The organism is Mastigocoleus testarum BC008 (genome assembly GCF_001456025.1).
Taxonomy (GTDB): Bacteria; Cyanobacteriota; Cyanobacteriia; order Cyanobacteriales; family Nostocaceae; genus Mastigocoleus; species Mastigocoleus testarum.
Genome location: NZ_LMTZ01000035.1, coordinates 1 through 115343, shown reverse-complemented (window position 1 = coordinate 115343; position 115343 = coordinate 1). Strand labels below are relative to the sequence as shown.

General features: G+C 38.0%; 81 protein-coding genes, 1 tRNA gene, 1 other RNA gene and 3 pseudogenes (1 of these 86 running past the window's edge). 36 read left to right on the top strand and 50 right to left on the bottom strand.

Going from position 1 to position 115343, the window contains the following annotated elements; all coding sequences use genetic code 11:
- The 4 genes from BC008_RS49315 to BC008_RS07305 form a co-directional block, all read left to right on the top strand.
- Positions 1-105: the 3' end of a transposase gene (locus BC008_RS49315; protein ID WP_161938087.1), read on the top strand. It extends 324 nt beyond the left edge of the window; 105 of the gene's 429 nt are visible here — the last part of the coding sequence; its start codon lies beyond the left edge, outside the window; it ends in the stop codon at positions 103-105.
- 386 nt (positions 106-491) lie between these two features.
- Complete coding sequence (locus BC008_RS07315; RefSeq protein ID WP_058183379.1) at positions 492-1499, top strand: hypothetical protein; 1008 nt, start codon at positions 492-494, stop codon at positions 1497-1499.
- Positions 1500-1746: 247 nt separating this feature from the next.
- Positions 1747-2319: a hypothetical protein gene (locus tag BC008_RS07310; RefSeq protein ID WP_235595814.1), complete on the top strand. Its 573-nt coding sequence runs from the start codon at positions 1747-1749 to the stop codon at positions 2317-2319.
- Between the two features lie 84 nt (positions 2320-2403).
- Positions 2404-3192: a L,D-transpeptidase gene (locus tag BC008_RS07305; RefSeq protein ID WP_235595813.1), complete on the top strand. Its 789-nt coding sequence runs from the start codon at positions 2404-2406 to the stop codon at positions 3190-3192.
- Positions 3193-3362: 170 nt separating this feature from the next.
- Here the strand turns inward: BC008_RS07305 and BC008_RS07300 are convergent, their stop codons facing one another.
- The 6 genes from BC008_RS07300 to BC008_RS07275 form a co-directional block, all read right to left on the bottom strand.
- Positions 3363-5318, bottom strand: a complete 1956-nt coding sequence (locus BC008_RS07300) for a S9 family peptidase (protein ID WP_082650507.1) — start codon at positions 5316-5318, stop codon at positions 3363-3365.
- A gap of 392 nt (positions 5319-5710) precedes the next feature.
- Positions 5711-8230, bottom strand: a complete 2520-nt coding sequence (gene recG, locus BC008_RS07295) for an ATP-dependent DNA helicase RecG (protein ID WP_027843847.1) — start codon at positions 8228-8230, stop codon at positions 5711-5713.
- A gap of 91 nt (positions 8231-8321) precedes the next feature.
- Positions 8322-9461: a hypothetical protein gene (locus tag BC008_RS07290; RefSeq protein ID WP_027843846.1), complete on the bottom strand. Its 1140-nt coding sequence runs from the start codon at positions 9459-9461 to the stop codon at positions 8322-8324.
- Positions 9462-9825: 364 nt separating this feature from the next.
- Positions 9826-10767, bottom strand: coding sequence for a translation elongation factor Ts (gene tsf, locus BC008_RS07285; protein ID WP_027843845.1), 942 nt, complete (start codon positions 10765-10767; stop codon positions 9826-9828).
- A gap of 308 nt (positions 10768-11075) precedes the next feature.
- Positions 11076-11861, bottom strand: a complete 786-nt coding sequence (gene rpsB, locus BC008_RS07280; protein WP_027843844.1) for a 30S ribosomal protein S2 — start codon at positions 11859-11861, stop codon at positions 11076-11078.
- Between the two features lie 548 nt (positions 11862-12409).
- A complete protein-coding gene (locus BC008_RS07275; RefSeq protein ID WP_027843843.1) occupies positions 12410-13387 on the bottom strand; it encodes a glycosyltransferase family 2 protein in 978 nt (325 codons plus the stop codon).
- A gap of 434 nt (positions 13388-13821) precedes the next feature.
- On the opposite strand from BC008_RS07275, the gene BC008_RS07270 reads away from it, so the two are divergent.
- The gene (locus BC008_RS07270; RefSeq protein WP_027843842.1) at positions 13822-15021 is read left to right on the top strand and encodes an argininosuccinate synthase; all 1200 of its coding nucleotides are present in this window, start codon (positions 13822-13824) and stop codon (positions 15019-15021) included.
- Between the two features lie 97 nt (positions 15022-15118).
- On the opposite strand, the gene BC008_RS07265 is transcribed toward BC008_RS07270, so the two are convergent.
- Complete coding sequence (locus BC008_RS07265; protein ID WP_027843841.1) at positions 15119-15745, bottom strand: DedA family protein; 627 nt, start codon at positions 15743-15745, stop codon at positions 15119-15121.
- 575 nt (positions 15746-16320) lie between these two features.
- Between BC008_RS07265 and BC008_RS07260 the strand changes: the two genes are divergently transcribed.
- Positions 16321-16668, top strand: coding sequence for an STAS domain-containing protein (locus tag BC008_RS07260; protein WP_027843840.1), 348 nt, complete (start codon positions 16321-16323; stop codon positions 16666-16668).
- Positions 16669-17608: 940 nt separating this feature from the next.
- Here BC008_RS07260 and BC008_RS07255 read toward each other — a convergent pair.
- Both BC008_RS07255 and rpsF read right to left on the bottom strand, forming a co-directional pair.
- Positions 17609-18169 (bottom strand): Npun_F5560 family protein, encoded by a 561-nt coding sequence (locus tag BC008_RS07255; RefSeq protein ID WP_027843839.1) that lies wholly within the window; start codon positions 18167-18169, stop codon positions 17609-17611.
- Positions 18170-18391: 222 nt separating this feature from the next.
- Positions 18392-18721, bottom strand: a complete 330-nt coding sequence (gene rpsF, locus BC008_RS07250; RefSeq protein ID WP_027843838.1) for a 30S ribosomal protein S6 — start codon at positions 18719-18721, stop codon at positions 18392-18394.
- A gap of 343 nt (positions 18722-19064) precedes the next feature.
- Between rpsF and BC008_RS07245 the strand changes: the two genes are divergently transcribed.
- The gene (locus BC008_RS07245) at positions 19065-19838 is read left to right on the top strand and encodes a fumarylacetoacetate hydrolase family protein (RefSeq protein WP_027843837.1); all 774 of its coding nucleotides are present in this window, start codon (positions 19065-19067) and stop codon (positions 19836-19838) included.
- A 419-nt stretch (positions 19839-20257) separates the two neighbouring features.
- Here BC008_RS07245 and BC008_RS07240 read toward each other — a convergent pair whose 3' ends face one another.
- Together BC008_RS07240 and BC008_RS07235 are read right to left on the bottom strand one after the other, a co-directional pair.
- Positions 20258-20770, bottom strand: coding sequence for a Tic20 family protein (locus BC008_RS07240; RefSeq protein WP_027843836.1), 513 nt, complete (start codon positions 20768-20770; stop codon positions 20258-20260).
- A 72-nt stretch (positions 20771-20842) separates the two neighbouring features.
- Positions 20843-21040: a hypothetical protein gene (locus BC008_RS07235; RefSeq protein ID WP_036265765.1), complete on the bottom strand. Its 198-nt coding sequence runs from the start codon at positions 21038-21040 to the stop codon at positions 20843-20845.
- A gap of 229 nt (positions 21041-21269) precedes the next feature.
- Here BC008_RS07235 and glyA point away from each other — a divergent pair, with 229 nt between their 5' ends.
- The 4 genes from glyA (at position 21270) to chrA (ending at position 26762) form a co-directional block, all read left to right on the top strand.
- Positions 21270-22553, top strand: a complete 1284-nt coding sequence (gene glyA, locus BC008_RS07230; RefSeq protein WP_027843835.1) for a serine hydroxymethyltransferase — start codon at positions 21270-21272, stop codon at positions 22551-22553.
- A 192-nt stretch (positions 22554-22745) separates the two neighbouring features.
- Positions 22746-23993, top strand: coding sequence for a competence/damage-inducible protein A (locus tag BC008_RS07225; RefSeq protein ID WP_027843834.1), 1248 nt, complete (start codon positions 22746-22748; stop codon positions 23991-23993).
- Between the two features lie 420 nt (positions 23994-24413).
- Positions 24414-25208, top strand: a complete 795-nt coding sequence (locus tag BC008_RS07220; RefSeq protein WP_027843833.1) for an LmeA family phospholipid-binding protein — start codon at positions 24414-24416, stop codon at positions 25206-25208.
- A 378-nt stretch (positions 25209-25586) separates the two neighbouring features.
- Complete coding sequence (gene chrA / locus BC008_RS07215) at positions 25587-26762, top strand: chromate efflux transporter (RefSeq protein WP_027843439.1); 1176 nt, start codon at positions 25587-25589, stop codon at positions 26760-26762.
- 144 nt (positions 26763-26906) lie between these two features.
- On the opposite strand, the gene BC008_RS07210 is transcribed toward chrA, so the two are convergent.
- From BC008_RS07210 to BC008_RS07175, 8 genes are all read right to left on the bottom strand, one after another.
- A complete protein-coding gene (locus BC008_RS07210; RefSeq protein ID WP_027843440.1) occupies positions 26907-28307 on the bottom strand; it encodes a UDP-glucose dehydrogenase family protein in 1401 nt (466 codons plus the stop codon).
- 613 nt (positions 28308-28920) lie between these two features.
- Complete coding sequence (locus BC008_RS07205; protein ID WP_027843441.1) at positions 28921-29877, bottom strand: UDP-glucuronic acid decarboxylase family protein; 957 nt, start codon at positions 29875-29877, stop codon at positions 28921-28923.
- Positions 29878-30624: 747 nt separating this feature from the next.
- Positions 30625-32760: a cation:proton antiporter domain-containing protein gene (locus tag BC008_RS07200; protein WP_027843442.1), complete on the bottom strand. Its 2136-nt coding sequence runs from the start codon at positions 32758-32760 to the stop codon at positions 30625-30627.
- A 154-nt stretch (positions 32761-32914) separates the two neighbouring features.
- Positions 32915-33571 carry an HAS-barrel domain-containing protein gene (locus tag BC008_RS07195; protein ID WP_027843443.1) on the bottom strand — a complete coding sequence of 219 codons (657 nt, stop codon included), beginning with the start codon at positions 33569-33571 and terminating at the stop codon, positions 32915-32917.
- A 468-nt stretch (positions 33572-34039) separates the two neighbouring features.
- On the bottom strand, positions 34040-34237 hold the full coding sequence (locus BC008_RS07190; RefSeq protein WP_027843444.1) for an NAD(P)H dehydrogenase subunit NdhS: 198 nt from the start codon (positions 34235-34237) through the stop codon (positions 34040-34042).
- Between the two features lie 47 nt (positions 34238-34284).
- Positions 34285-35598 (bottom strand): rod shape-determining protein RodA, encoded by a 1314-nt coding sequence (rodA, locus tag BC008_RS07185; RefSeq protein WP_027843445.1) that lies wholly within the window; start codon positions 35596-35598, stop codon positions 34285-34287.
- Between the two features lie 126 nt (positions 35599-35724).
- Positions 35725-36795, bottom strand: a complete 1071-nt coding sequence (locus BC008_RS07180) for an Mrp/NBP35 family ATP-binding protein (RefSeq protein WP_027843446.1) — start codon at positions 36793-36795, stop codon at positions 35725-35727.
- A gap of 237 nt (positions 36796-37032) precedes the next feature.
- Positions 37033-37557, bottom strand: coding sequence for an SRPBCC family protein (locus BC008_RS07175; protein ID WP_058183378.1), 525 nt, complete (start codon positions 37555-37557; stop codon positions 37033-37035).
- A gap of 946 nt (positions 37558-38503) precedes the next feature.
- On the opposite strand from BC008_RS07175, the gene hemF reads away from it, so the two are divergent.
- Both hemF and BC008_RS07165 read left to right on the top strand, forming a co-directional pair.
- On the top strand, positions 38504-39559 hold the full coding sequence (gene hemF, locus BC008_RS07170) for an oxygen-dependent coproporphyrinogen oxidase (protein ID WP_027843447.1): 1056 nt from the start codon (positions 38504-38506) through the stop codon (positions 39557-39559).
- 187 nt (positions 39560-39746) lie between these two features.
- Positions 39747-40115, top strand: coding sequence for an STAS domain-containing protein (locus BC008_RS07165; protein ID WP_027843448.1), 369 nt, complete (start codon positions 39747-39749; stop codon positions 40113-40115).
- 104 nt (positions 40116-40219) lie between these two features.
- Here BC008_RS07165 and BC008_RS07160 read toward each other — a convergent pair whose 3' ends face one another.
- Positions 40220-40831, bottom strand: coding sequence for a chromophore lyase CpcT/CpeT (locus BC008_RS07160; protein ID WP_027843449.1), 612 nt, complete (start codon positions 40829-40831; stop codon positions 40220-40222).
- A 114-nt stretch (positions 40832-40945) separates the two neighbouring features.
- Here BC008_RS07160 and BC008_RS07155 point away from each other — a divergent pair, with 114 nt between their 5' ends.
- Positions 40946-41440 carry a helix-turn-helix domain-containing protein gene (locus tag BC008_RS07155; protein ID WP_036265525.1) on the top strand — a complete coding sequence of 165 codons (495 nt, stop codon included), beginning with the start codon at positions 40946-40948 and terminating at the stop codon, positions 41438-41440.
- A gap of 371 nt (positions 41441-41811) precedes the next feature.
- A pseudogene (psb29, locus tag BC008_RS07150) lies at positions 41812-42489 on the top strand (photosystem II biogenesis protein Psp29); the annotation flags it as partial.
- A gap of 285 nt (positions 42490-42774) precedes the next feature.
- Here the strand turns inward: psb29 and BC008_RS07145 are convergent.
- Together BC008_RS07145 and BC008_RS07140 are read right to left on the bottom strand one after the other, a co-directional pair.
- Entirely contained in the window at positions 42775-43419 is a 645-nt protein-coding gene (locus tag BC008_RS07145) for an ExbD/TolR family protein (protein ID WP_027843450.1), read from the bottom strand.
- Between the two features lie 58 nt (positions 43420-43477).
- Positions 43478-44242 (bottom strand): MotA/TolQ/ExbB proton channel family protein, encoded by a 765-nt coding sequence (locus BC008_RS07140; protein WP_027843451.1) that lies wholly within the window; start codon positions 44240-44242, stop codon positions 43478-43480.
- Between the two features lie 233 nt (positions 44243-44475).
- Between BC008_RS07140 and BC008_RS07135 the strand changes: the two genes are divergently transcribed.
- The 4 genes and pseudogenes from BC008_RS07135 (at position 44476) to BC008_RS07120 (ending at position 49884) form a co-directional block, all read left to right on the top strand.
- Positions 44476-44790 carry a YkvA family protein gene (locus BC008_RS07135; RefSeq protein ID WP_027843452.1) on the top strand — a complete coding sequence of 105 codons (315 nt, stop codon included), beginning with the start codon at positions 44476-44478 and terminating at the stop codon, positions 44788-44790.
- Positions 44791-45194: 404 nt separating this feature from the next.
- Entirely contained in the window at positions 45195-45983 is a 789-nt protein-coding gene (locus BC008_RS07130) for a nucleotidyltransferase family protein (protein ID WP_027843453.1), read from the top strand.
- Positions 45984-46831: 848 nt separating this feature from the next.
- Entirely contained in the window at positions 46832-48412 is a 1581-nt protein-coding gene (locus BC008_RS07125; protein WP_058183376.1) for a catalase, read from the top strand.
- 106 nt (positions 48413-48518) lie between these two features.
- Positions 48519-49884, top strand: a pseudogene (locus BC008_RS07120) (transposase).
- Here BC008_RS07120 and BC008_RS07115 read toward each other — a convergent pair.
- Complete coding sequence (locus BC008_RS07115) at positions 49851-50381, bottom strand: hypothetical protein (RefSeq protein ID WP_058183375.1); 531 nt, start codon at positions 50379-50381, stop codon at positions 49851-49853. The pseudogene BC008_RS07120 and the gene BC008_RS07115 sit on opposite strands and share 34 nt — an antisense overlap.
- 417 nt (positions 50382-50798) lie before the next feature.
- On the opposite strand from BC008_RS07115, the gene BC008_RS07110 reads away from it, so the two are divergent.
- Positions 50799-51845, top strand: coding sequence for a PstS family phosphate ABC transporter substrate-binding protein (locus tag BC008_RS07110; protein WP_058183374.1), 1047 nt, complete (start codon positions 50799-50801; stop codon positions 51843-51845).
- A gap of 312 nt (positions 51846-52157) precedes the next feature.
- Here BC008_RS07110 and BC008_RS07105 read toward each other — a convergent pair whose 3' ends face one another.
- On the bottom strand, positions 52158-52472 hold the full coding sequence (locus BC008_RS07105; RefSeq protein WP_036266737.1) for a hypothetical protein: 315 nt from the start codon (positions 52470-52472) through the stop codon (positions 52158-52160).
- Positions 52473-52754: 282 nt separating this feature from the next.
- On the opposite strand from BC008_RS07105, the gene BC008_RS07100 reads away from it, so the two are divergent.
- Entirely contained in the window at positions 52755-53114 is a 360-nt protein-coding gene (locus BC008_RS07100) for a ribosomal maturation YjgA family protein (RefSeq protein ID WP_235595812.1), read from the top strand.
- Positions 53115-53546: 432 nt separating this feature from the next.
- Here BC008_RS07100 and BC008_RS07095 read toward each other — a convergent pair whose 3' ends face one another.
- Positions 53547-54269: a RibD family protein gene (locus tag BC008_RS07095; RefSeq protein WP_027844896.1), complete on the bottom strand. Its 723-nt coding sequence runs from the start codon at positions 54267-54269 to the stop codon at positions 53547-53549.
- A 298-nt stretch (positions 54270-54567) separates the two neighbouring features.
- On the opposite strand from BC008_RS07095, the gene BC008_RS07090 reads away from it, so the two are divergent.
- Complete coding sequence (locus BC008_RS07090) at positions 54568-56799, top strand: sensor histidine kinase (protein ID WP_063800749.1); 2232 nt, start codon at positions 54568-54570, stop codon at positions 56797-56799.
- Here the strand turns inward: BC008_RS07090 and BC008_RS07085 are convergent.
- The 4 genes from BC008_RS07085 to BC008_RS07075 form a co-directional block, all read right to left on the bottom strand.
- Positions 56722-57849 (bottom strand): Gfo/Idh/MocA family protein, encoded by a 1128-nt coding sequence (locus tag BC008_RS07085; RefSeq protein WP_027844895.1) that lies wholly within the window; start codon positions 57847-57849, stop codon positions 56722-56724. The two genes, BC008_RS07090 and BC008_RS07085, sit on opposite strands and share 78 nt — an antisense overlap.
- Before the next feature lie 65 nt (positions 57850-57914).
- Positions 57915-58631 (bottom strand): ribonuclease III, encoded by a 717-nt coding sequence (gene rnc, locus BC008_RS07080; protein ID WP_027844894.1) that lies wholly within the window; start codon positions 58629-58631, stop codon positions 57915-57917.
- Positions 58632-59340: 709 nt separating this feature from the next.
- Positions 59341-59869, bottom strand: an RNA gene (gene rnpB, locus BC008_RS07540) — RNase P RNA component class A.
- A gap of 112 nt (positions 59870-59981) precedes the next feature.
- On the bottom strand, positions 59982-60965 hold the full coding sequence (locus tag BC008_RS07075; protein WP_027844893.1) for a phosphodiester glycosidase family protein: 984 nt from the start codon (positions 60963-60965) through the stop codon (positions 59982-59984).
- 712 nt (positions 60966-61677) lie between these two features.
- Between BC008_RS07075 and BC008_RS07070 the strand changes: the two genes are divergently transcribed.
- Positions 61678-63915 (top strand): glycoside hydrolase family 65 protein, encoded by a 2238-nt coding sequence (locus BC008_RS07070; protein WP_058183373.1) that lies wholly within the window; start codon positions 61678-61680, stop codon positions 63913-63915.
- A gap of 169 nt (positions 63916-64084) precedes the next feature.
- Here the strand turns inward: BC008_RS07070 and blaOXA are convergent, their stop codons facing one another.
- Positions 64085-64945: a class D beta-lactamase gene (gene blaOXA, locus BC008_RS07065; protein WP_027844892.1), complete on the bottom strand. Its 861-nt coding sequence runs from the start codon at positions 64943-64945 to the stop codon at positions 64085-64087.
- Between the two features lie 759 nt (positions 64946-65704).
- Between blaOXA and BC008_RS07060 the strand changes: the two genes are divergently transcribed.
- Positions 65705-66382 (top strand): helix-turn-helix domain-containing protein, encoded by a 678-nt coding sequence (locus BC008_RS07060; RefSeq protein WP_235595811.1) that lies wholly within the window; start codon positions 65705-65707, stop codon positions 66380-66382.
- A gap of 56 nt (positions 66383-66438) precedes the next feature.
- Here the strand turns inward: BC008_RS07060 and BC008_RS07055 are convergent, their stop codons facing one another.
- The 4 genes from BC008_RS07055 to BC008_RS07040 are packed head-to-tail and all read right to left on the bottom strand — an operon-like array spanning position 66439 to position 71947.
- Positions 66439-67362: a DUF6262 family protein gene (locus tag BC008_RS07055; protein ID WP_027845642.1), complete on the bottom strand. Its 924-nt coding sequence runs from the start codon at positions 67360-67362 to the stop codon at positions 66439-66441.
- Entirely contained in the window at positions 67355-69382 is a 2028-nt protein-coding gene (locus BC008_RS07050) for a site-specific integrase (RefSeq protein ID WP_027845643.1), read from the bottom strand. Before BC008_RS07050 ends, BC008_RS07055 begins: the two co-directional genes overlap by 8 nt.
- Positions 69369-70841: a site-specific integrase gene (locus tag BC008_RS07045; protein WP_027845644.1), complete on the bottom strand. Its 1473-nt coding sequence runs from the start codon at positions 70839-70841 to the stop codon at positions 69369-69371. The genes BC008_RS07050 and BC008_RS07045 overlap by 14 nt, the downstream gene beginning before the upstream one ends.
- A complete protein-coding gene (locus BC008_RS07040; RefSeq protein WP_027845645.1) occupies positions 70841-71947 on the bottom strand; it encodes a tyrosine-type recombinase/integrase in 1107 nt (368 codons plus the stop codon). The genes BC008_RS07045 and BC008_RS07040 overlap by 1 nt, the downstream gene beginning before the upstream one ends.
- Before the next feature lie 102 nt (positions 71948-72049).
- Here BC008_RS07040 and BC008_RS07035 point away from each other — a divergent pair.
- Together BC008_RS07035 and BC008_RS07030 are read left to right on the top strand one after the other, a co-directional pair.
- Positions 72050-73084, top strand: a pseudogene (locus BC008_RS07035) (Mu transposase C-terminal domain-containing protein); the annotation flags it as partial.
- 2 nt (positions 73085-73086) lie between these two features.
- On the top strand, positions 73087-73980 hold the full coding sequence (locus BC008_RS07030; RefSeq protein WP_082650506.1) for a TniB family NTP-binding protein: 894 nt from the start codon (positions 73087-73089) through the stop codon (positions 73978-73980).
- Between the two features lie 20 nt (positions 73981-74000).
- Here the strand turns inward: BC008_RS07030 and BC008_RS07025 are convergent, their stop codons facing one another.
- The 4 genes from BC008_RS07025 to BC008_RS07010 all read right to left on the bottom strand — a co-directional run bounded on the left by BC008_RS07025 (position 74001) and on the right by BC008_RS07010 (position 80313).
- Positions 74001-75731 (bottom strand): restriction endonuclease subunit S, encoded by a 1731-nt coding sequence (locus BC008_RS07025; protein WP_058183372.1) that lies wholly within the window; start codon positions 75729-75731, stop codon positions 74001-74003.
- Between the two features lie 137 nt (positions 75732-75868).
- Complete coding sequence (locus tag BC008_RS07020) at positions 75869-77323, bottom strand: type I restriction-modification system subunit M (protein ID WP_027843565.1); 1455 nt, start codon at positions 77321-77323, stop codon at positions 75869-75871.
- Between the two features lie 160 nt (positions 77324-77483).
- Complete coding sequence (gene hsdR / locus BC008_RS07015; RefSeq protein ID WP_201026088.1) at positions 77484-79832, bottom strand: EcoAI/FtnUII family type I restriction enzme subunit R; 2349 nt, start codon at positions 79830-79832, stop codon at positions 77484-77486.
- A 52-nt stretch (positions 79833-79884) separates the two neighbouring features.
- On the bottom strand, positions 79885-80313 hold the full coding sequence (locus BC008_RS07010; RefSeq protein WP_027843567.1) for a MerR family transcriptional regulator: 429 nt from the start codon (positions 80311-80313) through the stop codon (positions 79885-79887).
- Between the two features lie 558 nt (positions 80314-80871).
- Between BC008_RS07010 and cas12k the strand changes: the two genes are divergently transcribed.
- Positions 80872-82788, top strand: coding sequence for a type V CRISPR-associated protein Cas12k (cas12k, locus tag BC008_RS07005; RefSeq protein ID WP_027843568.1), 1917 nt, complete (start codon positions 80872-80874; stop codon positions 82786-82788).
- Positions 82789-83711: 923 nt separating this feature from the next.
- Here cas12k and BC008_RS07000 read toward each other — a convergent pair.
- Both BC008_RS07000 and BC008_RS06995 read right to left on the bottom strand, forming a co-directional pair.
- Positions 83712-83785, bottom strand: a tRNA-Pro gene (locus BC008_RS07000).
- 127 nt (positions 83786-83912) lie between these two features.
- The gene (locus BC008_RS06995) at positions 83913-84659 is read right to left on the bottom strand and encodes a class I SAM-dependent methyltransferase (RefSeq protein WP_027843569.1); all 747 of its coding nucleotides are present in this window, start codon (positions 84657-84659) and stop codon (positions 83913-83915) included.
- Positions 84660-84881: 222 nt separating this feature from the next.
- Between BC008_RS06995 and lipA the strand changes: the two genes are divergently transcribed.
- The 4 genes from lipA to BC008_RS06975 all read left to right on the top strand — a co-directional run bounded on the left by lipA (position 84882) and on the right by BC008_RS06975 (position 89490).
- Positions 84882-85763: a lipoyl synthase gene (gene lipA, locus BC008_RS06990; protein ID WP_027843570.1), complete on the top strand. Its 882-nt coding sequence runs from the start codon at positions 84882-84884 to the stop codon at positions 85761-85763.
- A 47-nt stretch (positions 85764-85810) separates the two neighbouring features.
- A complete protein-coding gene (locus tag BC008_RS06985; RefSeq protein ID WP_235596007.1) occupies positions 85811-86719 on the top strand; it encodes an NAD(P)H-dependent glycerol-3-phosphate dehydrogenase in 909 nt (302 codons plus the stop codon).
- A 603-nt stretch (positions 86720-87322) separates the two neighbouring features.
- The gene (gene sigC / locus BC008_RS06980; protein ID WP_027843572.1) at positions 87323-88597 is read left to right on the top strand and encodes an RNA polymerase sigma factor SigC; all 1275 of its coding nucleotides are present in this window, start codon (positions 87323-87325) and stop codon (positions 88595-88597) included.
- A gap of 437 nt (positions 88598-89034) precedes the next feature.
- A complete protein-coding gene (locus BC008_RS06975; RefSeq protein ID WP_027843573.1) occupies positions 89035-89490 on the top strand; it encodes a Fur family transcriptional regulator in 456 nt (151 codons plus the stop codon).
- A gap of 160 nt (positions 89491-89650) precedes the next feature.
- On the opposite strand, the gene BC008_RS06970 is transcribed toward BC008_RS06975, so the two are convergent.
- Positions 89651-90790, bottom strand: coding sequence for a peptidoglycan-binding domain-containing protein (locus tag BC008_RS06970; protein WP_027843574.1), 1140 nt, complete (start codon positions 90788-90790; stop codon positions 89651-89653).
- Positions 90791-90805: 15 nt separating this feature from the next.
- Positions 90806-94831, bottom strand: a complete 4026-nt coding sequence (gene cobN / locus BC008_RS06965) for a cobaltochelatase subunit CobN (RefSeq protein ID WP_027843575.1) — start codon at positions 94829-94831, stop codon at positions 90806-90808.
- Positions 94832-94927: 96 nt separating this feature from the next.
- Here cobN and BC008_RS06960 point away from each other — a divergent pair, with 96 nt between their 5' ends.
- On the top strand, positions 94928-96946 hold the full coding sequence (locus BC008_RS06960; protein ID WP_027843576.1) for a sensor histidine kinase: 2019 nt from the start codon (positions 94928-94930) through the stop codon (positions 96944-96946).
- Positions 96947-97192: 246 nt separating this feature from the next.
- Here the strand turns inward: BC008_RS06960 and BC008_RS06955 are convergent, their stop codons facing one another.
- From BC008_RS06955 to BC008_RS06940, 5 genes are all read right to left on the bottom strand, one after another.
- Complete coding sequence (locus BC008_RS06955) at positions 97193-100243, bottom strand: GAF domain-containing sensor histidine kinase (RefSeq protein ID WP_058183371.1); 3051 nt, start codon at positions 100241-100243, stop codon at positions 97193-97195.
- Between the two features lie 350 nt (positions 100244-100593).
- Complete coding sequence (locus tag BC008_RS06950) at positions 100594-102969, bottom strand: GAF domain-containing sensor histidine kinase (RefSeq protein WP_058183370.1); 2376 nt, start codon at positions 102967-102969, stop codon at positions 100594-100596.
- Between the two features lie 1015 nt (positions 102970-103984).
- Positions 103985-104362: a GNAT family N-acetyltransferase gene (locus BC008_RS06945; RefSeq protein WP_235595810.1), complete on the bottom strand. Its 378-nt coding sequence runs from the start codon at positions 104360-104362 to the stop codon at positions 103985-103987.
- A gap of 21 nt (positions 104363-104383) precedes the next feature.
- Positions 104384-104536 (bottom strand): hypothetical protein, encoded by a 153-nt coding sequence (locus BC008_RS51195; RefSeq protein WP_235595809.1) that lies wholly within the window; start codon positions 104534-104536, stop codon positions 104384-104386.
- Between the two features lie 302 nt (positions 104537-104838).
- Positions 104839-105714, bottom strand: coding sequence for a hypothetical protein (locus BC008_RS06940; protein ID WP_058183369.1), 876 nt, complete (start codon positions 105712-105714; stop codon positions 104839-104841).
- A 126-nt stretch (positions 105715-105840) separates the two neighbouring features.
- On the opposite strand from BC008_RS06940, the gene BC008_RS06935 reads away from it, so the two are divergent.
- The 4 genes from BC008_RS06935 (at position 105841) to BC008_RS06920 (ending at position 111314) form a co-directional block, all read left to right on the top strand.
- Positions 105841-106833, top strand: coding sequence for a metallophosphoesterase family protein (locus BC008_RS06935; protein ID WP_027845011.1), 993 nt, complete (start codon positions 105841-105843; stop codon positions 106831-106833).
- A 17-nt stretch (positions 106834-106850) separates the two neighbouring features.
- Entirely contained in the window at positions 106851-108104 is a 1254-nt protein-coding gene (locus tag BC008_RS06930; protein ID WP_027845010.1) for an AAA family ATPase, read from the top strand.
- Positions 108101-108745 carry a retron system putative HNH endonuclease gene (locus tag BC008_RS06925; RefSeq protein ID WP_027845009.1) on the top strand — a complete coding sequence of 215 codons (645 nt, stop codon included), beginning with the start codon at positions 108101-108103 and terminating at the stop codon, positions 108743-108745. The genes BC008_RS06930 and BC008_RS06925 overlap by 4 nt, the downstream gene beginning before the upstream one ends.
- A 379-nt stretch (positions 108746-109124) precedes the next feature.
- Positions 109125-111314 carry a pentapeptide repeat-containing protein gene (locus BC008_RS06920; protein WP_058183368.1) on the top strand — a complete coding sequence of 730 codons (2190 nt, stop codon included), beginning with the start codon at positions 109125-109127 and terminating at the stop codon, positions 111312-111314.
- A gap of 164 nt (positions 111315-111478) precedes the next feature.
- On the opposite strand, the gene pcrA is transcribed toward BC008_RS06920, so the two are convergent.
- From pcrA to BC008_RS06905, 3 genes are all read right to left on the bottom strand, one after another.
- On the bottom strand, positions 111479-113806 hold the full coding sequence (gene pcrA / locus BC008_RS06915) for a DNA helicase PcrA (RefSeq protein WP_027845008.1): 2328 nt from the start codon (positions 113804-113806) through the stop codon (positions 111479-111481).
- Positions 113807-114053: 247 nt separating this feature from the next.
- Complete coding sequence (locus BC008_RS06910) at positions 114054-114242, bottom strand: hypothetical protein (RefSeq protein WP_036266859.1); 189 nt, start codon at positions 114240-114242, stop codon at positions 114054-114056.
- A gap of 172 nt (positions 114243-114414) precedes the next feature.
- Positions 114415-115200 (bottom strand): N-formylglutamate amidohydrolase, encoded by a 786-nt coding sequence (locus BC008_RS06905; protein WP_027845007.1) that lies wholly within the window; start codon positions 115198-115200, stop codon positions 114415-114417.
- Positions 115201-115343 lie beyond the last annotated feature (143 nt).

Genomic DNA, 115343 nt, shown 5'->3' with positions numbered 1-115343 from the left:
CTACACAAACCTATAGGAAGCTGTATTAGATTTATTCCAATAACTCCTTTACTTTTCTTTTACTTTTTTATAAAGACATGTTGTCTGCCGGAGCTACAACCATAAAACTAAATGTATAGGTTAAAAATTTTCTACCATATATTAACTGTAAATATATATGTTTACGGTTGACAAATAAAAATGTATGTGATTTTTATTTCCGGAATAGGTAAAATTGCACTTGGATATATAGTTAGAGAGCTTTGAAGAAAGAATATTACTTCTCTCCAGAAATCTCATCAGTAAAAATCAGCAAACAAGCTTTAGTTTTATCCTTTTGCTTTATTGCTTAAATCATTAAGTTTAATCCTATACGACATCAAATGCTTTTATATAAAAATTCTTGTAAGCATTCGTATCAACAAAACTTGATATTATTTTTACTTGCATCAATAAAATTCATTTTTTGAACGTTTAACTATTTTTAATTTATTAACAATTAGGAGAATATTATGCTTTGTAAGAAAGTTGCATTGATAAGTTTAATTACCATTTCTACCGGTATCATCCTTCCTGTATTTCCCGCTTTTGCAAGAACTCTAAACCAAGAAATCAATGCTCAGGAAATTACTTCAGAGGGTGTTCTATATGCAAATAAAAATTGGAAACATCCTAAACCTCATCATAAGAAACCTCATCATCCCAAACCTCACCATAAGAAGCCTCATCATCCAAAACCTCATCATCCAAAACCTCATCACAAGCCCCATCAGCCTCACCAGAATATCAATAAAACGACTGTTGTTACTCCTGTGAAATCTAGTTCTAACTCTCATAGCAGTTCTAACTCCAACAGTATTTCTAAATCTCGTAGCAGTTCTAATTCCCACAGTTCAAGTAACTCCAGTGCAAAAGTTAATAACAGTGGAAATAGTAGCAACACCAACACCAATTCCAACATTAGCCAAGGTGGTAATGCTACAGTTGGAGGTCAACAAAGCCAGCAATCTGTAACAACTGGTTCAACTTCCGTCTCACCTTCTACGAGGGTAAAAGTTGATGGAGACAAGTACAATAGCGTACATTTTGGCGACCAAGCCCCAGGAACGGGTTCTGAAGCTTTCTCCTTCCAATATCGTTCAGCTTGTGGAGCTAGCGTTAATTACCGTCAAGGTTTTGCTCTCAAACCAAGACGTATTGCTGGTGGAGGTTTAGGTTTTGCTTTGGATGTTTCCAGCACTAGCATGGACACTATCGAAAGTCGCGAAGGTGTGCAAAAGAAGATGGATACTGCATTTGTAACAGCCATGAAAGTAGTTGATAATCAAGAAATTTTCCAACAACGTCTGAATAACGGTGTAGTATCTTATCAAGAGGCTCAAGCTTATGCGATCGCAAATTGTGCTCCCCATTATCCTATTGTTCGCAAAACAAGCACTCCTTCAAAAGTACAAATTAGACGTTATGTCATTAAACAACCTCGCCGTTCTCGCGTTTGTACAGCAAGGGGTTGTAACTAACTTCAACAAAGAACTAATACGAGCGGATTGGATCGAACAAAAGATAAAATCATGCTCGTCTATAGTTCCGATGAAGAGAGTCGTACTTCTCGATTCTCCTCATGAAGGATGAAAAATTCTCAATATTAATTTATTAATTTCCAATATTAGATTTCATCCTTCATGCTTTGTTCTTGATTACTGTTGTAAATTTAATTATTCCCAAACATTAGCAATGAAATTTGTTTTAGACTTTAGGTTTTGCACTATGTGCAATAGGGTCGCGATCGCTATGCTTTTAGCCCTTGGTTCTGTAACTCTCTTAGCTTCTCAAGCTTTTGCAGAAACATCATTAACTTCATCTCAGAGTGTCTCAGTATTACTAAATAGAGATGATTCCTCTGCAAAAGTAATTAAACGAGAAGTTATTCCTGGAACTTTTAGCTTGACTCGTCAAAATGGCTGTATTGTCCGAAACCCTATATTGAAAACATTTTTAGATGATGGAACAACCCTACAAACTCCTGCTGGAATAACTGTTGTAGGAAATAGTCTTTCCCAATGGCGAAATGAATATAAACAACCTTGGCAATCTAAACTAACTGATTATGAGGGAGGAGAATATAAAATTATGATTTTCCAAATCGGAAAACATCCTTCAACTTTGCTTAAAAGTGAAGAAAGTGAAGAAAAGCTGATAGATTCACAAACCTCATGTAATGCGGCTATTTATAAGGTTTATCGCAGTAATCTAAGGTTAATTAAACCAATATCAGAACCACAAAAAAGTAATTTTTCTTTGTCTTTTAGTGAAGGTTGGGAAAGACATTTCTCCCGCTAAAATTTCTCTCACTAATAAATCATTTTTAATTATTTATCATCTATATTTTCTCTCAAACATTATATTTATCTGGCTATTATAAAGATGTTTTTTAATTGGAATAAAGTATCAAAATTTTCCTTGAATATTGGATTGACCTTAGTTATTTTCATACTAAATAGTGTTTTTGGGGGAAATCAGAAATCACATGCAGCGCAAATATATACTTACGATACAGATAATTTTAATGGCGATACAAATATTTACTCCAATCCAAGTATTACTGAAGAAAATAATAAATGTCTGAACGGATTAATTAATCAATTACCCCAAACAGGAGATATTGAAAGTACCAAAGCATGTCTAAATACCTTTGGTTACAACCCCGATACAAATATCACATCTCCTGTAATGATTATTTTTGAAATTGGTGGAACTGAGATTGGTGGAACCGAGATTGGTGGAACTGAGATTAATAGAACTAAGATTGGTAAAACTTCACCACAACTCACAACCACCATCATTTACAAAAGTCAGAACGGTAAAATTAATCGGGAAAAATTTCGAGCAGTGGGAGCGCGTTACAGTCAATGGTACGCTCCGGAAGGAATGTACACAATCGATTATATTGTGCCGGATAGCAGCCCTAGTTTTAAACCTGCTTATGCAAATTTTTACTCTCCACCAAACCAAACAGATAAAAATGGTTATCCTGTGAGACTTGGGTTTCATGGACGGAAGGGAAATTTAATGGCTGGAAATGGTTCTAATGGTTGTCATCGTCATACCGTGGGAGACATGAAGCGAATTATGACGATTATCAAAAAAGCTGGTAGAGATGCAGGTTTACCCAAGAATTGGTACAAGGATACTTTACCGGTAGCTATTATTTAAGAACAATTTTCTTTAAGATTGCTAAATTTGGTTTATAAAAGGGAACAGGAAACAGGGAACAGATTCAAAAAATTGATGTGTAGTAGTATTTTTTGAAATTGGAATAACACACCCTCACCCATTACCCATTACCCATTACCCATTACCCATTACCAATTACCCATTACCCATTACTTAACCACACCAGAATGTCCCGGTATATTACCCACCGGTTCAACTCTTCCACCCAAGTATTTACCTAAAAACTCTTCAGTTTTAGCAAAGAAATGTAATCTATTTTCCGGACGTACAAAGCTATGCCCTTCATCAGTGTAAAGAATGTATTCTACAGGTTTGTTAGCTTTACGCATGGCGTTGACGATCTGTTCGCTTTCCACTTGTTTGACCCGTGGATCGTTTGCACCTTGTCCAATTAGTAATGGAGTTTGAATGCGATCTACAAAAAATAAGGGCGATCGCGATTTGAGAAATTCTATTTCGGTTTTTGGATTACCAACACGGTTGTATAGTAAAGCTCTGATTGGTTCCCAATAGGGAGGAATATTTTCCATCAGGGTAACCAAATTAGAAGGTCCAACAATACTTACCGCAGCAGCAAACACATCGGGTGTAAATGTTACCCCAGCTAAGCTTGCATAACCACCATAGGAACCACCCATTATCGCAACTTTTTTCGGATCGGCGATACCTTGTTTAACAATCCAGTTAACCCCGTCAATCAAGTCATCATGCATTTTAGCCCCCCATTCGCGATTTCCAGCGTTGAGAAACTTTTTACCGTACCCTGCAGATCCTCGGAAATTAACTTGTAATACAGCATAACCCCGGTTCGCTAACCATTGAACGATAGGATCGTAACCCCAAATATCACGCGCCCAAGGTCCACCATGTACGAGTAAAATTGTAGGTAGATTTTTCGCTGGAATTCCTACAGGTGTCGTGAGATAACCATTAATGGTCAAACCGTCGCGAGATTTATAGGAAATTGGCTTAATTTGCGCCAACTGCAATTTTTCCAGTTCGGGTTGGTTGCTAAACAAAAGCTTGCTTTGTTTTGTATCGCGATTGTACTTATAGTAGTAAACTGGTCCATCATCAGTTAGATAGGCTACTAACCAAGTTTTATCTGCAAGGTCGCGCCCTACAATACTAAATTGACCCCGACGAACTTTAGATAGAGCTTGAAAATCTGTAGCAATATTATTATCTAATACCTGCCACTCCAATTTATCTTTGTAAAATCCAACCGCTTGAATTTCCTGATTTGTTGGATGAATCAGTGTCCCAGCCAGATCGTATTGTGGATCTTGAGCGATTACTTTTTCTTTACCTGATGCGACATCTAATGCTAAGAGTCTGCTAGCGTTAGCATTATGATTGCTCCGAATATAAAGTGTTTTACCATCTTGAGAAAAACTTACTGCACCTCCTTCTTCATCCGGTCCCCACTTGCGAACAATTTTCCAAGGTTCACTAGTATTGGTTCTGGTAGATAAAGTCGAACCTCCATCTGGGGTTGTAGCAACAGTTGCACGAATTTTAAGTTGAGGGTCGGCAACTTTTTGCACTACAGTACCAGAATTTTTCATTTCTAAAGTAGCTTTCCCAGTTTTTAAATCTATTCGGTAAGCATCGTGTCTGCGGGGGTCGTCAATATTCAACCCAACTAATATTTGATTGGGAAATTTATGGTCTAAAGCTATTGTTCGAGCCTGAATATTTTTATATGGCGTTAAATTACGTACTTCTTTAGTATTTACATTAACAGCATATAAATTGTAATTTTCATTACCATTAATATCCTGAAGATAAATTAACTGTTTGCCATCATAAGTCCAAAAATATCTGCGAATACCTCGTTTCTTATCTGCTGTTAGCATTCGGTCATCTTGCTTACCTAAAGTACGTATCCACACTTGCAAAATATCATTTTTATCAGGTGCAATATATGTAACGTATTTACCGTCCGGAGAAATTTGTGGGTTGACTTTTTCAGGGTTACCAAAAAGAATTTCTCGCTTGATTAGGGGTGGTAAATCTGCAAAAGCTGGACGAATGTTAGTAGTAAATAAACTTGTAATTATTAATAAAGTTAAAGTCAGTAAATAAACATATTTTTTATACATCACAAACCTCTTTTCAGTATTTACTTTTAATCAGTAATAGAATGAGTTAATTGGTAATGATACCAATTCGATAAATCATTGCAACAGATTTTCCGGTAGAGACGTTGCAGAGGCTAACGCCGACGCCGCAGGCTCTGCAACGTCTCTACAGAAATCTATCTGTCTCATTATTTTTCCAAATTGGTATGAGTTATGGATAAAAAATAATCTCATTGACAGATTTAATTGACAGAATTTACTTGGTGATGAACCTGTTGAGGCTCCACCTAAGTTATTAATTCTGTAGGTTTTCGGAGAGAAAATTTTTGATTCCCATTAACTATTGCTGACTACTACTTTCAGAGATAATATAAGTTTTAAAACAAACATGGTATTCAACCAAAAGAATATTTTTAGGTCAATATCGCTCCACCCATTAAACGGTTGTATCGATACTTGAGTTCTTCCCGCATCAAATACCAACGTTCTAAGGTAACGTCTATTTCTATTACTTTTTCCGCAGCTTGTCGGGCTAAAATTAATACCTCTTCATCTTCAACTAAACTAGCCAAAGTAAAATCTGGTAATCCCGACTGACGGGTTCCTAAAACTTCTCCAGGTCCGCGAAACCGCATATCCATTTCCGAGATAAAAAAGCCATCCTGGGACTGTTCTAAGACTTTCAATCTTTGCTGAGCATCCGCACTGCGGGAACTACTCATTAATAAACAATAGGATTTTGCCGCACCTCGACCAACCCGTCCCCGTAACTGATGCAACTGTGACAAACCGAACCTTTCAGCATTCTCAATGAGCATGACAGTAGCATTAGGGACGTCAACACCTACCTCTACTACTGTTGTAGATACTAAAATTTGGGTTTCGCGATCGCGGAACTGAGTAATTGCTGCATCCTTATCTGCAGAAGTCATCCGTCCGTGGAGTAAACCCACCTTAAATTCGGGAAATATTGCTTCTTGCAGTTTTTGATGTTCTTCTACTGCCGAACGCAAGTCAAGTTTTTCCGATTCTTCCACTAAGGGTAATACTATATAAACCTGTCTTCCTTGGACGATTTCGCGACGAATCAAATCGTAAGCATGGGAACGTTGATTACCTGCAAGAGCAGTGGTTTGAATTTTTTGTCGTCCTGGTGGTAACTCATCAATTTGGCTGACATCTAAATCCCCATGCAAGGTCAGGGCTAAAGTACGGGGAATTGGTGTAGCTGTCATTGTTAAAACATGGGGTTGCTCGCCCTTTTGTTGCAACAAAGCCCGTTGTTTCACACCGAAACGATGTTGTTCGTCGATCGCAATCAAACCCAACCTTTGAAAATTAACTGGATCTTGAATCAATGCATGGGTACCTACTAATAAAGGTAATTCCCCAGTTTCCAGTTGAGCGTGAATTTCTCGCCGTTTTGCTGTTTTCGTCGAACCAGTCAGCAACTCAACTGGTAAATGTAATAAATTAAACCAACCAACTAACTTACGGTAATGCTGTTCTGCTAAAACTTCCGTCGGAGCCATTAATGCAGCTTGATACCCAGATTGAATTGCAGCTATGATGGCGATCGTCGCCACCACGGTTTTTCCCGAACCCACATCGCCCTGCACTAAACGATTCATTGGCGCGGATTTTTGCAAGTCATTAAGAATATCATTAACAACTCTGTGTTGGGCGCCGGTAAGTTGAAAAGGTAAAATTTCGTAGAATTTTTCGATTAATTTACCTCTAGGACTAAATTGGACACCAGTCTGAACTTTTTTAGCCTGTTGCTGACGTTGGAGTAAACCTAGTTGTAAGTAGAAAAATTCATCAAATACCAACCTTCTTCGCGCTGCTTGCAAAGTCATGCTATCGCTGGGAAAGTGAATATTTGCGATCGCATCTTTAAGTTCTAGTAACTGATACTTTTTGCGCAAACCACTGGGTAGAGAGTCTTTAAGCAAAGCTGTGGCGGGTAAAGCAGCTATTACCGCCTGACGCACCGTACTAGCCACCACACCTTCAGTCAAAGTATAGATTGGTACTACTCTACCAATAGTTAGGGATTCAATGGGATCTCCAGGACTTCCTAATACTTCTAACTCTGGATCCTCCAAAGTCAAACCATACTTTCCTTCTTTAACCAAGCCACAAGCTGCTAAAGTTGAACCAACCGGATAGCGACGCTTTACACTTTCTTGCCAAGCTCTACTACTGAAACGTCTACCAGCAAAAAAGCGGTTAATTTTGAGTATGCCAGTTTTATCTTTTAGTTGCAGTTCCAGGATACTCAAGTTTTTGTTACGGGGACTAGTAAAACAGTTACAACGCTTAACCGTTGCTACCAAGGTAACTGTTTCCCCAACCTGTAATTCAATAATATTTACCTGTCGTGCATAATCAATGTGGTCGCGAGGATAGTAATATAGCAAGTCGCGGACAGTATACAAACCCAAACTCTCAAGTTTCTTTGACCGTCGGAAACCAATTTCTGCCAAATCTTTGAGTTTTTGGTCTAATTTCGGTGCTAAATGTCGGGAGATTTCAGAGGGAATAGTTGATTTAGTTTTGGGAATCGAAACCCCTGGATTAGAAGGAGAAGAATAAGAATCTCCATTCTCACCAGCTTTATGAGTTTTAGTTTGCAGTCGTTGATTTTGTTTCTCAACGGTTTGTTGCAATTGCTGTAAATATCTACGGGTTTGAGCAACTAAGTGCTGTCTATCCCCCTGCGCCAAATTTGGATAATTTGCAAATTGAGTAGCTTTATTCTGCCATTGAATCCGCTCTGAGCTTGGTAAACCAATTGGAAATTTCCCAAAGGTTAAACTGAGAAACTCACTGAAACGGTATTGTCTTCCCATCAAGTCTACAAAACCTTTTTCAGCTTCAATAGCCAAAGCTTTATGCAATCTTACCCAATCTGGTCGCTCGCTAATCATTTTTCACTGGTCACTTTCACTGGTTACTTTTTTTATTTATTAACTTAAAGTAATCCTGACTGCTTGTTGTCACACATCTTAGTTACAAATCCTAATCCTCATACCAGCTAGATCTCCATGCAGCTTCAGCTTTAGCAACTGATAGTTCTCGCTGGATTTTCTGGTATTCTCGACCAACTTTAGCAAGTCTACTAGAAATATTACGAATTTTTTTTCTCTTTGCTGATAGCTCAGTATCGGCAAATTCTATTTCCCCCAAACGCAGGTTGACTGCCATAATTTTCATCAGACCGCGACTAGAATCTGACTTTTGTTCCGATTCAATTTCAATTGCTAAGTTTAACAAATTTGGTGGCCCTGGCATGATTTCTGCAGACGCTTCTGAAGATGCAGCAGCAGCTTCAAGTAGAGACGGTGGTAATTTTTTAGGCAGTATCCTAGACTTTTGAAGTATGCGATTAGCATCGCGGGAAACTACCCTGAGAAGCTGTTGGAGGGATAGTTCCAAATATTGCTGCCATTTTGCTAGTTCTACAGGGTTGGATGTATCTAATGTTTTTGGTTTAGAAGGATACTTAGAAGCCGCATTTCTCGCCGCTGCAAATAAATCCATTGCTTTATCTGCAATTGATGCATTCACCAGCACAACTTCATCCAAACGAACTTCTGATAATTCGCCCGATTCTTTGACCGACTCAGACTTATCTTGTTCTTTGTCGTTGTTTTCTGCTTTGTTTTTTTCTTCTTCTGTTTTATCTCGTGCAGCTTTAGCGATCGAATCCATCGCTGCGGCTAATTCTGCTTCCGTTAATGGTAAGTCAGCAGTTATTTTGATGTTCCCATCCGTTGTAATTTCTAGAATTTGTTCGTCACTAATTTCTTCTATTTGAATTTTTTCTTCATCTGCATTTTCTTTTTCATATTCTCCATCTTCTTCATCTTCTTCATCATCAACTTTGAGAAGTTCCTTTAATTCTGAATCGCTACGTTGACCTAGCTTACGGATATTTTGTTGTAGTTTTTGTTTTTGGTTCAACGATAGTTTCAAGAAATTATCTGGATAACCTTGGGTACACAAATGATAAATTGCCAGAATCAATTGTTTACTAACAGATTTTCCCAAATTTTCTACATAGCCACCATATACTTCTTGAAGCTCTTCCCCAATTCCTTCAATAACTTCTTCTAAACTTGTAATATCTTGTTCAATTCGCTCAATTCCTCTTGCCATACTTTTTATGCTGTTAACGACAGGACACTGAAAAATTGGTAATTTGTAGCAAAATTGCAATTCTATCTATAATTTTGTGCTTACATCTTCAGAGAATGTTAATTTTAGATACTTTTAAACGACTGTTGCTTAATTTTTAACTACTGATTAATTTTTATAATATGCGTAAGTGAAATTCGAGATTGTTAAAGCTGTGAAATTAGAACCCTTAAAGATAAAATACAGGCCAGCAAATTTAGCTTGACCTGTCTTTAAATTAATTTGGGAAATAGCATCAAAAATTTACAGTTTTGAATTCACCGCTAAATACCCTATAAATAAATAAAACCGTTATGGAGAGCTATTTTATTACCCCATAAAAGTATTACTTACCACCAAGAGCGGCAACTTCATCTGCAAAATTATCTTCTTGCTTTTCAATCCCTTCACCCAAGATGTACCGGACAAAGCGATTAATTTGAATCTTGGTTCCTAATGCTTTGCTAGTTTGTTTAATTAAGTCTTCAACAGCAATACTTTGATCGCGAATGAAAGGCTGATCGACCAAAGTCATTTCTTTGAGACGTTTATCAATACGTCCCTGAACAATTTTTTCTTTAATGTTATCTGGCTTCTTAGCCAAATCGTCCCTTCCCATTTCAATTTCCTTTTCTTTTTGGACAATATCGGTGGGAATTTGATCTGTACTTACGTACTCAACATTTGGACAAGCAGCAATCTGCATCGCGATGTTGCGTGCTAGGGTTTTAAAATCTTCATTAGTAGCTGCTGAATCGCTATCACAAGCTAACTCTACCAGTACACCTACACGACCACCGGTATGAATATAGCTATCAACGATACCTTGCTTACCTTCTTCAAGAGAAAAGCTAACAAAGCGACGAACACGCATATTCTCACCCAACTGGGCAATCATTTGCTTAATATATTCTTCAACTTTGATACTTTCATCTTCAACGTAAGCACTGGATAGCAAAGAATCAACGCTGTCACTCTTAGAAGCTTGTTTTGCTAAACTTTGCACCAAAGACTTAAAAGCTTCGTTACGCGCCACAAAATCAGTTTGACAATTAACTTCTAACAGATTGCCAACTCGACCTGATGGTTCAATATAAGTATCTACCAAACCTTCTGCTGCAACACGATCGCTTTTCTTACCTGCTGATGCAATACCTTTTTGTCGCAGCCATTCGATAGATTTTTCGATGTCACCATCATTTTGCTTCAGTGCCTTTTTGCAGTCCATCATACCTGCACCTGTTTTTCGGCGCAGTTCTTGAACTTGTTTTGCAGATATTTCCGCCATGTTGTTGCCTCGATTCCTAGTTTTATTAATAGTTGTAATGGCTTACGAATCCTGAGTATCTATATATTACTCAGGAGCGGGACAATTAATCTTTACCCAGATCTGGGATTTTCGATATATTCCTGGATCGATTTGAGATTTTATTTTATGAAATCAGATGGAATTAATAGATTCGAATGAAATTAATAAACAGATTAATCATACCCCCGTTTTCTAGACGGGGGATTTAGCAGAGATCCGAACTTGGACGCAGCAAGCTCAATGGGCTCGAAAATGATTACTTAAAAGACCCTATTCAAAAGGCGAAGTTATTCTCCTCCTTCTTCAGAGGCTTCTCCATTTTCAGAAAAATCGCCTTCTTCATCTTCGTAATAATCATCCATTGCGCCTTCATAGTCATCCACTTCCAACTGTCCGTGACGACCTTCATAAATTGCATCCGCTAACTTACCAACAATTAACTTAATTGAGCGGATAGCATCATCATTTGCTGGAATGGGAATATCTACCACATCAGGGTCGCAATTTGTATCCAACATGGAAACAATTGGAATATTTAGTTTTTGACATTCTTGAACGGCATTATATTCACGTCTTTGGTCTACGAGTACAACCAAATCCGGAATTTTGCGCATTGTCTTAATACCACCCAAATATTTTTGCAGCTTTGCCATTTCTCGCCGCAACATAGAAGCTTCTTTCTTGGGTAGTAGATCCAACGCACCACTTTCTTCGCGGCGTTCTAAATCTTTCAGGCGTTCTACTCTGGTCTTAATTGTTGACCAGTTGGTTAGCATTCCCCCCAACCAACGTTGGTTGATGTAGTAAGAACCACAGCGAGTAGCTTCCTGAGCAATAATTCCTGCTGCTTGACGCTTAGTACCCACAAACAGAACTTTCTTTCCTGATTCTGATTGCGATCGCATAAAGCTGTAAGCTTCTTCCATCAATTGTGCTGTTTGCACTAAATCGATGATATGTACGCCGTTACGAGCAGTGTAAATGTAACGGGACATTTTCGGGTTCCATCTACGGGTTTGGTGCCCAAAGTGAACACCGGACTCCATCATTTGAGCCAAAGATACTACTGGCATATTCCTCTTTACTCCTTTTCGGGTTTAACCTCCACCCAGAAGCATTTCTCAGTTCCTTTCGAGAAACACCCGAAATTCTGGATGTGCGAGATATGAAAACGATACTAAATTAGCACATTTTGTTAGAGTTGGGGATTAGGGATTGGCGTTAGCGGAAGCGTGGCGTATGACTGGCGTCACGCTTACGCTAAGAGCCATAAGCACTACGTGCCGCCCGCCGCAAGCGGCATATGGTGACTGGGGATTAGCGTTAGCAAAGCGTGACGCAACAGCGTCATATGGGGATTGGCGATTAGCGATTTGGTATTAGCTAGGTGGTTGTTATGGTCAAGAATTCTTGTATTCCTCTAAATCAGCAAAAAAAAGAAGAAGTTTGAATTATTTTCCCAGTTATTAAGGGGGTTAGGGGGAGCTAAATCCGACAGACTTGTAATTAGCAACTTGAATTATTCTTGAATGATTTAAAAAGAAGATTAAAAAATTATCTTCCCAATCCCCAGTCACCAGTCACCAATCCCCAGTCGCCAGTCACCAATCCCCAATCCCCATCATTTCTGAGCTTCCGCATAAGCTTCATAAACCCCTTGAACGTTATACCAATTGAGAAAAACACGGGCTACTTCCAAAGCTAATTGAGGTTTTCCAGACTTTATCAGCCACTTGAGTAATGGAGCCATAGTTTTTTCATTGAGAGTACCGTTGAGGGAGAGAAGACCCCAGAGAATGCGGTGCAACCAGGTCATCTGGATCATCATTCGCACATTCCAAGTGGGATGTTTTTGATAAAATAAAACACCCATCCGTCCCCTTTGAATTTCTTTATCAATTAAGCTTGGAATTTGTTCTAAATTAAATGGTGGATGCCAATGATAACCAACCGCTTCTGGGCATTTAATTAATTTTAAACCTAAGTTTTTTAGTCTTACACCTAGTTCTAAGTCTTCCCACCCGTATAATTGAAATTCAGTATCAAATAGTCCTGCTTTTTCTAACCAATGTTTGGGAATCGCAACATTTCCCGTCGCAAAAAAAGCTGCAGAGTAATCTGTAAGCTTGTATGGCTCTGATGTGGGATTTTCAAAATTACAAGTATTAACTACAGCACCATAGGTAAAAAAGCAGTCACTTCCAAGTTTTTCTTTACCTTTTAAGAGAGCCTTAGTATGGGCTGTTAAAAATTTTTCTGTAACAACTAAATCGCTATCAATAAAAATAATTATGTCACCCTTTGCCTCTTTGACACCCAAATTCCTTGCTATTGCTGGACCTTGATGGTCTTGTTGAAAAACTCGTACATGTGGAAATTCTGCTTTTTGAGTTTCTAGCCACTCTAACGTTCCATCAGTAGAACCATCATCTACCAAGACAATTTCGTAACTTTCTATGCAATTTGGGTTTGAGACTTCTTCATTTGTTAAAATCTGTGCTTCTAAAGCCTTCAGACATTTTGCCAAGATTGGCTGACGATTATAAGTTGGAATAACAACACTAAAAAACACTATCTCACCCACAACAGTTTTGCCAATATTCAGAATAGGACAGTAGTGCTTTTTAGACTGTTCCTTAAGAATACAAATGAGGGGATTAGGGATTGGGGATAGCACTGCGTGCCGCCTTGCGGCATATGGCGATTGGGAATTAGCTATTAATAAGTTCAAGAAAATCAGTTTATTTTCCCAGTCCTCAGTCACTAATACCCAGTCGCCTGTCCCAAAATTCTAATAAATGTATCTTATATATCAGAAACTCTTTAATCATCATCCGCAAGCAAATTCGTTTTTGCGACAATGTTTTATTTTTACTACTCCGGATTTACTCGTAGTACTTTAATCGCAAATACTATCAAAAAGTATACAGGTTAACTATTGTTGTAAAGGAATAAGTAGAAGTACTGAAGAGAAAATACTTAGATTAATTAGATAATAATAGCTCGTAGTATTGCAGCATCGAGAAATTACTAATGGGTCGCGCCAAAAAAGTTGTCTTGGCATATTCTGGGGGAGTAGATACATCCGTTTGCATTCCCTACCTCAAAAATGAGTGGGGTGTAGAAGAAGTAATCACCCTAGCCGCAGATTTAGGTCAAGGAGATGAATTAGAGCCAATTCGAGAAAAAGCTCTTAAGTCTGGAGCGAGTGAGTCTTTAATCGCAGATGTTAAGGAAAGCTTTGTTAAGGATTATGCTTTTGGAGCAATTAAAGCAAATGCACTTTATGAAAATAGCTATCCTCTAGCAACAGCTTTAGCACGTCCGTTGATTGCTCAAGCATTAGTAGAAGCAGCTGAAAAACATGGTGCAGATGCAATAGCACATGGCTGTACTGGTAAAGGTAACGATCAAGTACGTTTTGATGTTGCGATCGCAGCTTTAAATCCCAGTCTGAAAATTCTTGCACCTGCAAGGGAATGGGGAATGAGCCGTGAAGAGACAATTGCTTATGGAGAAAAATTTGGGATTCCTTCACCTGTGAAGAAATCTTCTCCCTACAGCATTGACAAAAATCTACTTGGTCGGAGTATAGAAGCTGGAATTTTGGAGGATCCAGCAGTCGAACCACCGGAAGAAGTCTATGATATGACCAAAGCGATCGCAGATACTCCTGACGAAGCCGAGTATTTGGAAATTACGTTTAGACGAGGTATTCCTCACTCTGTCAATGGAGAAGTTAAACACCCAATCCAATTAATAGAAACACTAAACCAAGTGGTTGGTAAACATGGTATCGGCAGAATCGATATGATTGAAAACCGCTTGGTTGGAATTAAGTCCCGGGAAATTTATGAATCTCCGGCGATGGTAGTTTTAATTCAAGCACACCGCGATTTAGAAAGTTTAACTCTGACCAAAGATGTTACTCAATATAAACGCGGTATTGAAGAAACCTACAGCCAAATTATTTATAACGGTTTGTGGTACAGCCCTTTAAAAGCAGCATTAGATGCATTTATTGACAAAACTCAAGAAAATGTTAACGGCACTATCAAGTTAAAACTATTTAAAGGTAATGCCATTATTGTTGGAAGAAAATCCGACGTTTCTCTTTATAGTCCAGACTTAGCAACTTACGGTTCCGAAGATAAATTCGATCATAAAGCTGCTGAAGGTTTCATCTACGTTTGGGGATTACCTACACGTATTTGGTCACAGCAAGATAGATAAAAGGAAAGCAAAACCGAAATAGGGTGAGGATATGGGATAAAAATACCCATTATCCAACCCCAATTACCAATTACCAATTACCAATTACCAACTCTAATTAATTATTAATTTTTTGGGTGTGACGGGACTCTAACCACATAGGAATAAATACTACTGCAGCCAATACAAACAAAGCTAAAAATGCGAATTCACTAACCCATTGGACTAATTGTTCTAAAGGAATAAGTTTCCCCGCGAAAAAAGCCAAAGTAACCATAGTCAAAGACCAAGTAGCAGCCCCAGCTAGATTGTAAATAAAAAATTTCCAAAATGGCATTTCTGCGATCCCAGCTAGTGGAGCCGCAAATATACGTAATAAAGCAAAGAATCTTCCAAAAAAAACTGCTTTACCAGCATTTTCACTAAATTTATCTTTAATACTTAAAATTTTATCTTCCGTGATTCTAAATATACGGCTGATTCGCACCAACAATACCCAACCACCAACTTTACCAATCCAGTACCCGATAGTACCACCGATCGCAGCACCTGTTGCTGCATCACTTAGAACCAACCAGTAATTTAATTCATTACTACCGGCTAAAAACCCACCGACTAAGGTCACTGTTTCTCCAGGAATGGGAATTCCTAAATTCTCTAATAAAATTCCCACAAAAATAGCCCAATAGCCATAGTTATGAGATAACTCCTGGATGTTTTCCAGTGAAATAAAATCGAGAGACATTCAATTACACCATAACTTACAACTTAATTTACAATTTGTTATTTTTCTTATATCTTGAGTCTTTTAATAGCAACCTGTCAATATTTAGTCATAAGTCTGTGAAAGCTAGGGAAAATAGGATACTTAAGGTTTGCAAACAAATACCTAGGTCATTTTAAAGCTTAATATTTCAACCTTTTAACTAAGTTACGAGTGCTAATTTTTGTACCCCATTCCAAATAATCCATCAATGTGTAACAATTAATATCTGCTTGATAATATACGTAAGTTACTTTATGAGTACTAATACTGGTCTAAACGCAATATCATTTATAACAGTTTTACAAAATGACTCGTAAATTATAAAAATTTAGTAAAAGATACAGATGCTACCGAAATATTTACCCTCTTATGCATATATTGGTAACAGATAGTACAAACTGTACGGCATGAATACTGATCTAATTTGTCCCAACTGTTTTGCAATTGCTACTCAGATAACTGAGTAGTAATATCCATTTACGCAGTTGAGATAGGAATAGTATTTGTGTCTTTTTTACTTTTTTGTTAACCGTTTCAACTACCCAGTTAAATTCATGACTCTCACACCAGAATTTCAGTTAGTCTTGTTTAAGCCGGAAGGACGGGTTGATTTGGAAGGCGGTCGAGTCCTGAGCGAGCAAATGGCTAAAATAGCTCCCCAGCCTCACCAACTTTGGGTAATCGATTTAGTGAAAGTTGATTTTATGGACAGTTCTGGTTTAGTAGCTTTGGTTAAGGGACTTAAGGCTGCTCGTCAGAGTGGTTGTCGTTTGGTCTTATGTAATGTTCATGCCCCAGTTCGGCTCATTTTAGAATTGACAGATCTTGATTCTGTGTTTGAAATTTTTAATTCCTATGAGGATATTTTAAGTACCCTTAACCATCAAACTGTCACTGGTTAGCTTGTGATTTTTTTGTGAATTAAGCTCCACTCAAATTTATCAAAATACTACGCAAGCCAAACAGAATCTGCGGTTTAATTTATAGATCAAACATATTTATTTTATCTATAGTTAGACTAAAAATATTTGGTTATGGCGTGATTCAGTAATTTGGTAAATCTCAAATAAATCTATGATTTAGGAAATTAGATAATTGTTGAATCCAGCAATCTTATCATTTTTATATAAGTCTATGCTCTGTAGATTTATGATTTGTGGAGTTTATGTTCTCAACTTCTAAATTCAACTTCTAAATTACATTGATGTTGGGTAATTGTAAGTCGTAATTTACCTATGTTACGTTTTGCAATTAAATAATGTATGGCTGGAAAAACTAAAATCTAGGCTTGGTATGCTTAGAGCACACTTCCTTGTACGCAGTTTCCTATATTTTCTTCCTTCTAAAATAGGGTAAAGTAGCTCACATTTGCTTAAATATTGCCATTACTACTAAAACATTATGGCAAGTGTTTTTAGTTATGCCATTAGTTTTTAACTATTGATTTTCTGCCAAATTATATATGTTTGTCAGACAATTATTATTAAATTTATTCACTATCAATAGTGAAACTTCCGGATAGATTATCTTTAACTACTGTTACAAGATACATTAAATCTTTCCCAAGTACACACCCACCCTAAACAGGCAATAAGAGTAAAAATAATTTACCCCGTGTTTTTATACGACGGGGTTATTTGTATTTTGATAGATACTTTCTTTGACGCTCAATAATTTACTATTATTTTTATTCTACTAACTTGTCAGTATTAAACTATTAGTATATGAAGTTTCCTAACTAGGAAAAATCACTTTTTTCGCAAACTTTCAGCTTTTTTGACTGAGATACTAAAACATCTAAGTCTCATCAGTATAAAAGTTTCTAGCACTAAAGTTTTAGTTTTAGGTGTTGGGTATGCTAGACATATTATCTTGGGGAAAATCTTCATGGGGGAAATTTGGTAAATCGATCCCGCCACGGGTATTGTTACGATTTTTTAAAGCTAGGCGATAACTGACACTCTGTAATTCCGCTTGCAGTTGTCTATTCTCTTTTTGCAACATGGCTACTTTTTCTCGTACCGGAGCCATGCGTTCCTCAAATTTACGACGATAAATTTGGGGTAACTCTTGTACCACTTGCTCTAACATTCGACTGCGATCAGTTAGTTCCTGTACAGACTGCCGCAACTGGTAAATTTCGTCATCGCGACTATTTATTTGTTCTTGATAAAAAGTAACCTGTTCTTCTACCGCTTGTAGTTGGTCGCGCAAATCTGTTAACTCGCTCAGATGTCTCTGGGAAAAATCTGGTTGAGATTTAAAATTTGTATTGCCCTTTACAAGTCGAAATAGCTCTTGGGAAAGTTGCTGTACTAACTGCTCGCGCAGATGCAATTCTTGGCGGAGCTTTGATACTTCCGTAGATAGAGATTGAATAGTGGAGTTGTCGGTTTGAGTCACAGTGGCTTCGGGCTCCAATTAAGAATCTTTTCCACTATTTAGGTATAACCGTATTAGTAGTGTAGTTGGCAAGATAAGCAGATATCAATTTAGCATTTATACGGAAATTCTATCTAAATTTGATAAAAATTATATGAAAGAAAAGGTAAGGTTATATAACTTTACCTTTTCTGAATAATTTATGTTGTTATGTAACAGTTTTTGTGCTAAGGATCGCCAATCCTATTCTGTAGGTGCAACTTCTTCAGTTACATTTTCCTGTAACTCTTGCTTAATTGTGAGGTAACGAATTACTTCTTCGCTTAAACGCATCGCACGTTCCATACTCGCAATAATGCTGCCGACACTGGAAGCATAATTCATTTGTATGTAAATACCATCTCGGTGCTTATTGATTTCGTAAGCCAAACGGCGTTTTCCACGATTTTGGATCTCAATTTGTTCTGCACCTTGTTCGCGTATCAAGTTTTCGTATTTACCAACGGCTTGCTCTACCTGCTCTTCTGTAAGTTCAGGTCGCAGGATGTACATAGTTTCGTAAGCTGTTGCCATATTTCATTACCTCATGGACCAATTAGGGTTGCTGCTGATGTAAATCAAATTGCTGTTTCGTTAAATAGAACACTTGCTTTTATCAACATCTTGAGCAACAAGGAATTATAATCTTACCAGCTTTTAATTTTAATTGTTAACACAGTTATTAAACTTCGGTTTTTGTATCGAATGGGTTTTTATTGTGTTACTAAGATATTGTACAAATCTGTGCCGCTACCTCTAGGCAAACGATAAACTTATTTTTCTCAAATAATTTTTCTCAAATAATTTTCTCAAAACTGTTCGGGTTGTATCTACTAACTTTTTAATTAATTACAGACAAAAGGATATTTTTCAGCTTATGGCACAACGCTATGTGCGAGTTCAAAGTCGGGAAGGACAAGTTTATTATGGTTTGCTACAACTATCGCTTGATGTTCAAATTTTAGATGCTCCACCTTGGCTACAAGGACAACCCACAGATCTCAGTTTAGAACCAGACAGTTATCACATACTAGCTCCTTGTTCTCCTTCTAAAATTTTGGCAGTGGGTAGAAATTATGCAAATCATGCAGCTGAAATGGGTAATCAGGTTCCCAAAGAACCTCTGATTTTTTTCAAGCCACCTACATCGATTATTGCTTGCGACGCCGAAATTCAATATCCTCCTCATTCACAAAGAGTAGACTATGAAGGAGAATTGGCATTGATTATCGGCGAACGCGCGGTTGATTGTACCCCTGAGTCTGCTCAAGAAAAAATTTGGGGATATACTATAGCCAACGATGTGACTGCGCGGGATTTACAGAAAAAAGATATTCAATTTACTCGTGCGAAAGGTTTTGATACTTTTTGTCCTTTAGGTCCTTGGATCGTTCGTGAATTAAATCCAGGAGCAAGATTACAGACCTTTCTCAATGACGATATTAAGCCAGTTCAATCAGCTTGTATTGACGAGATGGTTTTTACTCCAGATTTTATTGTTTCCTACATCAGTCAAGTTATGACATTGCTACCGGGAGATGTCATTCTCACCGGTACGCCGGTTGGAGTTGGTCCCCTAAAGCTCGGCGATCGGGTACGAGTAGAGATAGAAGGTATTGGTCGCCTAGAAAATACAGTTACGTCTCGGTAATTTTTTTGTGATATTTTGTGAGTTCTCAATAAAAGTTTCAATTTCAAACTCAAATATTAAACTCGAATCTCAAACTCACAAAAAAGTTAAACTTAAAGACTTATAGATTTAAAATCTCGAGATTTCTCTATTTTTTATCTCCAACCTGGTTTTTTATGGGTAAAGTTAAATAACATACCCAAAAGCACTAAAAATTACGAAATTTTTGCCGAAAATAATGTTTGTATTTTGCATTTTGTACTTTTAAGAAATATACCTTGAATAAATCAAACTGTTGAATATTTATTTCCTATTCTAAGTCCAAGTTTTACATTTCACCTATTGATTTATACAGCTAAAAATGAGTTTTTTTACATTATTTAGCTATATAATCTAGGGAAAATATAATAAAAAACAAACTAATCTTATGGCTTTATGCCTTATCGAGTTTGTGCATAAGCAGCTTCTGAAATGAATGGGTATTCAGCATAAAGACCTCTTGCAGCTTGTACCATTGAAAATAAGCAAGCACCAGTCACTACAATAAACAGCAGGCTAAACAAGACACCAAACAAGAATAAATCTGGTGTTACAGATACTGCGCTTACCGGTATATTCACTAGTTGGAATATATATAGGCACAAAAAGGTGAAAATTGATAACAAAAGTGCTTGCATTGTATGGAATCTTAGGAAATGTGCAAGCTTTTCATTTCTGACAACTCCTAAATATAAAGCGAAGAAAAGAATAAAAGTAAAACCTATGAAAGGTATGGCACGGTTAAGGACTCCAAACAAAATTATGAATGGAGAAAAAGGAATGTAAAGTAATTCCAGGAATGGAAACTGTTGAAACAAAAAACTACCAAATCCGCGCACTTGTATCAGTGGCAGAATATACGGTAGAACTGATAAAATACGTTGCTGCCAGTCAGTGCTTCCGCGCCAAGTCATGCTTTTATTCTCCTGTTGAGTAAAAATTTTGTCCTATTCTGACTTATAACAATCAGCGTACTTAAGCTGGATTTATTCTATGTTAACTATTTTGAAGCCCATCATGCATTTGTACTGCTCTGGCTGTTGTTCGGTAAACCTGCTAATTGCTTGACCACAACATAATTTTCCTTTGTTTGTTCGAGGTTGACCGCTAGCATCTGCGAGCAAACAGGTTTGACAAACTTTTTGTGGTTTTAATACCTGATCGTTTATTAAAACTCTGAGCATTCCATTACTCCTGTGAATCCTCATATTTACCTATAATTTAACCGGTAAAACCCTTCAAGGATAGGAAACTCCACATTTTATTTCGTTACATTGCATTTCATAAACAACGGATAAGATTAAAACAAAAATCACAGTTAAAAATTTTTAAACAAACAAAAAAGTTATTTTGATGTACTCAAATTGATTGTAATTTGGAAAATACAGTTCATTTTGTAAAAGGATTGAATGCGTGACTTTAAATAACTCAGATTTTCTTGCTTCTTCCGACCCGATAGTTGCCAGTTTTATCGACCAAGAACTCCAGCGTCAACGGGAACATTTGGAATTAATTGCGAGTGAAAACTTTACCTCTGCTGCTGTTTTAGCAGCCCAAGGTTCAGTACTGACAAACAAGTATGCCGAAGGTTTACCAGGTAAACGTTATTACGGTGGTTGTGAATTCATTGACAAAATTGAGCAGTTAGCCATAGATCGCGCCAAGGAGTTATTTGGTGCTGCTAGTGCTAACGTTCAACCTCATTCCGGCGCACAGGCAAATTTTGCGGTTTTCCTCGGCTTGCTACAGCCAGGTGACAAAATTATGGGTATGGACTTGTCCCATGGGGGACACTTGACCCATGGTTCTCCTGTAAATGTATCAGGTAAATGGTTTGAGGTCGTTCATTACGGTGTTAGCCAAGAAACCGAACAACTTGATTACGAACAAGTCCGAGAGCTGGCGCTTAGGGAGCGTCCCAAGCTCATTATTTGTGGTTATTCTGCTTATCCACGTTTAATTGACTTTGAAAAATTCCGCAGTATCGCCGATGAAGTTGGTGCTTATTTACTAGCGGATATTGCCCATATTGCTGGTTTGGTTGCTAGTGGTTTGCATCCCGACCCAATTCCCCATTGTCATGTTGTTACAACAACAACTCACAAAACTTTGCGTGGACCTCGGGGTGGTCTAATTCTTACAAACGATCCTGAATTAGGTAAAAAATTCAATAAAGCTGTGTTCCCGGGTACTCAAGGTGGTCCGTTAGAGCATGTAATTGCAGGTAAAGCGGTAGCTTTTGGCGAGGCTCTCAAGCCAGAATTTAAAACCTACTCACAACAGGTGATTGATAACGCACGTGCTCTTGCGACCCAATTACAAAATCGTAACTTCAAATTAGTTTCAGACGGTACTGATAACCACTTAGCATTATTAGATCTGCAGTGTATTAAAATGACCGGTAAACAAGCTGATGCTTTGGTCAGTGGGGTAAATATCACTGCAAACAAAAACACCGTACCTTTCGATCCAGAATCACCCTTTGTCACCAGTGGATTGCGTTTGGGTTCTCCTGCAATGACCACTAGAGGTCTTGGTACAGAGGAATTTGCTGAGATTGCGAATATTATTGCTGACCGTTTGTTATCTCCAGATTCTGAAGAAGTCGCTGCTGATTGTAGAAAACGAGTAGCATCATTGTGCGATCGCTTTCCTTTGTACCCCCACATCACCATTCCTGTTCCAGCAATGGCGTAAAGTTTTTGTAGTAGGAAAGTGATATTGGACATGAAGATACTAATTTGGGAATTATCATAATTCCAGATAATCGTAATAAGGTATCTAAATATTTTCACTTTTAATAATCCCACGACTAAAAGCCGTGGGTTTTCTACTTCAAGTCCGGTAATATAGCAAAGCGATCTAACAAAAATATTTATTTAAAACTTCATGAGTGCAGAAATAATTTGTGTTGGTACCGAATTACTGCTAGGAGATATTCTTAATCGTAATGCTCAATTTTTGGCAATTGAATTAGCAAAACTAGGCATACCTCACTACTACCAAACCGTAGTTGGTGATAATCCCCAAAGGTTATACCAAGTAATAGAAACTGCAGTTAACAGAGCAAATATACTAATTTTTACTGGTGGATTAGGTCCCACCCCAGATGATTTAACTTGTGAAACAATCGCTAATTTTTTTGGCGCACCTTTAATCGAACGTCCAGAAATTATTGAGGATATTACCAATAAATATGCCAAAAGGGGTCGCACCATGACTCCTAGTAACCGCAAACAGGCTTTAATTCCCCAAGGTGCGGAAATTCTCCCCAATCCCATGGGTACAGCACCGGGAATTATTTGGGAACCTCGTCAGGGAATCTCAATTTTTACTTTTCCTGGAGTCCCAGGTGAAATGCACGGGATGTGGAGAGAAACGGCTATACCCTACCTCAAAAAGCAAGGATGGGGTAAAGACATTATTCACAGCCGAACTTTAAGATTTTGGGGAATTGCTGAATCTGCTCTTGCGGAAAAAGTAGCTTCTTATCTCAGCCTGTCCAATCCCACAGTTGCTCCATATAGCAGTAAAGGCGAAGTCAAACTAAGAGTTTCTGCAAAAGCAACATCGGAAGCGGAAGCCGAGAAACTAATTCAACCGGTAGAGAAACAATTACAAGATATAGCTGGCGTGAGTTACTACGGTAGTGATAGTGACAGTTTAGCCTCTGTTGTTGGAGATTTATTACGTAACGCCAAACAAACCCTCTCTGTCGCGGAGTCTTGTACTGGAGGTGGTTTAGGGCAAATGTTAACAGAAATATCTGGTAGTTCCGATTACTTTTGGGGTGGAATTATTGCTTACGATAACTCTGTGAAAGAAAAAGTATTAGGGATCAATCCTGATGACTTGAAAGAATTTGGGGCAGTAAGTGCAACAGTAGCCGAGCAAATGGCAATCGGTGTCAAAGAACGCTTGGGGACAACCTGGGGAATTAGTATTACCGGTGTTGCGGGACCAAACGGTGGTACTGCAGCAAAACCCGTTGGTTTGGTGTATATCGGTTTAGCAGGACCTGAACGCCTAGTGGAAAGCTTTGAGTATCAATTTGGTGCTACAAGGGGCAGAACTTTAATTCGCCATCTGAGTGCTTGTAATGCCTTAAATAGCTTACGGCAAAAATTACTACATTAATAAATCCGTAAATTAGAACTTTAGAAATAAAACCTACAGACAAAAAATAAAGTTGGTAGTTATTTCCTGACAAAATAATTTAATTAAATCTTAAAGTTCTTCTCAGTAATAAAATTGCCAAAAAATAATAAAATCTTACCTATCAATGACAAAACGAGTTGTGCAAATCCTACTCGTGTGGTGCTGTAATGACAGTTAATCCAATCTTCCCAAACCAAAATTGACAGTCAAAATTAGCCCTTTTTGATATTCAGCAAGCCATAGGTGTCACAAAATAATTAGAATAAGAAATAAAACTTTATTGATCCATAGTTCATAATCTTCTTCCCCACCTATTAGTACAATCAATCGCTAGAAGCTTGCTGCATCCGCCGCAATTTGTTACAAAAATACAAAGAAGTTCTAAATACTTAACACTACATGTTTGGCGGACTTACTGGTTTCACCAATGAAAAAGGCACCGACTGGGGCGAGCAAATGCTCAACACAGTTGCGAGTCAAACTATTCGCCACTTGTTTAGCAAAAGCGAGTTAGTAGAAGTGGTCGTCCGTTGTTACCCTTCCAGCAAGTTGCTGCAGGGTAGCATCGATAGCTTCAAAATGAATGGTCGTGGCTTGGTCATTCGCAAAGATTTTGCCGTTGAAGAAATGTCCTTTGAAACCGATGCGGTTTCAATTGATTTTGCCTCGGTTTTGAGTGGAAAATTGCGCTTGAAGCAACCTACCCAAGCAATTGCTCAGGTCATTCTCTCACAAGAGGGTATTAATCATGCCTTCACAGCAGAACTGGTTAAAAAACGCTTAATTAATCTTTCTGTACCAGAATTAACTGAATTATCTGGTGGTAAACCAGTATCTTTCACTGAAGTTAATGTGGAACTGTTACCAGAAAATCGACTTAGAATTTTAGCTAAAGCGGATTTGAGTAGTGGCGAACTCATTCCGTTGAGGATGGTAGTCACTGTGGGGATCGAAAAACGGCGACGAGTTTCATTTCAAAATCCTCAAGTTGAACTGGATGCAGTACCTGCAGAGCAAAAAGAAATTTCCCAAACTTTGAGTCTGGTGCTAGCGGAAATTTTAGATAATATGGTCGACCTGGATCGATTCGATCTTGATGGCGTTAAGATGCGGCTCAATCGTTTACAGACAGAAGGAAAAAAGCTGATTTTTAGTGGATATGCTGAGATTGAACGAATTCCCAAAACTGGATAAGGTAGATATTTGCAAATTTTTAAATTAAAACTGTGCGAGTAAAACTTTGTGAGCTAGAAGTTTTAGTACGAAAGTTTTAATCTGGATGTTTTATCTGAAAATTATCATTCAGTTCCACAAATCCCATTTTCTCTAGTGAGATAAATTATTTTTCCGTAAATTATACGGAAAAGTTCAAATATAGCGAATTGCAACTAAGTGAGGTACAGTTCAAAAACTGAAAGTCAGTTATAAAGCAGATCCTACTCCTGACTCCTGTCTTCTGACTCCTGAATTCTGCTGTAAATGTATCATCATGCCTTTGTGGCTTTAAGCAATCAATTGATAATATGACAACAACATAAATTTTTAAAATCTATTTTTAATCAATCCTTCGTCATGAGCGAATCGAGCACTTCCCGTTTACGAGAACTGGCTACATTATTTTTCAAGCTCGGATTGATTGGTTTTGGAGGTCCAGCAGCTCACATTGCCATGATGGAGGATGAAGTTGTTAACCGCAAGAAATGGTTGACACGAGAAAATTATCTAGACTTAATTGGGGCAACAAATTTAATTCCTGGACCTAACTCTACGGAAATAGCAATCCATATTGGTTATATCCATGCTGGATTACTGGGGTTAGTTGTTGCAGGAGTTTGTTTTATTTTCCCTGCGGTACTTGTAACTGCTGGTTTTGCTTGGATGTACGTACAATTTGGGCAATTACCTGAAGTTTCTCCTTTTTTATATGGGATCAAGCCAGCTATTTTAGCTATTATCTTTGGGGCAATGTGGCGTTTGGGAAAAAGAGCTGCAAAAAGTCATCAATTAATAGTTATTGGTTTGATTGTATTATTAGGATTATTTTTAGGACTAAACGAACTACTTTCCCTGCTGTTGGGTGGAATTGTGGGAATGTTGTGGTTACGCTTCAGAAGTACTGGCAGTTTGGGAGCTACAATTTTATTTTTTCCTCCTACCAGTTCTGTAGCTTTAAAAACCGCTGATGTAACTGCCAATAGCAACATATCACCGTGGCAAATAGCTTTATTTTTCCTCAAAGTTGGTAGTGTTTTGTACGGTAGTGGATACGTTTTAGTAGCTTTTTTAAAAGGAGAACTAGTTGATAGCCTAGGTTGGCTAACTCAACAACAGTTGCTTGATGCGATCGCAATTGGTCAGTTTACTCCCGGTCCAGTTTTATCTACAGCAACATTTATTGGCTATGTAATTGCGGGTATCCCTGGAGCATTAGCAGCGACTTTAGGAATGTTTCTACCTTCATTTGTGTTTGTTGCCATCCTTAACCCTATTATTCCCCGTTTACGGGCTTCGCGCTGGCTGGGAGCATTTCTAGACGCAGTAAATATTAGTTCTGTAGCATTGATGCTATTTGTGACCATAAAACTAGCTGGGGGAATTTTTATCGATGAGGTTAGCATTGATTGGTTTGCAGCACTCATAAGTTTAATTGCAGGGGTCTTAGTTATCCGCATACGATTAAATGCTGTTTGGATTGTTCTTGGTGGGGCTACAGCTGGTTTTGTACTGAAAAATATTTTGAATTTTTGATATTCATTTGAGTGAAAATAAAAATCTGTAGAAATTGACCGTTGTGCAATTCTACAGATTTTTAAAGTTTATGAATAAGACTTGTGAATGAAACTTATACAACAAACTAATAACTGGTGATTGGTTATGGAAAGCTTGCGCTAGCTATCGAGAAGAACGACCTACACCAATGTATTTGAAACCAGCTCGAACCATTGTTTCAGGATCGAGGAAATTACGACCATCAATCATTACCGGATTGACCATTAATTTTGCCATTTTGCCGTAATCTAAACTGGAAAACTGCTTCCAGTCTGTAACCAATACCAAAGCATCACAGCCATCAGCTAATCTCTCAGGGTCAGTTTCTACTAACACACCAGATAAACCATCGCGCATTCCCGACTGAGAAACAATTGGGTCGTAAGCTTTAACCTTAGCCCCCAGACGATTTAGTTGTTCGATTAAATTTAATGCTGGTGCATCGCGCATATCATCGGTATCGGGTTTAAAGGTTAGACCCAATAAACCAACAGTTTTACCTTTGAGAATTTTCAATGCTTGCTGGAGTTTTTCCAAAGCAATTAAACGCTGACGTTGGTTAACACTGACAGCTGACTTGAGTAATTGGGCTTCATAACCATAATCATCAGCAGTATGAACCAATGCTGATACATCTTTGGGAAAACAAGAACCACCCCAACCAATACCAGCTTGCAGAAACTTATTACCGATACGCGAATCCAAGCCAATACCTTTGGCTACTTGGGTAACATCAGCACCAACGCGATCGCAAATATTAGCAACTTCATTAACAAAGCTAATCTTAGTTGCTAGAAAAGCATTAGCAGCATATTTAATCATTTCCGCCGAACTGAGGTCGGTAACTAAAACCGGTACTTGGGGTAATGACTTATCTTCAGCAAATTGACGTTCCACAATAGGAGCGTACAACTTCTTCATTAGGTCGGTAGCTCTTGTACTATTACCACCGAGAACAATTCTATCTGGATTGAATGTATCGTATACAGCAGAACCTTCCCGTAGGAATTCTGGATTGCTCACAACATCAAAGTCAGCATCACTTACAGGTAATTTCTGCTCGCTTGCTCCAGCACCAGGGGTAACTAAAGTTTTTTGACGTTCGGCTATTCCATCAAGAACAATCATTCTTACCCAATCACCAGAACCAATGGGTACTGTGGACTTGTTAACAATTACCTTGTAACCGCCGTTAAGATGAGTACCAATACTGCGAGCAACTGCTTCTACATAACGAGTATCGCTCTCACCTGTCGGTAGAGGAGGTGTTCCCACCGCAATAAATAAAATTTCTCCGTGAGCAACTCCCGCAGCAATATCTGTAGTAAACTGAATTCTTCCTGCTTCAATGGCGGACTGCATAATTTCCGAGAGTCCCGGCTCGAAAATCGGCGAACGTCCAGCTTTCATTAGCTTTACTTTCTCTTCATTGTTATCTACACATATTACATCGTGCCCAATATGAGATAAACAAGCGCCTGTTACTAAACCAACGTATCCTGTACCAATGACGCAAACACGCATTTAATTTACTCCTCTCTAAGATTTGAGGTTATTATTTGTAGAAGCTTTCGCTGAGGTGTATCAAGTAATTAGCATCCATCGATTCCCCTGATTTTGACAAGCAAGTTCCCAAAAGATGTTGCTAACTGGGTTGTAAGCGTAAGGTGTTACTAAAAGCAAAACTGTATAAACTGTTCTAGCCTTACAGTTTTTAACTCTTCCATGCAATCTTAATTACTTTGGTTTTTGGGTATATAGTCAACCGAAAACACAGATGTGATTTTTGATTAACAACTAAAAAGTAATTGGTTACCAGCGATCTATTTTATTAGTTTTATTAGCATCGCATCGCGTTATTCATATGATTGGAACAACCCGTCATCCGAATTTTCTAGCTGGTTTGAGCAACAAACTAATTCTATGGTTAACGCCAAGCTACATAAACTGAATTACTAAATAGAATTGCTAGTACCCGAAAGCATCAATTGTCAGGAGTTTTTAGTTAAGCTTCAGTCCTGAAAAATTAGATATCCCAAAAAATTTAGATATTTTTCTGATTACAAGGCAGAGGTTTTTAGAATCTCACGAATGGCTGGTAGTCAAAAGTCCCTACTTAAGAGTCTACATTTTTTTACTATTGAGCACTAATAACTAGTTTTTTTTCAGTTTTTACTCGTTGTCGGAAATCCTCGATTGTTAGTTTTAAGCCCTCTTGTAGTGGAACATTGGGTTCCCAATTCAACAAAGTTTTTGCTTTGGTAATGTCAGGGCGACGACGACGAGGATCGTCAGAAGGTAATGGCTCAAACTTAATTTCTACTTCTGGGTTTATCATATTTTGTATGGTTTGTGCCAATTCCAAAATAGTATATTCGTCAGGATTACCCAGATTAATCGGACCAATGTACTCGTTATTCATTAGTCCGATTAATCCTTCTACCAAGTTAGAAACGTAACAAAAACTTCGAGTTTGAGAACCATTTCCATAAACTGTTAATGGCGTTCCCTTTAAAGCCTGAACAATAAAGTTGCTCACAACTCTGCCATCATTTTCTAACATTCGGGGACCATAAGTATTAAAAATACGAGCAACTCTAACATCAACATTATTTTGTCTGTAATAATCGAAAGTTAAAGTTTCCGCAATACGCTTACCTTCGTCGTAGCAAGAACGTATTCCAATGGGGTTAACATTTCCCCAATATTCTTCATTCTGGGGATGTACTTCTGGATCTCCATAAACTTCACTGGTCGAAGCTAACAATAATCTAGCTTTAACCCGCTTTGCCAATCCCAACATATTCAGTGTCCCCATGACATTTGTTTTAACTGTCTTTACAGGGTTGTACTGATAATGAACCGGAGAAGCAGGACAAGCCAGATGATAGATTTGATCGACTTCTAAACGTATTGGTTCTGTAATATCGTGACGGATGAGTTCAAAATAAGGGTTGCCCAGCCATTTGAGAAGATTTCTTTTGTGCCCAGTATAAAAATTATCTAAACAGATAACCTCATGTCCTTCATCCATCAATTTATCGACAAGGTGGGAACCAATAAATCCCGCTCCGCCAGTCACTAATATTCTCATAAATTTACCAATTACTTACACAATATTTACACTAATGACGATCACACTTACTTTTAGGTTACCCACCTAAACAGGGAAAATCCAATACAGGAAACTCTAAAAAATAGATATCTAGTATCATTAAAATATCTAGGAAATAAATTAAATAGATTATCGTTCGTAACTTTTTTTCATATTACACTATACAAGTGTTTGTACTTGATTTGTTGTCTTAAAAAATACATTTATTTTTTTGGGTTTTATAATTCAACAGATCTAAAATCATATACTTTTTCAAAAAAAATATCCTAAATATTGGATGAAATCGAAAATATTCTCACAGCTAAATATTTATAGTTAATAACTCAGTTATAAATAAGCGCTGTGGTTATTTATGGTGGCTAAGAGCAAGTCAAAATAGGTGTGCCTATATTCGCTCAGCGTTGGCGTATCATATCCGAACCGTAGGTAGGTGCAGCTAGAGGCTATAACTACGTTACCTGAGGATCTGCCGTCGCCGCAGGCTCTAGCTATTGGGGGACGCAAGCACAGCAACAGCTGACTGTTTATTATGTTTGACCGCGTCTACGACGTTAGTATAGCGTGTCCGTAGGACAAACAGGATTTGCCAAAGTCCTCACCTAATATACGTAATGCTATACAAAAAATTGATTTTTCTTTTTAGTTATGATGAGCCAATTCAATCCCATGCATTATATGCGTGGGGAGTACAAAAAATGTTTTGACAGATCGCTACACAGATAAAAATTATCTGACAATAACTCTCTTGCTGGAAACTTCAGGTGAAAAGACAGGTGCAAAAGCACGTTGAGGTTCCCCTAACATAATGATGGAACAAGTTAATTGTCTGGCTAATTGGTTGGTAACGTCACTAATTGCTAAGCCACCAGGAACATTACGGTTGCGGATGAAAGGTAGAATTACTAGATCGTATAGTCTTGCGGCTTGTAAAACAGCTTGGGCAGTGTTTTCGTGAGCAATAATTTGAACCTCGGGTGGATTTGTTAAACCAACCTTTGATACAAAGGAATTAAGTTGCGAACGTCTAGAAGCAATTTTACTAGAACTAGTGCGACGTTCGCAGACATTTAATACCGTCACTTGAGCTTTATTTGCTTCTGCAAAAACCTGGGCAAGTTGTATGGGTAATAGAGTTGCTGCCATCAAGTTTTCGACAGGTACTAAAATACGCTGAATTTTTGATGGAGATTCCATCAGACGAGAAATTGCTACCGGACAATGGGATGAACCAACAACACTATCAATTACGTTCCCAAATAAACGTGCCCTAATACCAGTACGTTTACCCCACCCCATAACAATCAAACTAGCTTTTTTTTCTCTTGCAGCTCTACTAATCCCTCGGGCAAAAGCATCATCAATTCGTAGTAAGGGTTCTGCTTCCACTCCCAATAATTGGCTCAATCCCGTGGCTTTAACTAGTAAGCGTTCGCTACGCTGTAGAGATGCTTCCACTTGAGGAGCATCCATGTGGTTTGCAGCAGTTGCAATGGCTAAGGGTATAATTTTACCTTTGGCTTGACGCACTAATAAAGCTGCCATCTCCATTAAATGCTGTTGTGTTTGAGGATTATATACAGGTACAACAATGGTATAAGGATTATCTCCTAAAGCATGCTTAGCAATTGGTGAAGTAACTAAAGTTTTCTCTGTAACAGGAGTGGTATTTAAACCTGCTGAAACCTTAGAGGTGATTAAAGGACCTAAAGCCGAGCTTAGCAACATTAAAGCAACAATACTGCTTAAAACTTGCTCATTAATTAATTCTGCTCGAAATCCAATTATGCTAGCTGCCAGTGTTGTTCCAGCTTGAGGTAAAGATAAAGACCACATACTCAGAGTTTCTTGCCATTTATAACGGTATATAAATTTACCCATTACTGCTGCTGCAAACTTACTTATTAGTAAAATAATTACAAGTAAAACTGCTAGCTTGAAAGTTTCTAGGTTGGTGACAACAGAGGCTAAATTAACTTGGACGCCCAAATTAACAAAAAATATCGGAATAAGTAAAACATTGCCAACAAACAACAATTTTTCCTTAACTGCTCCTTTACCCAACAACTCGTTAAGTGCAAAGCCTGCTAAAAAAGCACCAATAATTTTTTCTATCCCTAAAAGTTGAGCCCCTGCAGTTGCAAGAAAAACTGCCAACACTACAAACAAAAATTGATTACCTTCGTCATCACCAGAACGTCGAAAAAATTCTTTTCCAGCCCAATAAAAACCTGCAACTAATAAGGTTGAATAAATAGTTAGCCAGCCTAAAAAAGCGAGTAATTCAAAAGCATTTAAGCTCAACTGATGAATAACCAAACAAACACTAAAAATTAACAGCGCTCCAAAATCACTCAGGATGTTAGCCCCAATAGTTGTCGCGATCGCTTGATTATTAAGAACTCCTAAGCGGCTAATAATCGGATATCCCAGCAAGCTATAAGAAGAAAGTAAAGAACCAATCAGTAAGGCTGTGTTCCATTCAAAACCGCATAATCGTGCCAAAAAAGTTCCTAGTATTAGCGGTATACCAAAACTAAAGCAACCAAATCCCAAAGAACGATTTAAATGACATCGACAAAAATCTGTATCTACTTCTAGTCCAGCGATAAACATCAGATAAACCAATCCGATGTTGGCAAGCAAATTCATTATGCTTGAATTTGTATTAACTAGATTCCAACCATTAGGACCGAGTAATGTTCCTGCTAAAACTAAACCAATCAATCCTGGTATTCGCAACCGTTCAAAGATAATCGGCACGATCAGAATCACTACCAGTACAATTGCAAAAGCTCCAATTGCTTCTGGTTCAAAAACTTGTATGTTGGCTCCTAGAACCAGAAATTGAGATAAGAATTCCATAGGTAGGAAATGCATATTGAGCGCAATAATCAAGGCTGGGACCATCCCAAATCAATTGCCTTTACGAGCAATAAAACAAAAAGTAGAACCCAGGGAAACAACACGAAAATTTGCCTGACATTTATATTCGTAATTAACTGTCTTAGAACTCTACCTACGGGTGGACTTGACTTAAAATAAATCGCAAGCGGTCGTAGTCATCTTTTAAAAGTACACTTAATGTTCGTCCAGCATTAACAAGCCATTGCCTGTCGGCTTTGCGTAATCTGTATACTTCTCTAATTGCTGCTGCGGTTAATGAATCTACTGGTGCGCCACTAACCATTAGTAATGTACGCAAAAAATCTAACTCTTCAGTAAATTTTATGATATCCTCTGGCTCACATCGATAAACTGCTTGATGAATTTGCGGGGGACGAGGGGGTAAATACTGGTATACAATATCGTTTTTAACTACTGTTTCTAATGAAGGCTTAAACCCCACAATTGCCGCCCTAAATTCAGTTTTGAGCATCGCAAATATTTGAGGTTGCTCTTCTCTTAAATCCTGTAAAGATAATCCTAAAGCAACGGGTCGGTGTACGGAATCTATAGGCATTGTTGTTACATAATATACAATACCATATACCTTATTGCCCGATTCTTCGTCAGCACAAGAAACCCAACTACCAAAAGGTGGCATTGGGGGAAAACTCAAATCTTCTGGTTCCAAACACTGAGCTAAAAATTCCGTTGTCGAAGTTGCAATTACCTCCGCAATATGATTTGGGTGGCGATCGCTCCTGTCAAACTGTGGCAGGGGAAGACGCATAACAGTGCTGTCATCATAAGGTTATAGATATGCAGCTAAGTAATAATAACTTGTTACTTAGCTGATGGGGAAGTCAAAAAGACAAATCGGTATTAGAATAACGATATTTCTACTGTTCCCGAATATTTTAACTATATTAGCTTCTATTTTTTACTGGTAAATAATTTCAGTAATGATTTTTGGGAGAAAATTACACAAAAATTACAAAAAAATGTAAAAAACTTATGTTGGAGCAAAGGATAAAATACCACGTTTTTTAATATCTAGAAACCATCAAACTTCTATTTCTTAGCATCTACAGAGAAATATTATTTAGTCACAGTAATAAATTTAGGTAAAATTTTTCTGAAAATTTAGATAAATCTTCAATTTTTGCTTGCCGTTCAATTCTTGCTTGGGAATTAGGATATTACAATTACCGAGCAAGAATTGTCGGTGTATATTTTATTTTGAAATATTGAGATTAGATTATTTGGTTTTTTTACGCCCTGCTGTTGGCTCTACCGGCTCTAACTCGGATAACCGAAAAGTAACTAATTTATCCCAGTTTCCACCTTCAAACAATACAGCAACTTTGCCATCGCTTACCCGTTGCACGAGTCCTTCAAAGCGATAGTAGGTATCTGCAGAATTTTTAACGCGAACAATTGCTCCAGGGAGAATCATAACTTCTAACTTTAAGTTTTTCCAATGATAACTTAAATCATAGATCGCTAATACTTTTGAAAGTGACGAAAATTAGCAACCGACTCCACTAAACCGATGGCAAGGAAGTTTGCTAACATTGCCGAACGACCATAACTCATCCAAGGTAAAGGAATACCTGCTACAGGCGCTAAACCAATAGTCATTCCAATGTTGACACTCATCTGGAATATAATCATGGCTAGGACACCAATTGCCAAAAGCGAGCCAAAATTATCCTTAGCTGTCTTTGCTATATGTAAAAGTCGCATACAGACGAAAAAGAATAAAGTAATTAATAATAAACAGCCAATAAATCCAAATTCTTCACCAACAGCCGAAAAGATAAAATCTGTATGTTGCTCGGGAACAAAATTAAGCTGAGTCATTGGACCTTTATTTAAGCCCCAGCCAAAGATTTCTCCTGCTCCGATCGCAATTCGGGAATTAATAAGTTGATATCCAATACCTAAAGGGTCCGCGTCTGGGTTTAAAAATGAGGTTATTCGACCTTTTTGGTAATCTTTTAATAGGTGGGTCCAGGCAAACATTCCCAATTGACCGCACAAAATGTTAATCAATAATGGGCCAAAGAAGTTAACACCGTAACGACGCCAAGGTAGGGTACGCCAGCCAATAAGACCAATTGTCAACGCCCAAATTAGTCCTAAAGGTGCAAGGTATAAGTCTGTTGTTATAGAGATTGGAAAGGGCCACTGTATACTGAAAACTATTGCTGCAACTACTGGTGATATGAGAATTATTAGCCATCCTATATTTGCATTTGCCCAATACAGCATGGCTAAAACTACAGCACCAAAGACTAAAGATGTTGCTAAATCCGGTTGTAGAAACACCAAAAGCCAAGGGACTGCAGTAACTGCTAAAGCACGAATAAAATTGGGAAGTTTATCCGCAGTATGTTTGTGTAGCAAAGCTGCCAGAGTAATAATTACCCCTATTTTGGCAAATTCTGAAGGTTGTACGTAAAACCCCCCAATAGGAATCCACCTTTGAGCACCTTTAGCACTTGTACCTGCGATCATTACTGCAATTAGGCTGGCATTAGTTATTGCATAGGTGACCCAATGCCACTGAACCAAATTTTCGTAACGGATACGAGCCAAAATTAAGGCAAAAAACAGACCAACTCCACCTGTGACTAAATGCCAAAACCAATCATTTAGTCCTTGGTTAAGTTCGGCAGAACGAATCATAATTCCGCCAAATATTGTAAGTGCAATTACTAGAATAAATAATAACAAGTCAACTTGATGCCATGGTCTAAACCAAGACTTCCAGCGAATTTTGGCAGTAGAGTAACGTGACCTTTTTAACAACATCGGTGATTTTATATTATCGTTTTTAGATTTTAAATTTAGGTGCTTCTAAAAATCTGTATTCCCAGACAATAGACCGGGAATCAGACAAAAATGAATTTATTTTGGTATTTTGGTGAGACTTTTACTTTATGTAAGTGCTGCAACCGACACTTTACCCGCAATAGCAAGGGCAATTTTTCTCAAAGCTTGTGCAGAAGCTGAATCTTCTTGAGACACTACTATGGGTACACCGCTATCGCCGCCCACTCTGGCAGATATTTCTAATGGAATGCAACCTAACAAGGGTATTTCTAATTCGGCTGCAGTTTTTGAGCCACCACCAGATCCAAATATGTCATATTGCTTATCTGGCATATCTGGGGGAATAAAGTAACTCATATTCTCCACTATCCCTAAAATTGTGACATTCATTTGTTGGAACATGCGTAGACCTTTACGCGAATCCAACAATGCTACATGCTGAGGAGTAGTAACAATTATAGCTCCTGCCATTGGTACTGCTTGTGTCAGAGTTAACTGGGCATCCCCTGTACCTGGTGGCATATCAACAATTAAATAGTCTAGTTCCCCCCACTGAACTTGATAAAGAAACTGGCGAATAACACCATTTAACATCGGTCCGCGCCAAATCACTGGTTGGTCCCGATCAATTAAGAATCCCATTGAAACTAGTTTAACGCCGTGATTAAAAGCTGGGTGGAGAATATCTCCTTTTTCTGTAGACTCAACTTTAATCTCGGCATCGCTCAGACCCAACATTGCCGGATCGTTGGGTCCATAAATATCCGCATCGAGCAAACCTACTTTGGCTCCAGTTTGGGCGAGAGCAACGGCAACGTTTACTGCAACAGTGCTTTTCCCTACACCCCCTTTACCACTGGAAATAGCCAGAATATTCTTGACCCCAGCAATACCGCTACGGTCTGGCAAACTTTTCTGTTGGGGAGTTTCTGCAGTCACTTCCACGGATACATCTGTAACACCTGGCAGAGTTTTGACTGCTTTTTGACAATCTTCAACAATAAATTCGCGCAAAGGACAGGCTGGTGTCGTTAGTACTAAGGTGAAACTTACCTCGCTACCATTAATTTCAACATTGCGAATCATATTCAATTCCACCAAACTTTTGCGGAGTTCTGGGTCTTGCACAGGTCGCAGAACCTCCAGTACTGAATGGGAATCGAGAACATTATTCATAGTGTTATCACCCTTGCTACCACAATATTTTTGACAAAATGCAATTTCTAATTGCATCTTATCGTTATTGGGTAATAAGGGTTTGAGGCTTACAAATACTTTTTCTTTATGACTATCTTTAGGAATATTATTACGAGTAACCTCTAGCTAGTTTCGAACAAGCAAGAAGTTTCTTATTTCAAAAAACAAATTTAATGTGAGATTTTGCAAAAGTTGGATTTTCAAAAATCAAGGTAACTAAAAATCAAAACAACTATTTTTCAGAGATTTACTTTTGCTCCCACCCCTACCCAATCTCGCTTCTTCAACCGCTTCAATCAAAGCTCGAGCTACTCGATCTGCATAGGGACGAGAAAAAGACCAAATCAAAGGCGATAACCAACCACGTAAAGTTACCGAATATGACAAACAAGTGCCGCAAACCGTAGATTCAACTCGGTAAGTCAGACGTTCTTCAATACCCGGAATTGCCAAAACTCTGATACTCAATAGTTCTCTGGGGCTGACTCGCTCAACAAAAATTCGAATCGGAATAGGCGAGAATCTGGTCACTGCTTGGAAAATCAATCCAGGTTTTGGTACCAAACCGGAGGGAACATTAGTACTTTTAAAAAGGGGATGCCAAGAAACATCCCCCAAATCTACTAACTTTTGCCATAGTTCATCTACTGATACAGGGCTAATTTCTCTATAAGTCCGTACCAGAGAAGCACAAAATCGACGACGTTTGCGGTGGATGAATTTAGATAACCAACTTCTCATTTTCCTAAATCCTCCTAGCGCTTAATTGTTGACAAATTTGGCTTTGTAGGTCAGTCTTTGTTGCTGAAATTTCCAGCTATGTTTACTCTGTTGAGAATAAAAAGGAGCAAACTCCTACTTGAAATAGTAAATATGAATATAAATTCAATATAAATATAGTTAACGAACTGATACTGTATTAATTAAAACCATTGTACGGTTTAATCTTACCAGACAAGGCATTCAGCGCAACTATTTTACAACATGAGAAAGCACAACCCATGACTTTAATTGTTAGTTGTAGGTTATCTGACAAAACTAAGGGAAAATTAAGATAAACACTCCCTATCCCAGCATACCTTTTAGATTACAAATAATTCACTATGCATAAAACAATAATTTTTTACTAAAAACTATTTAAATTCAAATTAATTAACAATTATTTTTTGCCAGGTATCAAGCTTATACTTAATACTTGCTCTAGCTTGACAAAAGCTCGTATCAGTCAAAGAAAAAATGGTTAGTTGGAATTTTTGGCCAACATTACTTCAGTAAAGTTTACTCTCTGAGGTTAAAAATATCTCTTTGTGAATTGAATTAAGTCACAAAAAGTTAACTACCATTCAAGAGAAACCAAATTTGAGAGAAAATAGCCTTCATGTCAGTAATGGTGTAAATCCGCAAATTTCCTGGCAAAAAATTAGCAAAAGAAGGCGAAAACTATTGTCTTTGCCTATTTTCTAGAGCAAAATCCTGGTATCTTGCACAAAAAAGCAAACCTTGGTTTATTACGAAAAAATAAGTCTCAGAAGTCTTAATATTTCGTGTACTTACCCGGATAACTAGGTATTGTTAAGAATGGTGCAAGATATTAAGAATCCATGATTCATAATTATTAACGATCTATGGATTTAAGTTGGAAACATTCATTTGAACAATGGGAATCTTAATCTAGGTCCGAGAATTTATGTTGACAAACTCGCAAGCACCCACATCGCCCCAAAAAGATAACAAATCTTTACCTCCCACTGATGCTAAAGAAAGAGTCAGTCAGTGGATGAAACAGTTACAAGATGAAATCGCCCAAGGTTTGACTGAAATAGATGGTAAAGAAATATTTCGCGAGGATAGTTGGAAACGCCCAGAAGGAGGAGGCGGTCGCTCGCGAGTACTAACTGATGGCGGAGTTTTTGAACAAGCAGGGGTTAATTTTTCCGAAGTTTGGGGTGAAAATTTACCTGCATCAATTTTGACACAGCGTCCAGAAGCCGCAGGACATAAATTTTATGCAACAGGTACTTCAATGGTATTGCATCCTCGCAATCCTTACGTACCAACTGTTCATTTGAATTATCGTTACTTTGAAGCTGGACCTGTATGGTGGTTTGGTGGTGGAGCAGATTTGACCCCCTACTATCCATTCGCTGAAGATGCAGCACATTTTCATCAAACCCTGAAAAAAGCTTGTGATGCTCATCACGAAGAATATTACCCAGTATTCAAAAAATGGTGCGATGAGTATTTTTATTTGAAGCATCGTCAAGAAACCAGAGGTGTTGGCGGTTTATTTTTTGACTATCAAGATGGAAGGGGTTTGCTGTACCGCGGTCGCAATAAAGACGGCAATGCAGCAAAATATAGCAGTGAAATAGGTGCGCCCGAGCAACGTAATTGGGAAGATTTATTTGCTTTTGTCCAGTCATGCGGTAAAGCATTTTTGCCCGCCTACTTGCCAATTGTTGAAAGGCGTAAAGACAAAGAATATGGTGATCGCGAACGTAATTTCCAGTTATATCGTCGTGGTAGGTACGTAGAATTTAATTTAGTTTACGACAGAGGCACAATTTTCGGTTTGCAAACTAATGGACGTACAGAGTCAATTTTGATGTCCCTACCACCTTTGGTTCGCTGGGAATATTGTTATAAACCAGAAGCATCATCTCCTGAAGCCGAGTTGTATGAAACTTTCTTAAAACCCCAAAATTGGGCTAATTGGACTCCAAGTCACAGCAAATCGGTGTGAGTTAAACTACTAAAAATAAGTACCTAGCGATTAAAGTCATATTTGTAGCTGTAGCTTGTAATGTCAAGCTACAGTATATGTTGTTGTTCTGGTTATTTTTGTTGCTATTTATCAGCACAGTTTTGCTGGAACAACATCTAAGCTAGAAAAACTGTAGTTAATTCAGAAAGTGCCAAGGGGAATCTCAGTGATTCAAATAGAGCAAAAGAGTTATACAACCCAAGAGGGTGATACTGTTATTGTTTTGACGCCATCAGGACGCTTAGATATCACCACGGCTTGGCAATTCCGCCTAAAGTTACAAGAGTGTATTTCTAAGCTCAGTTCTCATGTGGTGGTTAATTTAGGTCAAGTTAATTTTATTGATAGCTCTGGCTTGACTTCCTTAGTTGCCGGAATGCGCGATGCTGATAAAGTCAAAGGTAGTTTCCGTATTTGCAATGTTCATCCAGAAGCAAAATTAGTATTTGAAGTGACAATGATGGATACCGTATTTGAAATTTTTGAAACAGAGGAAGAAGCTTTAGAAGGAGTACCACGTAGTATAAAAACTTAAGATAAGCTTTCTATTTAATTGAGGTATTTCCGCGGGACACTTTCATGAAGTCTTTGCGTGAAATATTATCTATTATTCGGAAACTTAAGTGAGATTTCATAAACTTAAGCGAAAAACTCATACTGTTTTCTTTTAGTGTAAGAAAACGGGCCCAATATCGCTCCCCAATTCGCTTGTCCCGTTTGTGGGTCCACTCCTTTGTCATAACTAAATAACTGAGAGTTTGTAACTTCAAATCCCAGGGAAACTTGTATTGTTTTATCTTGAAACGTAAAACAACATTTTGTGTCTCTTGGAGGTTTTGCAATGAAACGATAATTATTGCCGGTAAGAACGTGCCTTTCAACGTTAAGAATGCAGCCTGGAAGTAATTCTAGGTCATAGGGTTTTAATTCCTTTAATAATTCTCTGTCGCGACCTGCACCTGCCAACTTTGTAGGATTTTTGGGTAAGTAATACTGTACTTGTAATAATTTTTCGCTAGTGCTGCGATCTATTTGTAATCGCATCACACGTTGGCGATATGGATTATTTGGAGTAATTGCATTAACTTGTTCGGCAAATAAACTTAAGCTGTCTTCAGGAAATAAATCTACAGGAACTTGCCAAAGGCGTAGATTAACATACCAAGCTGGTTCAGCTAAAGCTTGTTCCTGATTATCGAATTCACCTGCTAAATAATTGCCTAAAGTAATTAAATCTGAAGATAAGTTCATAAGGGTTAATTAACAGTATTCGATTCACTAACGTATAATCATATTTGCTCACAAATGCTCACATACAGAATGGCAATAAATATATTTGACCAGAAAGAGGTGTAAAATCCCTTTATGCTATTGGGATTCAAAACACAGTTAAAGCTAAACAACAAACAACGTACAACCTTGACTCGACATGCAGGTTGTGCACGTCACGCATGGAACTGGGGATTAGCTCTAACAAAGCAGATATTAGACCATAATCAAATAGTACCAGAGCAAGAAAAAATAAAATTCCCAACGGCGATTGACTTACATAAATGGTTAGTAGCTTTAGTAAAACCAGAAAATCCTTGGTACTATCACAACTCCAAGTGCGCTCCTCAATATGCATTAAAAGCATTAAGAGATGCATGGGGTAAATGTTTTAGTAAAAAAACAGGAGCACCGAAATTTAAAAAGAAAGGTAAAAAAGATAGTTTTACCCTTGACGGAATAATCAAAGTAGTTGGTAATCATCAAATTCAAGTACCAGTAATTGGAGTGCTTAGAACTTATGAACAATTACCAGTACCAATTGGATTTACTCCCAAGTCCGTAACAAGATACCGCCGACGGTCTTGGTAGAAACAGGAAAAAACCATAATGCTTGCCATAATGTAAGTATTTGTTAGTGTTTTAGTATCGGTAATCAACAATTATGAAGCATTATAATTTCTTGCTAGTACCACAGAAAAAATATTTAAAATAAGAAAGTAAACTTTCAGGGATCCGATTGGGGATCGTCCAAAAGTCCATTAACTTTTTCTAACTCGATAGCGTAACGTCATGCTGTAAAACAACAAAATACGTGAGTTGTTTATGGAGTTTCATAAACTCAACAGATTTACGTCCATTGAATATACCCGGATTCAAAGGTTGAGCTTGGCAAAGATCGCCTGACGAGAGAGAATGAGTATACGTCGCCCTGACATTATTGAATAATTAAATTTTTCTACGTGAATAACGTTCGTACTGTTTCTGATACTAAAAGAAGTTTCTACACCCTTCATACCCGCCCGATTAACAGTATTTATCGTCGGGTAGTTGAAGAATTGATGGTGGAAATGCATCTAAATTCGGTAAATGCTGATTTTTCCTATAATCCAATTTATGCCTTGGGCGTCGTCACAGTTTTTGAACGCTTCATGAAAGGCTACAATCCACAAAAGGATACCGAATCGATTTTTAACGCTTTAGTAAAAGCTATAGAAGAAGAACCACAAGTTTACCAACAAGACAGCCAAAAATTGCAAACTTTGGCAAAAAACCTAGGTTATCAAGGATTAATAGCGTGTTTAGCACAAGAAAACTATTCGGAAAAGGATGCTGAGTTACAAGCGCTATTAGAATCAATTTCAACTAATTCTAAATTTAAATACAGTCGTCTATTCGCTATTGGTATCTTTTCTTTGCTGGAATGCTCAAATCCAGATTTAGTTAAGGATGAAAAGCAGCTAGCTGAAGTCTTACAGAAAATCGCCACTGGTTTAAATATTTCCCAAGATAAATTCAGTAAAGATTTGGAGTTGTATCGCTCTAATTTGGAGAAGATGCAACAAACCTTGATTGTCATGGCAGATATTTTGTCAGCAGATCGTAAGAAGCGCGAACAGCGTAGTAACTCTTCTGCAAGTTCAAAGCCTGAAACTTCTAATTCTGAAACTTCCAACCCTAATCCTTCTGAGAATGAGAATTCGGATAACACAGTAACTACTCCTCCAAGTTCAAATCCTGGGGAGTAAGTGGTCAGATAAAATATTTTCTGAAGGGAACCACATCTGATCTTATTCTCTAACTAAACGGTAATGGTTTGGCAAAAGAATGCAAATGAAACCTTCTAAAGACGTAGCACGCTACGTCTTTATATTAAGATAGTTTGTTGTGAATAATTTTAGTTAACCTCAATCTTTCCCAAGGATTTATTGGTTCGGAGCAGGAGGTGCTTGAGTTGGAGGTGAGCCAGTTTTGGGTTGGGCTGGCAATGTTGGCATTGGAATATTATTAAGATTAGGATTAATTTCAAAGTTGTCGGGAGTCTTTTGTAATGAGTTGGGTGGTAATGAGTTGGGTAAAGCTGGTAATCCAGGATCATTCGTCGAAGGATTTAAATTCGGAGATAAGGGTTGCTGAGAACTTGCTTCCTGACCTGGAATAATTCCTAAAGCTACGCGCTCACCTCCCACTTGTCGTAGTAAATCTAACAGTCTTACAACATCATTATAGGTTGCCGAACGAGAAGCATTGAGAACCAAAGTTCCTTGAGGATTTTCCTCAAGATATTTTTTTAAAGTAGATTTTAATTGAGTTTCACCGACCTGTTGCTTTTCTACATAAGTTAAACCAACAGCATCTATGGTTATGGGTAGTATATTGCGTTTCCCTTGAATACTGTTTGCAGCAGATGTACCTGAAGAGGCTTTAGGCAAATCTACATTAATTGCTTGCTGTCTAGTAAAATTCAACGCTGCTAATAGAAAAAAGGTCAGAATACAAAAAACAACGTCAATCAGGGGAAGAATATGAATTTGAGCTTCTTCTGCTGGAGAATGCAGGTTAATTTTCATTTTTTTAGTGTCTCAACCCGATAGCAATTAAAATTGAGGTTGGTCGATCTGATTCTTCTCAGTGAGATTTTGGTGGTAAATCAGGATTTTCCGAAGCTGTATTTTTACGCTTTAAGCGGCGAGGATTAAAGCGATTTTGTTTTGAAGAAGATGTATTTTCTATGCCAGAAGGTAGACTTTTTTCAGTGGCAAGATTACTAAAATCTGGCGGATATTGTCGGTAAAGTAGCTCTAAATCATTTCCAGCTTTGCGAAATATTTTCACTTGATTTACTACAAAAGCTTGGAATAACCGATAAAATACTAGGGCTGCGATCGCCACCAATAAACCTGTTGCAGTGCTGATTAAAGATTCTCCAATACCTTTAGGTACACCAGCAGCAGCATCTGTTCCCAGGTCCCCTAGTTTGATTGCAAACAAAGACTGAATTAATCCCAATACCGTACCTAATAATCCTAACAGTGGCGATAGAGCAATCACTAATTCTAATATTTTTTCACCACGTCGCATTCCTGCAATTTCATCTTCTGCAGTTGCTTCCAGTGCTAAACGAAAAGTCTCAGCATCAGCTTTTGACAAACTGAGGGGTGCGTAGAGAAATCTACCAATGGGTTGATTTGTTGCTTTTCTAGCAATTTCAGCTGCTTTTGACCAATTATTACTAGCAGCCTTTAATACCTGGTTAACGATTTGACTTTCCTGAGTCAAAATTTGTAGCCAAAACCATAAACGTTCAAAAATTACGCTTACAGCCAAAACAGATAGGGCAAGTAGCGGCCACATTGCTGGCCCACCCTTATTAAACCAATCTACGATATCCACTGTTTCTAATTGCCTCCGTTCCTCTCACAAATATTTTCTCATCGTTATTTTGGGATTAAATAAATTAATCCAAGTTTTTATACAAGTGCTAGATTTAACGAATATGCCTTTAGAACCGTTAATCTTGAGATTTTTCATTCCTGTAGCATCTTCTAGACAACTTAGGACGGTTATTTCCACAAGACGCTAAAGATGATTTTTGCCAAAATTAAAGATAGTTAAAGGATTAAAGTATGAAATTCTCAGTTCAATCTGTTTATGAATGGTATCGTAGTACACTACGTAATCCCAAGTACCGCTGGTGGGTTATTTTAGGAACACTAGTGTATCTCGTAAGTCCTATTGATATTGCTCCTGATTTTTTGCCAATAGTAGGACAATTAGATGATGTCTTTTTACTGACATTATTAGTCACAGAAGTTTCTGGGCTGGTTATTGAGGGTTTTAAAAGCCGTCAAGAGAAAGTGGACATCTCCAATTCAACAACATCAGATGACAAGGGTACTAATCACAACACTATCGATGTTGATGCTATTAGTGTCAAGTAATTTAGATAACTAAATAAAAGTTTATGTTTCCTCTCTTCCTTGATTTTAGAAGTTGTATTTACGGATGAGGGGAATATTTTTATCGCTAATTTATTTCTAATAGTGAATGTTTTGATTTTAAATACTTTATTAATTAAATCTGTTTAAAAATTGTCGAAATACTGGCACTGATTCCAAAATAATTAGATATTTGTAAAAAATGGGAGTTTCAAGTTAAATATTCTCAATTTATTTTCAAGGTTTTGTAGCTGTAAATTTTGTAGTCAAACATAACATCGACTATAAAATTTACCTTAAAACTTTGCAATACTTAGATTTTATTCTTAGAGCGCACATTTGAATTCTACCAAGCTTTATAAAGTATGGTATGAATCAATTTTTGGCAATCCCTTACGATATGAATTATGACTAAATGCCAAGTTATTGGGCTATTGCCTGCAGGGGGAAAAGCAACCAGAATTTCTCCATTACCACTGAGTAAAGAATTGTATCCGATTGGGTTCAGGTCTTTAGATGGGAAATCTCATATCAGACCAAAAGTAGTTTCCCATTATCTGCTAGAAAAAATGCACTTGGCAGGAATTGAGCAAGCATACTTTATACTTAAACCTGGGAAATGGGATATACCTGGGTATTTTGGCGATGGTTCGATCTTGTCAATGCACCTGGGTTATTTAATTACGGGTTTACCTTTTGGGGTACCTTTCACCTTGGACCAAGCTTATCCTTTTGTAAAAAATGCAATAGTGGCTTTGGGTTTTCCTGATATTTTGTTTCAACCCAATGATGCTTATGTCAAGGTACTTCAGCGTTTGGAAGCAAGTAATGCTGATGTTGTATTGGGTTTGTTTCCTACCGATAGACCGCAAAAAGCAGGGATGGTAGACTTTGATGATTCAGGAAAAGTCCATTCGATTGTCGAAAAACCCCAGGTGTCTAATTTGCGTTATATGTGGGGAATTGCTGTATGGAATCCGAATTTTAGCGAATTTTTACATAATTCTTTACAGGAAATCCAAAGGAATAACGACTTATCCAGTCTCCCAGAATTACCTATTGGGGATGTAATTCAAGCAGCGATCGCTCAAGGTATGAGTGTAGAAGCGGAAGCATTTCCTCAAGGTACTTACTTGGATATTGGTACCCCGGATGATTTAGTTAGAGCAGTACAGCAATTTTCACAGATTATTTGAAACCGCTTCTCTATATCCCTTAGATATTCCTAAGACGATTAGATAAATCAATAATCGCTATCGTATTAACTGCATTGATACAAGTTTAAATTCCTATCTGCATAAATCTTGTAACTATTACTCCTCTCCCAATCCTAGGGAGAGGTTTTTCATGCTTTCTATAATTTCATACTTTCTATAATTTCATACTTTCGTAAATTGAGGGTTAAAGGTTCTGGCTTAATGGAATTAGCTGGCTCAGTACCTTAAACTTTAACTTAATTAACCTACATTCTCAGGAAAATCTCATTTAATTCTCAAGCATTTCTCAGATTAGTCAACGAAATTAAGACAAAAGGGTATTTGATGCTGAGTCAACATAAATTTGTAGATTTATTAATTATGCCTCAAGTTAAATAAGTCAGTCATAAGTATTCTTTAATTTAAATAAACTCATAACGGATTTGACTTTTTAAAGTTAATAGGTATATAGTTCCAATATAAACTCATAACGAGTCCGAAATAGTTAGTTCTTGTGCGGAAATCAATTTCTCTCTTTTGTTTGTCAACTAATCAATTAGATTTTGTCTAAGAAGTTTAGTTTTACAACATTTACTTAGGCTCTATGTGCAGTTAATGGACAGTCTTAGCTTGTAATTCAATATTGCCTATTAGATAAAGTTTTTAGCATGAAACGAGACATTGAATAATATTTACACCTCCATAAGAAATAGGATAAATGCTTCTATAGTTGCGTAAATTAATGCGTGTCCAAAATTCTTGTTTTTTGGGATTTTGGCAACTAAGGCTCACCCTATTTCTTATAGAAAAATCAAGTATTTCCAATAGTTTTATTTGTTTGATAAACCATGAAAAGACCCAAGTTTGACTTCAAAAAAAATCACTATTTTGTATTTGTTGCATTACTGATATTAGTCCTGAGCATCACTTTTACTAAGGTTTCTCATGCACAAACACCAAAATTAATTATTACTCGCGATAATGGGGCTCCCGTAGCAGATAATCAAAACTCTCAAGTTGCTGGTCCTAATGGACCTGTTTTATTGCAAGATACCGATTTAGTGGAAAAATTAGCTCGCTTTGATCGAGAGCGAATTCCCGAACGTGTTGTACATGCTCGTGGTACAGGTGTTCATGGAGAGTTTGTTAGTTCCACTAGTCTCTCCGATATTACTGCTGCAGCTCCTTTTGAGAAAGCAGGTAAAAAAACCCCTGTATTTGTTCGTTTTTCTTCTGTAGTTCACTCTAAAGGGTCACCAGAAACCTTACGTGACCCTCGTGGATTTGCAACCAAATTCTATACGGAACAAGGTAATTGGGATTTAGTTGGCAATAACTTACCAATCTTTTTTATTCGGGATGCTAAGAAATTCCCTGACATGGTTCACTCTCTCAAACCATCTCCAATTAATAACAAACAAGACCCCAATCGCTTCTTTGACTTTTTCTCTCATATTCCTGAGAGTACTCATATGTTCACACGTCTTTATAGTGATTTGGGAACTCCTAAAAGTTATCGTGAGATGGATGGTTCTAGCGTCCACGCCTACAAATTTGTCAATAATAAAGGTCAATTTAAGTACGTAAAATTTCACTGGAAAAGCAACCAAGGAGAGCATAATCTTTCTGGTCCAGAGGCTAAACAAATGCAAGCAACAGATTTTAATCTCTACACAACAGATCTTTATAGCAGCATTTCAAATGGTCAATACCCTTCTTGGGATCTCTATATTCAAACAATCAATCCTGACGACCTAAATAAGTTTGATTTTAATCCTCTCGACCCTACTAAGATTTGGCCTCCAAAATTAGTTCCAGAGAAGAAAGTGGGCACGATGACTCTCAACCGCATTCCTAAAAACTTTTTCCAAGAGACGGAGCAATCAGCTTTTGCACCTAGCAACATGATTCCTGGAATTGAGGCTTCTGAAGATAGACTATTGCAAGGGCGAATATTCTCTTATGCTGATACTCAGAGACATCGTCTTGGTGTCAATAACATGATGTTACCTATCAACCGTCCTAATATTAAAGTTGCGAACGGTAATCAAGATGGTTTTGCAAACGTACTGGAAACTGATTCAGATGTGAACTATCAGCCTAGCAATAGTAAGGAAGGATTGTCTGAACATAAAAATGCTCAAAATTCTCAGCTACCAATTGCAGGAACTACGATGCAAGCACCGATTGACAAAACTCTTAATTTCCAACAAGCTGGGGACTTTTATCGTGGTCTTGACAAAACAAATCAACAACATTTAATTGAAAATTTAGCAGGTGATTTAGGTCAAGTTCGAAATATGGAAATTAAGACAGAGATGTTAGCCTTTTTCTATAAAGCTGACAAAGATTATGGAAGCAGACTAGCTAAAGCTGTCAATGTGGACTTGAAAGGAGTTGAGGGACGTGCAGCAAATCTTAAAGAGTAACGTTCTAATTGTCAATACCTTCGCCAAAAAAAGAGTATGAAAAATAGGGCTGATGTAGTAGAGTTATTGTCTCTCACAACGACAACTCAAAAACCACAAACAGCCCATGCCTGATATCCTATCACTGTTACAATGCCTGTTGCCACAGGTAAATGCTACAACTATGCGTCAATTGAAGCAGATAATTCTGGCCATGTTAGCAATGAATGGGCGAGTCACCATGCGAGGAATTTCTCGTTGGGCAGGCATTGGTGGTAGTTATCGAACTATATTGAGATTCTTTCATACAGTCATACCTTGGGCGACCTTGTTTTGGCTATTCTTTATTAACGCGCGGCTAGCGCCACGAACGTCGGCATTTGTTTCGAGTAAATGAAGTATATTTGCTAGCAGGAGATGAAGTTGTTGTCAGTAAAGCAGGTAAACATACTTATGGGTTAGATAGATTTTTTTCTAGCTTATTAAACAAACCCATACCAGGTCTATCTTTCTTTACATTATCATTAATAAGTGTCGAACAAAGGCACTCATTTCCTATTCAAATAGAACAGGTTATAAAAAACGACACAAGAAAAAGTAGAAAGTCACGAATACAAAACATAAAGACTAAAAATAAGCGCAGACGTGGGCGACCAAAAGGAAGTAAAAATAAGAATAAAACAGAAGTAATATTAACATCTGAATTATTGCGAATTCAGAAGATGATTAATTCGCTATTCAAGTTATTAGACGGATTTATCCCCCTTACTTACTTAGTACTAGACGGTCATTTTGGTAATAATAATGCTTTACAAATGACTCGCCAACTTAACTTGCATATCATTTCCAAGCTCCGTTGTGATTCGGCATTGTATATACCTTATCAACATCGAGAACCCAACAGTCATTCCCGTCGCAAATACGGAGATAAATTAGACTACTGTAATATACCTGACAAATATTTATGTGAAAGTACCATTGAGGATAATATCCAAACTGATATTTATCAAGCCAATCTACTTCACAAAGAATTTGCCCAGGCTTTGAATGTAGTTATTCTAGTCAAAACTAATCTTAAAACTAATGCTCGTAGTCATGTAATTCTATTTTCTAGTGACCTGCAATTGTCATATGAAAAAATAATAGACTACTATAAACTGCGCTTTCAAATTGAATTCAATTTTAGAGATGCTAAGCAATTTTGGGGATTGGAAGATTTTATGAATTTAAACCAAACTGCTGTAACCAATGCTGCAAACCTTGCATTTTTTATGGTCAATGTGTCTCATGCTCTTCTTTCTCATTTCCATCAAAATAATCCTAAATCAGGTGTGATAGATCTTAAGGCTTATTATCGCGGTTATTTGTATGTATGGGAAATGATAAAAATACTTCCCCAAAAACCTGAACCAATTTTATTAACCCAGATTTTTGCCAAGCTTACTTCTTTAGGACGCATTCACAATACTTCTAATTGTGTTGCATCCTCGTAAATTGGCAAAGGTATTGTTTCTAAAGAAAGCAGTTCTTTGCGCCCGTAAGAATCGAGCTTGTCAGTCCATTTGAGAATCAAACCGATGGGTACAGCTTCAAGAATGATACTGGCTCCAGAATACTTGTAATTAATATCTGCATTACTTGTAAAGCGACCCCAAACAGGTTGTAATATTTCTTGTTTTTTTGTTGGTTGACGCAAAATCACTAGTTCAATTACTTCCAGCTGTTCGCGATCTACTAATTCGAGGATTCTAATAATGTCACTAGGCGTACAACTATAAACATACCCTTGTTTAGTCGCTTCAACCAGCAGAGTCATTTGATGTCCTTTAATTTCTAGGGGACATGCTACTGGATCTATTAAACGCTCCCAATAAATAAGATTATCTTGCGACCGCTCTGGGATAACTAACTGGTTATTTTGCGAATAGCCACGTTTCTTTGTACCAATATTTTTATTTCTTCTGATTGGATTCCAGCCACTATATTTCATAATTTTCAAAAAAAAATAAAATTAGAAAACAAAAGTATTAACAATTATCAAGTGAAGAAATTTTTGTATTTCAGTGACAGCAAATAGTTTATATTGATCAATTAATTGCTTTTGTGGAGGACATCATAACAACATCTACTAATCAATCTTAACTATTTTTTCAAGAATATTAGTATCATAATCTTGCTTTACTTATCGGAGAAATTTATTAGCGAAAGATTATTATTTGATACCCCAACAAGGGTTATAAAACTGTTACCAGATTGACGTTAATTTTAATGCTTGAAATTCACAATAGTTAAATTTCTACTCATCTCAGTAAAAGGCAGTTTTTAATGGATATGTGACAGAATTTTTTCTGGACAGATAACGCTCAAACTTTATTTATTTGAAATTCAATCAAGCGAAAACATAACTATGTTTCAAAAAAAAAACCAGACTTTGAGTCTAACATTCACCCTTTTAATTTCTTCAAGCTTAGTTATTGGAGTTTTTTGGTGGAAATCTCACTTTTATAATACTGGCTTCGTTAATTTTGGGAAAAATCCCAGTAGTAAGCAAAAACAAAAATCACCACCATCCCTAGCTCAGAAGTTTACGCAAGTTAAAAATGTGCCTGCTGGATCGTTCAGCTATGGAGGTAGCACCACTTGGGCTTCAATTAGAAATAGAACTGAACAATCGCTCGCAAGAGTATTTCCAGAATATGAATTAATTTACATCAATCCAGAAAGAGGAAGTCCTGACTCTGCTGTAGGGATCGAAATGCTCCTCAATAATGAATTAGATTTTTCTCAAACTTCACGTTCTATAAAAGAAGAAGAACATAAAAAAGCAGAAATAAAAGGATTTACACTTACTGAAATTCCAATAGCTATAGATGGTATTGCTGTTGCAGTTCATCCCAAAATGAATATACCTGGCTTAAAGCTAGACGAACTCAAAAAAATATATTCGGGTGAAATTACTAACTGGAAAGATTTAGGAGGACCTAACTTAAAAATAACACCATACTCCAAACAAAATGAAGGTGGTACTGTAGAGTTTTTTCTGAAAAATGTTTTACACAAAGAGAAGTTTGGTAAAAATATTCAGATAGTAAAAAGCACAACGGAAGCCTTGAGAAGAATTATTAGCAATCGGGGTGGCATTTACTACGCATCTGCACCCAAAATTGTTACACAATGTGGCGTCAAACCCTTACCAATTGCACGAGTTGGTGAAAAATTTGTCCCACCTTATAAAAAACCATTGGTTCTCCCATATGAATGTCCAATACAGCGCAACCAATTGAATGTAGAGGCTTTTAAAAGTGATGAGTATCCCATGACCAGACGACTATTTGTAGTTGTGAAAAAGAATGGTCAAATTGAAGAAGAAGCAGGGATGGCTTACGCTAATCTTATGCTCACAGAAGAAGGTCAACAATTAATCTCGGAAGCAGGTTTTGTCAGGATTCGCTGACACACAAAATATAATGCAAATATTTGTAATTCTTGAGAAAAGTTAGAAAGACGTTATTTGCAATTCCATTCAAAAACATCAAATAAAAAATATATTGTTGGGGCTATTTCCTTCCCAAATAATCAAGCAACTTTTACCAAGAAACTTTTACAACTCGATAAATTTACCTGAGTCTCCAGCTATCTTTTATTAAGTACTAAACCTTTCTCACCTGTTAATATGAATATGCTTTTAGCCCACAGCAAAATACCCTGCAGGCTAATTTACAATCATACGTAGATAGAAAATACAAAATACTATACTAATACAAATTTACTGTATTGTATCTTGAGTACAAAATTTTACATTATCTTCTTTAATAATGGAAAAAGCATCAAATTCTCCACCATCAAATTCTCCGTCCACAGTAACTTGATCGCCTTCAGATAAGTTAACAGACGTGTTATCTCCAAAAACGTCCCAAGAGTCAACCTTCAAAGAATGTTCCTCAGTTTTTAATCTGAATCCATCTTCCCAAACTTTTTCAATCGTACCAGAAAAGGAACTGCTACGTGCTTGAGCAGTTGAAGTTAGGCTAGCAGTAACTAATAGACCAGTGAAAGCAACAACTGTTACAACAAACCTCATCTTTCCCCCTAAAGTTTTAGCTTAATATTTGCTTCATAATATTAAGAATACTGGATTTAGCGAAGCTATATTATTAACATTTCCGATTACAGTAATTAGTAAAATCTTCAGATAAGTTTTATCACTGATAATAATAGCTATGCTTATTGAAATATCTAATTTAAGACAATAACCAATCTAATTTCAGATCGTAAATACTTAGGCTAATGCAATATGAAAATGCAGACAAAGAAACATCGCATCAAGTGTAAATACCGTATAATTCTGCTACTGAGCATAATAGTGGTCGTCCCTTCGGGTTACATAATCAGATTTTCTCAAGGAACAGGGATTGAGTGGTTAGGTGATGTTTTTGGAAGCATTGCTTATGAAATATTTTGGATTTTATTAGTTGCTGCGATCGCTCCGAGAATTTCCGCATTCAAAGTTGCACTTGGAGTTTGCATTGCTACTTGTGGATTAGAATTTTTGCAGCTATGGCAACCACCTTTTTTGCAAGCTGCCCGCTCTACTTTACCAGGAAGACTAGTTTTAGGTAATACCTTTGTATGGTCAGATTTTCCTCCATACTTTATCGGTAGTTTCTTGGGATGGATATGGATAATAACAGCTAAAAAATATACTTTCAAGTCTTTTGGTTGATGTTTGCTGCAAACATGTGCACTTAGCCATAACAATAGAATATACGATGAAAAAGCAGTAGAAAAGAGACTATTGTGATTTGAACTGACCGACTCCGTCGGAAGGAAGAAGGAAGATGTCTTCAAACGCGTTTCCTACAAAAATCTTCCTTCCTGTTCAGCTTTGCTGCGTTCAAAGACAGAAAGGTACAAGCCCCGTCCATGAGCGGGCGGAAGAGGTTAGAGCCTACGGCGTCGGCGGAGCCTCTGACTAACGTCACGCTATAGCTATAGCTGCGCTACCTATAGCTGCGCTACCTACGGATCCGCTAAGGGAGGAGTGCAAGCAACTTTGGACGCGCTGCGCGTTCACTGCAGGTGCCTCTAACGGCAACATAAAACCTTCTTCCCTCTTCCTCCTTACTTCTTCCTTCCGGTGACAACAAATAACCAATCAACTTTTAAAACGATAATGAAGAAAAACTTCATCTTCAACAGTATTTACCGATAGTAAACGTAACCTCGGGGCAATAGCAGAAATAAATCCCGAACCATCTACAGGGGTAGGAGCAGTTTGACCGCCTAAAATTAACGGACAAATACTCAGCCATAGCTCATCAATTAAACCCAACTCCAGCATTGCTGCAACCAATTCGCCACCACCTAAAACCGCTAGACGGTTAATGCCAAGATTTACTAAATGCTCCAATGCTGCTGTAATATCAATTTGTTCTGATTGAGTTTCAAAAACTAAGACTTTTTCAAACTGTTGCTTAGAATTATATTGGTGTTTTGTAAATTCTTCCTGGTGCTGCTGCCAAAATCTTGCCCCTTGGGAGGTTGAAATTAACCAACGCCTAACAGGTTGCTCAAAAAAACGCATGTCGGGGTCTAGATCTCCGCTCTTAGAAATGGTTATATGAATAGGTTGGGGGGGGTAACCTAACTGGTTTCGATATTGTAACAACGCTAAATTAGATATTGTTAGTGTTGTATTATAGGCACGTAAAGTACCAGCACCGAATAAAACGGCATCTGAACCAGCAATTTGTTTTTCTAAGTGCGCCTTATCAGCTTTCGAGCCAAATCGAGCTGGCGATCGCATATAATCCGCGATTTTGCCATCCGCACTCATTGCCAAAACAATGGTGGTGTAAGGACGAAGTTTTTGCACCATTTACCAGGAAAATTTTGATATATTTTGTATTTGTGTGGGTTTTTTTTTAATCATTGGCAATATTTTATGCTTGCCAATTTACAAATTTCCAGTTTAGTTTTTGCTTCCCAGAAATCAGGCAACGGCAGTCAGTTTTACAAGTAGTTAAATCAAAATTGTATAATATGCTGCAGTTTCTTGGTGGAGAATTGTCAAAATCTTAGATAAAAATAAGTAAATTTTGAAACTGAAATGACATTAGCTGAACTACTTGCATATTGTTGCTATTGTTAACCGCACATAAGTTGTGAGAATGCCGATGGCTAAATCTCGTCAATCATCTTTTCGCCGAATTTTAGTATCAAGAATTTTGCTCCTATCTGTTCCCGTTTTATTGATAGGAGAAATCATAGTTTTTAAAAAAGCACGTTCGAGTTTGTTGGAGACAGCCCGTCAAAACCTCACAGAAAGTGCAGTAATTAAAGGAGAAATGATTACTAATGGGATCGCAGCCCTTAAGAGTAATCTAATCAGTATTTCCCAAACCAGTGTGATTCAGTCTGGTTCGCAGGAAAAAATTCAGGAATATCTCAAGCGATTAAAAAATTATTTACCAACCAATGTAGAGTGTATTCAATTAACAGATGTTACTAATAATAATGTAATTAATAGTACCTGTGGAGATAACATTATTAAGGAATTAAAACTTCCTCTACCTAGTAATGAAGTCGATCTTGATGTAAGATTGCCGCCACAAAATGGTATCACTGGACAAAAAGAAATCAAAAATAAACTAAGGTTGATATTTTCTGTTCCAGTATATGACCAGAATCAAACTGTTAAATATATTCTCAATCTCCAAACATTATTACAAGTCAGAGTAAAAAATAAACGAGGTATACTTACAGGCTCAACAGTTGTAATTGATGAAGATGGTAGAATTTTAGCCCATCCCATCGCCACACGTGTTGGGACTAACATTAAAGAGCATGCAGATGCTACTCGACTACAAAAAATAGTCAAAAATGCAGTCGCAGGGAGAAAGCACTTTTTACACCTCTTTTTTGAAAATGAAGGACAAGAATTATTAGCTGGTTACAAAGCGATCGCTGCTCCAGTTACTGGAAATCAAAAGGAAAAATGGGTTGTCCTGGCTGTTACTAGTCTAGATAACGCTTTATATGGATTGGGACAAATAAAAATCATATTATTGATTTTAACTTTATGTTTAGTTGGTGTTAGTGTTTTAGCCTCCTTGTATCTAGCCCGCGACTTAGCACTTCCTATGGAAGAATTGGGAGACTACGCTCAAAATCTCCATCTCAGAAAAGATGTTAAGCCAGTACCCCATAATTTTGAGATTCGGGAATTTAATCAACTAGCACAAGCTCTTGAACAAATGGTAGAACGTTTAAAAGCTTGGGCGAATGAATTAGAAATTGCTTGGGAGGAAGCAAAAGGAGCAAATCAAAGTAAAAGTCAGTTTTTAGCCGCCACTTCCCATGAATTGAGAAATCCTTTAAATATCATCATTAACTGCGTGCGGTTAGTGAGGGAAGATATGTGCGATAGTCGCGAAGAAGAGTTGGAATTTTTGAAGCGAGCAGATGATACCGCAATTCATTTGTTGGGGATCATTAATAGCTTACTTGACATTTCTAAAATTGAAGCAGGTAAGCTATCGGTATATCCAGAACCAATTGACCTGAGGAAATTACTGTTAGACGTCATTAATATTCAGTCGGTTACTGTCCAACAAAAAGGATTGCAGTTAAATACTCCACAAATGGACGAGATAATCCCAGTTAATGCCGATTCTAGCAAATTAAAGCAGGTACTAATCAATATTATTGGTAACGCAACCAAATTTACAGAAGCAGGTAGCATCACAATTAGTACAGCTACGGAAACAATTGAGGATAAACCACAAATAATTATCTCTGTAACGGACACAGGTCTGGGTATAGAACCATCACAACAGGAAAAACTTTTCCGTCCATTTGTGATGGTGGATACTTCTAGGAGTCGTCAGTTTGGCGGTACGGGTTTGGGATTAGCAATTTCCCGTAATTTAATGGAAATGATGGGAGGTAAGATCGCACTTGAAAGTCCCGGTTTGGATCAAGGTACGACAGTTAAAATTTCTTTACCTTTAATCGATCCTGCTTTACTTTCATCTTCAAGTACAGAAGCAAGAAATAATAAATCAAAATCAAAATTTTCACCTCAAATCGAACCAAACATACCGGTACAAAGTAGTAATAATTGTGTTTCCTTAAATAAAGAATCTCAGAATAGCAATTCATTAAAATCTGTAACTGAAGCAGTAAACTCAACAGAAAAAATGGATTTACTGGAGAAAAATTCATCCCAAAGTAAATGCGTTTCTTCCGTCCCCAAGCAGCTCGACAATAAATCCGGTTCTTCCGCCCAAAATTCCATTAAAAAAACTGGAGATCGCGGCGGAGATTCCCTACCAATTTTCATCCAAAAAGGTCGATTTTCCACCTTGATGGAGAGAAGTAGTCAAAGCAGTGAGGATTTTCACTAATTCCGTACCGACCCAACCGGATGAAACAGTAATAGGAGTATTGTGAAGAATGCAATGAACAAAGCGATCGCATACTCTTCTTAAAGGTTCGGCTGTTTCTATTGGTATAACTTCACGGCTTTGATTAATTGGAATAAATTGATTTTCCCGAACCTCAAACTCACCCCCCAAAAAACTTAAAGGGGAGTCTTGAGACATTTCATCAAAAATTAAATTACCACGGGAGCCAACAATCGCCAGTCGTCTCTGTTTATCTGGGTTAAGCCAACATAGGTGGATATGTGCTTGAAAGTTGTCTGGGTAGATTAGTTTTAACCATACAAGGTCAGATAGTCCTTGGTTTGGGTTTTTAGGGGAAGAAGACTGAAGCGGAGGAAAAGCAGAAATATTCTGATTTATTGTTCGCGTATCTGTTACTGGTGTGTTTTCTATTTGCGTACTCGTTGTTTGCAACCATACGGAACCTGTAGCTTGCACCTGTACTGGCGATTGACCCAACCAATGGTTAAAAATAGCAATATCGTGAATGGCTAAATCCCATAAAGCATCTACATCTTGACGAACTGGTCCCAAATGGGTGCGGGTAGCATAACCATAGCGTAAATCTCCCAGTTTTCCTGAAGAAACAACGTTTCTCCCAGACTCTACAGCGGGATGGAATAGATAAGTATGATCTACCATTAATAATCTGTGAGAAGTTTGTGCTAGCTGACAAAGTTCCTCACATTCCTTGGGATCCAGAGTCAAAGGCTTTTCTGCTAAGACATGATATCCCCAGCTTAAAGCATCACTAATTAGTTTGTAGTGAGTGGTAGCAGGAGTCGCAACAATAACAGCTTCTAATTCGTCAACTTCCTTGAGTTGTTGTAAGTGTGCTGTTAACAATACACTTTCATCTAAGTTATATTGTTTTTGAACTGTGGCTAATCTTTCTCGGTCGGGTTCTACTACAGCTGCTAACTGTGTTTGAGGGTGTTCTAAAATATTTCGTAACCAGTGAATTCCCCAGCGTCCCACACCGACGATAGCTATTTTGATTTGATTAGTCATTTGTTACTTTTAGTTAGTCAATTGTCACGTTCACATTAACTAACCCAATATAATTAATTTTGAGTTCAGGGTTTTCCCTGAGAGTCAATTGACAAAAAAGCAACTTTTGCAGCAGCCTGCTCTGCAGACTTTATAGAGCGTCCTTTACCCCAACCCAACTTTTCACCATTCAGCCAAACTTCAGCTTCAAAGCGATTTTTATCAGTTTGGGAATGATTTTGGGTTACCCGATATTCCGGTAAAACTTTAAATTGACCTTGAGTCCATTCTTGAAGTGCTGCTTTGTAGTTCAATCTAGCAGGGTCGAGGCGAATTTCTGCAGCTAACTTCTTAAAGTGAGGATCTAACCAAGGACGAATTAATTCCAAATTGTTAGTACTCAAGTACAATGCTCCCAAAACAGATTCAAAAGCATCCGCTAACCTTGACTCCATCCCAGCCCGATCGTTGCTTGCACCTCCAGCAACCTGCAAATATAATTCCAAACCATATACCCGAGCTAATTTAGCGAGAATGCGATCGCTAACCAATACCGAACGAATTGCTGCAAATTCACCTACAGGAAATTCACTATAGTTCTCCCACAACACTTGAGCTGCAACTAAGCGTACTACAGCATCGCCAACAAATTCCAATTGCTCGTAATTTGCTTTTTCAGAAACGCTAGGATGAATCAGTGCCAAATCTAACAACTGCCACTTAATTAAGTCCTTATTTGGCACGCCTAATCTTTCAATTAAGCTCTCTAGTTGTCTTTGTCGGCGTGGATAAGCAAGGGTCATGGGGATTTGCTATTTGAGATTAAAGATTTTCGTTGGCGTAAGGATGACACGATCGCGTCATAGGTAACTTTTTACTTCTTAGTTCTTAACTTCTTACTTGTACTAGCCCTATGGGGACGACCTATTTTGACTTTTGATTGGGAAATTGGTTCTGGCTGAAAAATTGATTTTTATTGAGAAATTGATTTTTAATTATGAGTTCTGGATTTTAAGCTTTGAATCTCGAACTTGAGAGTTTAAGCTTTGAATTCAAGTTTTTGGATTTCAAGTTATGAATAATAGCATAAGCAATGATTACGCTACAGTAACAAAATTTTATTTTTCGACTTATTTATTAACTAACTTCGTTCGTAAGGAAGAACCGAAGTTGCCAGTGCCGTTCACGTAGTGCGTTCAAAGTTGGGAGTAAACTTCTTTCATAAACACAAATATGGGTTGTTAGCGGTAGCGTGCCTGAAGGGCATATTCCCCTTGTGCTAAGCTAACGCCCTGCTGAGAAGACCGTTCGTTAGGGCGCGCGCGCGCGCGCGCGGCCTGTGTCATACGGTGTAAGATACGCCCGCACGAGGAAGCGTGAATGCGTTGGGGTTTAACCATTGCAATTCCAAACTTCTTCCTTCTTCCTTCTTCCCTCTTCCCTCGCTTTAATTTATTTCTTTACTAATCGCCAATTCCCAATAGCGAATCCCCAGTTTCCAGTAAGGATTAAGAAGAGAGTCGGAACATAAGCCGGGTTCTGTTCTCTTATTTACGGACACAGCATACTATATCCATAAATTTTGAGGGCGGTCATCTATCTGGGATGTCTGTTACCAAACACCTCTAGCGGCTCTTAATTGCGGAACTGGGAAAAGACCAACCGTGGTTCCTTTACCTTGCACCCAACCGGGGTTTACCGAGCCAACACCTCTCGATGTTGCTGGTGAGCTCTTACCTCACCTTTGCACCCTTACCTTTTTCAGTGACCAGTTATCAGTTTATGGCTTGCGCCCTGTGCTTGCTAACGCCTTACTAACGCGCACGCAAAGCTAACAGTTTATGGCTGACACCACGCCCTCATGGGCTACAGTTACCTGTTGACTGTTAACTGTTAACTGAAAGAAAGGCGGTATGTTTCTGTGGCACTATCCTCACGCTCACGCGCACTGGGCGTTACCCAGCAAGTCTGGTCTTTCGGGAGCCCGGACTTTCCTCAAACCAGTCATTACAACTAGTCTGTAACCACCTACGCCTACTCTCTCCCAATTTATTTTAATCTCGGATTGCAATTATTGCGTGCAAGTTATTTATTTAGTGTTTACAGAAATCTAAATTTACCCAAATAGAATAGGTAACACGTAATCAATATTGTCAGTTTGAAGAAGAATTTACCACAGCATAAACCGCGATCGCATGGGGGATGGGACGATTGGTAGAAATCAACGGGCGACCATTAACAATTAGTCCCGTGCTACCTCCACCATCAAGCATTGCTATGGTTCTACAGCGAAAATCTCGTAAAACTTTAATTGCATCTATTTGACGAGCATAGTTGCTAGAGTAAAGTACTACACTTTCTTGAGTGCCGTTGTTATCCAAATCGCTTACACCAAGAAATGTGCGTGGTAAGTATTTTTGAGTAGATTTATCAGCTAGTGGATGTAGTGCTCCTACTACTTCTGGAAAATGTGAGAATAATTGCTTAGTATAATTCTGAATCTTGGCGATCCCTGAAAATGGTCTGAAAGCGAATGCACGTATTTGACCCGGGTATTCCTTTCCAATTGCATAGCCGTAGGTAATCAAATTATTATCAGTTTTTAAACCAAAAGCAATACCTGTTGGGTTGTCATTAGTGGAAAAAAATGCCCCATTAACCATTGCAACAACTTTACGGGATGCAGTATTTCGAGCGAGTGCATCTTGCCAAAAATTAGATAGTATTTTTTTACTGATTTTACTGTCGTTATTTCCTGTAATATTTCCAGTTAAATTTTTGATAGTAGCTTTTCTTGTATCAATTACAGTGACATATTCCTGTTTTTGAATTTGAGACTGGGAATAATTAATAAGTAGACTTTGGTATACTCTAACCCCATCTTGGTGCAGGATTTTTTGGTAACTAGGAATTTTAGCTTCTGCTACTACTGAAATGGGGTTATGTGCTACAGAAAACACTATTAAACTAAATTTTATCTTCCACCAAAACAAATATAAAGAAATTTTTTGCTCTTCTTGATGGCTAATTTTGTTTTTGCGACTTTTCCAGTTAATTCGATTGTAGCTACGGAACTTATACCGTTCGCAAAATTCACGGATCCCGAGATTAGATATTTTAAATTTCTTATGGAACATTATGGAACATTTCTCTTACACCAATATTCATTATTCTTAATGAGAGACTAACTCAGTTGTTACGAAAAGATATAAACAAACCTTAAATCATTTAACCTGAGCTTGATTTTGCGAAACAAATGTTCCCTGTCCGGGAAGTAAAAACTCAGAATTACCTCAAAATTTAGCTTAGTCAAAATATTTCAGGATTTACGTATCAGAAAATTAAATATATTAAGTAATTTAAATAAAATGTATCTTTATGTAAAAAACATTATTAAGTAATGTATAAAAAAATGTTTTTTTTTGCAATATCTCGTTTTAACATCGATTGTTGAGCAAGCCTATCTATAGAGGTTCGAAAAAGTGAAGGTATTGCTCAGAAACAGGGAACAATAAATTTAAGCTTTCTGAGAAAAAATTAGGTCACATGTGGGTCTAGCTTGTAGAAAAAATCGCAGTACATAGATTGATCGATAACTTTATTACTAATCAAATTTATCAATCTGCTTGGAACTTCTTGTGATTCAATAATTCATTTCTAGTATGGTGCTTTTAACTAAAGTATCAAGCGTTCGGAATCAGGAAAGCTAATTATTTGAACTAAATTATTTGAAGTTAATTATTTGAAGTTAATTATCCTCATACTTCATTCAATCTTCAAAGTTTCTCAAAATAATCTTATTTTCATTTAGTCCACATTATTCAGTAAATTATTAGGTTTTTTAAAGCAATGTTACACCTAGCCGCTCATAACTCCGGTCAAGCCCAAAACTTGACAGATTCTAAGGGTACCCATGTGATTGAGAGAGGATTTGACCCACAGAAACTACACCATCAAGAGACAGTTTTTAACTTGTCCAATGGTTATTTAGGAACAAGGGGAACATTTGAGGAGGGCTATCCTCAAGATTCTCCAGCAACAATGATCCATGGCGTCTATGATGATGTAGAAATTGCCAAAACAGAACTGGTGAATTGTCCGAATTGGTTAGCTTTAACCATAACTATTGACGGACAACGCTTTGGGATGGAAAGTGGTGAAATTTTGACCTACGAGCGTAGATTGGATCTACGTTTGGGTATCCTTAGCCGTAATGTTCGCTGGCGATCGCCCAATGGTCAGACTGTAGAGTTTAACTTTGAACGTTTTGTTTCCCTAGCCGATCGTCATACTCTAGCTATTCGCTGTCAAATAACATCCATAGATTTTGAGGGTGAAGTTAAGATTACATCGGGCTTTGATGCTGAACCAACTACCCAAGGAAGACCTCATTGGAAAACTATTGAGTGGGGTAGTAAAGATAATGTTATGTGGTTGCATACCCAAACTAAAAGTTCCCAAATCCAATTGGGAATGGCGGCTAAATTAACCACGCAAGACGATGAATTTGTCATATCTAGTACCGATTCACAAGTAGAGGCTAAGTGCTATTTTCTACCCGGACAAACCTTTGGCGTAGAAAAAATTGTGACTATTTTCACATCTCGAGATACAGAAATTCCCCTTGATGTTGCATTGGATAGACTTGCAGAAAATCCAAGCTATCCAAGCTTACTCGCTGCGCACATTGCTGCGTGGGATCTAGTCTGGAAAGATAACGACGTGATTATTGAAGGCGATACCTTAGCTCAGTTGAGCGTTCGTTATAACATTTTTCAACTGCTTGCAGTTGCACCGCGCAATGATGATCGAGTTAGTATTCCACCTAAAACACTTTCTGGTTTTGGTTATCGCGGACATATTTTCTGGGATACAGAAATTTTTATTCTTCCCTTACTCGTCCTAACTCAGCCAGCACTTGCTCGTAATCTCTTGAATTATCGGTATCATACCTTGCCTCAAGCACGCCTGAAGGCACAAGAAATGGGATTTGAAGGAGCAATGTTTGCTTGGGAAAGTGCTGATACAGGTGAAGAAGTAACTCCCCGTTGGGTACCCGATCCTAATGGTGAAATGGTGCGAATATGGTGTGGAGATTTAGAAATACATATTAATTCTGATATTGCTTATGCTGCTTGGCAATATTGGAAAACCACTGGAGATGACGAATGGATGAGCTCTTATGGGGCTGAAATGTTCCTAGATACTGCAAACTTCTGGGAAAGTCGGGTTGAATGGAACGAGACTCGTGATTGCTACGATATTCGCGATGTTATTGGTCCTGACGAGAATCACGATCGCGTAGATAATAATGCTTTCACCAACTTAATGGTAAGGTGGCATTTAAAGTCTGCTATTACTTTGTGGGAATGGTTATCTCAAGACTGTCTGGAAACAGCTTCACACTTAGCCGATGCTCTGAAAATAAGTCCAGAAAAACTACAACATTGGGCTGAAATCGCCGATCAAATATTTATCAATATCGATTCTTCTACCGGCTTAATAGAACAATTTGATGGTTTCTTCGATTTAGAATATGTTAACTTTGCCGATTACCAATCTCGAACAACATCTATGCAAGGTTTACTGGGGATAGAAGAAACTAGCAAGAAGCAAATCCTCAAACAACCAGATGTATTAATGGTGCTTTATTTGTTGCGGGATTTATACGATACACAAACCTTACAAGCAAATTGGGATTACTACACACCCCGTACTGACCACAGTTATGGTTCTTCTCTAGGTCCAGCAATTAACGCCATTGTGGCTTGCGATCTCGACCGAGCAAATACAGCATACGACCACTTTATGCAAGCAGCATTGGTAGACTTAGTTAACGTCCGTCTCAATGCTAATGATGGGGTTCATGCTGCAAGTGCGGGTGGAGTTTGGCAAGCTGTAATCTTTGGATTTGGTGGTGTCAGAATGACAGAATCTGGTCCAGTTGCTTGTGCAAAATTACCTACTAATTGGAAACGCCTGCAATTTAAACTCAAATGGCATGGTGAATGGCATGAATTCGATTTACGTCCAGAGTTGGTTTGCAATGATGATAAAACAACTGAAGTTTTTCAAGCATCAGCGTAAAACCATAATCAATGTCTATTTACATAGCACAAAATCTCAAATCCTTTGCTAGAGAAGCATCGTATTGATATTGTAGAGATGCAATCAATACACCAGAGACGCGATATATCGCGTCTCTACAGAGTTATAATCATAAACGAACCCGCCATAAATTACTAGAATATAGCACTTATAGTAATTTGAGATCCTGAAAACAACGGCGCATCAATTCTTTGCGAGCAGCAATATCTTTTTTGTTGCGAATATCAATATTAACTGTAAAAAAGTAAGTGTTATTATCCCTTTCTAAGTAACCCACATACCATCCAATTTGGGGTGTTGTCCTTGCAGCCCATCCCGTCTTTGCTCTGATGGTGTAATTGGGAGTCTGCTCAATGATCGCAATATCTTTCACAATTGACTGCGAACGCTCAGAAAACGGTAAATCATTCTTGTACAGACGTTGGAGAAACTGAATTTGCTCTTGGGGTGTAATTCGTATTTCTCCTTTGAGCCAAAATGTATCAATATCTTCCTTACTACCAATTTTTTGGTTTCCATACCCAACCTTAGTAACCCATTTTTGCATTTCCTCGTGTCCAACTCTGCGAGCGATAACTTGGTAAAACCAAACTGCTGAGTTCTTAAATGCTTCTCTCATATTAAGGTCGCGGTTCCACTGAGGAAAATCTCTTTTAATTCCGTCCCACGTAAAAACAGAAAGTTCGTCATTAAGTACGCCGGTTTCTAAAGCAATTAAAGAGTTGAGAATCTTGAAAGTTGATGCGGGTAAAAAACTTTTTGCGTTGCGACTGGGGTTATGTTCGTAAGTTTTATTTTTGTTTAAATCGTAGATGAGAATAGATCCTTCAACTCCCAATTTGTGAAAGTGTCGTTCAAAATTAATTTTTTGAGCAACACTCATATTATTGGAAGATTGAATTATCAGTTTTGATGTACCCAGTACCTGTTGTGTTGGTTGAAGTAAAACAAAACTGAGGGAGTTGGAACCCACAAAGATAATAGTCAATAAACGGAAAATTTGCTTCATAAGTTCCCATAAATCACTAAGATCCAAAGCATCATAGCATCCCGCAACTAAACAGATAGATAAACGGGATTAACCAACCGATAACCCTCCGTATCATGTAATCTATTTAATCCGCTCAAAGCACCCATAATCCCTTCAAAAGCCAAATCACTGATTATACAGATTACGAGATTACACGGATGAGGATAATCGGGTTGTAGAATCTTTTAATCGGTGCAATCATGTAATCTATTTAATCCACTCAAAGCACCCATAATCCCTTCAAAAGCCAAATCACTGATTATACGGATTACGAGATTACACGGATGAGGATAATCGGGTTGTAGAATCTTTTAATCGGTGCAATCATGTAATCTATTTAATCCGCTCAAAGCACCCATAATCCCTTCAAAAGCCAAATCACTGATTATACGGATTACGAGATTACACGGATGAGGATAATCGGGTTGTAGAATCTTTTAATCGGTGCAATCATGTAATCTATTTGTCGTTTGACAAATTAAATGACCACTTGCCAAAATAATGTCCTTTAAAATATTTAACTGCAAACCCTTACACTGTAAGGGTTTTTTTATTTTATGTCCAATTTAGCTGGACACAGGATTATTGACAAATTAAGTGTCCTATTTTAGATATATGACAAATTATTTGTCCTTTCTTGAAAAAAGGTTATTGTCGAAGATTTTACGAAATTTGACAAAATAAGTGTCCTCATAGGAGTAAAATACAAAAACGTTCTAATTAAACAATTATGTTTTTATGGATGACGATTACCCTAATGACTTTAAAGAGTTAGAAACCAACGAAATAGTCACACAACTCTCTCATGAAGAGAGGTTTGTGTTGGAAATAATTCAAGATTTACTTAAGCCGTGCGATCGCAAAACTTATGGACAAAAACAAAGAGAAGCTGCAGCCAAGCTTGGGAAATCAGTGCGGACTGTACGAAGGTTAGTCAAAAAATGGGAAGAACAAGGTTTAGCTGCAATTCAAGTAGAAACACGGGTTGATAAAGGTAAGCATCGCATCGATAAAAATTGGCAGGATTTTATTATTAAAACCTATAGGGAGGGTAATAAAGGTAGTAAGCGAATTAGTCCTTTGCAAGTTTCGATACGAGTAAAAGCTAGAGCATCTGAATTAGGGCAAGATAAGTATCCTAGCTACAGGACGGTGTATAGAGTTTTGCAGCCAATTATCGAGCAAAAAGAACAAAAAGCAAGTGTACGAAGTCGGGGTTGGCGAGGTTCGCGTTTATCAGTTAAAACTCGCGATGGTAAAGATTTATCGGTTGAGTATAGCAATCATGTTTGGCAGTGCGACCATACTCAAGTAGATTTGTTGCTGGTAGATAGACATGGTGAAATAGTTGGTCGTCCTTTTCTAACAACGGTTATAGATACTTACTCCAGATGTTATGTAGAATCCACGTCGTAGAAATATTTGTGTGACTAGGTCTTGGCATAATATTCTACAATGTAACGCCACTAAAATTAATTTTTCTGTTCCATAACAGCTTTTGCTTCTCGCCAAAACATTAACTGATATTGAGCAGGTAGATCATCTCTGACAACTCTGACCATTAATTTGCCATTTTGTGTTGGCAAGTAATTTTTGGGGAGATTTTGACAAAAGCCAATTTCAATCGCTTCACTGTACCAACGGTCAAATTCATCATCTAATTTTGTAGCTTGTTGAGTGGGAACATTAGGTTGTGCCTCATCACGGATCATTGCCAGAAGACAAGCCCCAGGATTATTGACAACGTTTACGCTGCGGTATTGCTCGAATGCTTTAATCGCAAGTTCAACAATGTTAGGGTCATGCTTGTTTATCTCTTGTTGCAAGCGAACTCCAAGCTTAATACCCATCTGTTGAATTGATTGAACAATTGCTTGTGGTAGGTTGTCATTGCCAGTGTTAGAAGCTCGATGTGGCTTAGTTTGAATCGGAACGACTTTTGGATTATGGGATGGTTGGGTCAATTTGAGTATTTGCGCCCGTAAACGCTCACACTCCGAGCGTAGCTCGAATATCTCAGCAACATGACCTCTAAGCACCTGGTTTTGATGTTTTAACTCCTGATTTTGCGCTTCCAGTTCTCGAATCCGTTGTTTTGAAACTTGATGAAGTGTTTTGAGACTGTGTGGTCCGGGTTGTTTTTTCTCTAGTTCCTTGTGGTGGGTTGTTTTGTGATTTTGCAAATCGTGGATGTAAGCCTTGAGTTCGGGCCATTTGTAGAGGTAGGAAACAGAACAACCTGCGATTTGTGCGATGTTAGGGAAAGTGAGAGGTTGACCGCTATTTTGTAGATGTTGGATAGCACACAATACTTGTTCTCTTTTCTTCTGTTTGCGTTGCTTTTGAGCTTGAACAAGTACGGCAGTTTGTTTTTCTCGATCGAGTTTTTTATTCATTTGCCAACCTCAATAGTTCATTTAACCATTTATCCATGGCTTCAATAGTTGTTTTAGCTTCTTCATAAGCAAGTTCTGCTCCTATTGCTTGAGCTTTTTGCATTCGTTGTTGCTCTGCTGAATATTGACGCTGATAGAGGGGCAGTTTTTCTGTACTGGGACGAAAACTGCTACAGCCATAGCACTTGGGATAAAGATTATAAGGACAGGGAGTTTTTGGGTCGAGACTGCAGTGACCATAAACGACTAACCTTGGGGTAATTTCCATGTCAAGTTCATGGGCTTTAGGATTCTTCAATAAACTTTCTGGTAAACTCTGCCAAGGGAGAAAACGGTTGTCAGGATTCATTAGTAAAGCCTGAAAGGGCAAGTCTACAGAGGCGACCTGCTCCCTTGTAGGTGGAGTATAGTGAACGAATGTGGTAGAACTTCTAACATGGTCAGCATAAAGTTGGGCAGCTTCTATACCATGTTTAGCTCGAACTTCTTGTAAACGACTCGAACGGGTAATCCTGCCAGTGAAAAGAGGAGGTTGACCATTAGCATCACGGATATCTTCTTGCTCTATAAGCCAGCGAATGATACGAACCATTGGATTATTTTTTACATCTACTCTAGGGGGTTTTGGTAAAGGTTTCATATTGGGAAAATCTGGGTAAGAAAGCTTTCTTATCACCCGAAAATGGCAGAAAAGATAGGAATAATCCGGTGCAAAAGTTTGTTGTATCCAATTTTGTTGTTCTTCAATGATCTGTCTGATTTCACGGGTAGCAGGTAGTTGATGCCAACGATTTACTTTGTGTTGGTAAAACTTGATATACCACTTGCCGTCTTCTTCTACTAAACAGTCAAAAGCTATTTGACAGATATCCCCTGTACGAGCAGCCGTATATTCTTGTACTAAATAATGACGAGCAATTGGAGCAGGGATCTTATTTAAGTTTTGTTTGATTGCTTTGCGTGTGATTTCATCTAGCCAGTCAACATCATCCTTTCTAATTTTGGGAAAATCGCGACGACGAAGCAGGTATGATGTGTTCAAATCCAACCAGTCAAAAAAGTTTTTTAAATCAGATAGCTTTTTGTGGAATGTACTTGTTTTATTAGTCTGACAAAGGTCGAAAAAAGACAACATTATTTCCCGAGTAATATCGTGAGGATGTTGTAATTTTCGTTGCTCTACAATCAGACCAAATTGGCGCAGAGTTATCTGGGAGTTTATAATGTTCGTAACAGAGTTATAAACTTTGCTCTCAAGCAAAGAATAAAAATATTTCTTTAAGACTAAGCGATACCACTGAGATTTAATAGTGGCAAACTTGAGAGTTTGTGCAGTAGGATTTTGATAGAAATGTCGTAAATCCCAAATGTCCTCCTCAAAGCAAAAGGGTAAAAGCTGATTGTGACTACCAACCCAGCTAGAGGAATCTTTTGATTCAGGGTTGAAGCAGATGTGGCAGAAGTAGCATTTGTAGGGGCTAATTTGATGTTCTATCCGATAAATCCATCCTTTATGTCCATCCGGTCCCAATTGAGTGCAGAGGGGATTTGGGCAACTTATATTGGATGCGTAGTTAAAAATTTGAGTTGGAACTTTACAAGTAAGATTAGTGTTTTTGCGACAAGACTTACACTTTAAAGCAAGATTACACATTAGATTCTTCTGGTGGATAAAGTATTTGAGTTGTCCCGATTGACAACGTGGACAACTAAATTCCCCTTGATATTCTTGTTTCCAGTTAATTTGTAATCTGCCATCAAGAGTTGGGTGAGTTGAAATTGGTGGATGTTTACGCTCAACACCAGGAACCTTACAAGTTAGGCGAATCTCTTTTCTACAAGAGTTACACCTAACACTAAACTTACAAGTAGCATTTTGACGATATTGGAATGCTGTAAATCTACCTGTTTGGCAATGGGGACAACGAAATTCGTCATGATATTCCCGTTTCCAGTCTACGAATAGAGGTTGGTGTAGAGTTGGGTGTATAGAGATAGCTGGATACCTACGTGCTCCCATTAGCGTCATCTTCTATAAAATTTTCTAGTTCTCTCAAGCCTTGCAAACGGTTGTTTAGTAGCTGTAATAAACGTTGGATTTCAGTTACCCGCCTTTGTTTTTCTGCAATCTGAGCTTGTTCTAAGTCTTGTTCTAAATTTTTGATGTCAGCTTCTAAGGATAGCTTGTCGAATAAAGTGACCCGATGGTGAATGCAGCCCAAACAAGCGTAGCGATACTGACAGTCTCCTAGCATCGTAGGACGGTGACATTCTCCTAGGGGAGTGCTGACTTTCAGTAAGTCAGCCAATCTTTCATATCGCAGTTTTTTGGGTTTGATTGTGGTAATTCGACCGTACATATCCACATAACCTTTAGTTTGAGCTTCTTTCTCTAACCGAACAAGGGAATGTTGACGATAATGAGGCAACATATCCAAAGAGCTATGACCTAGAACGGCTGCTATGTATTCATCTTCTGCTTCACAATGAGCCATAATACTAGCCTTAGTGCGACGGAACATATGGCTGGTTAAGTAGAATTTATTGGCATATTTGTCTTTTAAACAAGCTACTTGACTAAAGCTTTTTAACCATTCACATATAGATGAATAAGTGATTACTTGTGGGATATAGACTGGTTCTACTTGAAATCTCCCTCCTGCTTTAGCGCCATCCATTAGTGCAGCAGAAGTTTTGCAGAACAAATTTTCAAAATCGCAATTATCACCGAATTGATTGTTTAAGAACCGCTGTTGTTCTTGGACTAATTGGGCTACTAATGGATGAATTTGAGAGAATCGCCAGTGTTTACGTTTTTGTACCCAACGTAACAAAAACCAATGATTACCTTCAAACTTAAGGCATTGGCGTGGCATCGTTAACATTTCTCCAATTCGACACCCCAACACCAATTGCAACCGAAATAATCTTTCTAGAGTTGGTGGAAATAGGTCAAACTTCTCGTAGATTTGATACAACACTTCTTCTGGAATTGTCTCGATTTTTGGGTGAGATTGTTTGACTTTACGAGGAGTATATGAAAGTTTGAGCCATTGTTCTTCTGCCCATAGTTTGGTTGCATAGAGTATAGTTGTCCTTCTGTATCTACTATTACTCTGGCTTATAAACTGTTGCAAAAGCGGGTCAGTCACAGTTTGAGGTTGGGTACATCCAACTTCTAGTAAAAAATTATCCAACTGCTTTAAAATATTCACTATGAGTGCTACTCGACCTAGTGAGTGACCTTCTCTGACTGCTGCTTTGGCTGTTAGCTTTGCCAACAGTTTTAGCCATGGCAAAGTAAACTTTGTGAAGTAAAGATAGTGATTTCCACGAATTCGGCATTCTTGTTCAGTATAGCCAAGTGTTGTAAGCAACCATATATCCTGCTCCATCAAAACGTTATCAATAATTTTCCTATCCAGTTGGGAGTTTTGTACCTGCTGGTGTAGTGTTTCAACAGATAATTGTGCTCTCATTAGTCACTCTCACTTTGTAAGTAAGTTTCTAAAGTCATCTGATCTAAAATATGGCTGTAAATGTCTTTAGTTGTTGTAATTGATTTATGTCCTAAAAGCTGTTGTACATAACCGTCGAGATACCCTGACTGAAGCATTCTAGTTGCCATTGTGTGCCTGAGTAAATGCGGATGCGCCTTAATTCCTGTTCGGGAATACAGTTGGTCGAATAACTTGTTTAGTCTGGTTGCAGACATGGGATGTCCAATATTTTTCCCTTCTAAGTTGACAAAGAGCATTCCATGTTCCAACTGCTCGGCTTGGGGCGGATATTCTTCTAGTAAATAAGCCTCAAATGTTTGTTGAACATTTTTCATATTGTTGAGAATTGGGATTTCTCGCTCTGTTCCCTTAGCCCAAGCCTGATTTGGATTACTACGCCGAACAATCCGAATGCGTCCATTGACGTCCAAGTTTTCAACATCTTCTAGATGAAGACCTAATAATTCACCTCGGCGAATTCCTGTTTCTCTCAATAACATTAGGATTAGTCTGTCTCTATAAGTCTTACAAGCTTCCACTAACCTCACAACTTCCTCATCTTTTAGACAACCAGGGAAAGCCTTGGGTTGTTTGAGTTTAATTCGTTTACGTTGTTGAGGATTACTTTTAACAATTCCTCTAAGAAAACCTCCTCTCTTACCTCGACCATGAGCTAGTTTGGTAAATCGTTTTTGATCAATTCGACCTTCAAGTGCATGGAAGGAGTATAGTTCTTGAATTGCCGTTACTGCCTGATTGACAGTTCGAGGACTTCGTTTTGAGACTTTTTCTCCAACTTCTTGACTAATAACTTCAACTTCACCCCCAAGAAGATACCAATTAACGAAATCTGCCAATTCATCCAAACCAATTTCAGTCCAATCCAATACTTTGTATTCGAGCCAACGCCAAAAATCAACGAGTCGGTAAGCATAGGTGCTGACTGTATTCGCGGCTAATCCTCGCTTGTGGCAGTAATTTAGAAATCTTTGAATTGGTTCTACGGGTAAATTGCTTTGGGTATCAAAGACGCATCGAAACTGCTCACCGGTTTGAGGGTCTATTGCTGTTTCTACCTTAATCAATTTCTACGTTGTCAATACCTTATTTATTCTATTGTATCAGAGTTTTTGGAGGAATTGTTGTTGTTGTTTCTACTTTGTAGAAATCATTTTTGCTGTTGTTGTAACAGATGTATTATGGGCATCAACTTAGGTTTTGATGCACCAAGTTCTGAGGTTGTGGCTTTGGGGTTGCGTCATGCAATAATGCCCAAACATTATGACTCTGAATACGGGCTCCATGAAGAATGGGGTACTTATGGCTTACCACAGCACTTTTATACTGATGGTGGTAAAGATTTTCGTTCCAATCATTTGCAGCAAATTGGCGTGCAATTAGGGTTCGTTTGTCATTTGCGCGATCGCCCTTCAGAAGGTGGAATAGTTGAACGTCCTTTTGGAACTTTTAACACTGAATTATTTTCTACTTTGCCCGGATATACAGGGTCAAATGTACAACAACGTCCCAAAGAAGCAGAGAAGGAAGCTTGTATAAATTTACGGGAGTTGGAGAAGTTGCTAGTACGCTTCATTGTAGATAAATATAACCAGAGTATTGATGCTCGTTCTGGCGATCAAACTCGTTTGCAAAGGTGGGAAGCTGGTTTAATTGCGACTCCTAATACTTTTTCACAACGGGATTTGGATATTTGTTTGATGAAGCAAACCCGGCGTTCAATCTATAGAGGTGGGTATTTACAATTTGAAAATTTGACATACAGAGGTGACCTTTTAGCAGGTTATGCAGGTGAAAGTGTTGTATTACGTTATGACCCCAGAGATATCACAACCATTTTGGTTTATCGCCAAGAAAGGGGTAAAGAGGTATTTCTCGCCCGCGCTTATGCTCAAGATTTGGAAACAGAGGAACTGTCTCTAGATGAGGCGAAAGCTACTAGCCGCAAGATACGGGAGGTCGGTAAAACAATCAGTAATCGCTCAATTTTGGCAGAAGTCAGGGAGCGAGAAACTTTTGTCACTAAAAAGAAAACTAAAAAAGAACGTCAGAAAGCGGAACAAGCCGAACTGAAAAAAACTAAGCAACCTTTACCTGTTGAGGTGGAGGAAGAAGTAGAAGTGACAGCAAATGAAAGCAAGCCAGGAGCAGAAATGCTGGAGGTTTTTGATTACGAACAAATGCGAGAAGATTACGGATTTTAAAAATGACAGATAAACAAGCTCAGGTAGTTGCTAAACAGTTGGGTGCAATTCCTGCTAATAATGAAAAACTTCAAGCAGAAATTCAACGTTTAAACCGCAAGACTTTTGTGCCTTTAGAGCAAGTCAAAAATCTTCATGACTGGCTGGAAGGAAAGCGTCAATCACGTCAGTCTGGAAGGGTTGTAGGTGAATCGAGAACGGGTAAAACAATGGGTTGTGATGCTTACAGGTTAAGGCATAAGCCCAAGCAAAAATATGGAAAACCCCCTACTGTTCCTGTTGTTTATATTCAAATTCCCCAAGAGTGCGGTGCAAGGGAATTATTCAGTATGATTCTCGAATATTTGAAGTACCAAGCAGTCAAAGGAACAGTCGCAGAGATTAGAAACAGGGCTTTCCACGTATTAAAAAGTTGTGCGGTAGAAATGGTAATTATTGATGAAGCTGACCGTCTCAAACCTAAAACTTTTGCAGAGGTACGTGATATTTTTGATAAATTGGAAATTCCCGTAATTTTGGTAGGGACTGACCGTCTAGATACGGTAATCAAGCGTGATGAGCAAGTTTACAACCGCTTTCGGGCTCGAGAAAAGCTGTCATTGCAAGAAATACGAAAGGTAATCAGTTTTTTAGAGGAAAGAGAATATAAACCTTCTTTATTCACATCTAAGTTAGTGTTTGTGGATTCTCAGCTTTACTTAATTGAAGACTGGGAAGAATTCGGGATGTTGGTTCTAGAAGCTTCTGGTAAAAATAAAGGGCAAATAGTTATTCATCAAATTGGTAAAATTGGTGAAGTGTTATCAGAATTACGAACTAAAGCAGAGAAAAATCATGTTTTAGATTTTGATAAAAGAATTGATGGAACTCCCTTAGCTGCACAAAGTTCTTTATAAGGGTGTGATTTGATTAATTTTCACGCTGCTAAAACCTGACGCACTGCTGCTGACATCAATTTATCTCTATCGCTGATGGACTGGGTTAGCTTCGCTTCTAGTTCATCGCATAGTTTCATCAGTTGGTTTACTTTGGTGACGATGCGGTGTTGTTCGGTGAGGGATGGTAAAGGAATTGGCAGACTATTCACTGTCAATTGATTTATTTTTGGCATACTACCTGAAGTACCAGATGCTCTTTCTCTTAAAAATCTTCTTGAACTTTTGCTATTGATTGTCTGGTATAAATAATTTATATCCAAATACTTTGGAAAACGTATTTTCATCATTAGATCAGGATAAATAAATTCTTTAGCATTACCTTTATAAATAGCAGCTACACCAACATATTCGAGACTATTTGCTCTTTGAATAAGAAGGTCTTGATTCTCGAGCCATAAGTGTGAATCTGGCTCGATTTGCTTGTCTATATATTTGAAGTGTTGGCTATCAAATTTTCCCGACGTTGTAGCACTTAAGGTTAAAGTTTTTACTGATGTAAGGTATTCAACAGGCTTTGGAGAATATCCATTTCTAGGACCAAAAATTGTAAGTTCTCCTAACCTCACCCACTCCCAACCCTGCGGAACCTCAAAAGCCATCTCACCCACATCAACAGGTGGTAACTTCTTCGACTTCTTATTCTTCCCTTCCTTAATTAACCTTTCCTTCTCTTCCTTTATCTTCTCCAACAAAACCGAAGCGGGTTCATCATCAGGATTTTGCGGAACTAACTTACCCATGACAGCTAGTTGAAGGATTGCTTGACGCAGTTGACTGACATTTTCGGGGGTGCTGTAAAGTAAGTCGAAGTTGTCGCTGATAGTTTTCCAGTGCTGTTTAAAGGATTCTGGTGTGCTGGGGGTGATGAGTTTGGTAGTTGCGACTTGTCCTAATTTGAGAATGCGATCGCGCTTTTTTTGCTGTCGTGTTTCCAATTCGTCGCATAGTTTCATCAGTGCGTCTACTTTGGCGACGATACGTTTAGCTTCATGGAACGGTGGCAAAGGAATTAAGAAGTCTTTGAGACTCGACATACTTAAACCTTCACGAGAAATTCCAACTTGTACTCCCATAATTAAATTTTGTACATAGGAGGAAATTAGAGATATGTGAATAAAACACCTAATACTTTTGTCTATTAGCCTGACAATTGCAACGTGTTGACTAACATTACCTTCATCAAAATTATCTGGAACAACACTACTTCTACCTATAGACGCACCAGTAATATTCAAAAGAATATCTCCTGGTTCGACATGAGTACCACTCATTCGTTGATGAATTTGCAGTGGAATATAAGCAACATTTTCTATACGAAGTCCATCATTCCACACATTTTGAGAACGTAGAAACTTTATACCTGTTTTTTGATATACTTTTTTTCCACCTTTAGGCGTACTACCTGCACCCAATTTTCTTGTTACTTCTCCAAGTCTCACCCACTCCCAACCATGTGGTAAACCAAAAGCTATCTCATCCACATCAACAGGTGATAAAGACTTCGACCTCTTAATCTTCCCTTCCTTAATTAACCGTTCCTTCTCCTTCTTTATCTTCTCCAACAAAACCGAAGCGGGTTCATCATCAGGATTTTGCGGAACTAACTTACCCTGTACCGCCAATTGCAAAATCAATTCCCGTAATTTCTCCACTCCATTCGGCGCATCAGCGAATAATTCAAAGTCTTGGAAGAAGGTTTTTGTATTCATAGTTTTGATTGAAGTATTGATGAGAAGATGAGGAGATGAGGAGATGATGGGGTGAGGAGGTGATGAAAAAAAAATTCATTTTTTGCTTCGGAGCATAACCACAATTGCTTACGCAACGCTTCCCTAACATCACATAATCACATCATCCCATCATCATTTCTCGACAAAGCCGACATCAACTCAGCTTTTAACAAATTCCGCGTTTCACTTAACCCTGCCATCAATTCCTGGTAATCTGCTAACATTTCCCCTAAATCTCTGTGGTTTTCTTTTTCCTGATAGGGGTTTTTTATATCTAAGTTGTAGCCATTAGCTTTAATTTCTTCTACCGAAACCTTCCAAGCAAACTCATTTTCCTGGCGGTTATCCCACCAAGCTTTCTCTGGTGCAAATTCTTCAATACGTATCGGTTTGGTTTTGGAATATGATTTATAACCAGGTGGGTAAGGATGTTCGTAATACCAAATTTCTTTTGTCGGTTCACCTTTGGTAAAAAACAATAAATTAGTTTTGATACTTGTATAAGGATTAAAAACACCGTTGGGTAAGCGGACAATTGTATGTAAATTGCACTCGTCTAACAACTTTTCTTTAATCCGCGTCTTTACACCTTCCCCGAACAGCGTCCCATCAGGTAAAACAATTCCCGCTCGTCCGCCATTAACCAACAGATGCATAATTAATACTAAGAATAAATCTGCTGTTTCTTTGGTACGGTAAGCGCTAGGAAAATTACTTTCAATCCCGTCTTCTTCTTTCCCACCAAAGGGCGGATTAGTGACAATTACATCTACTTTTTCATAGGGTTTGTAATCTCGCAGCGGACGCGCCAAAGTATTATCGTGACGAATTTCCGGTACTTCTACCTCATGCAATAACATATTGGTAATACACAGCAGATGGGGTAAAGGCTTTTTCTCCACCCCCATAATTAACCGTTGTATTTTCTCCTTATCTTCAACAGTTTTGATCTGCTTTTTCAAAAATTCCAAAGCACAAGTCACAAAACCACCAGTACCGCAAGCAGGATCTAAAATTCTTTCACCCAAACGCGGTTTAAGCATATCCACCATAAACTGCGTTACAGCACGAGGCGTATAATATTCTCCTGCATTCCCCGCACTTTGCAAATCTTTGAGAATTTGTTCGTAAATATCCCCGAAAAGCTGCTTATCTTTAGAATTATTGAAATCAATTTCATTGAGTTTATTAATCACCTGGCGCATTAAAGTGCCATTTTTCATAAAATTGAAAGCATCTTCAAAAGCATCTCGAATAATGCGCCTTTTGGGGTCAGATAACTCATCTAAATTAAGATTTTTTAGTGTCTGGAATAGCTGGTTATTAACAAACTCTAGTAACTCATCTCCAGTTATTCCTTCCGCATTAGCAGCCCAATTTCGCCAGCGTAACTCCTCCGGTAAAGGCGAAACATAATCATCCTCAAAAGTCTCATATTCCGTTTCCCTGTCATCAAAAACCTTGAGAAAAATCATCCAAGTTAACTGACTAATGCGTTGCGCGTCACCGTCAACGCCTTCATCAATACGCATGATATCTTGGATGGTTTTTACGGTTGTGCTGATGGACATAGTTAAGAAGTTAGGAGTTAAAAGTTAAATTGTGGGGTGTGTTGGCGACAGCGTAACGCATCATTATTGCATTATTTACTAGCTTTTGATGCGCTACAGTGCATGAATCATAATACTAATCAAAAATATTAAGTCAATTATGCAACTAACGCACCCCAAATCACGAAGCTTTATAAAGTTCGCTCTTCAACTCCCTCAATACTTCCAGATATTTCTGTTTTCCGCCAAATAGCTTAATAATTTCCATTGGTGTTGCTAACTCTGTGAATGGCGGAACTTTCAAAACCCCCATTCCTTCAATTTGTTCAATTCCTTCTGAAGCGTATTTATCCAATAACGCATTTAAAACCGCTTTGGCTTTGTCTCCATACTTACTAAAATAATCCCGTTTACGGACATTTTGAGCGCGTTCTTTACGACTTAATGGTGGTCGGTCGAAAGCCACATGACAAATTAAATCAAATGGATCGAAATCTTTACCGACTTCTGATTCCAAAGCTTCAAAAATTACCCCTTGTTCGTGAAGTTCATTAATAATTGCTTGCTTTTGTTCTGACTCGCTCCAACGCCGCAAAAAGTCATCTAAAGACCTATATTCTTTGGTAACTGTCTTGCGAGTATAATCTTTTAAGGACTCCGTAATTAACTTACCATCCTTACCGTAATATTGAACTCGCTCGGCAATCACCGAAACTTCTACATCATCAACTACGTACTTAATACGCTTTCCATCAGGTACAATTGGCGGGTCGATAATTACATCATCTGGTGAAATATTGTCTTCTTCCTCATCTGGTGGAACTATGGAGTCATGATCTGTTTTGGGTTCGTAAATCTGTACGGGTTCACCATCAAAATCGGGATCGGCAAATAATTCTGTCGCCTTTTTAAAGTCCATAATTGTAAAGTAGGACTTACCATACTCCTCATTAATGCGAGTTCCCCGTCCAATAATCTGCTTAAACTCAGTCATCGACTGAATGCGTCTATCCAAAACAATCAACTTACAAGTTTGAGCATCTACACCAGTAGTCATCAATTTGGAAGTGGTTGCAATTACCGGATAAGTACTGTCTGGAAAAATAAAATTATCTAATTCTTCCTTTCCTTCTTTATCATCGCCAGTAATTCGCATCACGTACTTACGATTTTCTAATACCAAGTCTGAATTTTCATTTACCAAAGCTTGGCGCATTCGTTCTGCGTGGTCAATATCTTCGCAAAATACAATGGTTTTCGCAAAGCGGTCATTGGTTGTTTTGAGAAATTCACTTACCTTTTTAGCTACCAATTCCGTTCGTCTTTCCAAAACCAAAGTTCTATCAATATCCTTTTGGTTATAAACCCGGTCTTCTATCTCCTTACCATACTTATCACGCTGTCCCGCAGTTGGTCGCCATCCTGATAAATCTTTATCAATATCGATGCGAATCACCTTATATGGTGCTAAAAATCCATCTTCAATACCTTCTTTGAGCGAGTAAGTATAAATCGGTTCGCCAAAATAATCTATGTTAGAAACTTCCTCTGTTTCTTTTGGCGTAGCTGTTAAACCTATTTGTGTAGCTTTGCTAAAATATTCTAAAATTTCTCGCCAAGCCGAATCTTCTGCTGCACTTCCCCGGTGACATTCGTCGATAATTACTAAATCAAAAAATTCAGGGGAAAACTGCTTGTAAATATTCTTAGTTTCCTCATTACCTGATACCCCCTGGTAAAGCGCCAAATAAATCTCATAAGACTTATCCACCTGACGCTTGGTAATTTTGGTCATCTTCTTACCAAACGGTTTAAAATCATTAGTCTTAGTTTGGTCAATGAGAATATTGCGATCGGCTAAAAACAAAATCCGCTTTTTAGTACGAGACTTCCATAACCGCCAAATAATTTGAAACGCTGTAAATGTCTTACCCGTACCAGTAGCCATTACCAATAATATTCGGTTTTCACCTTTCGCGATCGCTTCAATAGTACGATTAATAGCAACCAACTGATAATAGCGGGGTTTCTTACCGCTACCATCGGAATAATAATCCTGAGTAACAACCCGATTCTCAGCTTCCCCAATCCCCTTCCAAACACAATAACGTCGCCATAATTCCTGGGGTGAAGGAAAACTATCAAGTCTTAATTCTTGTTCAACCTTACCCGTTAATCCAGTAAAATCATGTTCTAAAAAAGCATCACCATTAGAACTATAAGCAAACGGAACATCTAACATCTCAGCATACCCAAGTGCTTGCTGCATTCCACTCCCAACACTGTGTTTATTATTCTTTGCTTCAATCACAGCAATAGGAATATTTGGTTTGTAGTAAAGAATGTAATCAGCACGTTTACTTTTCCCTCTACTAGTCAATCGACCGCGAACTAAAACTTTACCCTTTGTTAAAGGTACTTCTTGACGGAGTTGAGTCATTTTATCCCAACCAACTTCTTCCAAAGCAGGTGTAATATATTTAGTACATATATCCGGTTCGCTTAAAGATTTCTTGTCGATTGCAGCCATATTAGATTTATATATTTACGCAGAAATTTACGATTTACGCAGAAATTTAATTTTAATTCCCTAGTTTCTGTTTTAACCCCTGATAAACCAAATCCAACCACACGGGAATCACAATTTGACCTTTATCCAAAGATGCGATCGCTTTTTCTCGGTCAAACTTTTCAAAACATAGTTTCTCCTTTTGGACATTCCAGTGCAACATCCACCTGCTACCTTTTCCAGATTTAAATAATTCTGGCTCCTTTTCCTTCAAAGCTCTTAAAGTATCGCTAGCAATATCAAAATTTAATCCTGCTCCCAGCCAATATGACATTGCAGACAATTCCACTAAATTAGAAATAGAGTAATAAATGCTACGACCAGTTCCAGTTTCACTGATAACAGGAACAACAACATTTTTCTCACGCCAGTACTGAAGCTGGCGCAGAGTGCATCCGGTGATTTGCGCTGCTTGTTTACTAGTAAAAAATGTGTCTTCCATATTCTAATTTTACAATAGTACCCAACGTAATTAATCTCCCTAACTTTTGAAAAAATTGGGGATACTTTGTGTCTTTTATTCCGACAAAATCTACTTAATTCAGTGGGTAGAATCAACACCTTACGGTATCAGAGGAATAGAGGATTTATTCTAATTAATCCAGTGGATAGAATTGACGTCTTACGACATCTGAAACATAGAAGATTTTATTCTAACTATCCGATTAATTCAGTCAGCGGAAGTCCACCCTGTGAAACTCCCACAGAACAATTATTCTACAAGGGGTTTTGGCGAACCTCAAAAATATGCCCATTTCAGCTTCTTTTGCTGACGTAAATTGTTATTGAATATAATAACTCAAACCTTGTAATCGTCTTTCTATCAAGCTTATAGCGATTCTGGCAGACCCCTACACTTTAGTCCTCCACCTCACCTTGCCAAATATCAAGCTGTTACAAAAGTCAAGAGAATAAGGCAAGCACTTAACCACCTAATTATTAAACATTTGCCATATAAAACATTAATGTTATTATTGAACACATGTTAAGGAGTAGGCATATGACTCAAATTACAGTTCAATGCCGTCTTGTAGCTACAGAAACCACTCGTCAAGAGCTATGGGATCTGATGGCTGATAAAAATACGCCACTAATAAACGAATTATTGAAGCAGGTTGCAGAGCATTCAGACTTTGAAGCTTGGCGACAAAAAGGCAAAATACCTACAGGAACTATTAAGCAACTATGCGAACCGTTAAAAACTGACTCCCGCTTCATTGGTCAACCAGGGAGGTTTTATACGAGTGCGATCGCACTTGTCAGTTACATATATAAGTCATGGCTAGCTTTGATGAAACGCTTACAATACAAGCTCGAAGGTAAAATTCATTGGCTAGAAATGCTCAAAAGTGATGAGGAGTTAGTAGAAATTAGCGGAGTTAATTTAGAAGCTCTACGTAGCAAAGCGGCTGAAATACTAGCTCAATTCAGTCCCCAAATAGATACAAACAATTCCCAGAACAAAAGGAAAACGAAATCTAAAAATAGTAAAAAATCAAAAAGCTCAGATATCAGTAAAAATTTATCCCAACAGCTATTTGACACATACAGGGATACAGAAGATATAGTAACTCATTGTGCTATCAGTTATTTACTAAAGAACGGTTCTAAACTCCCAAATAAAGAAGAAAGTCCCGAAAAATTTACTCAACGTCGGCGCAAAATTGAAATCCAGATTCAGAGACTTAGAGAACAACTTGAAGCTCGGATTCCTCACGGTAGAGATTTAACTGACTTAAATTGGTTAAATACTTTAGATATAGCTACAAATCAAGTTCCCCAAAGCGAGACTGAAGCAAAGTCTTGGCAAAATAATCTATTAAGAAAATCTCATGCTGTACCTTTTCCAGTTTCTTATGAAACCAATGAAGACATGACTTGGTTCAAAAATCGTAAAGGGCGCATTTGTGTAAAATTTAATGGCTTGAGCGAACATACTTTTGAAATCTACTGCGACAATCGTCAATTACATTGGTTTAAGCGTTTTTTATCAGACCAGCAAATTAAGAAAAATAGTAAAAATCAACACTCTAGCAGCCTCTTTACCCTACGTAGTGGAAGAATTAGTTGGCAAGAAGAAGTTGGTAAAGATAGACCTTGGAATGTTAATCATCTAAAACTTGATTGCACAGTTGATACTCGCTTATGGACTGCTGAAGGAACAAATCAGGTAAGAGAAGAAAAAGCAGAAGAAATAGCTAAAACCATTACCAAAAGTAAAGAAAAAGGCGAGCTTAATGACAGACAACTAGCTCATATAAAACGCAAGCAGTCTACCCTCGATAGAATCAACAATCCTTACCCACGTCCAAATAAACCCTTATACAAAGGACTATCTAATATTCTTGTAGGCGTCAGTCTCGGCTTAGAAAAAACTGCAACGGTAGCCATTTTAGATGCAAGCACAGACAAAGTTGTGACTTATAGAAGTATCAAGCAACTTCTTGGTGAAAATTACAAGCTACTAAACAGACAACGACAACAAAAAGGAGAACTTTCTCATCAACGTAAAATAGCTCAAACCCAAGCAGCATCAAATCAATATGGAGAATCAGAACTAGGGCAATATATTGATAGATTACTGGCAAAGGAGATAGTTGCGATCGCACAAAAATATTCCGCTGGTAGCATCGTACTTCCCAAACTTAGCGATATGCGTGAGCAGATAAATAGCGAAATTCAAGCAAAAGCCTTAGAAAAATGCCCAGATTGTATAGAAGCTCAGAAAAAGTACGCCAAACAGTATCGCCGTAGCGTGAATCAATGGAGCTATGGCAGATTAATTGAGAACATCAAAAGTCAAGCGATAAAAACTGGAATTGTTATAGAGGAAAGTAAACAGCCCATCAGAGGAAGTTCTCAGGATAAAGCCAAAGAACTAGCAACTACTGCTTACAAATCTCGTAAAAAATCTTAATCAAAAACATTCATCCGAACCTTGAAAATATAATAAATCATCAACAGCGCCGTTGTTCATGTGTTTAAAGCACCTCTGAGCAATGATAAATGTGGGTTAGTTTGACTGTGGGAACACAGTCTTGCTTTCTGACCCTGGTAGCTGCCCACCTTGAAGCTGCTATTCTTTACGGATAGGAATTAGGTGCGCCCCCAGTAATAGAGGTGTGGGTTTACTACAGTGGTGGCTACTGAATCACCTCCGAGCAAGGAGGAACCCACCTTAATTTTTATTTTTGGCAGATCGAAGCGAGAGCGATTTTCCTGGGGGTTCTGCCAAAATGCTGAATCCCTTCTCTATCAGTTGTTTTGGCTTTTGTGGTGTCAATTTATTTGCTTTTTGAGATGTCTGTTGACGAGTGATTTTGGTAGACCTGCCAAAAACGCTTCCAGAAGTACTGATAAATAAGGGATTGGAGGCGCGGGGTTTCAACGCCGCTTCCAGGTTTGGGCGGGTTGAAAGTTAAAATCCGCACTATCGCGTCTCGACGCGAAGGAGTTTCAACGCCGCTTCCAGGTTTGGGCGGGTTGAAAGTAACTTGCCAGTACCATTACGCTTAATTGCTTAAGTTTCAACGCCGCTTCCAGGTTTGGGCGGGTTGAAAGTTTTTTAGCGTATTTTCCCGAACGTTCGGCACGGTCGTTTCAACGCCGCTTCCAGGTTGGGGCGCATTGAAAAAGACAAATAAGGTGGGTTGAAAGGCGCACTTCGTTCGGGATTTCCCCTAACTACAGCACCAAGAATAAATAAGAGCTATGATTTTAATAGCTTATAATACCAATACATTCTGCTGGTTAACTAATTTGTCAACACGGACATTAATGTGTCAGCACGGACATTAATTTGTCAACGCGGTCAAATAGTTTGGCAAATGACAGACAAAATCGGGATGACTGGATTCGAACCAGCGACCCCTTCGTCCCGAACGAAGTGCGCTACCAAGCTGCGCTACATCCCGATACAATTATTCCAAATTAAGTGAATAGTATCACAAATATTTGCAAATAACCAAAAATTTTTTAGAGCCTAATACATAGAACATGATATGAGAGTTGCTTCAAAAAAATTGGTTATGAGCTTAGCCATTAACTCTCAGGTACGACTGTTTTATGTGCTACAAAAGCTGCATGACCTTTGGACAGATTGTACCGACCAAAACTATCTGAGATTTGAACCTGAAAACCAACTTTTTTCAGTTTTTCGGCAATATCTGAAGCTTTATATAACTGGGCTCGATGTATCTCATCATCACGCCTGTAGTATTCTCCCACTTGACGAAAGGTAGTAATTCGCCGAGTTAATATCTTATGTTTCAAATCTTCTTCTTTCTCAACCAGTACAATCCAATCTCCCCCCTCAGTAAAATTTCTGCTTGGATTTCCCTGAGATAGTTGTCCCGGCTCTAAAATATCAAAGATTAAGATGCCGCCGGGAAGCAATGCATTGTATATACAACTGAAGAACTCAGCTAATTTTTGATGATTATTATTTGGATCGAACAGATAATTAAGACATTCACCAATAGATGTAACGGCATTACAGGGTGGAATTTCCACATCAAATAGCGAAGCTACCACAAAATTGGCATCGGGAACTCTTTGACGTGCAATATTAATCATTGACTCGGAAATATCTATTCCCAGAACCTGATAATCAGCTTGAATAAGTTCTTTTGCCAAAAGTCCACTTCCGCAACCTAAATCGACAACTAAACTTTTGCATACCTTATTTTGATTCAGTATATCTAATATTCCGGGAGCACAATTAAGAGCATAATCCCTGAAACCAACATCATGAATGTAAGCTAGGTCTTCCCTATAAAAGTTTGTCATTTACTGTTAATTAGCCTTCAAGAGTTGGGAAAATTTCTCTACTTAACCTTCACCAATTGCAGTTAAAAGAAAAATTGCAATATGCAATACATTTAGAATACCAGCAGAGTAACTGACTGATATTTCACGCATGATGCAATCTAAAATACATTTACATTGCTCCTGAGTCCTTATTACTTGCTAGTATTAACTCTGTATAGCTATAAGTGATAAAGGCAAATTGTGACAGTTAAACCGGACTGGTTGCGGGTAAAAGCGCCGCAATGGCAACGTGTTGGCAATGTCAAAGAAATTTTGCGGGATTTATCCCTGAATACGGTTTGCGAAGAAGCATCTTGCCCCAATATTGGGGAATGCTTTAATGCCGGAACCGCAACGTTTTTAATTATGGGTCCGGCTTGTACCCGCGCTTGTCCCTACTGCGATATTGACTTTGAGAAAAAACCACAGGCTTTAGACCCTACCGAACCAACAAGGTTAGCGCAAGCCGTTAGTCGCATGAGGCTCAATCATGTGGTGATCACCTCCGTCAACCGCGATGATTTAGAAGATGGTGGAGCTTCCCAGTTTGTTCGTTGCATTGAAGCTGTGCGGCTGCAATCGCCCCAGACTACTATTGAACTATTGATTCCCGACTTATGCGGTAATTGGAAAGCTTTAGAAATAATTTTGCAAGCACAACCGGAAGTGTTAAACCACAATACTGAGACTGTTCCTCGTTTATATCGACGGGTACGTCCTCAAGGTAACTACGAACGAACCATAGAATTACTGAAACGTTCTCGCGAAATCGAACCTAGGGTTTATACTAAGTCAGGTATTATGGTCGGACTAGGTGAAACTGATACCGAGATTCGTCAAGTAATGGAAGATTTACGTGGCGTAGATTGTGATATTTTAACTATCGGCCAGTATTTACAACCTACTGCAAAACACTTGGGTGTAAATGAATTTATCCACCCAGATCGATTTGCTGCTTGGAAGGCATTTGGCGAGGAAATTGGATTTTTACAAGTGGTTTCCTCTCCTTTAACCAGAAGTTCTTATCATGCAGAGCAAGTTAGGAAATTAATGGAGTTATATCCTCGAACAAACGGTAGTTAAAGTTAAAAGTGATGAATGAGGAAAGATATTGCCATTCTAAAATTTCGATGGCAATTCTCGGAACGGGTGCATGGGGCTCAGCTTTATCTACTTTGGCGGCAGCAAATGGTTACCATATAAAATTATGGTCGCGAAGGAGCTGTCAAACCCTAACTGAGGTTGTCAAGGATGCTGATATTATTCTCAGTGCTGTTTCAATGAAGGGAGTAAGAGATATAATCTCTCAACTCCAATTAGTGAAAATATCTCCGAAAACGATTTTAGTTACAGCAACTAAAGGTTTGGACCCTCAAACTACATGCACCCCATCGCAAATTTGGCAAAAAGCATTTCTTAAAAATCCAGTAGTGGTGCTATCTGGTCCAAATTTATCAAAGGAAATTCAGAAAGGATTACCTGCAGCAACCGTAGTTGCAAGTAAAATTGATGGGGTTGCAGAAATGGTGCAGTTAATTTTCTCTTCATACCGGTTTAGGGTTTACACCAACCATGACCCCTTAGGAGTAGAGTTGGGCGGTACCTTAAAAAATGTCATTGCGATCGCTGCCGGAGTGTGCGATGGTTTGGAACTGGGAACTAACGCCAAGGCTGCTTTAGTAACTCGTGGTTTAGCTGAAATGGTAAGAGTTGGTGTGGATTGGGGCGCACAACAAGATACTTTTTATGGTTTATCTGGATTGGGAGATTTACTCGCAACTTGTAATAGTCCCTTAAGTCGTAACTATCAAGTAGGTTACCAACTCGCAAGTGGGAAAAAACTTTCGGAAATCATCGAAAATTTAGAAGGAACAGCTGAGGGAGTTAATACTACGCAAGTTTTAGTCAGACGCGCCCGAGTACAAAAAATTTCTATTCCGATTGCAGAACAAGTACATCGTTTGTTACAAGCAGAAATATCACCTCAACAAGCACTCTGGGAACTTATGCAACGGGATGTTAAAGCAGAATACGAGTGAATTGTTAATATCGGATACATTCTCGAGACAACAATATTACATTGTGAGCGTGCATAAGCATCTATTTTTAAACCCTATTATTGAGCATACACTTAAGCACTTACGAAACCGCGTACAAATAAAAAATACAGTTCAAAAATAGCAAATACTTTATATAGAGACAATCAGCACACTTAAAAATATTACCTCAGACTACTGCCTCAAAAATATTGTCATCAATTTTCAATATTTACGCATAAAAAATTATCAAATCATCAGGAAGACATTTATATAACTATGTAGATATAGCTATGTATAAATGAATTGTGATTTTACTTACATGTTTATATCATGCGAGAAAAGTAACAGTCAATCCTATTGCCATAATTTTTGGAATTAGATTTTAGTAAAAATAAGAGCATGCAAAAAGGCTTGGATAGCTATTGGTTTAGGCATTTGTAGCTCTGTCTTGATATTAATTGTCACATAAAACAATTGAATTTTTGAGAAAAAACTAAATCTCCATCACAAACCGTGTTAGTTATTGCAAGATCGCGGGAACAATAGCAACAGTTGATTAGCTGACCGCAATCTGTTGTTACCTGGAGCCATTGAGACGAACTTATGCCAGCAACTTCTTTTTACGCAGATGCTACCTACGATTCCCAACAGTCTAACCCACAGGTCTTTGACCCCGAAATTGCAGTTGATGAAAGTGAATTACCTACAGATTCTATAGAAGATTTAGAAATTGCTGCTCAAGAATCTGTAGAATCTGTAGAATCTGTCAGTCATAACACAAATACCAGCAGACGTAGTACAGATTTGGTACGTTTATATCTTCAGGAAATTGGACGAGTTCGTCTCTTAGGGAGAGATGAAGAGGTTTCTGAAGCTCAAAAAGTCCAGCGCTATTTACGACTAAGAATTTTACTCTCTGAGTCAGCCAAGCAGGATCGTGAAGATATTATTTCTAGCTATTTACAAATCGTTGAAATTCATGAGCGTCTAACATCTGAATTAGGACATCGCCCCTCTTTTGAAAGATGGGCAAAAACTGCTGGAATGGAAGTAGTTGAACTCAAGCAAATGTTGTCCCGAGGTAAACGACGCTGGGCAGAGATTGCTGGTTTGACTGTAGGGGAACTGGAGAAACTTCAAAGCCAGGGACTACAAGCTAAAGAGCATATGATTAAAGCTAATCTTCGCTTGGTAGTTTCCGTTGCTAAGAAATATCAAAATCGTGGTTTAGAGTTATTAGATTTAGTCCAAGAAGGTACTTTGGGCTTAGAACGAGCTGTAGAAAAGTTTGACCCCACAAAAGGTTATCGTTTTAGTACCTATGCCTATTGGTGGATTCGTCAAGGTATTACTAGAGCGATCGCCACTTCTAGCCGTACTATTCGCCTACCGGTTCACATCACTGAAAAGCTAAATAAAATCAAGAAGGCTCAACGCAAAATTGCCCAAGAAAAAGGTCGTACCCCTACTTTGGAAGACCTAGCAATTGAGTTAGAAATGACTCCCACTCAAGTTAGAGAAGTTTTACTACGAGTTCCCCGTTCAGTCTCTTTGGAAACTAAGGTAGGGAAAGATAAAGATACAGAGTTGGGAGAATTACTCGAAACAGATGGTATTACACCAGAAGATATGTTGATGCGAGAATCTTTACAAAGAGACTTGCAAAATCTACTGGCAGATTTAACTACCCGTGAGCGTGATGTTATACTTATGCGCTTCGGCTTGGCTGACGGTCATCCCTATTCTCTGGCAGAAATCGGACGCGCTTTAGACCTATCGCGGGAGCGAGTACGGCAAATTGAATCCAAAGCATTACAAAAACTTCGCCAACCCAAGCGACGCAACCTTATTCGCGATTACCTAGAGTCCCTCAGCTAAATATATGCCGGGGGGTTCAACCCCCTGAACATAATACAAAATACTCTTTAGTTACTGAATAATGCTTAGCATTATTTATTTGCTTAAAGTGCACATGTTGATTTGTTAAGTTTTTTGCTTTTTCTGAAATTATGGGAGAAGTAGAAAATTAACAGGAGTAGAAAAAAAAGATACCATTTTACCTTGCTTATTGTTTCCTATAATTCCTGATTTTGATGCCCTACCTTATAATTTCAAACTTCTGAGCTCTAGTACATATCCTTCTAATTATCTGAAAAAGAAACTTTGCGCACATCGGTTTGCACTCATGGAAGTGTCAACTTTTCATGACCTTTAAGTTTTTTTTACAATTCTTTTCAATAAGCTACAATTGTTGCAAATCATCTAAAGTTTTTGCTATATTCTCAACTAATGAGCTTTGTTGAGAATTTTTAGCTATGACCGCATACTCATCTGCCTCACTTAAAGCAGAACTAAACGAAAGAGGTTGGCGATTAACTCCCCAGAGAGAAACAATATTACATATCTTTCAAGAATTACCTCAGGGAGAGCATCTCAGTGCAGAAGATTTGTATCAGAGACTTGAAGAGCGGGGTGAAGGAATTAGTCTCTCGACAATTTATCGCACCTTAAAACTAATGGCGCGCATGGGAATTTTACGCGAACTGGACTTGGGAGAAGGTCACAAACATTATGAGATTAATCAGCCCTATCCCCATCACCACCACCATCTAATTTGTATTAGGTGTAACGAAACAATTGAGTTTAAAAATGAATCTATTTTGAAAACTGGTGCAAAAACTGCCCAAAAAGAAGGTTATCACTTACTTGATTGCCAGTTAACAATACATGGAGTTTGCCCAAAATGCCAGCGCTCCCTAATACCTGTATGAGGCTGTAGTCACAGCAAATGGGAAACGCTGGCATTAATTTAAAGTCAAATAAGTTTGACTTTTATATAGCTCATCTTAACCAAGTAACTATATCAACATTAGGACAGAATGAGCGTTTAGATCCGGCCTTGGGTAAACACTGCAAAAAATACTAGAGATGTTACCAGTAGCGCCCATTTTTGAGATCGTTGAGGCTAATATCATAGAATTGTTGTGCCTGCTTAATTGCGCGTTTGGTGGATTTATCCATCACGCCATTAAGTGGTCCTTTATAAAAACCTCTTACTCGCAATCTTCTTTGAACTTCCATAACGCTAAACTGACTCTTGGGAGCAGTTTTAACTTGGCTGTGTAATTTTCCTCTTGTTGTTGGACCAGCAATACCGCTAGCTGCGAGATAATTATCTGCTTGGAATCTGCGGACTGCAGCGGCGGTATAAGAACCAAAATAGCCGTTGGGTTCGCCTTTTAGATATCCAGCTTCAATTAATTGTGCTTGCAAAACTCGAACAGCTTCGCCGCGATGACCTTGACGAAGATTATCGGGATTTACTTTTACTGAAGTTCTTCTTGCTTCACCGCCGAAACCAATCCCACTTGGTGGTAATTTTTGTCGTGTGTTGGGACCAACTACACCATCGGTATCCAAATTGTAAGCTTTTTGAAAACGTTTGACTGATTCTTCAGTAATTGGACCAAATATTCCAGTGGCGTTACCGTAGTAATAACCAGCTACGCGCAGTTGTTCTTGTAATACTCTAACGACTTCCCCTTCATCTCCTCTTTTCAGGTATTGGGTTGTCTGCTGCTTTTTTACAGGTGTAACTTTAGGAACTTGATTCCTGATAATTCTGGTGCTGACAATCTGGGTTTGGGTTGGCTTGGATTGAGGTTTGATTTTCGCAGGACGCCAACTTTCTAATTTTTGCAGGGTAGAAACTCCTGCGATTCCATCAGCTGCAATTCCTGCTGCTTTCTGAAACCGACGAACTGCATCTTCGGTAGGTTTATCATACACTTTAGTAATAGGAGCCTGATAAAACCCAGCTTTTTGTAACTGCTGTTGTAAGCCCGATACGGAAGGACCGTTATCTCCTTTTTGTAATGCTAAAGCACTACCTACGGTACTTAACAGAGACACAGTCAGAGCAAGGGGAAGCAAGTGTTTCCATGCTTTGCTAGAAAACTTCCCCCATTCCGGTGTAATTCCCCGATTCAGCAGTTGACTAAGGAAAATCAATTCACTACTAGGGCAATCTTCGTAAGTTGAAGCTAAGTGTAAATACGCAATGTTTTCCATGTTTACCTCATCCCGTTATTTTGTTTCAATCGCTGCTTCGGCTTGATGAACAAGGTTTCTCAAATTTTCTATTATTTGTATGTTTACATCCTGCCATAAATTGCGCTTATGAGCTTCTAACAATCTTTCCGCAATATCACGTAAAGCATGTGGATTGTGTTGCTCGATAAAGTCGCAGACTGGGGAATTAAATAAATAAGTATTTGCTATTCCTTCATACATATAATTTTCAACACAGTGGGTTGTAGCATCATAGGCAAAAAGATAGTCTACTGTTGCGGCAATTTCAAATGCCCCTTTATAGCCATGGCGCATAACTCCGGCGATCCATTTGGGATTAATTACCCGCGAGCGATATACTTTGGCAATTTCTGTTTTGAGATGGCGGATTTTGGGGCGAGCAGGAATAGAATTATCGCCAAAATATATTCGAGGATGCTTACCACTGATAGTGCGAACTGCTGCAGTTAGACCACCTTGAAATTGGTAGTAATCATCGGAGTCAAGTAAGTCATGTTCGCGATTATCTTGATTGTGCAATACTATTTGCATTTTGCCCAGACGTTGTTCGAATGCTTCTGGCGCGGATCTTCCTTCACTTTTACCCGTATAAGCATATCCACTCCAATTCATATAAGCACGGGCTAAATCTCGGTCATCTGTCCAATTTTGGGATTCAATTAAACCTTGCAGCCCAGCTCCGTAGGCTCCTGGTTTGGAACCAAAGATGCGATAGCGCGATCGCGTCAAGGCTTCTGATTGTGTCAAACCTAGTTTTTGCCAATGTGCTGTTTCTTGACGTACCTGTGCAGCTAAGGGATTGAGGTGGGGTGGTTCGTCCAATGCAGCAACTGCTGTAACTGCTTTGTCAAATAAATTGACTAAATTAGGAAAAGCATCCCGGAAAAAACCCGAAATTCTTAAAGTCACATCTACGCGGGGACGACCGAGAACGGAAAGGGGCAAAATCTCAAAATCTACTACTCTTCTGGCGGTACCATCCCATACAGGTTGTACTCCCAAACAAGCTAAGGCTTCGGCAATATCATCACCTCCAGTTCGCATTGTGGAGGTTCCCCATACTGATAATCCTAAGGTTTGGGGATATTCACCATGTTCTTGGGTGTAGGATTCGATCAAAGTTTCGGCAGCTTTTCTACCCACATCCCAGGCTGTTTCTGTGGGTAGGGCACGAATATCTACAGAGTAAAAATTATTGCCAGTTGGTAATACTTCCGGACGTCCGCGGGTAGGTGCACCAGCAGGTCCACTGGGAACATATTCACCATTAAGCCCGCGTAGCAAATTTTCAATTTCGCGGTTTGTTTGTTTGAGGGCGTTTAAGAGATTTGATTGGATCCAATTTAGTACTGCTTGGGTATGGGATACTCCATTTTCAGATGGTGGTTCGCAAACAGGTTTTTGTTTGCTAGATAGTTGTGTGGTCTGTTGTGTAGTCTGTTGACTGATACTTTGAACTGAATAATTTTCAATTAAATTTTGGACGAGAAAAGCTGTTTTTTGTTCCAAAATCTCGATCGCATCGCCAATATTTCTGGATTTATGGGGATTTTTTCCGTGGAATTTTTGTTCGCAGAAATTTTGCTCCGAGGTTTTAGCAGCTAAAATTTTTCTGTCGTTTGCAGATAACTCTGTTCCTAAATCCGTTGTAATTGGGTCAAAATCTAAACTCCAATCCAGAGCAATGGCTCTGAGTAAACCAGGATATTGGCGGTTCGGGTGACGAGCGATCGCAATGATTAAATCTCGTAATTGTCTTCCTTGGGGACATTGACCAAAAATATGTAAACCATCACGAATCTGGGCTTCTTTGAGTTCGCAAAGATAACCATCTAAATAGTTCAAAACTGAAAGCTCAAAACTGGAAGCATTTTGAGTATCTTTGTTTTGGTTAGGTTGATTTTGGTTAGTTTGGTTTTGGTTAATTTGGTTCCCATTAACTGGGTCATTTGCAATTCCCAGATCGAGATGAAGATTTTCTTTGAGGACCAAAGAATGAATGCGATCGCAAATTAAACTCAAGCGTGAAGGATCTAAACTTTGGGCTTCATGATACTCATCAATTAAGTTCTCTAGTGTTTGTAGACCGCCATAGAGTTCAGCTCTGGTCAGGGGTGGAGTTAAATGATCTAAAATGACCGCCGATGCACGACGTTTAGCTTGGGAACCCTCACCAGGGTCATTAACAATGAAGGGGTAGAAGTGAGGAAGTGCACCCAAAGCAACCTCAGGATAACAATTTTCTGATAGGGCTAAACTTTTACCTGGTAGCCATTCCAGATTGCCATGCTTGCCCACATGAATTATTGCATCAGCAGCAAAGCATTCTCTAATCCAGTAATAAAATGCTAAGTAATCATGGGTTGGTTCCAGATCGGGAGCATGATAATTTAAGCTGGGGTCAAGATCGTAACCCCGAGCGGGCTGAATACCAATAAATACATTACCTAAATTCATCCCAGAAACTGAGTATTCACGTTCTTGTTTGGGAAAACCCCAGCGTTGAGAAATACCTGTCTGTATTGATGGGGGTAAATTCGCAAAGTATTTAGCATATTCCTTCGCGTCAAGACTTTGTGCAACCGGACGTAACTCCCTTCCTTCTGGGTCATTGGTCACATTTTTTGTCAGATGTTCGATTAACTCCGTTCCTGTGTGGGGAATATTATCGAGCTGATAACCGGCAAACTTCATCGCCTTAAGAATTTCTACACAACTGGCTGGGGTATCTAATCCAACGCCATTTGCTAAACGTCCATCCCGGGTAGGATAATTAGCCAAAATCATGGCGATACGACGTTCCTCAGGTGGTTTAGCAGATAACTTGACCCAGTTTGTTGCCAAATCAGCAACAAATTCTATCCGCGAACTTTTTGGTTCATAAACCACTACATCTGTTTCCAGGGAGGAATTGCGGCTCTGTAAAGTTTTAAAAGAAACAGCACGAGTGATAATTCGCCCGTCGACTTCTGGAAGTGCTACATTCATGGCAATATCCCGGGGAGAAAGCCCTTGTAATCCTGACTCCCATTCTTTTACAGCAGCACTACTGTTAATGACTTGCAAGATTGGCACATTTAATTTGTCCCACAAATCCACTTGTGGTTTTTCTATATCTAACTTTGCAAGGGAAAAACTAGTAGTGTTGAGTAAAAGTTTAATTGGCGAAGAAGTATTGGATTCAAAAAACTGGCTGAGTTCGGTTTGAACTTCCAAGTCCCGTAACGAAGAAATAAATATTGGTACCGGTTCCAAATTTCGTTTTACTAAAGCTGCACATAATGCATCAATGGTCTTGGTATTACCAGCTAAGTAATGAGCACGATAGAAAAGGATCGCAATTTTTGGGGATTTGGGATTAGATCTCGGAGGTTGGTTTTCGTTCCATATTTTCTCCTCCATTCCCCGTTCCCCGTTACCCGTCTCCTTTTCTCCTGTCCCAGTCGCTAATCCCCAGTCCCCAGTCCCCAATCCCCCATAAAACCCAACTCGAGGAACAGTTCTAGGAGGTACAGGATTAAATGATGTTGAAAGACATTTATCCGCAATTAACATGAAAGCATTGGCAATATTTTCCGTTCCGCCTTCATTAAAATATCGCCATACCTGATTTGCGATTGCCAAGGGTAAAGTCGAATGGGCGATTAATTCTGTGTCCAGAGCATCATCCCCTGGCATTACAATTAGATTTGTACCTTTGCGCTCTACTATTTGAGAAACTACCTCTAAACCATAAGCCCAATAAGAACGTCCTCCTAACAGTCTAAGAATGATTACTTCTGCAAATTCCAAAACTTGCTCGGCATAGGTGTCGATACTGATTTGATGCTGTAAATCTAAAAGTTTAGCAACTCTAACTTGAGGAAATTTACCTGGTAATTTTGGCAGCGCAGCTGCTACAGTTTGAATTTCAGTGTCCGCAGCCGTAATTAATATGATTGGTGCTGGAGTTTGTTCTACAAATCTTATGTCGTCTGACTGAAGTTCCCATTTATTAGTAGTGACACTTGTGCGATGCATAATTTGCTAATACCGTCTTAAACTGTTGATTAGGAAACAATCACAACTTTAAGCGACTGCAGCTAACTTCTCTCATCAAATCATCAAAACTTGAAAATGCTTGGTTCTCCCGATTTAAGCTTTTCTCGAACCTTGTCTTTGGGTGTATTTAATCGACTTGTAGAATTATTAGACCAAATGGCTCAAGGCGTAGGAAAAGCAAATTTTGTCATCATCACAGATGCTATCATTGCGCGGATACCTACACCCACTCACTGGGCAAAAAAAAGGTTTAAACTCCTATTATCTGAGGGTTTTAGCGCCTTATTACTAGGAAATCCAGAAGTCGGGGACAGGGAAGCTGCAGAAATTCCTGCAAAGGAGAGCGAATATTTATCTTTGAACGCACAGTTGATATTTGATGCAGATCTAATCTCTGCTTTCCTGATGGAGTTAAGAGACTTGTTTTGTCACGATTCCATAACTTTTCAAGAAATTGAGCGCTATCAGCAAATAATTTCTCCTAATAGTGCCGAACTTCAAAGCAAATTTACTTTGTTGCTATTAGAGTATCTCCTATCAGAAGAAAACCAAGATTCACTAACCAAAAATTCATCATATTCTCATCTTGCTTTTGAGGAAGTAGAACAAGCTTTAAAAAAGCAAATAGCTCAAGAGAAACTTTTAAATCAAGTCACAACTCAAATCCGTAAAAGTGTAGATTTATCTGTAATTATGGCTACAGCATTGTCAGAAGTGAGGGAGTTTTTAGAATTAGATAGATTGGTAATTTATAAATTTGAGCATTCAATAGATAGTTCAAACTTGAAATCTCAAAACTTTAAGTCTCAAAACTTTAAGTCTCAAAACTTTAAGTCTCAAAATATTTCCACCTCACCTTTGAATTTACAAGAGCAAGAAACTCCACAAGAACAGGAAACTTTAGAAAAACCAGAAGGATTAAAAGATTTTACTCGCAGTCAAGGATATATAGTTTACGAAGTTTGTGGTAATGATGCAATCCCTTCAGTGTTGAATTACCGAGAACGAAATTGTTTTACACCAACTTCTGAATGTTGGAATAAATATTGTAACGGTTTTACTTTAACTGTAAATGATATCGAAGAAACCTATGACTTAGAAGATTGTTTGTTGAATTTTTTACGGGAAATTCAAGTAAGAGCTAAATTAGCATCCCCAATTATGTTTGAAGAAAATCTTTGGGGATTACTGATTGCTCATCAATGTCATAGACCGCGTAATTGGAGTGATAGTGAAAAACATTTGTTGACTTCAATTGCAGAACAATTAGCAATTGCAATTCATCAATCCGAACTGATGAATTTTCTCACAAAAGAAAAGCAAAGTTTAGAAAAACGAGTTAAAGAGAAAACCAACGCTTTACATGACGCTTTAGTTGCTGCTGAATCTGCTAGTCGTTTAAGAAATGAGTTTTTAGCTACTATTAGTCATGAATTACTAACTCCATTGACCTACGTTATTGGTATGTCTTCTACCTTATTGAGGTGGTCCTTTGGAGATTTGAGCCAACGACAGCGAGATTATTTGCAAACAATCCACGATAGTGGCGAGCATTTATTAGAAATGATTAATGATATTCTCAACTTATCTCAAATTGAGGCAGGAAAAGCAGTTTTAAATATTACAGAATTTTCTCTAAATCAATCAATAGAGACAGCAGTTAAAACAGTTGCAGAAAAAGCTATACAACAAAAGATTAATTTGACTTTAGATTCACAAATTGAATTAAAACAAGATAAATTTCAAGCTGACTATCCCCGAATACAGCAAATATTATGGAACTTATTAACTAATGCGATTAAATTTACTTCCGAAGGTGGTGATGTAGTTTTACGTCTATGGATGGAAGGTAAGACTGCTATTTTTCAGGTAGAAGATACGGGAATTGGAATTCCTGCAGAACAACTACCACTATTGTTTGAAAAATTTCATCAACTGGATACTCCTTACCGACGTCGCTATGGGGGTACCGGGTTGGGTTTAGCTTTGACTAAGCAACTGGTGGAGTTACATCGCGGTCGAATTGAAGTTGATTCAAGTGTTGGGGTTGGATCGATTTTTACTGTTTGGATCCCTTATCAGCAAAGTAAATAGTTTGGGGATTGGTAATTTTTAAAAATTTTTTGAGTTACACAATTCTCAATTAAAACCTTATTACTCTTGTTTCTGGTTCCCAGACTCAGTCCATTAGTACTATATAGATTAATTACTTTTGACAAAAATAATTTTTCTTTAAATTATTACGAATGGGCTCAGCTTGGGAACTAAGTTTTAGAAGCTCTGACTCTTTGTAAGTTTCTATTGTTTGGCGTTAGCCTATTTACTAAGGCTACCCCTGACTCAAAATACTTTAGAAGTTTGGGAGTATTCTATAGCCGTAGTTGGTGTAGTAGGAATTTGAATCAAAAATTCTGTTCCCTGACCTAATTGAGAAAAGCATTTAAGTTCACCTTGGTGTTTTTCCACCACAATTTGATGACAAATAGCTAAGTTCAATCCTGTTTTTTGAGGAATTTCTTTTGTTTTAGAAATTGGTTCAAAAACCTGAGAACGATTTAATTCCGTCATACCCTCACTATTATCAGTAAATTTAATACTAATTTTGTTGTCAATAATTTGAGTTGTAATCCAGATAAATAGAGGTATATAAGGAGATTGAGTTGATGGTTTTAAGTATTGTTGGGAAATGTTCACAAATTTTTTCTTTAAAGCATCAATGTGATGGAGCAAAATTTTTATAAATACTTGGTTTAATAGGTCTGGATAACATTCGACTAATGGCAGTGTGTCATATTTCTTCACAACCTCAATTCCTGGATATTTGTCATTAGCTTTCAATCGATGTTCCAACAGAAGTAGAGTATTATCCAATTCTTCGGTGATGTCTGCTAACTTCTGTTCGGCTCGATCTGGACGGGAGAATTTTTCCAGTAACCCTAAAGTTTGACCAACCTGCTTTGCTCCAATTCTCATTGATTTGAGAGTTTCGTATAAATCTTTGTTTTGCAGATCTGCATCAAGCTCTTGAATTCGCCGTTCGATGGCTGGTGATGCTTCGGGGTAAGTATGCTGGTAAAGATTGGTGATTTCAAACAGATTTTGGGTGCATTTACTTACATCAGTGAGGTTCTCAACAATAAAGTTAATCGGATTAGTAATTTCGCTGAGAATACCACCAAGCAAATGTGCCAGATTGTCCATTTTCTCACCCTGGATTAAGTATTCCTGAGTTTGCTTGATTTCTTCAAAAGTTTTGCTAATTTCTGCAGTTCGATCTTTACTGTGTTGGAGTAATTCTCCTTGCTCAATCCCAACTCCCAGTTGCACTCCAACTTGATTGAGTAAGTCAATTTCATGTTCTTTCCAATGACGTGGGTAGGAGTGTTGATGAGCTATTAATAATCCCCACAATTTTTCACCTTGAGAAATGGGAGCAAAAATTTCGTTACGTGGTAAATTGCCATTCTGATTTGCATTTACAAATGCTGGCATCATAACTGCTTGTGTCTTTACTTGGGGCTGCAAACCATCTTTAAAGGAATCTGCGACGAATTCACCTTTCCAATCTGAGTCAAAGCGATAGATAGAAACTCTGTCAACATTAAGTAGTTCTCGTACTTCTTGGGTACTAGTTTCCAAAATAGTTTGGATATCGAGAGACCGACGTATTTTATCTATAGTTACCGCTAATAACTTTTGCTGTTCCACCGCTTGTTCGGCTTCCGCAGCTTTTACTTTCATGTCATTGTGAACTTTTTCACTATGAGCATCTTGCGTTAATGCTACTCCTAATTTTTCGGCAATTTGATACACGAAGTCAATATCAGAAGATTCCCACTCTCGAGGTTTGTCACATTGATGAATGCACAATAAACCCCATAGTTCACCCTCTTTGATTAGGGGTGCGATACAATTGGCACGCACCTGAAATCTTTCTAACATTTGTACGTAGCATTCTTTGAAATCCTGTTGGTAAATATCTGAAATCGTACTGACTCGATTTTGGCGATAGATTGGTACATAGTTTTGCGCAAAACAGTGGTCATAAACTTTATCTTTGAGGGTTGATTTAAAACCCAAAGCCACATCTTCATAGATTACTTCTCCTTCCCATTGATTTCCTGGATCGAAACGGAATATAGCTACTCGGTCTACTTTAAGTAGCTGACGGACTTCGACAACAGTAGTCTGGAAGATATTTTCTAAATTTACAGACTTCCTCATTCGAGCGAGTGTACGAATTAATGCTTTTTGCTGTTCTACTTGGTACTGGGTATTACCTAATAGTTCGTTGTGGCTTAACGCTACAGCTACCTGGGAAGTAATTTGGGCTAACAGTTCAATTTCATCTGTTTGCCAATGTCTAGAAGAAGAATTTTGATATGCAGCTATTAATCCCCAAAGCTTATTGCTCTGTAAAATCGGAGCGATCACAAAGGCTTTAGCTTGAAATTGCTCTAATAAACCTATATGACAATCACTAAGTCCGGCTTGATAAATATCATCGACTACGAAAGTTTCCTGATTAGCGTAGCGTCCCCCCTGAGTTTCTTGAAGAAAAGTGTCATGAATTACAGGAACGACTCCAATTAAAGGTGTCCAAGGTTGTTCAAATGATTCAGCAACAAAATTACCACTCCAATCAGGATTGAATTTAAAGATAGCAACCCGATCTACTTCCAGAAGTTGTCGAGCTTGTAGTGTTGTTGTTGATAAGATTGTTTTAATATCAAGTGACTGGCGTATTTTTTCAATAGCTTCAAGAATAATTTTGTGGCGCTGCTTTACCCGATCCAGCTTTTGAGCCAAATCTGCCTTTTCAATCCGATCAAGCTTTTCAATTGTAACTCTTAAAAGCTTAGCAATTGTGAGAACAAGTTTTATTTCACAACCTTTCCACTCACGAGTGTTACTACATTGATGAACGCATACTAGACCCCATAATTGCTTATCTCTAATTAGAGGAATTACCAAATTAGCTTTAACTTGGAATTTGCACAGCATTTGTGCATAACAATCATTTACCTGTGGTGCATAAATATCCGTAATCGCTTGTACTCTAGCTTGGGAATAATCAGCAGCCAATTTTCCTCCGATACAGCGATCCTGGATTTTTTCTCCTAGTATTGAATCCCAGCCTGTTCCAACGTCTTCAAAAACAAATGTTCCTTCCCAGTCATTTTCAGGAACAAATTGGAAAATACCCACCCGATCAGCATTAAGCAACTGTCGTACTTGGGCAACAATTGTTTCAAAGGTTTTGTTCAAATCTGTTGCTTGCCGAATTTCCTCAATTATTCTCGCCAGTATTTTTTGTTGTTCTGGCTCATCTTTAAAATCATTGCTGAAGAAATCCAGTTCTTTTTTTAGTTTTTGTGAAATTAATTGCATGGCTTTGATAACTAGGGAACTTTACAACGAAGGTTTTTATAATCAAATTTTCTCGAGTCAAACAGAATAAAAACTGCCAGTAAATATGCGTACTTGCAATAATTTAGGTGTTCAAAGAAATAAAATACTTGCGCGAGCCTTAAGGTTTGTTTTTGCCAGGATGTACGCACATAGAAATATTTTTTGTTTGTAACTACTAATACTTGTGACTTATGTAGTTAAAGTTAAACACAGCCTTTACTATGCTGGGTGCAAAATATAAGCGCAGGGAGTTATGTTTTTCAGGCTAATTTATTAGTTTATCTGATTTTATCGAAATTGATATCATTCATTACTCTCTATTATTTACGTTATTTACTCAAAAACATTTTGGAATTTGGAGAGTATTCTATAGCAGTAGTTGATGTAGTGGGAATTTGAATCAAAAATTCTGTTCCCTGACCTAATTGAGAAAAACATTTAAGTTCACCTTGATGTTTTTCCACCACAATTTGATGACAAATAGCTAAGTTCAACTCTGTTTTTTGAGGAATTTCTTTTGTTTTAGAAATTGGTTCAGGTTCAAAAACAAAAGAACGCTGTAATTCCGTCATACCCTCACTATTATCAGTAAATTTAATACTAATTTTGTTGTCAATCGTTTGAGTCGTAACCCAGATAAATAGAGGTACATGAGGAGATTGAGTTGATGATTTTAAGTATTGTTGGGAAATGTCCACAAATTTTTTCTTTAAAGCATCAATGTGATGGAGCAAAATCTTTATAAATACTTGGTTTAATAGGTCTGGATAACATTCGACTAATGGCAGTGTGTCATATTTCTTCACAACCTCAATTCCTGGATATTTGTCATTAGCTTTCAATCGATGTTCCAACAGAAGTAGAGTATTATCCAATTCTTCGGTGATGTCTGCTAACTTCTGTTCGGCTCGATCTGGACGGGAGAATTTTTCCAGTAACCCTAAAGTTTGACCAACCTGCTTTGCTCCAATTCTCATTGATTTGAGAGTTTCGTATAAATCTTTGTTTTGCAGATCTGCATCAAGCTCTTGAATTCGCTGTTCGATGGCTGGTGATGCTTCGGGGTAAGTATGCTGGTAAAGGTTGGTGATTTCAAACAGATTTTGGGTGCATTTACTTACATCAGTGAGGTTCTCAACAATAAAGTTAATCGGATTAGTAATTTCGCTTTGGTGAATGCACAGTAAACCCCATAGTTCACCCTCTTTGATTAAGGGTGCGACACAATTGGCACGCACCTGAAATCTTTCTAACATTTGTATGTAGCATTGTTTGAAGTCCTGTTGGTAAATATCTGAAATTGTACTGACTCGATTTTGGCGATAGAGTGGTACATAGTTTTGGGCGAAACAGTGGTCGTAAACTTTATCTTTGAGGGTTGAGTTAAAACCCAAAGCCACATCTTCGTGGATTACTTCTCCTTCCCATTGATTTCCTGGATCGAAACGGAATATAGCTACTCGGTCTGCTTTGAGTAGCTGACGGACTTCGACAACAGTAGTCTGGAAAATATTTTCTAAATTTACAGATTGCCTCATTCGGGCGATCGCAAGAATTAATGCCTTTTGTTGTTCAAACTGATACCAGGTCTTGGCTAATGATTCGTGGTGACTTAATGCCACAGCTACCTGGGAACCAATTTGGGCTAACAGTTCAATTTCATCTGTTTGCCAATTTCTAGATGAAGAATTTTGATATGCGGCTATTAATCCCCAAAGTTTATCCCCTATTAAAATTGGAGCGATCGCAAAGGCTTTAGCTTGAAATTGCTCTAATAAACCTATATGACAATCAGTAAGTCCAGCTTGATAAATATCATTAATAGCAAAAGTCTCATTATTCCTGTAGCGTCCCCCCTGAGTCTCTTGCAGAGAAGTATCTTTAATTGGATAGGACATGTCAATCAAGGGAACCCAAGGTTGTTCAAACGATTCAGCAACAAAATTACCACTCCAATCAGGATTAAACTGAAAAATACCAACGCGATCTACTTCCAGGAGTTCCCGAACCTCTAGTGTTGTTATTGATAAAATTGTTTTAATATCAAGTGACTGGTGTATTTTTTCAACAACCCCAAGGATAATCCTTTGGCGCTGCTTCATATAATCCAGATTTTTAATTAAGTCTGTCTTGTCAATCCGATCAAGCTTTTCAATTACAACTCTCAAAAGCTTAGCAATTGTGCTCACAAATTTGATTTCAGAAGGTTTCCATTCACGAGTGCTACTACATTGATGAACACATACTAAACCCCATAATTGCTTGTCTCTAATTAGAGGAATTACCAAATTAGCTTTAACTTGGAATTTGCCCAGTATCTCTACATAACAATCGTTTACCTGTGGTGCATAAATATCCGTAATTACCTGTTTTCTTGCTTGGGAATAATCAGCAGCAAATTTTTCTCCAAAACAGCGATCCTGGATTTTTTCTCCTAGTATTGAATCCCAACCTGTTCCAACATCTTCAAAAACAAATGTTCCTTCCCAGTCATTTTCAGAACTGAATCGAAAAATACCCACCCGATCGGCATTGAGCAACTGTCGTACTTGAGCAACAACTGTTTCAAAAGTTGCGTTAAAATCCATTGGCTCCAGAATCTTCTGAATTATGCTCGCCAGTACTTTTTGTTTTTCTGGCTCATCTTTAAAATCCTTGGTGAAGAAATCCAGTTGTTTTTTTAGCTTCTGTGAACTTAACTGCATAGCTTTGGTAATTAGGGAACTTTACAACAAAAGTTTTAGAGACTTCCAATAAATGAAATCTCTAACGATGACTTTCCCTTGCGGGGAAAGCACCAGCACTTCGAGAATATATTTCTTTAAGCGTGTTCGGCTACGCTGTGTCTCACGGTTCAAGCCAAAATATACTAATTTCGAGACTTAATTTGTATTTCTAAAAGAGCCACACCCAATTTAATTGAGATAGATAGTATAAAAAGAGTTAGTACCCATAGGTACTTGGAATCATTTAGGCTTTAAATAAATAAAAAGATGCTTGATTATGTAGATAAAAGCTTTGTGCTAATTAAACCACATTAATAATATCTCTGTCCGAATAAAATTATCTTAAATTTCCTCACAGCTTATTATTAAAGAGGGCTATATAGAGATAATTGTGATTTATTTCGCTGAGAAATACTGTTAGGATAGGCATTTATCTGCTCGCAATTGAATATTAAATGGTTAGATCATGTTACTAGCTGAATGCTTAGTCTTTTTGTAGTCTTTTCGTTAAATTTCACATATAACTTAACTACTTAAAATAATCTTGATTTACCTCTAATGGCATCTACCGATAGATTTAGTATTGAGACAAATAACGATAATGGACTATTTACGAGGAAGAGATACTTAAGTTAAACGAAATAAATAATATCAAAAAACAGTCAACAAAATAATTACAATAATTATTGTAAATAATAACTATTCAAAAATTCTGAGAGCATTATTAGAAAATCCTGAGAAAATTAAAAGAACATTATCTGCTATTGAATAAGGTATTTGAAAAATTTATGGTTACAAAAGATAAGCAGATAAATATAATAAATTGAGAATAAAATTCAGGGATCTACTCATTGAAAGTCTGGGAGTATTACAAAAACCACAATTCTAGATTTTTAAGATTTTGCTCTTCCTAAACCCTCCAACAAAATGGAGGGCTTGAGTAGATCCAGATATTTTAAGTGGCGAACATGGTGTGATTTTTTCTCATAGATTTCTAGCTATATTTTACCCATTCTGTACGTAAAATCCCGTAGTAAATGAGGTGAAAACGTTGCCCTTCACGTTTGATGCTATTTCTTTGTAACCCTTCACGCCGAAATCCTACTTTTTCATGTGCTTTCATCGCACGAAAATTATAAGCGATTGTCGTTGAACTGATACGATAAAGATTCAGTTCCCGAAACCCATATCCTAGAATCAATTTCATTGCATCAGTACCGTAACCTTTATTCCAGTAAGCCGGATCGCCAATAGCAATACCCATAGAAGCGTTCTGATGCGTCCATTGAATTTCAAATAAGCCAACACTTCCAATGAGAATATCATCTGTAAGGGTACGGAGGCGAAAATTATAGGAATTTGGCGATTTCAAAACAGAAGATTCAAATTGATTCTAATCTTCGGGTGTCATTGGTTTTGCAGGGTCATTATCTGCTAAGCGCAGATATTCGTCATCATTAGACCAACGAGCAAAATACTCATTATCTTCAGATTGGGGTGCAGCAAGGCGTAGCAATTTTCCTGTAAAAAGTGGGTTGAATTGCATTCAAATTCCTTTGTTGAGTTGTTCAAGATTGAGTTGCGTGAAAAGTTGTGAGGCGATCGCAAATCAAAAATTCAAGCAGGAATTTCCTCACTTAAGTAACGACAGTGAGGATTTTTCTGCATAGAATTTAGTTTTTACTCAATGACAGTCAACAAAGGCAAAGTAGTGCAAAAGCACTTTAATAAATAAATTGCATATTAATAATAATTTATGACAGACGCGGCATGCCGCGTCTCTACATGATTTTTAATCTACTGAACTTATTGAGAACTGTTTGTAGTTCTACCAATGACACCTGATTTCTACCTTTTGAGAATAATCATTTTACTTCCCACAACAGGGTTACGCGCTATCAGCTTATTTTTGGAATCAGTAATTTCTAGGTGGACAAAATCAAGCTCTTTGGAGCGTTCTAGGATTTCTGCTGCAAGTTTATCTTGGTCCGGATGGGTGAGAGAATACCAATCATCACTAATTTTCAAGCTAAGGGTACTACTAGCAAAGTCAACTCGGACAGCATCAATGGGATTACTAGAAAAAGTTTCAATTTGTGTATCTTCATGCAGACTAGTGATCGCTTCTGTAATTTGATTTTCAATTATCGTGAATAATTTTTGTTCCAGGGTTAATGGTGCAGTAACTTGTTGTTTTTTTATAGTTTGCTTTTCGTCTGAATTGGAGGAAGTTTTTTCTTGTGCTAGAGAAGATGGAGCTTTTGGAGTTTGTAAATTCGTATTTTTTAACTCTGATTCACTTTGTTCTGTTGGAAGTGGAGATTGGGCGATTTGTTGTTCGGGTGGTGCGACCGATGTAACTGATTCTGTTTTTGGAGTTATTTGGGAATCAGAAACTTGTTCTGGGGTCGGAGCAGTTGCGATCGCCTTGGACTTGGGACTAAAAGTATTTACACTTATACCGACAACCAGGAAAGCGATCGCGATAACAATTCCTGTTAAAGCCCGGTCTGACAACTTTGAAGCTATATTTTCTGGTAAGAGGGAACGAATTTTAACTAAAGCACTATTCCAAATCGACTGGAGTTTTTCAAGAACGCTAGGTGTTGGTGACGGATTAATTGTCTGACCCAAAAATGGTTCTCGATCCTCTGAATAATTGTCTTCCAGTTCTGGATTTGATCGTGATTGTGGCGGTTGTGGATTTGGCTTTTCTTGTGACATGGAAGTTTCCTAGAAAACAGCGGATCGAAAAAAAATAAGATAAATTCGGAAGGTGGATCGCATCTTCAGCCATAATTTATCACTTAACTACTTTTGGTCAAGTTGTTGAATTATTAATTATCAGATATGTCATTGAAACGGCGTAGATTTATATCTCTGGGTAGTTTTAGTTTTGTTAATTTTATTAAAGATGGATTTATTAAATCTGGACCTATTAAATTTGGACCAGCTTATCTTGCTGGTAGTATAACTACTTTTAATCCCCCAATTTTTGCTTCAAGTTTACGATCCCAAATTTCCACCAACAAAGAATCGAACAAAAACGATTTACTTTTACGATTCACATCCGTAGCTGATACGGGAACCGGTGGAGATGGTCAGTATTCTGTAGCACAATCTATGATAAATTATCGCCGTCAAAATCCTTACGATCTGGTTATTTTAGCTGGAGATAATATTTATACAAATGGTGAGATTGAAAAGATTAATTCAGTTTTTGAGTGTCCCTATGCTTCCTTACTGAAGCAAGGTGTAAAGTTTTATGCTGTTTTAGGGAACCACGATATCCGAACTGCAAATGGCGAGCCCCAAGTTAAATACTTTGGCTTTAATATGCAAGGAAGATACTACACTTTTCATCGCGGTCCCGTACAATTTTTTGCTTTAGATACTAACCGTAATGCTGATTGGCAAAATCAACTTCTTTGGTTAGAAAAAGAACTGAGTAATAGTAAGGCTATTTGGAAAATTATTTTTGGTCATCATCAAATTTATTCATCTGGTGTTTATGGAGTGAATAAACCTTTCATTGATGTCCTAACTCCACTATTTAAAAAGTATGGCGTTCAACTTTATATTAATGGACACGAGCACAATTATGAGCGTACCCGCCCAATAAACGGTACTACTTATATTGTATGTGGTGGTGGTGCTACTACCCGTCCGGTAGGACGTTCCGAATGGACTGAATATTCTGCAAGTAAATTAAGTTTTGCTGCATACAATGTATATGCAGATCGGATAGAAATTAGCGGAATTGGTACTGACAATGAAGTTTTTGACCGAGGTATCATCTCATTAAAATCAAGTCATTTGCTGGTTAAATCTGGATTAATTTAATCAAATTAATTTCAAGCATGAAAATCAAACATATTAAGATGCACTCTTTTCGGGGAGTTAGCGATATGACGCTAGAATTCCAAGAGTGCGAACCTAACGTGTTTATTGGTATTAATGGCGTTGGTAAATCTAGTATTCTTGATTGCATCGCCATTCTTCTCTCTCGGTATACCAGTCCGGTTCAATACCCCAGCACTTCAGGTAGATTATTCCGAGAACAAGATATCAGAGAAGGATCTCAAGAAACATGTAATGAAATAACAGTTATGACTACGGAAGGTGACGTAACTTGGTCCCTTGGAAAACTCCAAAAAAAACGTAGTAAAAATAGTAGTACCGATTTGACACAATTACGTAAATTAATTGAGTCTACCCAGGATAGTCTGAAGGCTGACCCAAATTTTAATCTAACTGTTGTAGTTCATTACTCTGTAAATCGCGCTGTTGTTGATATTCCTTTGAGAGTTAGGAAAAAGCATTCTGTAGATCGAGTAACAGCTTACGAAGAATCCCTACATGGTACGAAAATAAACTTTAATAACTTCTTTCAGTGGTTCAGAAAATGGGAAGACTTGGAGAATGAAGAGAGAAGAGATGATGCTAATTATACCAATCATCAATTAGAAGTTGTTCGACAGGCTATTTATTCTCTGATTCCAGGATTATCCGATTTGAGAATCCGTCGTTCTCCTTTAAGGATGACAGTGAAGAAGCAGGAGCGAGAACTCAATGTCAGTCAACTTTCCGATGGAGAAAAATGTCTCCTTGCAATGGTGGGGGATTTAGCAAGACGCTTAGCGATCGCAAACCCCGGACTTGAAGAACCTTTAGAAGGCAATGGTATTATTTTAATTGATGAAGTTGAACTACACTTACATCCCCAATGGCAAAGGGAAATTATTCCGGCTTTAAGTAAAACTTTTCCTAATTGTCAGTTTATTGTTACTACCCATTCACCCCAGGTAATTAGCCACGTTAAACCTGAGGGAATTCATATTATTGAAAATACAGCAGAAGGTATCATTGCACTGAAACCAGAAAACTCTTTTGGTAGAGATACCAATTGTATCTTAGAGGACTTAATGGAGGTTCCCGAAAGACCTCAAGAAATCAAAAATAGCTTGCAGCAGCTATTCAAATTTATTGATGAAGGAGATTTGGAAGGTGCAAAACAATTACGTCGGGATTTAGCTCTGCAGATTGGAGAAGATGAACCAGAATTTGTCCGCGCTGATGTTCTAATTCGTCGCAAGGAAATTCTCAACAAATGAAATATATCCACAAGAATCCAGAACCAGGTAGTTTGACTGGCTACAATGACAGACTCAGGAATAAAACGCCGAATTGGAAATCCTTTAATAAATCAGTCAAAACCGATGTGTATCATGCTCTGTTAAAGGAACAAGGTCACATTTGTTGCTACTGCGGGATTCGTATCTTCAGAAAAAATTGTCACATTGAACACTATCGACCCAAAAGCCAATACAAACATTTAACCTTCAGCTATACCAATTTGATAGTTTCTTGTCAGGGAGAAGACGAACAAAGACCAACCAAACCAGTTCATTGCGGTCATAAAAAGGGTGCTTGGTTTGATGAAGATTTAATGATTTCTCCCTTAGATCCAAACTGTCCAGATTATTTTAAATACACTGGTTCTGGGGAAATTTTAGCTGCGGATAATCCCGATAAACTAGATGCTGCTGAAACTACAATCGCAAAACTGGCTTTAAATATCAATAAACTTACAAAGATGCGGAGAAAGGCGATTGATGCAGCATTACAAATAGTTGAAGAATTGGATGACGGAGAAATACATACCCTCGCCCAAGCCTATCAAGAAATGGATTCCGAGGGTCAGTATACACCTTTTTGGGCTGCTGTTGCTTATACATTTAAGCAATATTTTTAGTCCCTCGTATTCACTATTAGTTTAAGAATTTTTACACATAAATTAAACAATTAATACCGTTATAATTTATTCTGGGCTTTATTGTTAGCAGGTATTTACAACTATTTTGCAAGATATATAGATGCGCTTGTACTGTGATTGCTGCAGACAAATAATCGTGTCTGAAAATAATCTTAGATATTTGATAGTTATTAAAATTTGATCGGATTTTTAGTAAAGTATGTGATTATATTAAGCAAAAAAATTAATCTTTTAGAGATATATTTAAATTTAGAATATTTAAATTTCTAAGATTTTGAATTGTATCCACATACAGGTGATTTCGTAAGAATAATGCATCAAAATTAACAGATATACTAATCTGTTAATATAATTACTTATGTCTATTGAAAGATTATTCGGTCAAGAACCTGAAGAAAACGATTTCGGCGGTCAAGACCTTGCAGGTGCAGATTTTCATTATAAGAATCTCCAAGGTGCAAATTTTCAAAATGCAAATCTTGAAGGTGCAAATTTCCAAGATTCAAATCTACAAAAAGCTAATTTTAAAGGAGCTAAACTTCAAAGAGCTAATTTTAAAGATGTAGAACTTCAAGGTGTAAATTTTCAAGACGCGCAGTTACAAAATGCTGATTTTTGTAGAGCAGACTTGCGAGGAAGTAATTTTGAACAAGCTAATCTTCAAAATGCAGATTTACAAGAAGCGCGCCTAGGTGGAGTCAATTTTCAAGGTGCTGATTTAAGAGGTGCTAATCTCAAAGGTAGTCAAATTAGTATCAAGACGAAGTTTGATCGCAAATGGAAACTTGTCTGGGAAATTGTCAACAAAAGTGTTGTAGGTCGAGATTTAAAACAAATTGACTTGGAAGAAGCAAATTTGAGTGAAGCCATACTTGAAAAAGCAGATCTTGAAGGAGCTAAGCTTCAAAAAGTAAATCTTCGAGGAGCTAACCTTAAAGGCTCTAATATTAGGGAAACAAATCTCCAAGGAGCAAATCTAAGTTATGCACATCTTTGGGGGTGCGACCTCCGTTCTAGCAATCTCCAAGGAGCGGATTTAAGCTATGCAAATTTATATGATGCAAATCTACGCATGGCTAATCTTAAAGGAACCAATCTCAAAAATACTGAAATCAGTGATGAAACTCAGTTAGAACCTAAGTGGAAACTAGTTCAAGAATTGGTTAGCCAGATTATTCCCGGTCGTGATGTGAGTGCGATTTTGCAAGAAAAAAAATTAGATTTGCAAGATGCTAATCTCCAAAATGCTTATTTGGAACAAGCTAATCTACGAGAAGCCGATCTCAAAGGCGCAAATCTCCAAGCAGCTAACCTCCAAAAAGCCAACCTTTGGGGAGCAGATTTACAAAATACTAATTTTGCAGAAGCAAATTTACAGCAAGCAGATTTACGAGAAACTAAATTTCTTCCCCAAGCTAATTTCTCCAAAGCGAATCTGCAAAAAGCTACTTTAATCGAAATTACTTTGCAAGCAGCTAATCTTCAAGCAGCGAATTTACAAAACGCCGAACTAAAATCTGCGGATTTGCGAGAAGCTAATCTCCAAGAAGCTAATTTACAAGAAGCACATATCCAAGGAAGCATTTTAGAAAAAGCTAATCTTCAAAAAGCTAACTTAGAAAATGCTTATATTCGCAGAGCATTTCTACAAGAATCTCAACTACAGCAAGCAAACTTAAAAGAAGCTTATCTTTCCAATAGCAATCTCTATAAAGCTCAATTACAAGGTGCAGACTTATACAAAGCTGAATTAGGTAATGCTAATCTTCAAGAAGCTAACCTTGAGGAAGCTAATCTCGAACAAGCGAAACTCAAAGGAGCTAATTTATGGATGGCACATCTTCAGAATGCTAATCTTCAAGCAGCCGAACTGTTAGAAGCAGATTTAAGAGTAGCAGATTTACGTCGTGCGGTCTTGTGTAAAGCCGATCTCCATAAAGCTCACTTACAGGTAGCCGATTTTTATCGAGCAAATTTAGAAGCAACTAAGTTTACAGGAGCTAACTTAGAAAAAGCAATCTTGGAAAAAGCTGTACTGAAAATAGCTGACCTCCGAGGAGCTAATTTTCGAGGTGCTTATCTACGCAAAGCAAATTTACAAGGAGCAAACCTCCGAGATGCTCAGTTTCAGGAAGCTAATTTATCCGCTGCTGAGCTTTATTTTGCAGATCTTTGTGGAACCAATTTTGAGAATACCAATATTGAAATTGCTGATTTTTCTGGTGCAAAAAATCTCAAAGCAGAACAAATCTTTTTCGCGCAAAATTGGGAGAAAGCTAAATGTGACCCAGATTTAGTCGCAAAAGTTGAAATACTGAACTATCAGTATAACGCCTGTATATTACTATTTTTAATTGTTTTACTTTTGATTATCCGCTCACGCGAAAGTGTAAAGTTAGAGCGTTTGATATTTTACATCTTGTCCCACTTTACAGTTGAAATACCCAACGGTTGTGAAGATGACAAGCGCGATCGCTCGTCATCCAAAAAGCAGAAACAGGTAAAAATTACAAAAACCATCAAGATTACTTTTCCCAAAGAGGAATAAGTCATTAGTCGTAGAGACGTAGCAGAGGCTGAGCCGCACCTGCGGTGTTTGCACGCGCTTACAGCGAACATCCGCTAGGATGCGTTCAAACGCCGACGCCGTAGGCTCTGCTACGTCTCTACAGGAGTCACAAATAATAAGTCAAAACTCATTCGCGATGCAATCTAATTCATCCGTTGTAACTGAGCGACTTGAGGATCGATAATTTTTTGACCCAAACCAGAAAACTTAATTGCTACTGATATCTTCTTACCTCCACCAAAAACATGTGTGATTTCACCTATTCCAAAAGCTTTATGTAACACTCTTTCCCCAACCTGCCAATTTTGGTTGCTATCTACTCCATTAACAGCAAATGCAGGACTTTTACTTCTACGTTCCATCCGTCTTCGCGATTGAGTGGTTAATAATTCTTCTGGTAACTCGTCGAAGAATTGCGATCGCATAGCTGGTTCTCTACTACCATAAAGGCGTCGTTCCCGTGCGTGAGATAAAAATAATCTTTCTTGGGCGCGGGTAATTCCTACGTAACAAAGACGACGCTCTTCTTCCAATGCTGCTGGATCGTTCATCGAACGGTAGTTAGGAAATAGTCCCTGTTCTAAACCAACTAAAAATACTACGGGAAATTCCAGTCCTTTTGAAGCATGGAGAGTCATTAATGAAACAGCTTCACTTCCTTCTTTAAGGTTATCTAAATCCGAACTTAAAGCCGTACTTGCAAGAAATGCTTGCAAAGAAACATCATCGCTATCTTCTTCAAATTGCAATGCAGCGTTATAAAGCTCTTGGACGTTCTGTAACCGATCTTCTGCTTCATCAGTACCTTGGGTTTTCAAATCTTTAATGTAGCCAGAACCTTCCAATACTGCTTGTAAAACTTCTGATACTGAAACTGTTTCGATTTGGGTTTGCCAATCGCCAATCATTTTAGCGAATTTATTCACCGATTTTGTCGAACGTCCCGCCAAAGTATTTACCGAGGTTTCATCGCTAAGTATTTCCCAAAGGTTAACACCTAATTCTTGAGCCGCATTCACCAAGTTATCAACTGTAGCTTTACCAATACCACGGCGAGGAGTATTAATAATTCTTAACAAACTGACCGTATCAGCAGGATTAGCTAAAGCCCTTAAATAAGCGAGGACATCTTTAATTTCTTTGCGATCGTAAAACTTTAATCCCCCAACTACAGAATAAGGAATACCTTGACGCACTAAAATATCTTCAAAGGGGCGGGATTGGGCGTTGGTACGGTAGAGAATTGCAAAGCTACCCCAGTTAATATCTGGATTTTCTCGTTCCAAAGTCCGAATTTGATGAATTGCAAACTCTGCTTCAGCAATTTCATCATCGGCTTTGTGAGCATAAATCTGTTCGCCACTACCACGGGTTGCTTTGAGAATTTTATCAATGCGCTGGGTATTGTTTTCAATTAATTCATTGGCAGCTTGAAGAATATTTTCACAGGAACGATAGTTTTCTTCTAATTTCACCATCGTCTGGGTCTCTTCATCTGGTAAACCATCACCGAAATCTTCTTGGAATTCCAGCAAAATTCGGAAATCAGCCATCCGAAATGAATATATGGATTGATCTGCATCTCCGACCACAAATGCAGATCTTTTGTCCCAGTCCCACAAACTCTTATTAGTTTCACCGTTTGTTGCTAACAAACGAATAAGTTCGTATTGAGTGCGGTTGGTATCTTGATATTCATCGACTAAAATATGACGAAACTTATGATGCCAATATTTCAATACCTGTTCATTTTGCTGGAATAGGCGAACGGGAATCAAAATTAGGTCATCAAAATCGAGAGCATTATTTTCCGCTAATCTATCTTGATAGATACCGTAAACCTGAGCAATGGTTCGACCTTTGTAATCTGGTCGCTCTCGTTCTAATTCCTTTGGTGAAAAACCTTGGTTTTTGGCGTTACTAATTGCATAACGAACCGAACGGGGGTTAAATTTTTTATCATCAAGGTTTAGTTGTTTGGTAACAATTTCCTTAACCAAACTTTGAGCATCAGATTCGTCAAAAATGGAAAAATTACGTTTCCACTGACGTCCTTTTTCATCTTGATATTTTTCGATATCGAAACGAAGAATCCGAGACAATAAACTGTGGAAAGTTCCACACCACAAATCTTTAATAGTATTTTTATAAACTTGGGATTTTAATTTAGTTTGCTCATATTCTGGCAGCAGATCAAATTTTGTAGAATGATACTGCATTGCCAGCTGCTCAGAAAATAATTTCTGAATACGCTCTTTCATTTCCCGTGCAGCTTTATTGGTAAAAGTTACCGCTAGGATATTTTCTGGATTTACCTGATGTTTCAAAATTAGATTTGCGATGCGAAACGTTAGCGCTCGGGTTTTACCAGAACCTGCACCAGCAACAACTAATAAGGGACCGCAGTGATGTTCTACTGCACGGCGTTGGGAGGGATTGAGGTGACCGAGGAAGTCAGAGGTGGCGATCATAAGTGGAGCAATTGTAGAATTTTAACTCAAGCAACTGATATGGTATAGCTTTTGTCGTTTAAAGTTAAATATGTTAGTCGTTAAATTGAGAATATCGAAACTTCCTCGGCAAGATTTAATTTTCGATTGACTCTATGAAAAATTAAGTAAAATTTTTCATCAAAAACTCATGAGTTACAGAAATATAGTTATAGAGATATAACTTATAAAAAACAGCAGTAAGTAAATTCCACAGAAAAAGCCTTAATCAACCACGACGGCGAACTCCAGCAAGAATTCCCGAACCAATTGCGAGTAGAACCAAAGCCCAAATAGCTTCTTTTGGAAATGAGAGTATTCCAAATGCTTGCAATAATAGTACTATTGCCAAAATTATCAATAAAATACCAGCAATATATAAAAAAATTGTGACACCAAGGTTGGGAGAACCACTCATAAGTAAAACTCTTCAGTATTTAATCGTTAATTAACAGTTTATTGTAGTTAGCTATTCTGACACAGGATGGGAACACCTGAATCTCTATATAGCTAAAGTTTTAGCTTGTAACAAAATTTCTGTAATTTTTATATACAAACCAATTAAATTTAAACTAGAAAAACCTAATTTTTCATTTGTTGAAAATTTCTGCAACAATTTTAGAGAAAATATCATAAAAATTTATCTTTGCTGCATGAAATTGGGGAACATCCCAAGATGGGGGTTGGGGTAGATCGAGTTGGTCTTCTTGAAGATAAACGTGATAGCGAACTTCAATTTGTAGAGTTTCTACATTTGGTATTTGACTGTAATGTCTGGTGATATATCCACCGTTAAAAACTTGGTTGCGCACAACTTCATAGCCATATCGAGCAAAATTATTTTCTACAGCCCTTATTAATCGCTCCGAACAACTTTGGTTATTAACATTTCCCAGACAAACATCTGCGGTAATCGGTCCAAAAAAGCTGTGTAAATCCAAAAGGTAAACCTTACCAAATTCTTCCAATTTTTGTTCCACAAGCGCTCTTAAGCTTTCATGATAAGAAAGATAATATTTTTTGATACGTTGTTGGATTTGTTCTTTATTTGGTTTTTGCTGGTAAATATCGCGATTAAATGCTGTTTTTTCAGGAATAACTGATGTCCAAAAAGAACCAAAAGTCGGTTCTTTAATCTGACGGTTCAAGTCCACCACATATCGACTATGGGTTGCTTGAATGATTGTCACCCCAAATTTTGGTAAAAAATCGTACATTTTATCGAGATGCCAATCAGTATTTGGTAAAGATTGAAGATGCTCCTCGATAAATTGGGCTGAAATGTCTGGAGGAACAAACATTCCACTATGAGGGATATCGACTATTACAGGTAATTCCTTCTCCTCGGGTTGGTAGATTTTAAATATATTGAACATTGATGGGAAACTAGGGATTAGCATTAGCAAAGCGTGACGCGTTTATAAAGTGAGACACTCTAGTAGTCTTTTTCATTAGTTTTGATGGGTTGGATAAATCTTAGAAAGCTTATTCCTAGCGTCTTCTGTACGAAAACGCCAAT

Bases quoted from the DNA above. Each gene is read 5' to 3' on its own strand.
- BC008_RS07305 (WP_235595813.1), top strand. From the start codon at position 2,404: ATGTTTTTTAATTGGAATAAAGTATCAAAATTTTCCTTGAATATTGGA.
- BC008_RS07090 (WP_063800749.1), top strand. From the start codon at position 54,568: ATGGCTAAATCTCGTCAATCATCTTTTCGCCGAATTTTAGTATCAAGA.
- BC008_RS07270 (WP_027843842.1), top strand. From the start codon at position 13,822: ATGGGTCGCGCCAAAAAAGTTGTCTTGGCATATTCTGGGGGAGTAGAT.
- hemF (WP_027843447.1), top strand. From the start codon at position 38,504: ATGTTGACAAACTCGCAAGCACCCACATCGCCCCAAAAAGATAACAAA.
- BC008_RS07105 (WP_036266737.1), bottom strand. From the start codon at position 52,472: ATGAGGTTTGTTGTAACAGTTGTTGCTTTCACTGGTCTATTAGTTACT.
- BC008_RS07210 (WP_027843440.1), bottom strand. From the start codon at position 28,307: ATGCGTGTTTGCGTCATTGGTACAGGATACGTTGGTTTAGTAACAGGC.
- BC008_RS07195 (WP_027843443.1), bottom strand. From the start codon at position 33,571: ATGCGTCTTCCCCTGCCACAGTTTGACAGGAGCGATCGCCACCCAAAT.
- rpsB (WP_027843844.1), bottom strand. From the start codon at position 11,861: ATGCCAGTAGTATCTTTGGCTCAAATGATGGAGTCCGGTGTTCACTTT.
- BC008_RS07110 (WP_058183374.1), top strand. From the start codon at position 50,799: ATGTTTCAAAAAAAAAACCAGACTTTGAGTCTAACATTCACCCTTTTA.
- BC008_RS07290 (WP_027843846.1), bottom strand. From the start codon at position 9,461: ATGGCAAGAGGAATTGAGCGAATTGAACAAGATATTACAAGTTTAGAA.
- BC008_RS07010 (WP_027843567.1), bottom strand. From the start codon at position 80,313: ATGGAAGACACATTTTTTACTAGTAAACAAGCAGCGCAAATCACCGGA.
- BC008_RS06975 (WP_027843573.1), top strand. From the start codon at position 89,035: ATGACCGCATACTCATCTGCCTCACTTAAAGCAGAACTAAACGAAAGA.
- BC008_RS07050 (WP_027845643.1), bottom strand. From the start codon at position 69,382: ATGGGAGCACGTAGGTATCCAGCTATCTCTATACACCCAACTCTACAC.
- BC008_RS07075 (WP_027844893.1), bottom strand. From the start codon at position 60,965: ATGTTCCATAAGAAATTTAAAATATCTAATCTCGGGATCCGTGAATTT.
- BC008_RS07020 (WP_027843565.1), bottom strand. From the start codon at position 77,323: ATGTCCATCAGCACAACCGTAAAAACCATCCAAGATATCATGCGTATT.
- BC008_RS07240 (WP_027843836.1), bottom strand. From the start codon at position 20,770: ATGACTTGGCGCGGAAGCACTGACTGGCAGCAACGTATTTTATCAGTT.
- recG (WP_027843847.1), bottom strand. From the start codon at position 8,230: ATGATTAGCGAGCGACCAGATTGGGTAAGATTGCATAAAGCTTTGGCT.
- BC008_RS07115 (WP_058183375.1), bottom strand. From the start codon at position 50,381: ATGAAATATAGTGGCTGGAATCCAATCAGAAGAAATAAAAATATTGGT.
- cas12k (WP_027843568.1), top strand. From the start codon at position 80,872: ATGACTCAAATTACAGTTCAATGCCGTCTTGTAGCTACAGAAACCACT.
- BC008_RS07060 (WP_235595811.1), top strand. From the start codon at position 65,705: ATGGATGACGATTACCCTAATGACTTTAAAGAGTTAGAAACCAACGAA.
- BC008_RS06985 (WP_235596007.1), top strand. From the start codon at position 85,811: ATGGCAATTCTCGGAACGGGTGCATGGGGCTCAGCTTTATCTACTTTG.
- BC008_RS07265 (WP_027843841.1), bottom strand. From the start codon at position 15,745: ATGTCTCTCGATTTTATTTCACTGGAAAACATCCAGGAGTTATCTCAT.
- BC008_RS06955 (WP_058183371.1), bottom strand. From the start codon at position 100,243: ATGCAATTAATTTCACAAAAACTAAAAAAAGAACTGGATTTCTTCAGC.
- sigC (WP_027843572.1), top strand. From the start codon at position 87,323: ATGCCAGCAACTTCTTTTTACGCAGATGCTACCTACGATTCCCAACAG.
- BC008_RS07180 (WP_027843446.1), bottom strand. From the start codon at position 36,795: ATGAATAATGTTCTCGATTCCCATTCAGTACTGGAGGTTCTGCGACCT.
- BC008_RS07160 (WP_027843449.1), bottom strand. From the start codon at position 40,831: ATGAACTTATCTTCAGATTTAATTACTTTAGGCAATTATTTAGCAGGT.
- cobN (WP_027843575.1), bottom strand. From the start codon at position 94,831: ATGCATCGCACAAGTGTCACTACTAATAAATGGGAACTTCAGTCAGAC.
- BC008_RS07095 (WP_027844896.1), bottom strand. From the start codon at position 54,269: ATGGTGCAAAAACTTCGTCCTTACACCACCATTGTTTTGGCAATGAGT.
- BC008_RS06960 (WP_027843576.1), top strand. From the start codon at position 94,928: ATGCTTGGTTCTCCCGATTTAAGCTTTTCTCGAACCTTGTCTTTGGGT.
- BC008_RS07070 (WP_058183373.1), top strand. From the start codon at position 61,678: ATGTTACACCTAGCCGCTCATAACTCCGGTCAAGCCCAAAACTTGACA.
- BC008_RS06970 (WP_027843574.1), bottom strand. From the start codon at position 90,790: ATGGAAAACATTGCGTATTTACACTTAGCTTCAACTTACGAAGATTGC.
- BC008_RS07310 (WP_235595814.1), top strand. From the start codon at position 1,747: ATGTGCAATAGGGTCGCGATCGCTATGCTTTTAGCCCTTGGTTCTGTA.
- BC008_RS06940 (WP_058183369.1), bottom strand. From the start codon at position 105,714: ATGTCACAAGAAAAGCCAAATCCACAACCGCCACAATCACGATCAAAT.
- BC008_RS07220 (WP_027843833.1), top strand. From the start codon at position 24,414: ATGTTTGGCGGACTTACTGGTTTCACCAATGAAAAAGGCACCGACTGG.
- BC008_RS07245 (WP_027843837.1), top strand. From the start codon at position 19,065: ATGGCACAACGCTATGTGCGAGTTCAAAGTCGGGAAGGACAAGTTTAT.
- rpsF (WP_027843838.1), bottom strand. From the start codon at position 18,721: ATGGCAACAGCTTACGAAACTATGTACATCCTGCGACCTGAACTTACA.
- BC008_RS07055 (WP_027845642.1), bottom strand. From the start codon at position 67,362: ATGAATAAAAAACTCGATCGAGAAAAACAAACTGCCGTACTTGTTCAA.
- BC008_RS06920 (WP_058183368.1), top strand. From the start codon at position 109,125: ATGTCTATTGAAAGATTATTCGGTCAAGAACCTGAAGAAAACGATTTC.
- BC008_RS07145 (WP_027843450.1), bottom strand. From the start codon at position 43,419: ATGAAAATTAACCTGCATTCTCCAGCAGAAGAAGCTCAAATTCATATT.
- BC008_RS07130 (WP_027843453.1), top strand. From the start codon at position 45,195: ATGACTAAATGCCAAGTTATTGGGCTATTGCCTGCAGGGGGAAAAGCA.
- BC008_RS07030 (WP_082650506.1), top strand. From the start codon at position 73,087: ATGACAGATAAACAAGCTCAGGTAGTTGCTAAACAGTTGGGTGCAATT.
- BC008_RS06950 (WP_058183370.1), bottom strand. From the start codon at position 102,969: ATGCAGTTAAGTTCACAGAAGCTAAAAAAACAACTGGATTTCTTCACC.
- BC008_RS07155 (WP_036265525.1), top strand. From the start codon at position 40,946: ATGCTATTGGGATTCAAAACACAGTTAAAGCTAAACAACAAACAACGT.
- tsf (WP_027843845.1), bottom strand. From the start codon at position 10,767: ATGGCGGAAATATCTGCAAAACAAGTTCAAGAACTGCGCCGAAAAACA.
- BC008_RS06910 (WP_036266859.1), bottom strand. From the start codon at position 114,242: ATGAGTGGTTCTCCCAACCTTGGTGTCACAATTTTTTTATATATTGCT.
- rodA (WP_027843445.1), bottom strand. From the start codon at position 35,598: ATGTTGTTAAAAAGGTCACGTTACTCTACTGCCAAAATTCGCTGGAAG.
- BC008_RS06930 (WP_027845010.1), top strand. From the start codon at position 106,851: ATGAAAATCAAACATATTAAGATGCACTCTTTTCGGGGAGTTAGCGAT.
- hsdR (WP_201026088.1), bottom strand. From the start codon at position 79,832: ATGGCTGCAATCGACAAGAAATCTTTAAGCGAACCGGATATATGTACT.
- BC008_RS06905 (WP_027845007.1), bottom strand. From the start codon at position 115,200: ATGTTCAATATATTTAAAATCTACCAACCCGAGGAGAAGGAATTACCT.
- BC008_RS07125 (WP_058183376.1), top strand. From the start codon at position 46,832: ATGAAAAGACCCAAGTTTGACTTCAAAAAAAATCACTATTTTGTATTT.
- BC008_RS06935 (WP_027845011.1), top strand. From the start codon at position 105,841: ATGTCATTGAAACGGCGTAGATTTATATCTCTGGGTAGTTTTAGTTTT.
- BC008_RS07200 (WP_027843442.1), bottom strand. From the start codon at position 32,760: ATGGAATTCTTATCTCAATTTCTGGTTCTAGGAGCCAACATACAAGTT.
- BC008_RS07300 (WP_082650507.1), bottom strand. From the start codon at position 5,318: ATGTATAAAAAATATGTTTATTTACTGACTTTAACTTTATTAATAATT.
- BC008_RS07260 (WP_027843840.1), top strand. From the start codon at position 16,321: ATGACTCTCACACCAGAATTTCAGTTAGTCTTGTTTAAGCCGGAAGGA.
- BC008_RS07045 (WP_027845644.1), bottom strand. From the start codon at position 70,841: ATGAGAGCACAATTATCTGTTGAAACACTACACCAGCAGGTACAAAAC.
- blaOXA (WP_027844892.1), bottom strand. From the start codon at position 64,945: ATGAAGCAAATTTTCCGTTTATTGACTATTATCTTTGTGGGTTCCAAC.
- chrA (WP_027843439.1), top strand. From the start codon at position 25,587: ATGAGCGAATCGAGCACTTCCCGTTTACGAGAACTGGCTACATTATTT.
- rnc (WP_027844894.1), bottom strand. From the start codon at position 58,631: ATGACCCTTGCTTATCCACGCCGACAAAGACAACTAGAGAGCTTAATT.
- BC008_RS07225 (WP_027843834.1), top strand. From the start codon at position 22,746: ATGAGTGCAGAAATAATTTGTGTTGGTACCGAATTACTGCTAGGAGAT.
- BC008_RS07025 (WP_058183372.1), bottom strand. From the start codon at position 75,731: ATGAATACAAAAACCTTCTTCCAAGACTTTGAATTATTCGCTGATGCG.
- BC008_RS07190 (WP_027843444.1), bottom strand. From the start codon at position 34,237: ATGATTCTCCCTGGAGCAATTGTTCGCGTTAAAAATTCTGCAGATACC.
- BC008_RS06995 (WP_027843569.1), bottom strand. From the start codon at position 84,659: ATGACAAACTTTTATAGGGAAGACCTAGCTTACATTCATGATGTTGGT.
- pcrA (WP_027845008.1), bottom strand. From the start codon at position 113,806: ATGATCGCCACCTCTGACTTCCTCGGTCACCTCAATCCCTCCCAACGC.
- BC008_RS07175 (WP_058183378.1), bottom strand. From the start codon at position 37,557: ATGAGAAGTTGGTTATCTAAATTCATCCACCGCAAACGTCGTCGATTT.
- BC008_RS07085 (WP_027844895.1), bottom strand. From the start codon at position 57,849: ATGACTAATCAAATCAAAATAGCTATCGTCGGTGTGGGACGCTGGGGA.
- BC008_RS07235 (WP_036265765.1), bottom strand. From the start codon at position 21,040: ATGCTCAGAGTTTTAATAAACGATCAGGTATTAAAACCACAAAAAGTT.
- BC008_RS07315 (WP_058183379.1), top strand. From the start codon at position 492: ATGCTTTGTAAGAAAGTTGCATTGATAAGTTTAATTACCATTTCTACC.
- BC008_RS07135 (WP_027843452.1), top strand. From the start codon at position 44,476: ATGAAATTCTCAGTTCAATCTGTTTATGAATGGTATCGTAGTACACTA.
- BC008_RS51195 (WP_235595809.1), bottom strand. From the start codon at position 104,536: ATGCAATTCAACCCACTTTTTACAGGAAAATTGCTACGCCTTGCTGCA.
- BC008_RS06925 (WP_027845009.1), top strand. From the start codon at position 108,101: ATGAAATATATCCACAAGAATCCAGAACCAGGTAGTTTGACTGGCTAC.
- BC008_RS07205 (WP_027843441.1), bottom strand. From the start codon at position 29,877: ATGAGAATATTAGTGACTGGCGGAGCGGGATTTATTGGTTCCCACCTT.